This is a genomic window from Nereida ignava (genome assembly GCF_001049735.1).
GTDB lineage: Bacteria > Pseudomonadota > Alphaproteobacteria > Rhodobacterales > Rhodobacteraceae > Nereida > Nereida ignava.
The window spans coordinates 1-96,175 of sequence record NZ_CVPC01000010.1 but is presented as its reverse complement, the minus strand read 5'-3'; the positions used below and the strand labels follow the sequence as shown (position 1 = coordinate 96,175).

Annotated in this window: 93 protein-coding genes, 2 tRNA genes and 1 riboswitch; of the genes, 50 read left to right on the top strand and 45 right to left on the bottom strand. The window is 55.5% G+C overall.

Annotated elements, in window-relative coordinates; all coding sequences use genetic code 11:
• The 3 genes from NIG5292_RS09865 to NIG5292_RS09855 all read left to right on the top strand — a co-directional run.
• Positions 1 to 783: glycine betaine ABC transporter substrate-binding protein (locus NIG5292_RS09865; protein ID WP_048599377.1), on the top strand; the 783-nt coding region annotated here is incomplete at its 5' end.
• Between the two features lie 105 nt (positions 784 to 888).
• Positions 889 to 1,914 carry an ABC transporter permease gene (locus NIG5292_RS09860; RefSeq protein WP_048599363.1) on the top strand — a complete coding sequence of 342 codons (1,026 nt, stop codon included), beginning with the start codon at positions 889 to 891 and terminating at the stop codon, positions 1,912 to 1,914.
• Positions 1,915 to 1,929: 15 nt separating this feature from the next.
• Complete coding sequence (locus NIG5292_RS09855) at positions 1,930 to 2,964, top strand: quaternary amine ABC transporter ATP-binding protein (RefSeq protein WP_048599362.1); 1,035 nt, start codon at positions 1,930 to 1,932, stop codon at positions 2,962 to 2,964.
• 97 nt (positions 2,965 to 3,061) lie between these two features.
• On the opposite strand, the gene NIG5292_RS09850 is transcribed toward NIG5292_RS09855, so the two are convergent.
• From NIG5292_RS09850 to fabA, 9 genes are all read right to left on the bottom strand, one after another.
• Positions 3,062 to 3,370, bottom strand: a complete 309-nt coding sequence (locus NIG5292_RS09850) for an ArsR/SmtB family transcription factor (protein ID WP_048599361.1) — start codon at positions 3,368 to 3,370, stop codon at positions 3,062 to 3,064.
• A 95-nt stretch (positions 3,371 to 3,465) separates the two neighbouring features.
• A complete protein-coding gene (locus tag NIG5292_RS09845; protein WP_048599360.1) occupies positions 3,466 to 4,701 on the bottom strand; it encodes a TCR/Tet family MFS transporter in 1,236 nt (411 codons plus the stop codon).
• The gene (gene pcaD, locus NIG5292_RS09840; RefSeq protein WP_082136684.1) at positions 4,698 to 5,489 is read right to left on the bottom strand and encodes a 3-oxoadipate enol-lactonase; all 792 of its coding nucleotides are present in this window, start codon (positions 5,487 to 5,489) and stop codon (positions 4,698 to 4,700) included. The genes NIG5292_RS09845 and pcaD overlap by 4 nt, the downstream gene beginning before the upstream one ends.
• Positions 5,490 to 5,494: 5 nt before the next feature.
• A complete protein-coding gene (locus NIG5292_RS09835) occupies positions 5,495 to 6,457 on the bottom strand; it encodes a threonine ammonia-lyase (RefSeq protein WP_048599359.1) in 963 nt (320 codons plus the stop codon).
• Complete coding sequence (locus tag NIG5292_RS09830) at positions 6,454 to 7,281, bottom strand: alpha/beta fold hydrolase (protein WP_048599358.1); 828 nt, start codon at positions 7,279 to 7,281, stop codon at positions 6,454 to 6,456. Before NIG5292_RS09830 ends, NIG5292_RS09835 begins: the two co-directional genes overlap by 4 nt.
• Positions 7,281 to 7,946 carry a haloacid dehalogenase type II gene (locus NIG5292_RS09825; protein WP_048599357.1) on the bottom strand — a complete coding sequence of 222 codons (666 nt, stop codon included), beginning with the start codon at positions 7,944 to 7,946 and terminating at the stop codon, positions 7,281 to 7,283. Before NIG5292_RS09825 ends, NIG5292_RS09830 begins: the two co-directional genes overlap by 1 nt.
• A gap of 84 nt (positions 7,947 to 8,030) precedes the next feature.
• Positions 8,031 to 8,819: an enoyl-ACP reductase FabI gene (locus NIG5292_RS09820; protein ID WP_048599356.1), complete on the bottom strand. Its 789-nt coding sequence runs from the start codon at positions 8,817 to 8,819 to the stop codon at positions 8,031 to 8,033.
• 132 nt (positions 8,820 to 8,951) lie between these two features.
• Positions 8,952 to 10,181, bottom strand: coding sequence for a beta-ketoacyl-ACP synthase I (fabB, locus tag NIG5292_RS09815; protein ID WP_048599355.1), 1,230 nt, complete (start codon positions 10,179 to 10,181; stop codon positions 8,952 to 8,954).
• A 176-nt stretch (positions 10,182 to 10,357) separates the two neighbouring features.
• Positions 10,358 to 10,867, bottom strand: coding sequence for a bifunctional 3-hydroxydecanoyl-ACP dehydratase/trans-2-decenoyl-ACP isomerase (fabA, locus tag NIG5292_RS09810; protein WP_048599375.1), 510 nt, complete (start codon positions 10,865 to 10,867; stop codon positions 10,358 to 10,360).
• A gap of 185 nt (positions 10,868 to 11,052) precedes the next feature.
• On the opposite strand from fabA, the gene irr reads away from it, so the two are divergent.
• The gene (gene irr / locus NIG5292_RS09805; RefSeq protein WP_048599374.1) at positions 11,053 to 11,478 is read left to right on the top strand and encodes a Fur family transcriptional regulator Irr; all 426 of its coding nucleotides are present in this window, start codon (positions 11,053 to 11,055) and stop codon (positions 11,476 to 11,478) included.
• Between the two features lie 23 nt (positions 11,479 to 11,501).
• On the opposite strand, the gene NIG5292_RS09800 is transcribed toward irr, so the two are convergent.
• Positions 11,502 to 12,371, bottom strand: coding sequence for a hypothetical protein (locus NIG5292_RS09800; protein WP_048599354.1), 870 nt, complete (start codon positions 12,369 to 12,371; stop codon positions 11,502 to 11,504).
• A 137-nt stretch (positions 12,372 to 12,508) separates the two neighbouring features.
• On the opposite strand from NIG5292_RS09800, the gene miaB reads away from it, so the two are divergent.
• The 3 genes from miaB (at position 12,509) to NIG5292_RS09785 (ending at position 14,976) form a co-directional block, all read left to right on the top strand.
• A complete protein-coding gene (miaB, locus tag NIG5292_RS09795) occupies positions 12,509 to 13,837 on the top strand; it encodes a tRNA (N6-isopentenyl adenosine(37)-C2)-methylthiotransferase MiaB (RefSeq protein WP_048599353.1) in 1,329 nt (442 codons plus the stop codon).
• A 273-nt stretch (positions 13,838 to 14,110) separates the two neighbouring features.
• Positions 14,111 to 14,647 carry an OmpA family protein gene (locus tag NIG5292_RS09790; RefSeq protein WP_048599373.1) on the top strand — a complete coding sequence of 179 codons (537 nt, stop codon included), beginning with the start codon at positions 14,111 to 14,113 and terminating at the stop codon, positions 14,645 to 14,647.
• A gap of 11 nt (positions 14,648 to 14,658) precedes the next feature.
• On the top strand, positions 14,659 to 14,976 hold the full coding sequence (locus tag NIG5292_RS09785) for a hypothetical protein (RefSeq protein ID WP_048599352.1): 318 nt from the start codon (positions 14,659 to 14,661) through the stop codon (positions 14,974 to 14,976).
• Between the two features lie 91 nt (positions 14,977 to 15,067).
• Here NIG5292_RS09785 and NIG5292_RS14630 read toward each other — a convergent pair whose 3' ends face one another.
• Both NIG5292_RS14630 and NIG5292_RS15140 read right to left on the bottom strand, forming a co-directional pair.
• Positions 15,068 to 15,499 (bottom strand): thermonuclease family protein, encoded by a 432-nt coding sequence (locus tag NIG5292_RS14630; RefSeq protein WP_233488209.1) that lies wholly within the window; start codon positions 15,497 to 15,499, stop codon positions 15,068 to 15,070.
• A gap of 1 nt (position 15,500) precedes the next feature.
• Positions 15,501 to 15,656 carry a hypothetical protein gene (locus NIG5292_RS15140; RefSeq protein WP_233488208.1) on the bottom strand — a complete coding sequence of 52 codons (156 nt, stop codon included), beginning with the start codon at positions 15,654 to 15,656 and terminating at the stop codon, positions 15,501 to 15,503.
• 318 nt (positions 15,657 to 15,974) lie between these two features.
• Here NIG5292_RS15140 and NIG5292_RS09775 point away from each other — a divergent pair, with 318 nt between their 5' ends.
• The 14 genes from NIG5292_RS09775 (at position 15,975) to NIG5292_RS09710 (ending at position 29,549) form a co-directional block, all read left to right on the top strand.
• On the top strand, positions 15,975 to 17,048 hold the full coding sequence (locus NIG5292_RS09775) for a PhoH family protein (protein WP_370726547.1): 1,074 nt from the start codon (positions 15,975 to 15,977) through the stop codon (positions 17,046 to 17,048).
• Positions 17,045 to 17,515: an rRNA maturation RNase YbeY gene (ybeY, locus tag NIG5292_RS09770; protein ID WP_048599351.1), complete on the top strand. Its 471-nt coding sequence runs from the start codon at positions 17,045 to 17,047 to the stop codon at positions 17,513 to 17,515. The genes NIG5292_RS09775 and ybeY overlap by 4 nt, the downstream gene beginning before the upstream one ends.
• Positions 17,516 to 17,561: 46 nt before the next feature.
• Complete coding sequence (locus tag NIG5292_RS09765; RefSeq protein WP_048599350.1) at positions 17,562 to 18,524, top strand: transporter associated domain-containing protein; 963 nt, start codon at positions 17,562 to 17,564, stop codon at positions 18,522 to 18,524.
• The gene (gene lnt, locus NIG5292_RS09760) at positions 18,521 to 20,125 is read left to right on the top strand and encodes an apolipoprotein N-acyltransferase (protein WP_048599349.1); all 1,605 of its coding nucleotides are present in this window, start codon (positions 18,521 to 18,523) and stop codon (positions 20,123 to 20,125) included. The genes NIG5292_RS09765 and lnt overlap by 4 nt, the downstream gene beginning before the upstream one ends.
• Positions 20,126 to 20,152: 27 nt before the next feature.
• Positions 20,153 to 20,202: riboswitch (SAM-SAH riboswitch) on the top strand.
• Positions 20,203 to 20,208: 6 nt separating this feature from the next.
• Positions 20,209 to 21,390 carry a methionine adenosyltransferase gene (gene metK, locus NIG5292_RS09755; RefSeq protein WP_048599348.1) on the top strand — a complete coding sequence of 394 codons (1,182 nt, stop codon included), beginning with the start codon at positions 20,209 to 20,211 and terminating at the stop codon, positions 21,388 to 21,390.
• 78 nt (positions 21,391 to 21,468) lie between these two features.
• Positions 21,469 to 22,182 (top strand): tRNA (guanosine(46)-N7)-methyltransferase TrmB, encoded by a 714-nt coding sequence (gene trmB / locus NIG5292_RS09750; RefSeq protein WP_048599347.1) that lies wholly within the window; start codon positions 21,469 to 21,471, stop codon positions 22,180 to 22,182.
• A 124-nt stretch (positions 22,183 to 22,306) separates the two neighbouring features.
• Positions 22,307 to 23,656: a 3-phosphoshikimate 1-carboxyvinyltransferase gene (gene aroA / locus NIG5292_RS09745; RefSeq protein ID WP_048599346.1), complete on the top strand. Its 1,350-nt coding sequence runs from the start codon at positions 22,307 to 22,309 to the stop codon at positions 23,654 to 23,656.
• Positions 23,653 to 24,264 carry a (d)CMP kinase gene (locus NIG5292_RS09740; RefSeq protein ID WP_048599345.1) on the top strand — a complete coding sequence of 204 codons (612 nt, stop codon included), beginning with the start codon at positions 23,653 to 23,655 and terminating at the stop codon, positions 24,262 to 24,264. The genes aroA and NIG5292_RS09740 overlap by 4 nt, the downstream gene beginning before the upstream one ends.
• Before the next feature lie 90 nt (positions 24,265 to 24,354).
• On the top strand, positions 24,355 to 25,512 hold the full coding sequence (locus tag NIG5292_RS09735; RefSeq protein WP_048599344.1) for a DUF2130 domain-containing protein: 1,158 nt from the start codon (positions 24,355 to 24,357) through the stop codon (positions 25,510 to 25,512).
• A 127-nt stretch (positions 25,513 to 25,639) separates the two neighbouring features.
• Entirely contained in the window at positions 25,640 to 26,077 is a 438-nt protein-coding gene (locus NIG5292_RS09730; RefSeq protein WP_048599343.1) for a hypothetical protein, read from the top strand.
• A gap of 195 nt (positions 26,078 to 26,272) precedes the next feature.
• The gene (gene rpsA / locus NIG5292_RS09725) at positions 26,273 to 27,946 is read left to right on the top strand and encodes a 30S ribosomal protein S1 (RefSeq protein ID WP_048599342.1); all 1,674 of its coding nucleotides are present in this window, start codon (positions 26,273 to 26,275) and stop codon (positions 27,944 to 27,946) included.
• Between the two features lie 274 nt (positions 27,947 to 28,220).
• A complete protein-coding gene (ihfB, locus tag NIG5292_RS09720; RefSeq protein ID WP_048599341.1) occupies positions 28,221 to 28,499 on the top strand; it encodes an integration host factor subunit beta in 279 nt (92 codons plus the stop codon).
• Positions 28,500 to 28,532: 33 nt separating this feature from the next.
• Entirely contained in the window at positions 28,533 to 28,892 is a 360-nt protein-coding gene (locus NIG5292_RS09715) for a lipopolysaccharide assembly protein LapA domain-containing protein (protein WP_048599340.1), read from the top strand.
• A 3-nt stretch (positions 28,893 to 28,895) separates the two neighbouring features.
• Positions 28,896 to 29,549: a phosphoribosylanthranilate isomerase gene (locus NIG5292_RS09710; RefSeq protein ID WP_048599339.1), complete on the top strand. Its 654-nt coding sequence runs from the start codon at positions 28,896 to 28,898 to the stop codon at positions 29,547 to 29,549.
• Positions 29,550 to 29,560: 11 nt separating this feature from the next.
• On the opposite strand, the gene NIG5292_RS09705 is transcribed toward NIG5292_RS09710, so the two are convergent.
• From NIG5292_RS09705 to NIG5292_RS09690, 4 genes are all read right to left on the bottom strand, one after another.
• The gene (locus NIG5292_RS09705; protein ID WP_048599338.1) at positions 29,561 to 29,929 is read right to left on the bottom strand and encodes a DUF2237 family protein; all 369 of its coding nucleotides are present in this window, start codon (positions 29,927 to 29,929) and stop codon (positions 29,561 to 29,563) included.
• 10 nt (positions 29,930 to 29,939) lie between these two features.
• On the bottom strand, positions 29,940 to 31,088 hold the full coding sequence (locus NIG5292_RS09700; protein ID WP_048599337.1) for a serine hydrolase domain-containing protein: 1,149 nt from the start codon (positions 31,086 to 31,088) through the stop codon (positions 29,940 to 29,942).
• A 61-nt stretch (positions 31,089 to 31,149) separates the two neighbouring features.
• Complete coding sequence (gene pth / locus NIG5292_RS09695; RefSeq protein WP_048599336.1) at positions 31,150 to 31,836, bottom strand: aminoacyl-tRNA hydrolase; 687 nt, start codon at positions 31,834 to 31,836, stop codon at positions 31,150 to 31,152.
• Between the two features lie 115 nt (positions 31,837 to 31,951).
• Positions 31,952 to 32,587, bottom strand: a complete 636-nt coding sequence (locus tag NIG5292_RS09690) for a 50S ribosomal protein L25/general stress protein Ctc (RefSeq protein WP_048599370.1) — start codon at positions 32,585 to 32,587, stop codon at positions 31,952 to 31,954.
• A gap of 158 nt (positions 32,588 to 32,745) precedes the next feature.
• On the opposite strand from NIG5292_RS09690, the gene NIG5292_RS09685 reads away from it, so the two are divergent.
• Positions 32,746 to 33,891 (top strand): MFS transporter, encoded by a 1,146-nt coding sequence (locus NIG5292_RS09685; protein WP_048599335.1) that lies wholly within the window; start codon positions 32,746 to 32,748, stop codon positions 33,889 to 33,891.
• 25 nt (positions 33,892 to 33,916) lie between these two features.
• On the opposite strand, the gene NIG5292_RS09680 is transcribed toward NIG5292_RS09685, so the two are convergent.
• Both NIG5292_RS09680 and NIG5292_RS09675 read right to left on the bottom strand, forming a co-directional pair.
• Positions 33,917 to 34,528 carry a sulfotransferase family 2 domain-containing protein gene (locus NIG5292_RS09680; protein WP_048599334.1) on the bottom strand — a complete coding sequence of 204 codons (612 nt, stop codon included), beginning with the start codon at positions 34,526 to 34,528 and terminating at the stop codon, positions 33,917 to 33,919.
• A gap of 39 nt (positions 34,529 to 34,567) precedes the next feature.
• On the bottom strand, positions 34,568 to 35,737 hold the full coding sequence (locus NIG5292_RS09675) for an alpha-hydroxy acid oxidase (RefSeq protein WP_048599333.1): 1,170 nt from the start codon (positions 35,735 to 35,737) through the stop codon (positions 34,568 to 34,570).
• A gap of 139 nt (positions 35,738 to 35,876) precedes the next feature.
• Here NIG5292_RS09675 and NIG5292_RS09670 point away from each other — a divergent pair, with 139 nt between their 5' ends.
• Together NIG5292_RS09670 and ychF are read left to right on the top strand one after the other, a co-directional pair.
• Positions 35,877 to 36,413, top strand: coding sequence for a pseudouridine synthase (locus tag NIG5292_RS09670; protein ID WP_048599332.1), 537 nt, complete (start codon positions 35,877 to 35,879; stop codon positions 36,411 to 36,413).
• A gap of 55 nt (positions 36,414 to 36,468) precedes the next feature.
• Positions 36,469 to 37,566 (top strand): redox-regulated ATPase YchF, encoded by a 1,098-nt coding sequence (gene ychF / locus NIG5292_RS09665; protein WP_048599331.1) that lies wholly within the window; start codon positions 36,469 to 36,471, stop codon positions 37,564 to 37,566.
• Here ychF and NIG5292_RS09660 read toward each other — a convergent pair.
• Positions 37,563 to 38,498 carry a carbohydrate kinase family protein gene (locus NIG5292_RS09660; RefSeq protein WP_048599330.1) on the bottom strand — a complete coding sequence of 312 codons (936 nt, stop codon included), beginning with the start codon at positions 38,496 to 38,498 and terminating at the stop codon, positions 37,563 to 37,565. The genes ychF and NIG5292_RS09660 overlap by 4 nt on opposite strands.
• A gap of 185 nt (positions 38,499 to 38,683) precedes the next feature.
• Here NIG5292_RS09660 and NIG5292_RS09655 point away from each other — a divergent pair.
• Positions 38,684 to 38,773: transfer RNA gene (locus NIG5292_RS09655), tRNA-Ser, on the top strand.
• Between the two features lie 65 nt (positions 38,774 to 38,838).
• On the opposite strand, the gene NIG5292_RS09650 is transcribed toward NIG5292_RS09655, so the two are convergent.
• From NIG5292_RS09650 to NIG5292_RS09640, 3 genes are read right to left on the bottom strand one after another with little or no spacing between them, the layout of a single operon-like run.
• Positions 38,839 to 40,272 carry a DUF6880 family protein gene (locus NIG5292_RS09650; protein WP_048599329.1) on the bottom strand — a complete coding sequence of 478 codons (1,434 nt, stop codon included), beginning with the start codon at positions 40,270 to 40,272 and terminating at the stop codon, positions 38,839 to 38,841.
• 48 nt (positions 40,273 to 40,320) lie between these two features.
• Positions 40,321 to 40,713: a DUF4149 domain-containing protein gene (locus tag NIG5292_RS09645; protein ID WP_074842138.1), complete on the bottom strand. Its 393-nt coding sequence runs from the start codon at positions 40,711 to 40,713 to the stop codon at positions 40,321 to 40,323.
• A 59-nt stretch (positions 40,714 to 40,772) separates the two neighbouring features.
• The gene (locus NIG5292_RS09640) at positions 40,773 to 41,165 is read right to left on the bottom strand and encodes a dihydroneopterin aldolase (protein WP_048599328.1); all 393 of its coding nucleotides are present in this window, start codon (positions 41,163 to 41,165) and stop codon (positions 40,773 to 40,775) included.
• Positions 41,166 to 41,302: 137 nt separating this feature from the next.
• Between NIG5292_RS09640 and NIG5292_RS09635 the strand changes: the two genes are divergently transcribed.
• Positions 41,303 to 42,628 carry a Y-family DNA polymerase gene (locus tag NIG5292_RS09635; RefSeq protein ID WP_048599327.1) on the top strand — a complete coding sequence of 442 codons (1,326 nt, stop codon included), beginning with the start codon at positions 41,303 to 41,305 and terminating at the stop codon, positions 42,626 to 42,628.
• Positions 42,629 to 42,664: 36 nt separating this feature from the next.
• Here the strand turns inward: NIG5292_RS09635 and NIG5292_RS09630 are convergent, their stop codons facing one another.
• The gene (locus NIG5292_RS09630; protein WP_048599326.1) at positions 42,665 to 42,979 is read right to left on the bottom strand and encodes a hypothetical protein; all 315 of its coding nucleotides are present in this window, start codon (positions 42,977 to 42,979) and stop codon (positions 42,665 to 42,667) included.
• A gap of 198 nt (positions 42,980 to 43,177) precedes the next feature.
• Between NIG5292_RS09630 and NIG5292_RS09625 the strand changes: the two genes are divergently transcribed.
• Positions 43,178 to 44,419, top strand: a complete 1,242-nt coding sequence (locus NIG5292_RS09625) for an FAD-binding domain-containing protein (protein WP_048599325.1) — start codon at positions 43,178 to 43,180, stop codon at positions 44,417 to 44,419.
• 250 nt (positions 44,420 to 44,669) lie between these two features.
• The gene (locus NIG5292_RS09620) at positions 44,670 to 45,779 is read left to right on the top strand and encodes a TauD/TfdA family dioxygenase (protein WP_048599324.1); all 1,110 of its coding nucleotides are present in this window, start codon (positions 44,670 to 44,672) and stop codon (positions 45,777 to 45,779) included.
• 86 nt (positions 45,780 to 45,865) lie between these two features.
• Here NIG5292_RS09620 and NIG5292_RS09615 read toward each other — a convergent pair whose 3' ends face one another.
• Positions 45,866 to 46,840, bottom strand: a complete 975-nt coding sequence (locus tag NIG5292_RS09615) for a glycosyltransferase family 2 protein (protein WP_048599323.1) — start codon at positions 46,838 to 46,840, stop codon at positions 45,866 to 45,868.
• A complete protein-coding gene (locus tag NIG5292_RS09610; protein ID WP_048599322.1) occupies positions 46,840 to 48,753 on the bottom strand; it encodes a thioesterase domain-containing protein in 1,914 nt (637 codons plus the stop codon). Before NIG5292_RS09610 ends, NIG5292_RS09615 begins: the two co-directional genes overlap by 1 nt.
• A gap of 156 nt (positions 48,754 to 48,909) precedes the next feature.
• On the opposite strand from NIG5292_RS09610, the gene NIG5292_RS09605 reads away from it, so the two are divergent.
• A complete protein-coding gene (locus tag NIG5292_RS09605; protein ID WP_048599321.1) occupies positions 48,910 to 49,767 on the top strand; it encodes a fumarylacetoacetate hydrolase family protein in 858 nt (285 codons plus the stop codon).
• A 101-nt stretch (positions 49,768 to 49,868) separates the two neighbouring features.
• On the opposite strand, the gene NIG5292_RS09600 is transcribed toward NIG5292_RS09605, so the two are convergent.
• From NIG5292_RS09600 to NIG5292_RS09580, 5 genes are all read right to left on the bottom strand, one after another.
• Positions 49,869 to 50,831, bottom strand: a complete 963-nt coding sequence (locus NIG5292_RS09600) for an ABC transporter substrate-binding protein (RefSeq protein WP_048599368.1) — start codon at positions 50,829 to 50,831, stop codon at positions 49,869 to 49,871.
• Between the two features lie 109 nt (positions 50,832 to 50,940).
• Positions 50,941 to 51,516: a hypothetical protein gene (locus NIG5292_RS09595; protein WP_048599320.1), complete on the bottom strand. Its 576-nt coding sequence runs from the start codon at positions 51,514 to 51,516 to the stop codon at positions 50,941 to 50,943.
• Positions 51,517 to 51,720: 204 nt separating this feature from the next.
• Positions 51,721 to 53,910, bottom strand: coding sequence for an NADP-dependent isocitrate dehydrogenase (locus tag NIG5292_RS09590; RefSeq protein WP_048599319.1), 2,190 nt, complete (start codon positions 53,908 to 53,910; stop codon positions 51,721 to 51,723).
• Between the two features lie 156 nt (positions 53,911 to 54,066).
• A complete protein-coding gene (locus NIG5292_RS09585) occupies positions 54,067 to 54,693 on the bottom strand; it encodes a nucleoside triphosphate hydrolase (protein ID WP_074842139.1) in 627 nt (208 codons plus the stop codon).
• 71 nt (positions 54,694 to 54,764) lie between these two features.
• Positions 54,765 to 55,691 (bottom strand): aldo/keto reductase, encoded by a 927-nt coding sequence (locus NIG5292_RS09580; protein ID WP_048599318.1) that lies wholly within the window; start codon positions 55,689 to 55,691, stop codon positions 54,765 to 54,767.
• 166 nt (positions 55,692 to 55,857) lie between these two features.
• On the opposite strand from NIG5292_RS09580, the gene NIG5292_RS09575 reads away from it, so the two are divergent.
• The gene (locus NIG5292_RS09575) at positions 55,858 to 57,018 is read left to right on the top strand and encodes a DUF4147 domain-containing protein (protein WP_048599317.1); all 1,161 of its coding nucleotides are present in this window, start codon (positions 55,858 to 55,860) and stop codon (positions 57,016 to 57,018) included.
• Between the two features lie 28 nt (positions 57,019 to 57,046).
• On the opposite strand, the gene NIG5292_RS09570 is transcribed toward NIG5292_RS09575, so the two are convergent.
• Positions 57,047 to 57,787 carry an alpha/beta fold hydrolase gene (locus tag NIG5292_RS09570; protein ID WP_048599316.1) on the bottom strand — a complete coding sequence of 247 codons (741 nt, stop codon included), beginning with the start codon at positions 57,785 to 57,787 and terminating at the stop codon, positions 57,047 to 57,049.
• Between the two features lie 16 nt (positions 57,788 to 57,803).
• Here NIG5292_RS09570 and NIG5292_RS09565 point away from each other — a divergent pair, with 16 nt between their 5' ends.
• Positions 57,804 to 58,175 (top strand): hypothetical protein, encoded by a 372-nt coding sequence (locus NIG5292_RS09565; protein WP_048599315.1) that lies wholly within the window; start codon positions 57,804 to 57,806, stop codon positions 58,173 to 58,175.
• Positions 58,176 to 58,200: 25 nt separating this feature from the next.
• Here NIG5292_RS09565 and glyA read toward each other — a convergent pair whose 3' ends face one another.
• On the bottom strand, positions 58,201 to 59,496 hold the full coding sequence (gene glyA, locus NIG5292_RS09560; protein WP_048599314.1) for a serine hydroxymethyltransferase: 1,296 nt from the start codon (positions 59,494 to 59,496) through the stop codon (positions 58,201 to 58,203).
• 198 nt (positions 59,497 to 59,694) lie between these two features.
• Here glyA and NIG5292_RS09555 point away from each other — a divergent pair, with 198 nt between their 5' ends.
• Together NIG5292_RS09555 and NIG5292_RS09550 are read left to right on the top strand one after the other, a co-directional pair.
• A complete protein-coding gene (locus NIG5292_RS09555) occupies positions 59,695 to 60,462 on the top strand; it encodes an NAD kinase (protein WP_048599313.1) in 768 nt (255 codons plus the stop codon).
• Entirely contained in the window at positions 60,459 to 61,022 is a 564-nt protein-coding gene (locus NIG5292_RS09550) for a hypothetical protein (RefSeq protein WP_048599312.1), read from the top strand. The genes NIG5292_RS09555 and NIG5292_RS09550 overlap by 4 nt, the downstream gene beginning before the upstream one ends.
• Positions 61,023 to 61,030: 8 nt before the next feature.
• On the opposite strand, the gene NIG5292_RS09545 is transcribed toward NIG5292_RS09550, so the two are convergent.
• The 3 genes from NIG5292_RS09545 to NIG5292_RS09535 form a co-directional block, all read right to left on the bottom strand.
• The gene (locus NIG5292_RS09545; protein WP_048599311.1) at positions 61,031 to 61,504 is read right to left on the bottom strand and encodes a CIA30 family protein; all 474 of its coding nucleotides are present in this window, start codon (positions 61,502 to 61,504) and stop codon (positions 61,031 to 61,033) included.
• 54 nt (positions 61,505 to 61,558) lie between these two features.
• Positions 61,559 to 63,448 (bottom strand): propionyl-CoA synthetase, encoded by a 1,890-nt coding sequence (locus tag NIG5292_RS09540; RefSeq protein ID WP_048599310.1) that lies wholly within the window; start codon positions 63,446 to 63,448, stop codon positions 61,559 to 61,561.
• 196 nt (positions 63,449 to 63,644) lie between these two features.
• A complete protein-coding gene (locus NIG5292_RS09535) occupies positions 63,645 to 65,930 on the bottom strand; it encodes an NADP-dependent malic enzyme (protein ID WP_048599309.1) in 2,286 nt (761 codons plus the stop codon).
• 176 nt (positions 65,931 to 66,106) lie between these two features.
• Between NIG5292_RS09535 and NIG5292_RS09530 the strand changes: the two genes are divergently transcribed.
• The 6 genes from NIG5292_RS09530 (at position 66,107) to NIG5292_RS09505 (ending at position 71,902) form a co-directional block, all read left to right on the top strand.
• A complete protein-coding gene (locus NIG5292_RS09530) occupies positions 66,107 to 66,505 on the top strand; it encodes a cytidine deaminase (protein WP_053084889.1) in 399 nt (132 codons plus the stop codon).
• Complete coding sequence (locus tag NIG5292_RS09525) at positions 66,502 to 67,821, top strand: thymidine phosphorylase (RefSeq protein WP_053084887.1); 1,320 nt, start codon at positions 66,502 to 66,504, stop codon at positions 67,819 to 67,821. The genes NIG5292_RS09530 and NIG5292_RS09525 overlap by 4 nt, the downstream gene beginning before the upstream one ends.
• A 3-nt stretch (positions 67,822 to 67,824) precedes the next feature.
• Positions 67,825 to 69,027, top strand: coding sequence for a phosphopentomutase (locus tag NIG5292_RS09520; RefSeq protein ID WP_048599307.1), 1,203 nt, complete (start codon positions 67,825 to 67,827; stop codon positions 69,025 to 69,027).
• On the top strand, positions 69,024 to 69,998 hold the full coding sequence (locus NIG5292_RS09515; protein ID WP_048599306.1) for an adenosine deaminase: 975 nt from the start codon (positions 69,024 to 69,026) through the stop codon (positions 69,996 to 69,998). Before NIG5292_RS09520 ends, NIG5292_RS09515 begins: the two co-directional genes overlap by 4 nt.
• Positions 69,995 to 70,627: a uracil phosphoribosyltransferase gene (upp, locus tag NIG5292_RS09510; RefSeq protein WP_048599305.1), complete on the top strand. Its 633-nt coding sequence runs from the start codon at positions 69,995 to 69,997 to the stop codon at positions 70,625 to 70,627. The genes NIG5292_RS09515 and upp overlap by 4 nt, the downstream gene beginning before the upstream one ends.
• A gap of 66 nt (positions 70,628 to 70,693) precedes the next feature.
• Complete coding sequence (locus NIG5292_RS09505) at positions 70,694 to 71,902, top strand: SPOR domain-containing protein (protein ID WP_048599304.1); 1,209 nt, start codon at positions 70,694 to 70,696, stop codon at positions 71,900 to 71,902.
• Position 71,903: 1 nt separating this feature from the next.
• On the opposite strand, the gene NIG5292_RS09500 is transcribed toward NIG5292_RS09505, so the two are convergent.
• Entirely contained in the window at positions 71,904 to 72,935 is a 1,032-nt protein-coding gene (locus NIG5292_RS09500; RefSeq protein ID WP_048599303.1) for a hypothetical protein, read from the bottom strand.
• Between the two features lie 70 nt (positions 72,936 to 73,005).
• A complete protein-coding gene (locus NIG5292_RS09495; protein WP_048599302.1) occupies positions 73,006 to 74,628 on the bottom strand; it encodes an AMP-binding protein in 1,623 nt (540 codons plus the stop codon).
• A 112-nt stretch (positions 74,629 to 74,740) separates the two neighbouring features.
• Between NIG5292_RS09495 and NIG5292_RS09490 the strand changes: the two genes are divergently transcribed.
• Together NIG5292_RS09490 and NIG5292_RS09485 are read left to right on the top strand one after the other, a co-directional pair.
• Complete coding sequence (locus NIG5292_RS09490; protein WP_048599301.1) at positions 74,741 to 75,703, top strand: DMT family transporter; 963 nt, start codon at positions 74,741 to 74,743, stop codon at positions 75,701 to 75,703.
• Complete coding sequence (locus NIG5292_RS09485; protein WP_048599300.1) at positions 75,700 to 76,332, top strand: sulfotransferase family protein; 633 nt, start codon at positions 75,700 to 75,702, stop codon at positions 76,330 to 76,332. Before NIG5292_RS09490 ends, NIG5292_RS09485 begins: the two co-directional genes overlap by 4 nt.
• A gap of 324 nt (positions 76,333 to 76,656) precedes the next feature.
• On the opposite strand, the gene NIG5292_RS09480 is transcribed toward NIG5292_RS09485, so the two are convergent.
• The 6 genes from NIG5292_RS09480 to NIG5292_RS09455 form a co-directional block, all read right to left on the bottom strand.
• A complete protein-coding gene (locus tag NIG5292_RS09480; protein WP_048599299.1) occupies positions 76,657 to 78,852 on the bottom strand; it encodes a 3-hydroxyacyl-CoA dehydrogenase NAD-binding domain-containing protein in 2,196 nt (731 codons plus the stop codon).
• A gap of 12 nt (positions 78,853 to 78,864) precedes the next feature.
• Positions 78,865 to 80,076, bottom strand: a complete 1,212-nt coding sequence (locus NIG5292_RS09475; protein ID WP_048599298.1) for an acetyl-CoA C-acetyltransferase — start codon at positions 80,074 to 80,076, stop codon at positions 78,865 to 78,867.
• 26 nt (positions 80,077 to 80,102) lie between these two features.
• The gene (locus NIG5292_RS09470; protein ID WP_048599297.1) at positions 80,103 to 80,351 is read right to left on the bottom strand and encodes a hypothetical protein; all 249 of its coding nucleotides are present in this window, start codon (positions 80,349 to 80,351) and stop codon (positions 80,103 to 80,105) included.
• A 23-nt stretch (positions 80,352 to 80,374) separates the two neighbouring features.
• Positions 80,375 to 82,153 carry an acyl-CoA dehydrogenase C-terminal domain-containing protein gene (locus NIG5292_RS09465; protein ID WP_048599296.1) on the bottom strand — a complete coding sequence of 593 codons (1,779 nt, stop codon included), beginning with the start codon at positions 82,151 to 82,153 and terminating at the stop codon, positions 80,375 to 80,377.
• A 27-nt stretch (positions 82,154 to 82,180) separates the two neighbouring features.
• Complete coding sequence (locus NIG5292_RS09460) at positions 82,181 to 82,564, bottom strand: MerR family transcriptional regulator (RefSeq protein ID WP_048599365.1); 384 nt, start codon at positions 82,562 to 82,564, stop codon at positions 82,181 to 82,183.
• 267 nt (positions 82,565 to 82,831) lie between these two features.
• Positions 82,832 to 83,200, bottom strand: coding sequence for a MerR family transcriptional regulator (locus NIG5292_RS09455; protein WP_048599295.1), 369 nt, complete (start codon positions 83,198 to 83,200; stop codon positions 82,832 to 82,834).
• A gap of 202 nt (positions 83,201 to 83,402) precedes the next feature.
• On the opposite strand from NIG5292_RS09455, the gene NIG5292_RS09450 reads away from it, so the two are divergent.
• From NIG5292_RS09450 to NIG5292_RS09440, 3 genes are read left to right on the top strand one after another with little or no spacing between them, the layout of a single operon-like run.
• Entirely contained in the window at positions 83,403 to 83,843 is a 441-nt protein-coding gene (locus tag NIG5292_RS09450) for a PaaI family thioesterase (RefSeq protein ID WP_048599294.1), read from the top strand.
• Positions 83,840 to 84,397: a PaaI family thioesterase gene (locus NIG5292_RS09445; RefSeq protein WP_048599293.1), complete on the top strand. Its 558-nt coding sequence runs from the start codon at positions 83,840 to 83,842 to the stop codon at positions 84,395 to 84,397. Before NIG5292_RS09450 ends, NIG5292_RS09445 begins: the two co-directional genes overlap by 4 nt.
• The gene (locus NIG5292_RS09440; protein WP_048599292.1) at positions 84,394 to 85,752 is read left to right on the top strand and encodes an MATE family efflux transporter; all 1,359 of its coding nucleotides are present in this window, start codon (positions 84,394 to 84,396) and stop codon (positions 85,750 to 85,752) included. The genes NIG5292_RS09445 and NIG5292_RS09440 overlap by 4 nt, the downstream gene beginning before the upstream one ends.
• Here NIG5292_RS09440 and NIG5292_RS09435 read toward each other — a convergent pair whose 3' ends face one another.
• Together NIG5292_RS09435 and NIG5292_RS09430 are read right to left on the bottom strand one after the other, a co-directional pair.
• On the bottom strand, positions 85,753 to 86,817 hold the full coding sequence (locus NIG5292_RS09435) for a quinone-dependent dihydroorotate dehydrogenase (RefSeq protein ID WP_048599291.1): 1,065 nt from the start codon (positions 86,815 to 86,817) through the stop codon (positions 85,753 to 85,755).
• Positions 86,814 to 87,152, bottom strand: coding sequence for a DUF952 domain-containing protein (locus NIG5292_RS09430; RefSeq protein WP_048599290.1), 339 nt, complete (start codon positions 87,150 to 87,152; stop codon positions 86,814 to 86,816). Before NIG5292_RS09430 ends, NIG5292_RS09435 begins: the two co-directional genes overlap by 4 nt.
• A 143-nt stretch (positions 87,153 to 87,295) precedes the next feature.
• On the opposite strand from NIG5292_RS09430, the gene NIG5292_RS09425 reads away from it, so the two are divergent.
• The 6 genes from NIG5292_RS09425 to NIG5292_RS09400 all read left to right on the top strand — a co-directional run.
• A complete protein-coding gene (locus NIG5292_RS09425) occupies positions 87,296 to 88,873 on the top strand; it encodes a bifunctional metallophosphatase/5'-nucleotidase (RefSeq protein WP_048599289.1) in 1,578 nt (525 codons plus the stop codon).
• Positions 88,874 to 89,233: 360 nt separating this feature from the next.
• Positions 89,234 to 89,307, top strand: a tRNA-Gly gene (locus NIG5292_RS09420).
• Positions 89,308 to 89,418: 111 nt separating this feature from the next.
• A complete protein-coding gene (locus tag NIG5292_RS09415) occupies positions 89,419 to 91,218 on the top strand; it encodes an ABC transporter transmembrane domain-containing protein (protein ID WP_048599288.1) in 1,800 nt (599 codons plus the stop codon).
• A gap of 119 nt (positions 91,219 to 91,337) precedes the next feature.
• Positions 91,338 to 93,224, top strand: a complete 1,887-nt coding sequence (locus tag NIG5292_RS09410) for an acyl-CoA synthetase (RefSeq protein ID WP_048599287.1) — start codon at positions 91,338 to 91,340, stop codon at positions 93,222 to 93,224.
• 168 nt (positions 93,225 to 93,392) lie between these two features.
• On the top strand, positions 93,393 to 94,892 hold the full coding sequence (locus NIG5292_RS09405; protein WP_048599286.1) for a CoA-acylating methylmalonate-semialdehyde dehydrogenase: 1,500 nt from the start codon (positions 93,393 to 93,395) through the stop codon (positions 94,890 to 94,892).
• Between the two features lie 469 nt (positions 94,893 to 95,361).
• The coding region (locus tag NIG5292_RS09400) for a glycine betaine ABC transporter substrate-binding protein (RefSeq protein ID WP_053084884.1) at positions 95,362 to 96,175 on the top strand (814 nt) is incomplete at its 3' end.

Genomic DNA, 96,175 nt, shown 5'->3' with positions numbered 1-96,175 from the left:
TCAACGGTGCCTGCGCTGACATCTGTTGCTGAAACCGGCGAGCCGGACATCGTTACCGAGACGTGGGTCAACTCTACACCTGTTTACGAAGAGCTTGTTTCATCTGGTAAGTTGGTCGAAGTTGCTGATGTTCTGTCAGATGGCGGCGTTGAAGGCTGGTGGATCCCGCAGTACCTTGCGGATGCCCACCCAGAGCTGCTCACCCTTGAAGGCGTTATGGCGAACCCTGAGTTGGTAGGTGCACGTTTCCATGACTGTCCATCGGGTTGGGCGTGCGACATCATCAACAACAACAATATTAAAGCGATTAACCTTGAGGGTAGCGGCATTGAGCGCTTCCAGCACGGTTCAGGTGAAACGCTTGCTACTGCGATTGCTGCCGCATATTCCGAGCAAGAGCCATGGTTTGGTTACTACTGGGCGCCGACCTCTGTGCTTGGTAAATACCCAATGGTCCGCGTTGACGTAGGTGCGCATGATCCAGAAGCGCACGCGTGTAACGGCACACCGGATTGTGCGACACCAACACTGTCTGCATACCCGACAGCCAAAGTGAAAACTGCTGTTTCCGGCACATTGACCGAGCGTGAGCCAGAGGTCGTTGAGTTGATGAGCAACGTAAGCTTCACGAACGCGCAGATGGGTGAAGTTTTGGCGTGGCAAGCGGACAATAACGCAAGCTACGACGAAGCCGCAGTTTACTTCCTGACGAACAACAAAGACGTCTGGAGCAACTGGCTGAACGCAGAAGCAAAAGAAAAGCTTTCCGCACTGCTTCAGTAAGCGTTAAGGTCGACAAAGCAGCGCCCGCCGATTTGCGCGGGCGTTGCTATTTTAAGGATCCGCTCTTTTTGAGAGCAAGAGGTCTGCAACAGGGAACGGGAAAACATGGCATTTTATGATTGGGTCTTTGACGGGCTCGGGCTCCGGGAATGGTGCGACAGCGATACAAGCGCTGCACCGCTATCGATGGCAGATTTGCTGGCGCAGGCCGGCAATGACGAAGGCGGCGAGGGGGTTCCTTTCCCGTCTCTAGATGCGTTGAACGAAAGCTGCGGTACGGTCAGTCAGACACGTGACCTGACAGCTGGCATCGAAGACGCGTTTTTGGCGGCTAAATCATCACTGAAGCTGGTGCTTGATCCGATCACACAACCGCTGTCTTGGGCCCTTGATGGGGCGCTTTGGCTGTTTCAGGCTGTGCCGTGGTTCGTGATGATCCCGTTGTTGGTGCTTTTGACATGGTACGTCGCGCGATCCTTTGCGGTGACAGTGTTTGTCGCACTTTCCTTCTTGTTCCTTGGCTTCATTGATCACCTTGACGTGGCGATGCAGACCTTGGCGATTATTTTTGTCTGTACGGGGCTGTCGGTCATACTGGGCGTGCCTATTGGCATTGCGATGTCGAAATCTGACACGATGCAGCGGGCGTCTATTCCGGTGCTTGATTTGCTGCAAACCTTGCCATCGTTCGTGTATCTTATCCCGCTGATCTTCTTGTTCTCGGTCACCGAGTCCAAGTTGTACGGTATTGCGATCATCCTTTATGCGATCGTTCCGATCATCCGTTTGACGGATTTGGGCATTCGCCTTGTGGACAAAGACGTGATCGAAGCAGCCGATGCGTTTGGCATGACCAACCGTCAAAAACTTATCAAAGTGCAACTTCCATTGGCGTTGCCCAACATTATGGCCGGGGTGAACCAGACCATTATGATGAGCCTTGCGATGGTTGTAATTGCGTCACTTGTGTCTGCGCCTGGCCTCGGTGTGCTTGTGCTGCGCGGTATCCGTAACCTTGAATTGGGTGTGGGTATTGTTGCGGGTATCGGCATCGTGCTGTTGGCGGTTATCCTTGATCGCACCTCAAAAGCTGCCCTGTCCCGCGTGGACATGGGTCGCAACCAAAACTGATCCGGAGCAGGACACATGACACAAGAACCAAAAGTCCGCCTGCGCGGAGTGTACAAAATTTTCGGCTCTGAGCCGGAATCAATGATGCCCCACGTTCATGGTGGCATGGGTAAAGAGGAGTTGCTGGCCGAGCACAAACACGTTCTTGGCCTGCAAGATATCAACGTTGATATGCAGGCCGGTGAAATCACGGTTGTGATGGGCTTGTCCGGCTCGGGTAAGTCTACGCTGATCCGTCACCTAAACCGTTTGATTGAACCCACTGCGGGCGAAATCTTGATCGACGGTGATGACGTAATGAAGCAGTCGGAAAGCGGTCTTCGCGCCCTTCGCCAAGAGCGGATGTCTATGGTGTTTCAGAAGTTCGCTCTTCTGCCGCACCGGACTGTTTTGCAGAACGCTGCCATGTCGCTCAACGTGCGCGGTATGGATGTTCAGACCCAAGAGAAAGAGGCCGCCAAGTGGTTGGACCGTGTGGGTTTGGGCGGCTATGAGAACCGCTATCCATCACAGCTTTCTGGTGGGATGCAGCAGCGTGTGGGGATCGCCCGTGCGTTGACTGCGAACACGGATATCATGTTGATGGATGAGGCATTCTCTGCCCTTGATCCACTGATCCGCACAGACATGCAGAACCTGCTGTTGGAACTCCAAGCAGAATTGCAAAAGACCATCATCTTTATCACGCACGATCTAGATGAAGCGCTTAAACTTGCCGATCACTTGGTGATCCTGAAAGACGGCGCAGTTGTGCAGCAGGGTGAGCCGCAGGGTATTCTGCTTAATCCTGCTGACCCCTACATCGAGGATTTTGTCTCGGATATTAACCGCGCGCGTGTGTTGCGGGTGAAATCTGTGATGGGCGCATTGTCTGCCAAGAAGTTCTCGGGAGATGTGCAGCTGACGGACAATCTTGAAAGTTTGATCGCGTTGTCTGAGGGGGATACGTCCAATATTTACCGTGTTCTCGATGGTGAGACGCCCGTAGGTCAGTTGGATATGCGGGACCTTGTCAAAGCGCTGGTGCCCCGGATTTCATCGGCCGCGTAAATTCTGCGTGCAGATAAACAAAAACAACAGCCGCGAAGGGGAGACCTTTCGCGGCTTTTTGATTGTCGAATAGGGGAAGCGGTTTATCGAAGTCGGATTAGGCGTCGTGTTGAAGCACACAATTAATGGCATCAATTGCGCGATTGTCTGACAGCGAGTAGTAGATCGCCTTACCTGAACGCCGTGTCCGGACCATGCCTTCGGCGCGTAAACGGCCCAATTGCTGGCTAACCGCAGATTGACGAATGCCAAGCAACTCTTCCAGATCTCCGACAGACTTCTCACCGTTTGCCAAATGACACATGATCATCAACCGTCCAGCATGCCCGAGCGTTTTGAGATACTGCGCAGTATCTTCTGCCAGTGGGGCAGTGCGTTGCGCGATGCTGATGGTTTCGTCTCTCAAAGTGTAAATCCTTAATTACATAATAACTGTAATCTAAAGTTTACACTAATGGCAATGGGAAACTTCCGTAGCGGTACTCTGCGCTGTTTTCCGCTTTATGACTGACCGCGCCGCCAGCCCAAAAAGACAAAGAAACACAACACCATTAGGGCTGCGGACAGTGCAAATGCAGCCCCCGGCAGATAAATGCCAACGTCATCTGTAAAGTAATAAAAGAGCCACGTTAGGACCAGCGGTGCCAAGATCATTGCCAAGGACTTGGCTGAGGCTATGACGCCTTGCAGCTCTCCTTGCTGATCTGCGCCTGCCGCGCGGCTCATCAACCCTTGAAGTGCGGGTGTCACAACGGCACCAAAGGCGGTCACGGGAGTGAAGGCCAGCACCAGCCATCCCAGACTGACGCTTGATAGGAATACAAACGCCAGCCCATTGAAGATAAAGCCGTAGATGATTGTATTTACCTCACCAAATTTTGGGATGACCCAGCGGATCAGAAATCCTTGGACGATGACCATCGAAATCCCGAACGACGCCAGTGACACGCCCACCATTGAGGGTGCCCATCCAAATCGTTCTTGAGTGAAATAAGCCCATGTGGCGGGGTAGACGATGAAGGCAAACTCATAAACGAAAAAGAGTGTGAGCAGCGCTGTGACCCCCTTCAGTTTGCTGATCTGTAATAGCGCCCCAAGCGGGTTTGCGCGTCGCCAATCAAGGGGGCGGCGTATCGCATCCGTCACAGTTTCGGGCAATACAAAATAGCCCAGAACAAGATTCATCGCAGCAAGGCTTGCGGCGGCATAAAACGGCGCGCGGGTTCCGAATTCAGCCAGCAGTCCGCCTATTGCTGGGCCCAACACAAAGCCGATGCCAAAGGCGGCGCCGATTAGCCCGAAGTTGGCAGATTTTTTCTCTGGCGCGGAAATGTCGGCAATGAATGCGGCCGCTGTGGATTGGGTCGCGGCGGTGATCCCACCCACAACGCGGGTTAAAAACAGCAACCAAATGCTGCCAGCAAGCGCCATCACCAAATAGTCCACTGCCATGACGAAAAGCGAGATTAATAGAACCGGCCTTCGGCCAAAACGGTCGGACAGTGATCCCAAAGCTGGCCCAAAAACAAACTGCATCACCGCAAACGTTGTGGCCAAAATACCGCCCCAAATCGCGGCGGTTCCCAAAGTGCCACCACTTACTTCGCGGATGAGATCGGGCATTACGGGCAAGATCAAGCCAATCCCCATTGCGTCAAGCGTCAGCGTGATCAATATGAAAACAAAGGGTAGGCGTGTGCTTTTGATTGGCTGCTGCGCAGTTTCAGAGGTGTTCATATGTGGCCTATGTTTTTTAGAAACTGCGTGATCACTTCTGCATAGGCTCCCGGCGCTTCAACGCAAGGTAAATGACCGACACGCCGCATCAGGTGAAATTTCGACCCGGGAATGACATCAAGTGTTTCGCGAACCAAGTCCGGCGGAGTTACTTGATCTTCCGAACCGACGATCCCCAAGGTTGGCAATCGCAAACCGCTTGTTGGGGTGTAGAAATCCGTGCCCTTGATCGCATGACAGCAGCCAAGGTAGCCCTCTAAAGAGGTCGACAAAACCATCTGGCGAAAAATGTGTGTCTGATTGAACATCCCGTAATCGCGGCTGAACCATTTTTGCAAAATACTGTCTGCGGAATTGCTTAACCCGTGCGCGCGATACGTATCAATCTGGTCCTGCCAGTGATCAGTGTTTCCAATTTTTGCCGCCGTGTTAGACAGGACCAGCCCGCGTATAAGATCAAGCCGCTTGACTGCCAGCCCTTGTGCAATCATCCCGCCGATCGACGTTCCAAGGACCACTGCATCCTGCACACGTAGATGATCCAAAGCCGCTTCAATGTCGCTGATCAACTGGCCCATTGAGTAGGGGGCATCGGGTGCGCTTGAGCGGCCATGCCCGCGAATATCGCATCTGATTATTCGCAAGTTAGGGGGTAAATGCGGTAACAACCCATCCCAGATGCCCACATGTGTTCCAAGCCCGTGCAGCAGCACTAATGGCGCGCCTTCACCTTCTGATTTACAGAAGATTTGCTGGCCCTGTGGGCGATCGATGATGTGTTCGCTCACGGATGTCAGTCCAGCGTTTCAAGCGCGCGCGCAAACATTGGTGCGTCCACATTGCCGCCGCTGGCCGTGGCAATAATGGTATCGCCCAGACCCTTATTATGAAAAAGCGCTGCTGCTAACGCGATCGCCCCGCCTGGCTCCAGAACGACTTTTAGGTGGGTAAATGCCAATGCCATTGTTCGTAGGCACGTTTCATCACTTACAGTAATGCCGCTGTGCAGCAGGCGGCTCATGATGGGAAAAGTCATCTCGCCCGGACATGGGCTGATGATGGCGTCACAAAGACTGCCGGTGGTGGACGTGTTGCTTAGTCTCTTGCCCGCTGCAAGCGAACGTATCACATCGTCAAAGCCAACCGGCTCAACGGGACGAACACGCATTTTTGGTGCGTCAGCCTCAAGCGCGAGGGCGATACCACTCACGAATCCGCCGCCGCCGCAGCAAACCAGAACATCCGCTTCATCAATGCCTGCCTCTTTTGCTTGCGCAGCAATTTCCAACCCGCATGTGCCTTGGCCAGCTATGACATCGGCGTTATCAAATGGCTTGATCAGAGTAAGTTTACGCTGCGCAGCAATTTGTGCACCAATTTGATCCCGATCTTCAGATTCACGACTGTAAACAATAACTTCTGCGCCAAGCGCCTTGGTATTATTGATCTTAGTGAGCGGTGCATCCGAGGGCATGATAATCACTGCGGGTAGCCCAAAATGCTGCGCAGCATTTGCGACACCTTGGGCGTGGTTCCCACTTGAATATGCAAGCACACCTTTGGTGTCTTTTGGCAGCGCACTTATGGCCGCCCAGCCACCACGAAATTTGAATGACCCCGTGTGCTGCAGGTTCTCAGCTTTCAAAAACACGCGCTTGCCCGCAATTTTGTCGAGGGCTGGTGAATTGAGCAGTGGCGTACGGCGCACGTGCCCTTCAAGTCTTTTGTCCGCTGCGCGAATTTCATCAATGTTCATAAACAATCCAACCATTTGTTCAGGGTCTGCACTGCCGCTGGTTCATCCAAAAATGGCACATGACCGCGGTCTTTAATGACGGCGTGCATCATATCGGGGCGTTTGGCCAGCATCTTGTCGAGGGTGACTTGAGTAAACAGGTCTGAGTTTTCGCCCTTAATTGTGCAAATTGGTAAACCTGCCAGCGCATCAAATAAGGGCCACAGATCGGGAAGGGGCGTATCAGGGGGCGGCACAATGGTTTCCGACAGGCGCGGGTCATAGTTGATTTTCAAGCCATCGGGCGTTTGGCGATAATGCGTGTGCACTTCTTCGTGCCAACGGCTGGCTGGCACATTCGCAAAGCCCACCATCAACTGCGCACGCATGTTGGCCGCCTCAGAGTAGGTTTGTGCAGCAGGATTGCGCCCCACATACGCACGGATTGCATCCATGCCAGTTTGGGAAATCTCGGGCCCGATATCATTCAGCGCGACACCGATGAGGCGGCTTTTGTGCGTCGCAGCAAGCGCCATGGCGATTAACCCGCCGCGTGATGTTCCCAGGATTGCAGTGGAGTTCACCCCCAGATGATCCAGCAAATCCAACGCGTCTTGGGCTTCGTGAGCGATTGAATATGTGGCAGGGTCGGCCCAATCCGATTTGCCTCGCCCGCGGTAGTCCATGGTTATGATCCGCACATCGCCGCGTTGGCGCAAATGGGGGATGACATACTGAAAATCGTCACTGTTACGGGTCAGCCCCGACAAGAGCAAAAGGGGCGTGCCGCTGCCCTCGTCAGTATAATAAAGGTTGGTGCGGTCAGCTGCTGCGAAAATTGGCACTAGAGATACTCGGCAATTTTGGTCAGGTCCCGCTCGATAATTTTTGGCACCCCGTAGAGCCGGTCCACAGGGTCCCCCGCGCGGTTCACCCAGACGGTGCGCCAGCCGTAGTGCGCCGCACCCGCCGCGTCCCAGCCGTTGGATGACATGAACAGCACCTCATCTTTTGGCGCCGTTACCATGTCATAAACACGTGTGTCGGGCTTGAAGACGCCGATGTCATCAATGCTCCAGACATTTGTAAAGGCATGGCTTAGCCCAGCTGAACCGATCGCAGCATTCAACATGTCGTGGGTACCGTTGGACAAAATGCTGCAAGATATACCGCGCGCAGATAGATCGCGCAGCACAGTTGCAACTTCATCGTAGGCATCAAGGTGGCGGTAAAGGTCCAGCAATCTTTGGCGCAGATTTGCGTCAGAAATTCCCTGGGCCTCAAGGGCCCAATCAAGCGCGTCTTGAGTGATTTGCCAGAAATCAGCGTGTTCTTTGGCGATTGTGCGCAGCCAAGTGTAGTTCAGCTGTTTGGCGCGCCAGTCTGCTGCAAGTTGTTGCCAGCACTCAGCTATTGCGTGGTTTTCTGGCTGTGATGCTGCTCGGCGGGCGGCCGAGGCTACATCAAACAACGTGCCGTAAGCATCGAAAACACAGGTGGTGATGGGCATTTCCTTGGCTCCTTCAACGTACAAAGCCAGAGTGCCCATCCGCCCGCCAGCGTCAAGCGTGTCTGTGACACGCTAGGTCGTGTGTTAAAGGTTTTCGGACTGCGGCATGCCCAGCACGTGGTAGCCGCCATCCACTCGGATGATCTCGCCGGTTGTGCACGCGCCTGCATCTGACGCCAGATACACGGCTGTGCCGCCCACGGCCTCTAGGGTTGCGTTTGAACGCAGCGGTGCGTTTGTCTCGGTCTGCCGGAAGGTCTTGCGCGCGCCGCCAATCGCCGCACCTGCTAAAGTTTTCATCGGGCCGGGACTGATTGCGTTTACGCGAATGCCGTCTGGGCCTAGATCATTGGCAAGATAGCGCGTTGCACTTTCAAGTGCCGCTTTGGCAACGCCCATCACGTTATAGAAAGGTGTAACGCGGTTGCTGCCTTGGTACGTCAAGGTCAGTACTGTGCCCCCGTTTGGCATCAACAAAGACGCGCGTTTTGCACAATCAATCAGAGAATAACAGCTGATTGCCATAGAGTTCTTGAAGTTGTCCCGTGAGGTGTCCGAGATGCGGCCCGTCAGCTCATTTTTGTCGGAATATGCAATGGCGTGCACCAAAAAGTCGATCGTGCCCCACTTGTCTTTGAGCGTTTCAAACGCTGCGTCCATCGAGGCGTCATCGGTGACGTCCACATCGACCATAATGTCCGAACCAACGCTTTCAGCCAGTGGCGCCAGACGCTTGCCAAAAGCTTCGCCTTGGTAGGAGAATGCCAATTCGGCGCCTGCGCGGTGCATTTCGCGGGCAATGCCCCAAGCGATTGAGCGCTCATTCGCGACACCCATGATCAGGCCGCGTTTACCTTGCAATGAATTGGTCATTTTTCTTCCTCATAGACTTACCAACTAAGTGACCCGTTTGGGCGCTTAGGTCAAGTTGACGCAGGGTTTTATGAGGAAGGGTTCGATGTGCGAGCAGCAGTTGAAGCACCCGCACATCTGGTTCGTAGGGGGTTAGTCCTGGAACTTACTCAACAGCATTGAGCCGTTAGTCCCACCAAAGCCGAACGAGTTTGTCATGACCGTATCAAGGCCAGCGTTGTCTACGCGCGCGGTTGCAATCTCTGCAGGGGCGAGCGCCGGATCAAGTGTTTCGACGTTGATTGATGGCGCGATAAAGTCGTCTTTCAGCATCAACAGGCAGTAGATCGCTTCTTGTGCGCCAGTTGCCCCTTGTGAGTGGCCAGTCATTGATTTGGTCGAGCTGATCACAGGTGTGCTGCCTTGTCCGAAAACGCGGCGCACTGCTTCTACTTCACCAACGTCACCGACAGGTGTCGATGTGCCGTGGGCATTGATGTAGCTGATCTTGCGGTCTTGCGGCAAAGTTTGCAGCGCCAAACGCATTGCCCGTTCGCCGCCCTCACCAGATGGCGCAACCATGTCAGCACCGTCGGATGTTGCGCCAAGGCCTGTGACTTCTGCATAGATCTTCGCACCGCGCGCTTTGGCGTGCTCAAGATCTTCAAGCACTACAATCGCGCCGCCCCCTGCAATGACAAACCCGTCACGGTCTGCGTCAAACGCCCGTGAGGCTTTCTCGGGCGTGTCGTTATATTTCGATGACATCGCGCCCATCGCATCAAAGAGGCACGACAGAGTCCAATCAAGTTCTTCGCCGCCGCCTGCAAACATGACGTCTTGCTTGCCCATCATGATTTGTTCTGCTGCGTTGCCGATACAGTGCAGGGAAGTGGAACATGCAGAGGTGATTGAGTAGTTGATACCCTTAATTTGGAACGCGGTTGCCAAATTCGCGCTGATTGTCGACCCCATACATTTTGGCACCGCGAATGGTCCGATACGTTTGGTTGCACCGCTTTTCAAAACAGTCTGATGTGCTGCCAGCATGGATGACGTTGAAGGGCCGCCAGAACCTGCAACCAAACCAGTGCGCGGGTTAACAACATCTTTTTCCTCAAGGCCTGAATCTGCGATCGCTTGGCTCATGGCGATGTGGGCGTATGCCGCGCCGGGGCCCATGAAACGCATGGCACGTTTGTCGATATGTTCCTTGGGGTCAATTTTCAGGGTGCCGGCGACTTGGCTGCGAAACCCGTGCTCGGCCATTTCCTCAGACGCAACAATTCCGCTTTTACCTGCTTTCAAAGCGGTAGTGACTTCCTCGGCTGAATTTCCGATGGGCGATACAATTCCCAGTCCTGTGACGACAACGCGGCGCATGAGCAGCTCCCTTTATTGGCTTTATGGATATGTATGGGAGAGCCGCTGGCGGGGCAAGAGGGGCGCTGACCAACAGCGGTATCGAAGCGTGCGCGTCAACGAAAAGTGCCGCTGTCTTTATGAAGCAGCGGCACCTTTATTTGTCTCATCGGTTTTGGGTGAACCCAATGTGATCCTTAGCTTTCGCTTAGTGCCACTTTCATGTCTTTGACTTGGTAAATCACTTCGCCGTCTGCCTCCACGATGCCGTCTGCAACGCCCATGGTTAGGCGGCGGGTTTGGATCGCCTTGGTGAAGTCAATTTTGTAGGTAAGTAATTTGCGGTCAGGACGCACCATGCCGGTCAGCTTCACTTCGCCAACGCCAAGCGCATAGCCGCGCCCCTGCCAGCCGCGCCAGCCAAGGTTAAAGCCCGTTAACTGCCACAGGCCGTCAAGGCCCAGACAGCCGGGCATGATGGGGTTTCCGGGAAAGTGACAATCGAAAAACCACAGGTCAGGGGTGATATCGAACTCTGCGGTGATGTGGCCTTTGCCGTGTGCGCCGCCGTCTGCAGAAACGTCCATGATCCGGTCCATCATCAGCATGGGTGGGGCTGGAAGTTGTGCATTACCTTCGCCAAATAGCTCCCCACGGGCGCATTTTAGCAGATCATCTTTGTCGAAGCTGGTGGGGAATTGGGACATGTTTTTCTCTTTCGTCACATTGCGTGGCTTGCTCATGTCATCTCTACCATTGCCGTAAAGTCAGGTGCAACCGTCTGGCCTACTGTGGGTAAAGAGCTGTGCAAATGCCCGTAAAGAAAAGCCATTTTTACGCATTCTTGCCTTTGCAGTTGAAAACGGCTCGCAAAATAGCATATATCAACAACATGAGTACTGAGACGCTTCTCCCAACCCAACGTGGCACTGACTGGCTTACCGCCGGTGGTGTGCGCCCAACGAAACAACGCGTTTCATTGGCGACATTGCTTGTGGGTGATGGGCAGAACCGCCACGTAACGGCCGAAGGGCTTTATGAGGCTGCGTCAAGATCGGGCGAGGGTGTTTCTCTTGCGACCGTTTACAACACTCTGGCCGCGTTTTGTGATGCGGGCCTGATGCGTGAGATTACGGTTGATGGGGCGAAAAGTTATTTCGACACCAACATGTCAGATCACCCGCATTTTTACTGGGAAGACACCGCGTCTTTGACGGATGCGCCAGCGGATCAGCTGGAAATTGCCAAACTGCCGGACTTGCCCGAAGGGGCTGAGATTGCGTCAGTTGATGTCGTCATCCGTCTGCGCCGCACTTAACTAGCTGTTAATTACCTGTTAAATTAGCACCACTGACCTGGCTCCATTAGTCCGAGGTCCAAAAGCTGTTGCGAGTGCCATTCAAACTGCACCGAATTACGCCACTGAAATGTTGAGATATCAAAAGACGAACCGGGGTTCCGCTTTAACGCCTTTGCTGTGCGAAAAGAGGCCACCACCGCAGTGATGTTGTTGTGCCAAGGACAGGCGTAGGTGTTGTATTCTTCATCGTTCAGTGTGTGATCCGTGCGCAGCTCAAGTCCTGACTTGGCACGAAACAGGCTGATCCGGTCAATCTTGCGGCGCTGCTCAGGGATGTGTTCCTCGAACCGCCACCGTACTCCACCAAAGAAATCAAGCTGCCTTTCTTTCGGCTCCCAATTGGCGTCGGGATCTTTGCGGGCCAGTGCGTAGTAACCTGATTTATCAAGGTGCGCGCGCTCAACGGAAACCGCATTGGGATGCGCGTCCAGATCGTCTGCATAGAGGTCAATCACATATGTCAGCATCGCATCGCGCCGTTCTTCGGCATGAAACTGTAGCATTTCCTTGACGCTACGGGTCTCGCAGAACGGGTAAAACAAGTATTCAGCGTTATGACAGTAATAAACCCATTGTCCGTTTGCGGCACCGATGACACGGTTTACGTGTGTGCAAACCGCCTCTGGTTCAATCGGGTCATAGGCAATGCGGTGCACCACCTCTTCATGGGCGGGATCGATTGCGATGTCATCCACCGCAAAGACCAAAACGGTGCCAAACCCAAGGCCAAGATGATGTTTGATCGTGCTATTCACTTCAACGCTGTCTTCCACAAAGATCAGCGCAATCGGCCCTTGGCGCAGCACATCTGCGCCTGAGGCGATGAAATCATCTAACGTATTGTGCCGCATAAGCTGTGAAATCCGTCAATAGTACCCGTTGACAGTGCTTCAATAGCGAACCATTTGCATGCCAGAACTACATTATATACATGGGCGCATGGGCGCGCATAGTGCTTTCCTCATCCCAACCAGCAAGGGTCCTTGTCATGGCTGACACCAAGAAGTTGTTTATCAAAACCTACGGCTGTCAAATGAACGTCTATGACAGTGAACGCATGGCTGAGGCGATGGGCTCCAAGGGCTACACAGAAGTGTCCAGCCCCGAAGAAGCAGACATGATTTTGCTCAACACTTGCCACATCCGCGAGAAGGCCGCTGAAAAGGTCTACTCCGAACTGGGCCGTCTCAAGACGCTGAAGACCGATAAGCCTGACCTGAAGATTGGTGTAGCGGGCTGTGTCGCTCAGGCTGAGGGTGAAGAGATCATGCGTCGCCAGCCCGCAGTTGATCTGGTTGTTGGGCCGCAGTCGTATCACCGCCTGCCCGAGATGGAGGAGAAAATTCAAACGGGCCGAAAGGCGCTCGACACGGATTTCCCTGAAGAAGATAAATTCGACCACCTCAAGTCGCGTCCCAAAGCCAAACGTGGCCCAACGGCGTTTCTAACGGTCCAAGAGGGCTGTGATAAATTCTGCGCGTTCTGCGTGGTGCCGTACACCCGCGGTGCCGAAGTCAGCCGCCCCGCGTCGCGCATCGTCACAGAAGCCCGTGATCTGGTAGAACGAGGTGTGCGCGAAATTACATTGCTGGGCCAAAACGTGAATGCGTACCACGGTGCGGCGGACGACGGTTTTGATACGTCACTGGCGCAACTTATCTGGCAGCTGGACAAAATTGACGGCTTGGAGCGCATCCGCTTCACCACTTCACACCCCAATGACATGACCGATGACCTGATCGAGGCACACGGTACATGCGATAAACTGATGCCGTATTTGCACTTGCCAGTGCAGTCAGGAAGCAACCGTATCCTCAAGGCGATGAACCGTAAACACACCGCCGAAGAGTACCTTAAGGTGATTGAGCGTATCCGCGCAGCGCGCCCTGACATTATGCTCTCTGGCGACTTTATCGTAGGCTTTCCGGGTGAAACGGATCAGGACTTCGAAGACACTATGTCCTTGATCCGCGCCACAAACTATGGCTCTGCGTTCAGCTTTAAGTACTCTACACGCCCCGGTACGCCAGCGGCAGAAAAGCCCCAGGTTGATGATGGGGTCGCAAGCGAGCGCCTTCAGCGCCTTCAGACACTGATTTCAGAGCAGCAACGCGCAGGTCAAGACAGTATGGTTGGTCGCAAAGTGAAAGTTCTTTTTGAAAAACGTGGCCGTCGCGAGGGGCAGTTGATCGGCAAGTCTGAGTATCTGCACGCCACCCATGCATTTGCCCCCGATCATCTGTTGGGCGAGGTGGCTGAAGTGCTGATCACCGCCTCTGAAACCAACTCGCTGACTGGAGAGCTTGTCTCGTCCTGAAGTGCGCGCAGGCCTTTTGTCATCGATATTTCATACGATGGCGCGTAAATCGGCAACAATAGGCTGTCCGCTTAGACATTGTTGCGTACTCACGCACAATATGTGGTAGTTTTTTCTTCACAAACTGCCCGAATTTGCTAGAGTTTTAGGTATTAACGGATTTTTGACACGCCGGCGTCAAAACTGATTTCCGTGTTTTTGAGTGAACACCGGTTACAACGGCAGAGGATACATCTCGTGGTGAATAGAGTGAAAAACATAGCGCAATCCGCTATCGCAACGGCTGCGGTCGCTGTGGCGGCGTTGGCGTTTCAGACAACTGATGCAGCTGCACAACAGCGCACAGTGGTAGGCGAGCGTTACGTACCAACAATCTGGGTTGACCCCGATGGCTGCGAGCATTGGGTGATGGATGACGGCGCGGAAGGCTTTATGACGCCTCACGTCACGCGCCAAGGCATTCCGGTGTGTAATCGCGGCAATACGTGCGGCGTTATCAACTCTGACCAACTTTTTGCCACCAACCGGTACCATGTCTCGAACGCAGGCCGCGCGCGTTTGGCGGAATTCTTCCGCGAAACCGGTGCGGCGGGCTACGTTATCACTGGCCACACAGATAGCCGTGCATCTGACGCCTATAACATGCGTCTGTCACTGAACCGCGCAAACGCGGTAGCCGCGGTGGGTCGCTCTGCAGGGGCCAATATTGTGGATGTACGCGGTTACGGGGAGCGCCAACCACGTGCATCAAATAAAACCCAAGCAGGCTTGGCGCAAAACCGCCGCGTCGAAATCATCTGTATCCGCTGAGGAGTGAGTAAATGAATATTGTTAAAACCATCGCTCTTGGGTCGGCGGGACTGCTTATGGCGGGCTGTGTGTCTGGCTTTGAGGGTGGACCTCGGGACGACAAAACCGTTGATGCAGGCTTTCGTGGCAACAAGGACCTAAGCCAGTTGCAGGCGGGTATCTGGGTTGATCCTACAGGCTGTGACCACTGGATCATCGATGACGGTATCGAAGGGTATTTGTCCGCGCGTTTGGACCCTGAAGGCAAGCCAGTTTGCTCAGGCGTTGCCCCACCCAACACAGCCATCGGTCCTTTCAAGGGCGCCGATGACGTATCTGATCCGCTCTGATCCGGCTGATCCTATCGACGTGTTTCTGAAACCCCTGCCAATTGGTGGGGGTTTTACTTTTAGCGCTACAACACTTTAGGGCGGCAGCCGTTCATTGTTCGCGCTTTTGCTTTGCTGCGGCTTTGCGTTCTTCATACCGTTGCCAAAGGAACATCTGACCGTTTTGTCGTGCGTTGGCCAACCATAGGCGTTTGCGCAGGCCTGGGCTTTCTAAGTGTGTGTAAACGCCGCCAGAGTGGCGTGGCCAGTCGATCGCGTGTCCTTGTCTGACCATTTCTGCGGACACATCTGTTCCGTCTGGTAGATAGCATTTTGCGACTGCTCGTCCGAAGTGATCAATTGCCGTGATTTCTGCTGTGATCCGCTGTCCCTTACATAATTCAAGAAGTTTCCATTTAGCCTTTTGGCCGTAGGGGTGATTGATCTCGGGGGCATCAACGCCAAACAATCTGATTTCCGTTTTCTGAATGCGCAGGCTGTCTCCGTCGATAATGTAGGCGGGGCCTTCTAGCTTTTTGCCCACCTCAGGATTTGATGACTTTGGAGGTGGGCGTGACGCCGTGGCGCTCGGAGCAGTAGTTTTTCGTGTAGGCCTGACCTGCTTCGGAATGGTACTTTGCCGCGGCCGTGCTGTTGATTGTGGCGGTGGGGTTTTGTGCCCCATCTGCGATGCAATCCACCAAACAACTGCACATAAAGCGATAAGCGCAAATATTTCCATAAACCTGTTCACCAATTAACACGGCTGTGCCGCTACCACTAAATACCTCGATACTATGTCGGCAAAACGTTGGTAGGTACAGACTTTGCTGGGAATGAGTGTTCGGCCGGGTCGTTGCGTCAAAACGTCTCTTATCTCTTCAGCACGCTGGTCGTCCGAAAAAATGTTATAATTCTGTAAAACAGGCTTTTGGTGGGTTGCATCCCCATTCCCGTGGGGACACGGTTGAAGCCACGTTCTGGCCAATCGCCACCGACACATCAAAAGGGAGACATGATTGCCTGTCGATACGCTGATACCTGAGACCGGATCTGCTTCAGATCAGGGTCCAGACACCACAGAGACGCTTCTCGAGTTTCCTGACAACCGCCTTTTGATTGACCTGTGCGGTGAATACGATCGCAATCTGAGCCACATTGAGAACGCGCTTTCGCTTCAGATTATCCGCCGTGGCAACCGTCTGGCGTTGATTGGTGACGTGGACACAAGTGCACGCGCGGCGCAGGTTTTGGGTGGGCTCTACATGCGGCTTGAAGCGGGCGGCGAAGTTGATATCGGTGAGATTGACGGCGCACTACGCCTGAGTGCGCCTGTTTTCGATCCTGCCAAAGACAGTGCTGAGGAAAAGCCTGCGACGGCCGCAGGCGGCATGACCGGCGCGCAAATCGAGATGTTTAAAGGTGGTGATGTTGAGATCACCACTCGCAAGAAACTGGTCAAACCGCGCACGCAGGCCCAGAAAAATTATGTGCGTGAGATTTTCAAAAATGAGTTGTGCTTTGGTATCGGTCCCGCCGGGACAGGCAAAACGTATCTGGCTGTCGCTGCTGCGGTGAACATGTTTGTTGGCGGTAAAGTGGATAAGATCATTCTGTCGCGCCCAGCCGTTGAGGCAGGTGAGCGTCTTGGCTTTTTACCCGGGGACATGAAAGACAAAGTCGATCCCTACATGCAGCCGCTCTATGATGCGTTGAATGATTTTTTGCCGTCCAAACAAGTTACAAAGCTGATCGAAGACAAAAAGATCGAGATCGCACCGCTTGCCTTCATGCGCGGTCGGACGTTGGCTAATGCGTTTGTTGTGCTGGACGAGGCGCAGAACGCCACATCCATGCAAATGAAGATGTTCCTGACCCGTCTGGGTGAAGGGTCACGAATGGTGATTACTGGCGATCGCACGCAGGTGGATTTGCCGCGTGGTGTTCAATCAGGGCTGCGTGACGCAGAACGTCTTTTGAACGGGATAAAGCACATCAGCTTCAACTATTTCACCGCCAAGGACGTCGTGCGTCACCACTTGGTCGCCAAAATTATTGAGGCGTATGACAAAGATGATCCGGCCAAAGGATGATCGATGTCGTTCTGGAAGACGCGCGCTGGGCGGGGCTTGAGGCGCTGGCTATTGCTGCCACTGACGCTACGCTGACCCATTTGTCGCTGGATCCTGCGTCTTATTTGGTGTGCGTGATGGGCTGTGATGATGCGCGGATTGCCGAGTTGAACGCCGAATTTCGCGAGAAACCGACCGCGACAAATGTGTTGTCATGGCCCGCCCAAGAGCTTTCCCCACCGCAAGCCCCAACACCTGATCCGTTCGAGGATGAGACAGAGTTGGGTGATATCGCGCTGGCATATGAGACATGCCATCGCGAGGCAGAGGAAGCCCAGCTTACCCCACAGGCGCATATTACCCATTTAATTGTGCATGGAACCCTTCATTTATTGGGGTATGATCACATTGAAGACACAGATGCAGAGTTGATGGAGGGTTTAGAAGTAGAAATCCTTGCAAAACTGGGCATCCCTAACCCATATTAGTTAAGTCCGAGGGCGACTGGCCCCTCACAAACACGATTGTGACACGATGAACGACAGTTCCGACGGCTCCTCTAGCGCAGCGCAACGCGCGCAGGCACTTGATGCCACACCGTCTAAATCCCCTTCCTCTGATGACACTAATGATGTCGCAGCGGAACTCCGCTCCACTGAGGCGCAACCTACCCTTGAGGCTGACGTGCCGGTGGCAAAATCTGACAGCTTTTTCGGCCGTATAATTGGCGCGCTTAGCCCTGCGGATGATACCCGTTCCGATGCGGGGGCAGGCGTAAATGCTGGCGCGCGCTCGACCCACGGGATGATCAACTTGCGCCGGTTGCAGTTGGATGACATTGCTATTCCGCGTGCAGATATTACTGGCGTGGCGCTTGATATCTCAAAAGATGATCTGGTCGAAGTTTTCCGTCATAGCGGCTTTACCCGCTTGCCCGTTTATGACGGCAATCTTGATGCGCCGGTCGGGTTGATCCACCTAAAAGACCTTGCCCTGCGTCACGGGTTTAACGGGTCCAAGAAGTTTGACCTAAAAGCGATGCTGCGCGAATTGATCTATGCCCCGCCCTCCATGCCGACGGGGGTTTTGCTGCAAAAGATGCAGGCCGAGCGCATTCATATGGCGCTTGTCATCGATGAATATGGCGGTGTGGACGGCTTGGTCACCATTGAGGACTTGATTGAGCAAGTCATCGGCGAGATCGAAGACGAGCACGATGTGGCAGATGCAGACATGTGGAGTCAGGAAACGGACGGTAGCTACCTCGCGCTGGCCAAAACGCCGCTTGATGAGTTTGAGCACCACATCAGCCAATCCCTGACGGATCACGAAGACATCGACGAAGAGGGCATCGATACCCTTGGTGGACTGGTCTTTATGTTGTCCGGTTCGGTGCCGGCGCGCGGCGAGGTGGTCAAACACCCTGCTGGACCAGAATTTGAAGTGATTGATGCAGACCCGCGCCGGATCAAACGCCTTAGGGTACGGGTGCCTTGATCCCAAAACTGCCCGTTTGGGTTTCAGCAATCGCAGGTGCGATTGTTGCCCTTGCTGGCGCCCCCTTTGGCATTATTGCTGCGGCTTTTGCGGGGGGTGTTTTGCACCTGTCGCAATCTGTTTATGACCGCAGCATATGTGCGGCGTCTCTGCGGAGCTGGCTGTTCGGCTTTGGATATTTCGCTGTCACATTACATTGGATTGTTGAACCGTTCTTGGTGGACGCTGCGCGGCACGGCTGGATGGCGCCGTTTGCCTTGGTGTTTTTATGCGGTGGCTTGGCGGTGTTTTGGGGCTTGGCACAGGGGGTGGCGTTTCTTGCTACGTCCGAAACTGTACCGGCTGACAGTCCTACTTTTCATTTCAAAACGATCTGGAAACGCGAACGCACATTGGCTTTGGGGCCGCGGGCTCATGCTCATTTTCTGATGAATTGGGCGTTTGCACTGGGTGGTGTTGAAGTGCTGCGCAGCTTTGCGTTTACGGGATTTCCTTGGGGTTTGTTGGGCTATATTTGGGTCGACACGCAGGCTTCAATGCTTGCCACTGTGGTTGGTCCCCATGGTCTCGGGCTCTTGAGCCTGTTCGCTGTTTGCGTCTTTGCATGGGCGGTGTTGAACCGCCATGTTCTGCCTGCCCGCGTGGGGTGGGGGACGATGATTGGGGTGCTAATCGTTGTGTTGGCTGGAATGCAGCCTATGCCACCTGCGCGAGCCAATGTTGGGTCCGCTGAAGTAGAGCAAACGCTGGTCCGGATTGTGCAGCCAAATGCGCCGCAATCCGAGAAGTGGCTGCCTGAGAAAGCGCGTGATTTTTTCGACCGAAGCGTCGCGCTGAGCGAAGCTGCACCTGAAAATGGCGGGCGCAGGCCCGATTTGATTGTCTGGCCCGAGACATCAATTCCCGTGTGGTTGGATGAGGCGGATGTTGCGATTGGTATGATTTCGCGTGCACTGCCACAAACACCGGTGATTGCGGGGCTGCAGCGCGCAGATCGCTTGCGGTTTTTTAATACTGCCGTTGTGATTGATGATGGTTACGTGACCGATTTTTATGACAAGGCGCAATTGGTCCCATTCGGAGAATATCTGCCTTTTGGTGGCTTGCTGTCTAAGCTTGGCATCTACGGGCTTGCTGCGAATGAGGGGGGCGGCTTTTCGCGCGGTATCGGAATGCGTACGCTACAGGTAGGTGACCTAGGTCGCGCGCAAATTTTGATTTGCTATGAGGGGATTTTCCCGCATTTGGCGGGGGCAACCAAAGAGCGCCCTGCATTTTTTGCACTGATCACTAATGATGGATGGTTTGGCAACTGGGCTGGTCCGCGCCAGCATTTGGTGCAAGCACAGTTTCGCAGTCTTGAGCAGGGCATTCCAATGCTACGCTCGGCCAATACGGGGATCAGTGCAATAATCGATGCCCGCGGACGCGTGACAGCACAACTTGGGATGAACCAAACAGGCTTTATCGATGCAGGTATGCCCGCTGCGCGAAAGGCCACACTTTATGCGCGTACGCGTGATTGGCCGATCATCGGCGTCTTCATGTTGTGGCTTATTGGCACGTCTGTGCTGGTGTGGCGGCGTTCGTCGTTGACGTGATGTGCCTAAAGGCATAGCGAAGACGCCATGCCTCACCAACGGCTTCCTGACGGTGTGGGCGGTATTCAACTGGAGCACGTTTCATGACACGATCTAATTACACATTTACCTCGGAGTCCGTTTCCGAGGGTCACCCGGATAAAGTCTGCGACCGGATTTCCGATGCAGTACTTGATGCCTTTTTGGCCGAGGAGCCTGAGGCGCGTGTCGCAGCAGAAACGTTCGCCACCACAAACCGCGTTGTGATCGGTGGCGAGGTTGGCTTGTCTGATCCCGACAAGCTGAAAGACTACATGGGTCGCATCGACGAGATTGCGCGCGCCTGTATCAAAGACATCGGTTATGAGCAGGACAAGTTTCATCACGAAACAGTTGAGATCACCAACCTGTTGCACGAGCAGTCGGCGCATATTGCCCAAGGCGTTGATGCCTCCGCGGACAAAGATGAAGGCGCTGGCGACCAAGGGATTATGTTTGGTTTCGCCACCCGCGAAACAGACGCGTTGATGCCTGCGCCTATCCAGTATTCGCACGCGATTTTGCGTCGCTTGGCCGAAGTGCGTAAAGACGGCACAGAGCCCACATTGGGGCCTGATGCTAAGTCACAGCTTTCTGTTGAATACCGCGACGGCGTGCCCGTTGGTGTGTCCTCAATCGTGTTGTCGACCCAGCACCTTGATGCCTCAATGAGCAGTGCCGACGTTCGCGCAGTTGTTGAGCCCTACATTCGTGAAGTACTCCCCGAGGGGTGGATATCCGCGGATACCGCTTGGCACGTGAACCCCACCGGCAAGTTTGTGATTGGCGGGCCTGATGGGGATGCGGGTTTGACAGGCCGCAAAATTATCGTGGACACCTACGGTGGTGCAGCCCCCCATGGTGGGGGTGCGTTCTCGGGTAAAGACCCGACCAAAGTAGACCGGTCAGCGGCTTACGCAGCGCGTTATCTGGCCAAAAATGTTGTGGCTTCTGGCATGGCTGCGAAATGCTCGATCCAGCTGAGCTACGCAATTGGCGTGGCTGAGCCACTATCGATCTATGCTGACACATTTGGCACCGGCGAAGTGGATGATGCGGCGATTGAAAAGGCGATCCGTGCAACGATGAGCCTGACACCGCGCGGTATTCGCGAACATCTGGGCCTGAACCGCCCGATCTATCAGCGCACAGCAGCCTATGGTCACTTCGGCCGTAGCCCCGAAGCGGACGGTGGATTTAGCTGGGAGCGCACGGATCTGGTGGATGCGCTGAAAGCAGCGGTCTAGTCTTCCGCGCAGAGTGTTACGTCCCGCGTGCGAACGGCTTGCTTGCCAAGTCTGCGCGCGGTGCGTAAACCGCCGATTATGACCGATACAACACACAAAAGCGGTGCGCCTTGGCGTAATTTTTATGGGCGTTTCAAGGGTAAGGGCCTGCGTTCTGCGCAAGAGCGTTATCTTGATGAGGACCTTGCGGCTTTGTCGCCCGGTGCTGTGTCTTGGGAGGATAATCCCGAGCGGACGCCTTTGGAGTTACCAAAGGTTTTTGGCGACAAAGATGTGTGGCTTGAAATTGGTTTTGGCGGCGGTGAGCATCTTGTACACCAAGCAGCAGAGAACCCGCAGGTCGGCATTATTGGCGCAGAGCCTTACATAAACGGCGTGGCGATGTTGCTTGGTAAAGTGCGTAAAGCAGGTGTTGAAAACCTTGCAATTTACCCCGGTGACGCCCGTCATTTGTTCGATGTGTTGCCAGACGCGAGTATTTCAAAAGCGTTTCTTCTTTATCCAGATCCATGGCCCAAAAAGCGGCACCATCGCCGCCGATTTGTCACGCAAGAACATCTTGAGCCTTTGGCGCGTGTGCTTAAACCCGGCGCTGAATTTCGTGTGGCGACAGATATTGCAGACTATGTTCGCCAAACCTTGGTCGAAGTTCCCAAGGCAGGTTTTGAGTGGTTGGCTGAAGCGCCTGCAGATTGGCGCACCCCGTGGGGTGACTGGATTTCGACGCGGTACGAGCAAAAGGCCATCCGTGAAGGTCGCCCCCAGCATTATCTGACGTTTCGCAAGATCTGACCTGGTGGAGTGAGTATTTCTGCCAAAGCGAAACTGGCTGATTTACCTAGCATTAGCCACGGGTTAGAACGAGACACCGACCAAGTGGTCACCCAACGAGCAGTCCCAAGAGAGAGCGCGCATTATGTCCAGCCACGGTGAGCCAATTCCAATGCAATCGAGCAAAGCAGGCCCGCTGCGCGGTGAGGCAAATGTACCGGGCGACAAGTCTATTTCGCATCGTGCTTTGATTTTTGGGGCGATGGCTGTGGGCGAGACAACAATCACCGGATTGCTTGAAGGCGAAGATGTGTTGGACACCGCAAAGGCAATGCAGGCGTTTGGTGCGACAGTGACCAATCATGGCGGCGGTAAATGGTCTGTGCGCGGTGTTGGTGTTGGCGGCTTTAGCGAGCCTGAGAATGTGATTGATTGCGGGAATTCCGGTACTGGTGTGCGCTTGATTATGGGGTGTATGGCCACCAGCGATATGTCTGTGACGTTCACAGGCGATGCCTCGTTACGCTCGCGGCCGATGGCCCGCGTGACGGACCCGATTGCGCTGTTTGGGGCGCAGTCTCACGGGCGCAGTGGTGGCCGCTTGCCGATGACAATTGTCGGTGCCGCCGATCCGGTGCCTGTAGAATATGTCACACCTGTTCCGTCTGCGCAGGTGAAGTCGGCTGTTTTATTGGCTGGGTTGAACGCGCCAGGCCAAACAGTTGTCATTGAGAAAGAAGCGACCCGTGATCATACAGAGCGGATGCTAAACGGTTTTGGCGCCAGCGTGATCACCGAGGAAGTTCCAGAAGGTCGCAAGATTACCCTGACGGGCCAGCCGGAATTAAAGCCGCAGGAAATTGTGGTGCCGCGTGACCCAAGCTCGGCCGCGTTTCCCGTGTGTGCCGCCCTGATCGTTGAGGGGTCTGATGTTCTGGTACCCAACATTGGTCTGAACCCAACACGTGCTGGCTTGTTTGAGACCCTGCGCGATATGGGCGCTGATTTAACGTATGAGAATTTGCGCACCGAGGGTGGTGAGCCTGTTGCCGATCTGCGTGCGAAATACTCGCCCAATATGAAGGGAATTGAGGTGCCAGCAGAACGCGCTGCGTCAATGATTGACGAATATCCGGTGCTGTCTGTTGTGGCGAGCTTTGCCAGTGGAAAGACGTTCATGCCGGGTGTGAAAGAGCTGCGTGTGAAGGAAAGCGACCGCATCGATGCAATGGCCCAAGGTCTTCGCGCGTGCGGTGTGCAAGTGGATGAGGGTGATGATTGGTGGGCAGTGCACGGTGGTGGCGCCGGTGGAAGCGCCAAAGGCGGTGCGACTGTTGAGAGCCGTTTGGACCACCGCATTGCGATGAGTTTCATGGTCCTTGGTATGGGCACGCCGGAGCCTGTCCGCGTTGATGATGGCGGCCCGATTGCCACAAGCTTCCCTATTTTTGAGGCGCTGATGAACGGCCTTGGTGCCAAAGTGGCGCGCGCGTGACCCTGACCGTTGCCATAGATGGACCAGCAGCCAGCGGGAAGGGTACGATTTCAAAACGTGTAGCCGCCGAGTTTGGTTTTGCCCATTTGGACACAGGCCTTTTGTACCGTGCCGTGGGGGCCAAAATGCTTGCGGGTGTTGAGCCGATTGAGGCCGCGCAAACTCTTGAAGCGGCTGATTTGACGCCAGAAAACCTGCGCACCGCAGAGGTGGCTCAGGCGGCGTCCAAGGTGGCGACGATTGAACAAGTACGGGCCGCTTTGGTTGATTTTCAACGTGCGTTTGCAGCGCGTGCGGGCGGTGCTGTTTTGGACGGTCGTGACATCGGCTCGGTGATTTGCCCCGATGCGCAGGTGAAATTATTCGTCACAGCCAGTGCCGAAGTCCGCGCCGAACGGCGGTATCTGGAGCTGGCGGGCAAGGGGCATGACGTGACCCGCGACGGAGTTCTGGCAGATGTGGTTGAGCGCGATCGCCGAGATAGCGAGCGTGCTGTTGCACCTATGAAGCCTGCAGAAGGTGCCGTGGTGATTGATACGTCCACGTTGGATATTGAGGCGGCTGTTGCGCGTGCGAGCCAATTTATCCGTGCGGCGTTAAAGACTTAAACCTCACTATTTATTTGTTATGCTCATCTTGTTGCCTGTGTTCAGAATGCGGGCACTACACTTGTGCGAGATAAACGGAGCCCGCGCCCAATGTCTGATTTGAAGATTACATGCCCCAAATGCAGCAGTGAAATTGAGCTGACCGAAAGTCTGGCAGGCCCCATGATGGCAGACATGAAGGCGCAATTTGCGGCTCAATTGGAGGCCAAGCGGCATGAGACGGAGCAAGCGGTTAAGGCTGCGGAACTGCGTGCCAAAGCGGCTGCAGAGCAAGCAGGCAAGCAGAACGCGCAAGAGCTGGCAGAGCGGCTGGCGGACCGAGAGGCAAAGCTGACCGAAGCACAGGCTGCGCAAGCAGCGGCCATGAAGCGTGAGCGCGAGTTGGCGGATAAAGAGGCTGAAATTGAGCTGACCATTCAAAAGCAGCTGGCGGTTGAGCGTGAGACTTTACGTACCAAACTGGCAGTTGAGGCCGAACAGAAAGCGGCTTTGCGCATTAGTGAGCAGAGCCAAACGATTGAGGGGCTGACCCGTAAGATCGAAGAGCTGCAACAGCGAGCGACCCAAGGCAGTATGCAGACCCAAGGCGAAGCAGCCGAGCTGGTTTTGGAAGAAACGCTGGGTACGGCATTCCCGTTAGACGTGTTGGAGCCCGTTGGTAAAGGTGTCAGCGGGGCTGACGTTGCCCAAGTGGTTGGTGATGGCCGCGGCGGTGAAGCCGGTACAATTCTCTGGGAGAGCAAGCGGACCAAAAATTGGTCGCCTGCGTGGCTGGCTAAGTTGCGGGAGGATCAGCGCAAGGCCGGTGCGCATATTGCCGTGTTGGTGTCCACCGCATTGCCAGATGGTGTGCAAAGCTTTGATCTGATTGATGGTATCTGGGTCTGTGGTCCCAGTTTTGCGGTGCCGCTTGCCCGGTCTTTGCGGCAGGGGTTGTTAGATGTGTCCACAGCAAAAGGCCTTAAGGTTGGGCAGCAAAGCAAGATGGAGCTTGTTTATGACTATCTGACAGGGACGCAGTTCAAGCAGCGGATTGAAGCAGTGCACGAGCGGTTCTCGGTGATGGAGGACGCGCTACGCAAAGAGCGGATATTCATGGAGAAGCAATGGGCGCTTCGACAAAAACAACTAGAGCTTGTGCAAAGCTCAATGCTTGGAGTTGGCGCAGACCTGAAAGCGATTGCCGGTGCATCCATGCCAGAGATTGATGGCTTGGATATGGAGGTTATTGGAAATAACGCTACGTAAACAACCTTTGGTTGAAAATCTTTAGTTTCAAACTGCTATCATAGGGTGCCTTAACCTTGACGCTCGCGCCAAGCAGAGTGGGCGGGCAGCACTAATTAGTTCACTGCCTATCAAAACGAGATGCCCAATGGATGCTTTTATGCGCGGCTTTTGTGCTGCCCTCTACTCTGGCGATGCCTGTACGGCCGCTGACTTCCTTAAATTGCCTAATGCGATGTTTCACAATGGCGCGATGCGGGTGAACAACTCGCATGCTGAAACGCGCAATATGATCGAAACGTTCCAAGCGGCTTACGCGAAATTGGGGCCGTTTCGTCATGACGCACAGATATTTCACCAAGCTGCTGAAACAGACACGCGGACCGCGGTTTCTCTTGAGACAGACTTTTTTGCACCCGATGATACAGCCTTGGGCAAGGCGAAATGTGAATTCTGGGTCGAGCAAACAACGCTGGGGCCGAAAATTGCGATGCTTGAGATCGTCGCCTCATTGCTACCCACGGATGTCATCGAAGATCAGCTCTTTGGTGCGCACGGGAAGCCAGGGCAAGCAGCCCTTGATTAGCAAGGGAATCTTGCTTATACGCGCGCTTGTTAAAGCGTCGGAACAGATGCGGACATGAGATTTGAGCAGGGTCGGTTTGTACCGGCCCTGATGTTTTCGTGGGCCAGCTGTTTTGAGGATTTGGCCAAATTCATCCAAAGACCGGCGGAGACAACCGCACGGCCAGAAAACTTTTAAAAAGGACGTTAACGCCACATGGCTAACACAATGGAAGAGTTTGAAGCACTCTTGAACGAAAGCTTCGAGATGGACACTCCCGATGAGGGAACAGTCGTAAAAGGTAAGGTCATCGCGATTGAAGCAGGCCAAGCCATCATCGACGTAGGCTACAAAATGGAAGGCCGCGTTGAACTTAAAGAATTCGCAAACCCAGGCGAAGCTCCCGAAATCGCAGTTGGCGACGAAGTAGAAGTCTTCTTGCGCTCTGCTGAGAACGCCCGTGGCGAAGCAGTTATCTCACGCGAGATGGCCCGCCGCGAAGAAGCATGGGACCGTCTGGAAAAAGCATACGCAGCAGAAGAGCGCGTCGAAGGTGCTATCTTTGGTCGCGTCAAAGGCGGCTTCACTGTGGACCTTGGCGGCGCAGTTGCGTTCTTGCCAGGCTCACAAGTTGACGTACGCCCCGTACGTGATGCTGGCCCGTTGATGGGTCTCAAGCAGCCGTTCCAAATTCTCAAGATGGACCGCCGCCGTGGTAACATCGTTGTATCGCGCCGTGCGATCCTCGAAGAATCACGTGCCGAACAGCGTGCTGAAGTCATCGGTAACTTGGCTGAAGGCCAAACTGTTGACGGTGTGGTCAAGAACATCACCGAATACGGTGCGTTCGTTGATCTGGGCGGTGTTGACGGTCTGTTGCACGTTACTGACATGGCATGGCGCCGCGTTAACCACCCGTCAGAAATCCTGACGATTGGCGAAACGATCAAAGTTCAGGTCATCAAGATCAACAAAGAAACACACCGCATCAGCCTCGGCATGAAGCAGTTGCAAGAAGACCCATGGGATATCGTTGCGGCGAAATACCCACTGGATTCTGTGCACACTGGTCGCGTTACCAACATCACGGACTACGGTTCGTTTGTTGAGCTGGAGCCAGGTGTTGAAGGTCTCGTTCACGTGTCTGAAATGTCTTGGACCAAAAAGAACGTACACCCAGGCAAAATCGTTTCCACCAGCCAAGAAGTCGAAGTCATGGTTCTGGAAATCGACGGTGCAAAACGCCGTGTGTCACTTGGCCTCAAGCAAACACAGCGCAACCCATGGGAAGTATTTGCTGAGCAATTCCCAGTTGGCACAGAAGTCGAAGGCGACGTCAAAAACATCACCGAATTCGGTCTGTTCATCGGTCTCGAAGGCGACATCGACGGCATGGTTCACTTGTCAGATTTGACATGGGAAGGCCGCGGCGAAGACGTGATTGGCGATTACCAAAAAGGCGACACAGTTCAGGCTGTTGTTACTGAAGTCGACGTTGAGAAAGAGCGCATCAGCTTGTCTGTAAAAGCGCTTGGCGGTGACAAATTCGCGGAAGCAGTTGGCGGCGTATCACGCGGTGCAGTTGTAACTGTTGAAGTGACCTCCATCGAAGACGGCGGCATCGAAGTGACTTACGAAGGTATGAAAGCCTTTATCCGTCGCTCTGATCTGTCACGTGACCGTGCCGAGCAACGTCCAGAGCGCTTCAGCGTTGGTGACAAAGTTGACGCACGCGTAACAAACATGGATGCGAAAACACGTCGCTTGGGTCTGTCGATCAAAGCACGCGAGATTGCCGAAGAAAAAGAAGCAGTTGAGCAGTACGGTTCTTCGGATTCCGGTGCATCGCTTGGCGATATCTTGGGCGCAGCGCTTAAGTCTGACGACTAATCCGCCGCTTCTAATTTGCTAGTAAAGGCCCCGCGTGATGATCATGCGGGGCCTTTTTTGTCTCGAATCGGGGAACTACTGATTTGCGGTGGTGATTGGGTTTGAGCCAAGCTGATCCGAAATACGTGCCTTCTTTTGTCGTTTGGTGCGTAAAAACCTGTCAAATTTAACCTAAATTGCATGCTTGATGCTGCAACGGCTTGTTTTCTAGTGATTTTCTCCGCCTAATGTTCAAACGTTTAGGCGTGAGTAAGTAGACTAAGGGGGCCGCGACATGATCCGGAGCGAACTGATCCAAAAGATTGCTGATGAAAATCCGCACCTTTACCAGCGCGACGTTGAGAAAATCGTGAATACGATCTTTGAAGAAATCATTGATGCCATGTCTCGGGGTGACCGAGTTGAGCTGCGTGGTTTTGGGGCGTTTTCCGTCAAGAAACGCGATGCACGCCAAGGCCGAAACCCGCGTACGGGCGAGGCTGTTTCGGTTGACGAAAAGCACGTTCCGTTCTTTAAGACCGGTAAGCTGTTGCGTGAGCGTTTGAACGACTAACCGCGGCGCTGTTGCAGAGTTAAGGAGCAAAGTATGCGCTACATTCGGTATGGCATTATTGGTTCGATCGCGGTTGTGTTGATTGTGGTCGCCCTTGCGAACCGAGGTGTGGTGACATTGCGCATTCTGCCACAAGAACTGGCCGAATTAATCGGTGTACCGCTATTGGCGCGCTCAGTTGATCTCCCCCTATTTCTTGTGATTTTTGGTGGTATTGCAGCCGGCGTTTTGCTGGGTTTTGTGTGGGAGTGGATGCGCGAGCATAAGATCCGCGCAGCCAAAGCCACGACGGAACGCGAGCTGAAGTCTCTTGAGCGTGAAGTGCGCCGCCTAAAAGGGAAACAAAACGAGGGCAAAGATGAGGTCCTCGCATTGCTTGATGATGCCAGCTAACCGATGGCACCTTTGATCCGAACAAAATTTTGCGGTTTAAGCCGCCCCGAAGACGTTACTGCTGCGGCCGATGCTGGTGCGGCGTATGTTGGCTTTGTCTTTTTCCCCAAAAGCCCCCGCAACGTGAGCATTGAACAAGCCGCAGCTTTGGCCGTTACGGTGCCCGTTGGGATTGCGAAGGTTGCCTTGGTTGTAAACGCGAGTGATGCTGAGCTGGACGCAATTGTTGAGGCTGTGCCCTTGGATATGCTGCAGCTGCACGGCGCGGAGAGTGTCGAGCGGGTGCGCGAAGTACGCACACGCTACGGCCTGCCGGTTATGAAAGCTGTTGGCGTGGCGGATGCGGATGATCTGCCTGCGCTAGATGCCTATGCGATGGCCGCTGATCAGCTTTTGATTGATGCTAAGCCACCCAAAAACGCCGACCTACCCGGTGGTAACGGTCTCTCGTTTGATTGGCGTTTGATTGCGGGTAAATCTTGGCCCGTACCGTGGATGCTGGCCGGTGGGCTGACCCCGGATAACGCGGCTGAGGCCGTGGCCATGACAGGCGCGCGTCAGCTAGATGTATCCTCAGGGGTTGAGGCAAGTGTTGGCGTTAAAGACAGCGAGCTAATGACGGCCTTTGCTGAGGCCGCCAACGGCGGAATATCCTGAAGCTACGCGTGTCAGACAGCGTTCTCTTCCAATACCTCTATAGGAACGATTTTCAACGCGCGCTGATGGGTCGCCTCAAGATGGACTTTGGGAGCGCAACCTTCGTGGTGGGCTTGCAAAAAGCGCGTCGCGCATAGGCACCAACTGTCACCTGCTTTCAAGCCCACGAACCCGTATTGCGGGCGCGGAGTGCTAAGATCGTTCCCGACGTATTTGGAAAAGGCGAGGAATTCGTCAGTCATGACTGCGCAGACTGTGTGGCTGCCTTGATCGGCGTCACAGGTGTTGCAAAAGCCATCGCGGAAAAAGCCAGTCACGGGGTCGGTGCCGCAGATCACCAGTTCGGTTCCGCGCACGTTGATGCTATCGTCTTTTTGCATGAAGCGCCTCTTATTGGGTGGCCAACTGCCGGAGCACGGCCATGTTTCGATCAAACACACCTTCTTCACGAAAACCGCGGTGCGCGCCGTTCAGCGCGATCACGGTTTGTGTGTTACGGTTGATGTAGATGTATTGACCGTAAATGCCACGAGCCATGAATTCACCTTCTTGGGCGTCGGCGGGGATCCACCATTGATAGCCGTATTGAATGGCGCCAGCTTTTGTCTTGGCAAGCGGCATAGTTGATTGGCGCAGCCACTCCGCCGGTACAATTTGGTGTCCGTTGTATCTGCCATCCTGCAATACCATCTGGCCAAAGCGTGCGTAGTCCCGTGTGCGCATGTTCAGACCGCCTAATACAAACGCAGTCCCATAGCCGTCAGTGACATAATAAGGCGACGCCTCAAGCCCGAGTGGGGCAATAACTTTTTCTGACAGCAGGACAGGGATGCTTTTGCCAGTTGCGCCGCGCAGGACCATCCCCAAAACATGGGTGTCGATGCTGACGTACTGCCAAGCACTACCGGCGGGTTGGAAGGTTTCTGTTAGATCAGCGGTGAACGCATCCATTGACCGGCCCAACGCCAAAACACGGCCCATTTTGTTGATGTCGCTCGACGGGTCGAGGTAGTCCTCATCAAAAGTCACGCCACTTGACATCAACAGCACATCTTCGATGCTGGCCCCCGCATAGGCACTGTCCATAAGGGAAGGTGCATATTTAGTGACGGGATCATCGATACTGTCGATCGCGCCTTCATCAAGTGCGATGCCCATAAGCACAGATATGAACGACTTAGCCACGGACCAGCTGATCCGTCGATCTTCTGCGGTGGTGTCTCTGTAGTAACTTTCGTGGCGCAGCTTGCCGTTTTGCAGCACGACTATCGCGGTAACATCCGCCTGCTCGACCCAGTCTTGTTGCTCAGGTGTTAGCCTTAAAGGCGCACCTTTGGGCAACTCCGATACTGGGCCATCACCACGTGAAACCTCTTCGTGCAAAAAGGCAGCGTCCATGTTGGAAAAGTTGTGTGTAATCCGGTCCGCATCAAACAGCGAATTAACAGCCAGCAAGCGCGCGATGCGGTCTTGATGATAAAGTGCAACCGCGCCCACCCCGAGCCAAACAACAATCACGATGCGGATAAATCGTTTCATAAGCAGCGCCCTCCCAAACTCCGTTTATCCACCAAGCGTAACCGCAACAGGCCGTGTGCTGCTAGCGGAACTTGTCCATCAGCTTTTGCATTGCCGTACGGTCATCTTCCTTTGGGGGTGTTGGCTCGGCGGCAGAGGCGATTTTGGCATTTGGGCCTTTGGTGCCGGTCGATGGTCGGGCGGGGGCCGCGCGTAAGGCCACGGCGTTTAGAAATTTCGCGGTGTCGCCTTCAGCAAGATGTGCAGCCCCGTCACCGATGCCGCGCAGCACGTCATCAAGCCAGTTTTGGTCTGCCTTTGCGAAGTCGTTCAAGACATAAGAGGGCACTTTGTCTTTGTGCCCGGGATGCCCCACACCAAGCCGCACACGGTCGTAGTTGGGAGAAATATGCGCATGGATTGAGCGCAGACCATTATGGCCAGCATGGCCGCCGCCCGTTTTGACGCGTACTTTAGCAGGGGCGAGGTCAATTTCGTCATGAAAGACGATCACGTCCGTGCTGTCGAGTTTGTAAAAGTCTAGCGCCGCACGCAACGATTGTCCTGAGTTGTTCATGAATGTCTCAGGTTTAAGAAGCAGAACCTTCTCTCTGCCCAACCGACCCTCACTGATCTGGCCCTGAAACTTTGCTTTCCATGGACCAAAGCCGTGGTCCGAAGCGATCTGCTCAAGCGCCATGAAGCCAATGTTGTGGCGGTTCTTGGCATATTTCTGCCCAGGGTTTCCGAGGCCTGCAAAGAGTTTCATAAGGGGCGCCTTTGATCACTGTTGTTGCGCTGTTTTAGCCCAAGCTCTGCACAAAACAAAAGGGCCACGCAGTAATTGCATGGCCCTTCGTGTAGGTTCGCAAGAGCGCTGCAGATTATTCTGCTGCTGCCTCTTCGCCTTCTTCGCCGCCTTCAGCATCGTCATCGGAAGATGAAGCAAGACCGGATGGCGCTTGGATGTTTGCAATCACAAAGTCACGGTCGATTGTTGCTTTGCAACCTTCTGGCAGAGTGATCTGCGAGATTGTCAGCGTATCGCCAATTTCCATGTTGCTGATGTCTGCAGTGATGCTCTCAGGGATATCACCAGCAGTAACAACCAGTTCAACTTCAGGGCGCACAACTGTAAGCACGCCACCTTTTTTGATGCCTTTACATGTGTCTTCGTTTTCGAATTTCACTGGGATGTAGAGAGCAATCTTTGTGGTACGCTTAAGACGCATGAAGTCGACGTGTGTCGGCAGGTCTTTGATAACGTCACGCTGTACGTCACGGCAGATAACGCGAACGTCTTCTTGGCCTTCGCACTTGAGGTTGAAAAGCGTCGACTTAAAGCGACCGGCTTTCAACTTCTTCAACAGCTCGTTGAATGGGATTTGAATTGCAACTGGGTCTGTGTCGCCGCCGAAAACGATGCCCGGAACCAAACCTGCACGACGTGCAGCGCGAGCGGCCCCCTTGCCTGTCCCCGCGCGGTTCTGGACGATAAGATCTGGGATCTGACCTGCCATGATATTTCTCCAATAAATAAAGGGGCCCGCCTCCAAGGGTGCGGTGCCCGATGAAGTGGCGCTTTTGCGGCGAATCTGGGTGAAAGTCAAAGGGTTTTTGGGACGCGCGCCCAGTGATCGCTTGTGTGCAAGAGGAACTCGTGCGAACGCTTTGCGCAATGAAAGTGTACCGTGACATATACGACAGCCGCAAGACGCTGCTTGGCTTTGGCTCAATGGGTATTTTGTGGGGTGCGTTTGCAGCTTTTATTCCGCGTGTGAAAGCCCAAATTGATGTAAGCGATGCGACGTTTGGATTGATAATTTCATGTGCTGCATTGGGGCTTTTGGCTGCGATGGCCGCTGCCCCAAGACTTGATCGCCGCTTGCGCCGCTTTGCGATGCCAGCCGCAATTGCTGCTTTGGCGACCGCATATCTGGGCCTTGGGACGGTGAGCACGGCAGTGGGCTTTACGACTGTTATGTTTGTGGTGGCCTTTGCCTCGGGTCTTGCGGATATCGTTATTAACGCCCGCATTTCCGAGACTGAGGCCCGCACAGGGCGCTCTTTGATGAACCTTAATCATGCTGGGTTTTCTTTGGCCTATGCGTGCGGCGCGATCGTTACAGGCTTCGCGCGCGAAGCGGATTGGCAGACGTGGGTCGTTTTCGCGTTGCTTGCGGTGGTGGTTTACGCGGCGTGTATCAAGATGCCGATGCGTACGGCGTCCGAGACAGAACCGGATGCACCCAAAGGCGGACGTTTGCCAATTGGGGTGATCGTGTGGGGCGGCATCATTGTGTTGATCGCCTTTGAAACAGAAGGCGCGTCCGAGGCATGGTCGGCGCTGCACGTTGAGCGCACCTTGGGCGGCGGCGCTGCCGAAGGGGCGTTCGGGCCTGCGATGCTTGGTCTGACCATGGCTGTTGGACGCTTTTCCGGACATTTGATTTCAGGGCGCGTTAGCGGGATGAAAATCATCGTGGCTGCATCGATGGTCGCAGCTATCGGCGCGTGGTTGGCTGCAGCCGCGACCAGCCCAAACATGGCCTATGTTGGCTTTGGCATTCTGGGCTTAGGAATTTCCGTGATCGCCCCAACGGCCCTCAATATTGTCGGTGAGCGCGTTGGTATTGCGGATCGAACTTTGGTGATCGCACGCGTTTCGATTATCGGTTTTGCAGGATTTTTCCTTGGGCCGCCGGTGATTGGCTTGTTGGCCGAATATCACGGGCTTCGGGTGGCGTTTGCTACTGTTGGATACTTTTTGCTGATGATTTTGCCCGCAACAATGATGCTCAAACAGCAAGGTCCTAAGGCCTGAGTTATCACGCCTTGCTGGAAAGGTTTCACCTGCAGCGCAGATGCCCACCAGCTGCCATCACCTGATCGTAAAGGGCGAAATCCTCTGGCCACGCTGCGCGCACGTCTGCCTCGGTCTGGGGTATTTCTTCAATCAGTAGCGGACGCGACACATTCACAGTTGGGAAATTCAAGCTGGTCTCAAAACGCTCATCTAGAAACCGTCGCAGAACCGGCTGTTCTTCGTAGGCAAAAAGATGATCCACAAGCACGGTCCCGTCATCTGCGCTTAGGAAGTTGAACTGCCTGCCAACGGCACCGAGGGGCGGTTGCGGGTTTTGCAAAGCTGCGCTGGCAAAATCATGGAACGATACCCCATCGGTCGAGCGTGGGTTATCTTTGGGCAGGCGCACGCGGTACCGATACCAACTGCGCAGCCAGTCCATCGGCTCGCGGATCACGGCGATCACTTCGTTCGTCTCGTTGAGCGAGGCCTTCAAAAAGGGTGCGACGCGGTTATGATAAAAGCGTGCGTTCTGGTGTTTGCGGCGTCTGCTGAACCGAATGTCTGCGAGATTGCCCAAAGTCTGTTCAACCGCGGTTGAGCCCGTTTTGGGCGTTGCCAGATAGACCAGACCATTTTGGGACAATATCAACATGTGGCAAAGCTAGCCCGTTTGCACGGGCTAGGCCAGTGATCAGTTTTGTTGCCAAACGCCTTCAAAGCCTTCGGGAACAAGCAAGATATCGCGGTCCAACTCATCAATGGTCCGCCGCCCGCATAGCGCCATGGTGGTGTCTAGTTCCTTGCGGATCACGTCCAGTGCCATGGTCACGCCTTGCTGCCCCATTGCGCCGAGCCCATAAATATATGCCCGTCCAATCATCGTGCCTGACGCGCCAAGCGCGATTGCTTTAAGCACGTCCTGACCCGAGCGGATGCCGCTATCAAGCATCACTTCGATCTCTCCGCCGACGGCCTGCATGATGCTGGGAAGCACACGAATGGAGGACAACGCACCATCAAGCTGACGGCCGCCGTGGTTTGAAACGACGATTGCATCTGCCCCAACTTTGACGGCCATTTTGGCGTCCTCTGCGTCAAGAATACCCTTCAGGATTGTCTTGCCGTCCCATTTTTCAATCAGCTTGGCGACTTTTGACCAGTCTAGTGCGGGATCAAACTGTTCGGCAGTCCACGAGCTGAGCGATGACGTATCGCTGATGCCTTCGACGTGCCCGACGATATTGCCAAAGTTACGACGTTTGGCGCTTAGCATCTCAATACCCCAGCCCCATTTGGTCGCAAGGTTCGCTATGGTTTTGGCGGTCAGTTTGGGCGGTGCAGATAGCCCGTTTTTGAGGTCCTTGTGACGCTGACCCAAGATTTGCAGATCAAGGGTAATCACAAGTGCCGAGCATTTTGCAGCATTCGCGCGGGCGATTAGCCGGTCCACATAGTCCTCGTCTTTCATCGTATAAAGCTGGAACCAAAACGGCGCGGTTGTGGCCTCGGCGACATCTTCGATGCTGTTGATGGACATCGTCGACAGTGTGTATGGCACGCCGAATTTTTCGGCAGCACGGGCGGCTTTAATCTCGCCGTCTGCGTGTTGCATGCCAGTCAGACCCACGGGGGCAAGCGCGACGGGCATAGCTACATCCTGGCCTACCATCGTGCTTGAAGTGCTGCGGCCTGTCATATCAACAGCCACACGTTGGCGCAGGCGGATTTGGTCAAAATCAGTAGTGTTTTCGCGGAACGTTTGCTCGGTCCAGCTGCCAGATTCAGCGTAATCGTAGAACATGCGCGGCACACGGCGCTCGTGGATTTTCTTCAGGTCGCCGATGTTGGTGATCACAGCCATAGCTCGCTCCGCGTAAAATTGGTAAACAATGATTACCAACGGCGCCAAACTCAGGCAAGCGATTGTTGCTTTCGCTGACGGGGCGGGGCAGCTAAGTATGGAACGGATTTAGCTCAAGCAGAAACGCGGCGGAAATGTCATGGCGATCATCTTGTTTAATAAGCCTTTTGATGTGCTTTCACAGTTTACGGACCTGAAGTCCCCAAGTCCGCGTGCAACTCTGTCTGATTATATTGATGTACCCGCCGTTTATCCTGCTGGCCGTTTGGACCGTGATAGCGAGGGTTTGATGGTGCTGACGGATGATGGGCGTTTGCAGGCGCGTTTGACACAGCCGCGCAGCAAGACCCCCAAAACATACTGGGCACAGGTTGAGGGCACGCCAACGCCCGAACAGCTTGATGCCTTGCGCGCCGGTGTCACCCTGAAGGACGGGCCGACCCGTCCGGCGAAAGTTGAGGTGTTTGAGCCCGAAATCTGGCCCCGTGTGCCACCGATCCGTGTACGCAAATCGATACCCGATACGTGGATCAAATTGACCATCACCGAAGGGCGCAATCGCCAAGTACGCCGCATGACCGCTCACGTTGGTTTGCCGTGTCTGCGTCTTGTGCGTCATAGCGTGGGTGACTGGACAGTTGATGGCCTTGAGATTGGAGCGTGGCGGCACGCTTGAAGTGCGCCCGCTTGCGGGGTAAGCCGCTTTCAACTGTGACATGAGGAGCGCCGCTATGGGCTTTAAGATGGGTATTGTTGGATTGCCGAACGTCGGGAAATCCACACTTTTTAATGCGTTGACCAAAACGGCTGCGGCTCAGGCTGCGAACTTCCCGTTTTGCACGATTGAGCCGAACGTGGGTGAAGTTGGCGTGCCCGATGCACGCCTTGATAAGCTTGCCGCAATTGCCAGTTCCAAGGAAATTATCCCGACCCGTATGACCTTTGTGGACATCGCCGGTTTGGTGAAAGGCGCCTCAAAAGGTGAGGGGTTGGGCAACCAGTTCTTGGCCAACATCCGTGAAGTTGACGCGATTGCCCATGTGCTGCGCTGTTTTGAGGACGGTGACGTGACCCACGTTGAAGGGCGCGTTGATCCGGTGGCGGATGCAGAAACTATTGAGACAGAACTGATGCTTGCCGATATGGAAAGCATTGAGAAACGTCTACAAAACATTACCCGAAAAGTGCGTGGCGGTGATAAAGAAGCTGTCCAGCAAGAGCGCCTTTTGAAAGTCGCGGCAGAGTGTCTTGAAAACGGGAAACCACTGCGTGTGGTTGAGGTGGATGAAGACGATGCAAAAGCATGGAAGCTGTTGCAGTTGCTGACCACAAAACCTGTGCTTTATGTGTGCAATGTGGGCGAGGCCGAGAGTGTTGAGGGCAACGCCCACTCTGCCAAAGTGGCCGAAATGGCAGCTGCCCAAGGTAACAGCCATGTTGTTATTTCAGCCCAGATTGAGGAAGAAATCAGCCAGCTTGACGCAGATGAAGCGGCGATGTTCCTTGACGAAATGGGGCTTGCCGAAGCGGGTCTCGACCGTTTGATCCGCGCGGGCTACGAGTTACTGCACCTTGAGACATATTTCACAGTCGGCCCAAAAGAAGCGCGCGCTTGGACCATCAAAGCGGGTACATCAGCGCCCAAAGCCGCTGGCGTTATCCACGGTGACTTCGAGAAAGGGTTCATTCGCGCAGAAACAATCGCCTATGAAGACTTTGTCGCCTTGGGCGGGGAACAGCCCTGTAAAGAGGCGGGCAAGATGCGCGCTGAAGGGAAGGGCTACACCGTCAAAGACGGCGATGTCCTTCACTTCTTGTTTAACACTTAAGCGGTCAATTCATCGCGCCAAGGCGGGTTTGCCCCTTGGCGCGTTACCGTAATTGCCGCGACTGAGGCGGCGAACTGCGCAGCTTCGCGTGCTTGCTCTGCGCATAGGTTTGCAATTTTTTCAGGCGTCAGCAGGTCATTATCTTCAAGATTGGCCAAGAAACCTGCGTTGAACGAGTCCCCCGCGCCAACAGTATCGGCCACGGTGACTTTTTGTGCTGCGACAGTAACAGGTGCATCGGACCCCTTGAGATAGATCAACGCGCCATCTCCGCCTCGGGTGATGATCACAACTGATGGACCACGTCCGAGCAACGCGCGCGCTTTTTCTTCAAGGGTGGCGTCACTTTGGTCGATCCAGTCAAGATCTTCGTCAGACACCTTCACGATATCGACCCGTTCAAAAGCATCGGTCAAAACTGCGCGGTACTGCATCTCATCGGCAATAAATGCGGGCCGGATGTTCGGGTCAATCATGACCACGCGGCCTTCGGAGTTTTGCGCCAGCGTCTCAAGATAAAATTCCTGACAGGGCAGGGTGGCGAGGCTGATGCCCCCAAAATACAGAGCGTGGCATTCTTTGGGCAATGTCACAGCGTCCGCACGCGTCAACATCCGGCCAGCTGTGTTTTCGTCGTAAAAGGCGTAGCTTGCATGACCGTTAACCAGCTTCACAAACGCCAAAGTCGTGGGTAGGTCTGATCGTATGAGGTGATCGGTTGCGACATTGCTGTGTTCAAGGCCTTGTACCAACTGTTCGCCGAACAGGTCATTTGAAATGCCGGACACCAATGCACATTCAATCCCGAGGCGGCCCATAGCGACGGCCGTGTTGAAAACTGCACCACCACTGCGCGGCACATAGCTGCTTTCGCCGCTTGCCAGCGTTTCTGGAACCATATCGATCAGCGCTTCGCCGCAACAAATTATCATGACACATCCTGTTAATTGCTTGTGGCTAAGTAGCTTGCTTTTGCAGGTAGGGTCAAAGCGTAAACGCAGTATCATAAGGGCAAGATTGCAGCATGTGCTCCGCGCCCATTAAATTCTGCACGGCGCGACAATAATCTGGCAATTACCCCTTGTTTCCCCACCCCCCTGCCGCTAGGACGGTCAGCGGAGACGTGGCCGAGTGGTCGAAGGCGCTCCCCTGCTAAGGGAGTAGGCCCGGAAGGGTCTCGAGGGTTCGAATCCCTTCGTCTCCGCCATACCTCATATAATTTTGGCGTATAACTTTGGTCTGGTGGTCCAGCGGGTTAGCCACGGGGCCACACTACCTGCCTTCGTATTTCTCCCAGAACGACGATCTGCTTGAATGATCGGTTCGCAAAGTCGCGACATAGCTTTCGTGCGTTGGTAAATCACCATAGTCCGAGATGTCGTGGCTGAGCATTTCACAATCACGTAAATGGTTTGCGATGTGACCGTAACGTGATGTGCGGCCTTCAATGAGTGCGAAATCGATCATTGCGCGTAACAATATTGTGGCCGCTAACGGGTACTTTTGATGCAAGGTGTCTGCTGCGACGTTCAAAAATTCATAGTCGTCGCCATCGAATTCATCCGCCCGCGCGATGACTAACTGTGCTGCTGTGTGCAAATCGGGCCAGGTTAGGCAGAAGTGCAATGCGTGTGGGGCGTCGGGGTAAGCTAACACAACCTGTCTCGCGCGGTCTTCGGCGTCTACATCGTCAAAATCCGGCAGCGCCTTCATGAAGTTGCGCAGATGGTCACCGCTGAGCCGCGTCTCAAAACACGCCCATCGGTGTGTCTGCGCATCTGTCTTTCGGTCCAGTTTCAACAACGCTGCGATATAGGCGCTGTCCCAAGCATCTTGAGCAGACGGGTCAAATTCGGTGTTGGCATTTGTCAGGATTTCCAGCGCTTCTTCCGGCTGACCGTCGGTAATTTTAAGGGTCGCAACTTCGGCTGCAACGGATTTCCGCCGCAGGTCTGCCGCTGTGAACTGTGCAATATACCCTTCTGTGTCACCGCTAAGTTCTGCAATTTCTTGGAGGGATTTCTGAACAAGCGCCCTGCGTTGTGACGTGCGGTAGTCACTGCCGCCTCTTAGGTCACACAAAAAGGCAAATGCTTCGTGATCAGGCGCGGTTTGTTCACTGGAGGTGTCTGCAAATTGCACGATCCGTTCTTTGAGGGCGGCAAGACCGTCTGTGCCCAATGTCTCGGCGAGCAGGCCAATGATGTCGTCCCACTCGCCGTAGATATTATCAGAAACTGCTGCCCAAACACGGTCGGCAAGCGCTATGTTGTCCATCTGTGTGCGGGGGCCAATGTCTTCGAAATGTTGAAGAGCTTCGTGAAATGCGGTGGCAATATCACCACGACGGTCATCTGCCCGCGCATAGATCGAGGGCGCGAGTTCGATGAACTGCCACAAAAGATCGAACGCCGTGTCCGGGTCATCCGGCGCGATTTTGTCAACGATCATTGCGACTTGTGTATTGAGGTCCGCCACAAGGGACTTGCGCTTGCGCCAACTCACGCGCGCTTTGGATTTGCGGATGGCGGCAAGGCGCTTGCGAACGTCATGGGCCAATTCAGACGCGCCAAGGTTATGGCTTAACTCCATGCGCAGTCGCCGTTTGATATCCGCACTTCCCGTGCTGACTTCCATTAAAAGCCCGGCAAGGCGATCAGCGCCGAGTGCTGTCAAATTAGCTGCGTTAAGAGTTTTCTTGGACATGGCGGGCGGTGAACTTTCGACGGCTTTGGGGGAGTGGCGGCTATGAGTTTACGATCCGAGAAGCACGAGCGCCCATCCCGCAAGCCCCAGTTGGACCAGCTGAATGAGAACCGATAGTCCGTGCAGCCATTTGAAAGCAGCCTCATCATCACGGTCTGTTGCCGCGTTGATTTGGGGCATCAGTATTTGGCGCGCATAGACTGTACTTAGGCAAATAACGGCGAGCAAAGCTGCGGCGATACCCGAGTTTAGGAATGCCGCCGCAGTGCACAGAGCGGACAGCACAATGATAACCAAATAGTAGTATGAAAATGTCCCACGCAAAAGTGGGCGCACTTGGGCCACTGGAAGCTGTTTGAAGAGCACCGGTGCGAAGCCAAAACTGAAAAACGTCATGCCGCCGAATAAAACAGCACTTAGCAACAGAGTTACGATATCCACTTGAAGCCTCTCTTTCTGAACAACTGTTGAGTATTGATCTAACGTTCAACGCCGGTCCGTCACTTTGAATTACGAATATTCGCTAAATCATCTTCGTTAAGGGTAAGCCGCAAGCCAAGCGTGCCGCTTTGTTCAAATACCGGAAATTTACGCAGGTAGATCTCGGCGCTTTTGATGTCAGGGTAGAATGCACAAATCGCTGCAATCTCAGTGATCAGCCACTCCTGCGTCGCACGGTGGCCGGTACCCGCCACGTCATGGATTGCTGCGACCATCGGATCATAGTCAAACACATGGGCCATATCATCCTTCGGGATCAGAACTTGGCTTGCGTCAACGGATAACGCCAGATCAAGCAAATGATGGTCTGGCACAACATCATCAGGGCCGTATGTTCCAATCTGTGTAGGCAAAATCATATCGCGCAATTCAATTGTGCTGGTCGCTGGCATATCTGGTTTGAACCTCGCAAAAGCATTTCGGTAACGTGCAGGTAGCAGGATCAGAGGACGGGGCAACGTCCGGCCACTGGGCAATGCGAGTACGGGTATTATCTTTGGCTGTGGCCGGCTTGAAAGGAGGGTTAAAAATGTCAAAAAATCTGCGCCTTCCTGAGCGGCTATATCTGGATTTTGACAGCTTTTTTGCTTCAGCCGAACAGCATTTTAACCCCGCACTACGCGGTAAGCCTATTGGCGTGGTTGCGTTGGATTCCGCTCATACGGGCTGCATCGCAGTCAGTCGCGAGGCCAAGGCCATGGGCGTAAAAAACAACATGGCAGCACGCGATGCGCGGGCCTTGGTGCCTGATATGATATTCGTTGTGGCGCGCCCGGATGTTTATGTGCGGTTGCACAACCGCATTCTTGAGGTGATCGAAACTATTGTGCCGATCCAAGACGTCAGATCAATTGATGAGGTTGTCTGCGCGTTGTTGCCAAGTGAAGCGCGGCAGTGTTTGGCGTTGGCGGCAAGAATTAAGGCAGCCTTGGCGCGGGAGTTTAGCCCTGTGTTGACGTGTTCAATTGGGATGGCCTCGACAGAGCTTTTGGCAAAAATCGCAGCGGAGCGGCATAAACCAAATGGCACGCTCTTGTTGGATTTGGATATGCTGCCTGATGCGCTGGCCGATCTGAAGTTGACCAAGTTGCCGGGTGTCGGTGACGGTATGATTACCCGACTGGCCGCAGCGGGCGTTACTGATTTTGTGGGGCTTTGGCACCTTGCGCCGAAACAAGCGCGCGCAATTTGGGGCAACGTCGAAGGTGAGCGGTTTTTACAAGAACTGCACGGCACACACGCCCCGCGCGCCCCGACACGCAAGCGCATGTTTGGACACAGCCGCGTGCTGCCGCGTGAATGGCGCAGCCCTGACAAAGTAGAAGATTGCACACGACAATTACTGGCAGGTGCGGCGCGGCGGCTGCGGCGCACAGATCTGCGCGCGTCAAGGCTGACCCTTTCCATGCGAAGTCAACGCTTGCGCTCAACCCGTGCAAAAAGCGTGCAGGCGCAACGTTGGAATTGGGAAGGGCAATTTGCCCCATCGCGTGACGATCACAGCTTTCGCAAAACCCTTGCGCAAGGTCTGGCTGAGGCGCGCCGGACGATGCCATTCAGCCCCCACGCTGTCTCAGTTATGCTGCACGGGCTGGACGCGGAAGCTGATTTAACAGGTGATCTGTTTGATACGCTTTCCAACGATGCGGATGATCGCACACGGTGGGAAACGATTAGTGAAACGATGGATCAAATGCGGTCACGATTTGGCGGAAAAGCATTGTCACTCGGGGTGCATGACATTGTTCCGGGCGGATACGTTGGCGGCAAAATCGCATTCGGGCGGATACCGGAGGCGGGGGATTTTGAGGCCCCAACAGGTCACGATGGTGACACGCATTTCTGCAGTTTCTGAGGGCTGAAAACAGGTGCGGTTTTTGTGTCGCGGGTCTTAACTCAGCTTGCCGCGCCAAACTAAGGACTGTTTGTTCAACGCATTCAGATCAGCCGTTCCGTCAATGATATCGCTGCATAGACTTATGGCTTGCAGCGCTTGTGCGCGGGTTAAGTGCTTGTAGGCTGGGCGCGCCAAATGGTCGTACCAGACGCCACCACATACGGTATCCAGCACAATACGCTGAAAACAGTGATCGTTTTTGACGGGCCAATGGCGGTGTGTTGTCCGCGCCAACTCTGGCATCGTTTCCTTTGTCAGCACGGCATAGTGTGCCACAAGGTCAGCGGTTTTTGGTTCAATCTGTGTCATGCCATGCCTTTCAATTATTTGGTAAGCTAGGGCGACGTAATCTTTGGCAACATCTGACTTTGGTTTGATCTACTCTCGACGCAGGCGGAATTGCCGCTAACTGCATGTCCCATGAAGCGGCCTGATAAGCGTCTATTACGATAGCGGCGTGGGGCGTTTTTTGCAGCATTTTACGTTCAACGGCGCGGGATCGAAAACATGAAAACAAAAGATCTGATCGCTGAGTTGGCCGCGCGTTTTGAGCAGCCAGACTTTACCCCAACGCGGCAAGCAGGATTGGCGCGGCTGGTAGCCTTCAGCGAACGTGCGGGTGATGTCTACGATCGATGCCGTAACTATGATTTGGGTCCGGAATACCGCGCGAATGTATCGGCGCTGTCACCTTGGATAAGACACCGCTTGATCACGGAGACCGAGGTTTTGGAGGTGGCACTTCGCGTGCATGATTTCAAAAAAGCTGAGCGGTTTGTGCATGAAGTTTTTTGGCGAACCTATTTCAAAGGATGGCTTGAACAGCATCCGACGGTTTGGCCGGCGTACCAAGCGGGGTTACGCAGGCAGATAAAAAGCCTTGAAAAAGATCGGCGTTTGGCCGCGTATTACGGCGAGGCGATTGCAGGTGAGACGGGAATTGATTGCTTTGACGCATGGGCCGAAGAACTGGGTACGACCGGCTATCTGCACAACCACGCGCGCATGTGGTTCGCGTCAATTTGGATTTTCACTTTGCGCCTGCCTTGGGAGTTGGGCGCGGATTTCTTTTTGCGGCATTTGATAGACGGCGATCCCGCATCGAACACTTTGGCTTGGCGTTGGGTTGCTGGCATTCAAACTAAGGGGCGGCCCTACATCGCGCGTGTTTCAAATATTTCCAAATTTACCGACAGACGGTTTTGTCCGACCCACCAGATCATTACGAACGTCACGCCGATTGACGATGAGAGCGATCATTTGCGCAAAAGGCTTCCGGATGCGGTGCCGCCAAAAGATACCCCGAATGAGTTTCTGTTGTTGGTCACAGAAGATGATATGCAGATTGCAGACGCGCTGCCTCATGCGCCTGTGGCAACGATAGGCGCGCTGGCAACGACAGGCAGATCACCCTTGCCTATAGCAGAATTAGCGCAACGCTTTGCGTCAGGCGCGATGCAGGACGCCTGTGGTGGCGCTGTGATCATCAATCAGGACGCATGGGCAAACGAAATCATTGAGGCTTGTGAGCGGCACCAAACAAAAACGGTGGTTACAGGATATGCGCCAATCGGGCCGTCCGCGACCGCACTTGCAGAAGCACAACCTAATCTGACAGCAGCGGGTATTAAACTTATTCAAGTGCGCCGCTCGTTCGATACAATCGCTTGGCCTCACGCAACCAAAGGATTTTTCGCGATGAAAAAAGCGGTACCGTCCGTTTTGGAAAAACTTGGTATTACTCACTGATCAAGTACACATCGGTTATTGCGTTGTGTTTTCACGTAAGCGTCGCTAGAGTAGCCGCTCAAGAATTTCTTTGATCGTATCGCTGTTCGTGCTCTAGTCGAGTGGTAGCATTTCGGGAGGAGCCATGTGCGCTGTGTTGGGAAGATGTCTGGGCCACCCGCACGGTAAGGCTCAGGAGTGGTGGCCGCCCCCCTGTTAGGTGAGCGTCTATTTTCAGTTTTCTGACATCACACTCTCATCGGAGATACCTATGACACCGAACCTTACATCTGGGGCCGAGAGCCTTGAGATATCTTGGCCTGACGGCACCGTCGGCCAGTTTCCGTATATTTGGCTGCGTGACAGCGACCCTTCCGGCTTTCATGCCAAAACAGGCGAGCGTGACTTTGACCTTACCAGTGTGCCGCTTGACCTCGCGCCGCATAAGGCTGAAATCACTGCCGATGCCTTGATCCTGACATGGACGCCAGGGGCGACGCCAAGTCGATTTGATCTTGATTGGGTTAAGGCGCATCGGCCTGGACAAGTACGCTATGATCCCGCGGATATTGCACCTGTTCCTTGGCGCGCCGAGCTTGGCGACCACGGTGTGCCGCGCAAAGATGCCAGCGCACTTATGTCGTCAAATGATGCCCTGGCTGAGTGGCTTGAGCAGACAAAAAGATATGGCTTGTCGATTGTGACAGGCTTGGCTGATGATCCAGAGGCGGGCGAAACAGTTGCGCGCCGCATCGGGCATCTGCGCGAGACCAATTTTGGCGTGACGTTTGAGGTCATGTCCAAACCCGACCCGATTAACCTTGCCTACACATCGGATGCGCTGCCTCTGCACACTGATCTGACAAATCAAGATGCGCCTCCGGGCTACCAGTTCCTGCACTGCATTGCCAACGAGGCCCAAGGCGGCGGGTCCACATTTTGTGATGGCGCTGCGGTTGCTGAGGATTTGCGGACAGCTGATCCTCAGGCATTTGACATACTGTCGACTGTATCAGTTCCGTTTCGGTTTCATGACAATGAAACGGACATCCGTTCGCGCAAGCGTGTGATAGAACTCGGGGCCAAAGGTGAAGTTCGCGAAGTGTGTTTTAACGCACATCTTGCGGATATTCTCGACCTTGATCCAAGCACTATGACCGCGTTTTACCGTGCGTACCGCAAATTCATGCAAATGACCCGTGATCCCGCTTATGGCATCGCTTTTCGCTTGTGTGGCGGCGAAATGGTGGTTTTTGACAACCGTCGCGTTATGCATGGCCGCGAGGCTTTTGATCCGTCGACAGGCTTCCGCCATCTTCGGGGGTGCTATGTTGACCGTGGTGAGTGGGACAGCCGTTTGCGTGTTTTGAAGCGGGTGTAGCAACTATCTTGGGGCGTGCCAGCGTGCAGGTTGGTACGTGCCATTTTTCGTATTTGTCCTTGGTGTATTCCTATAGTGCGGTGGGGTTATTTCCGACCAATTGCGTTTTGAACGCTGACACCAAAAAATGCCACAAAACCTACGAACTCACAAAGCGCGCGCCCGAGGTTTTGCTTTAGGCGGTGCGAAAAGCCACCCGATCCTTTGACTGCGCCTAACAATTGCATGACTGCCCGACCAAACGCCAAAAGGGCGAGGCCCCAAATGATCCGGTAGGCGTCTATTTCTGATTTGCTCTTGTTGGTTGGAATGATGTCGATGAGGAATTGGTAATGCACAATGCAGTCGCGCCATTTGTTCGCGAGCATCGCACGCACTGTTGCTTGGCCGTCGCGTATCAAATGGTATGAAAGCGCTTGGGGAACTGTTCCGCATTTAAGCTTTAGGGCACGTTCGAAGCGTCTGAAAAATTCTAATTCTTCTTTGCCTGTCCCGTTGAACTGAGTGTCAAACCGCATGCCGAGGCCTGCTGATTTGGAAAATACAGAGCGTCTCAAGGCATAATTGTCCATGGTGAGTACTGCCCTGCGTTCACCCAAACCTTCGCGGCCCACATCGGGCGGGCTCATCCACGGGGATCGCCTGCCTTCAAATTCGTGCTGAACCCACCCCACTAATGCGTCACAATTCGGCAGTATTTCCTCAGCTTTCTCAAATGCAATGACCCAATCTTCACAAACGGCTTGGTCATCGTTCACGCCAAGAAATAGCTTTGCGCCAAGGACGTCGGCTTCAGCCAATAGCCGGTTCCGCGCAGATGCAACGCCCTCAACCGGTTCTGCAATAACCATAACGGGAAACGTAAAATTCGCAGCCTCAACTGTTTGTGCCAACGTAATGTCACGCTGATTTTGAACTATGATGAGGCAGAGATCATGATGCATTGGCATCGTCAGTTTTGCTAAACTGCTCAGCAAGCGCTTAAGCTTGGGACTGGCTTGCTTTGTCATCACGCCAATCACGATGAGGGGGCGTTCGCGGTTTGTGTCAGGGACCTGCATTAGGACGCTCCATACGTCTTTAATGCTGCTGTGATACTTGTTTCCATCAGTGCCCCCAATTTCTCTACGTGGGGTTTACGCAGAATGCCAAGGTGTGTTCCCGGGATGTCATGAACATCCAACCCCTTTGTGCTGCGCCTCTGCCATCCGAAGTTCGGATCATCAATTTTGACACGCTGCGGGATATCCCATTTGGCCTCATCAAGTGCGCGAAAAAGGGTCAGTTGGCCATCAAAGACCTTGGGTGAGTACCCTTCTTTTGCGAGCCTAAGAACCATCTCTACGTCTATTTTGCTGGACAAACGCTTTGACGGCTCTTGGCCCTTTTCAAGTATCCGGCAATATCGAAGATGCCGACGCCTTCCCTCGACGACCCGAATATCCTCGGCATCATCCCGACGTTTTGCCTCATAATCGATCGTATCAATAAGGCCGACAAAAATTACCTCATGTCCCATTTCTTGCAATCGCTGTGCAAGTTCGAATGCAAAAATTCCGCCGTCGCAAAAGCCACCCACCAAGAACGGTCCGCCGGGCCAGACATCTAGAATACGCTCAATGTAGTGCGATACGATGTCATCTATGCGGGTTTGCAATATCGGCACGTCCTTTTTGCTGAGCGGACGTAAGGCGTAGACTGGACGCTCGGGTGCCAGATGACGTGATAGCGACAGATATGCCGATGGTGGGTTCATACCAGCGAGCACGAGGAAAAGTGGAACACTGTCCCCACCTTTCTTGATGGGCACAAGCGCCTCTTTGATTTGTGGGTCTTCTTGTGGCGCCGGATGCATTGGTTCGTAGGTGCGACGATCCTCAATCAAAGCGGCAAGTGCTTGCACCGTGGGTTGGTGAAAAAGCTCTGCTGGCGTGGTTTTGATGGCAAATGTTTCCTCAATAGCGAGCAGCAGCTTTAGGGATGAAAGGGAGTCTCCACCCAAAGCAAAGAAGTCATCGGTCGTGCTGATGTTCACCTTTTCGAACAGCTCCTCGAAGATGGACATCAGCTGCTTTTCAGTTTTGGTTGCTGGTTTGACATGAGAGCGGGCAAGTCGCCTTTGCGCCATCACGTTGTCGATTTCCAACTCACCAGCAAGGGTTTTGCGGCTGATTTTGCCCATCTGATTTAACGGGATGTTCTCAACAATCTTTATGTATTCGGGCATTTTATAGTCAGCCACACGAGCGCTGACGTATGCCCGAAGCTTGTCTTCAGTCTCCGTATGGTCATGCGCCAAGACAACCAATGCGCCGATGCGCTCGCCGTAAAGTTCATCGGGTACGCCAAAGACTACGGCCTGTGCTACGGCTTGATGGGTGAGAAACGCGTTTTCAATTTCCTTGGGGTATACTTTTTTGCCGCCGCGGTTGATCCGGTCATCAACACGCCCCGTGACATAAAGAAACCCATCACCGTCAAGGTATCCAAGGTCACGGGTATGATACCAATCGCCTACAATGGATGGGTTGCCTTTTTGGGCCTCGGTCTCAAGCCGTGGGTGTACGAGGCCACCAGTTGCCACGATCTCTCCTTCAACATTTACAGATACTTGCTTGCCGTCTTCGCCCATTATCTGAACGTCCCAAGGGGGCACAACTTTGCCCACTGCATTGGATGGTATGTCGGCAGGTGGAAGGGGGCAGAATGCCAGCATAGGAGAGACTTCCCCCATGCCGTACCATTGGCGAAGCGGGGCTTGAAAAGCGCTTTCAACGGCCTCGATTGTTTCTCGGTTTATGGCGTCTGAACCGCAAAACAGTGCGCGAATAGAACAGCCGTCAGGTGACCATCCAGTTTCGGCAATCCGTTTCAGCAGCAACAAGTAAATACTCGGAACAGCCGTCATAAACGTGGGTCTTACGGCATCAAGCTGATCTAACGCGCGCATTGCAATGCGCGACCGCGACAGCATTACGGTTCAGTCTCGCGCGCTGTTGAAGTTTCTGGCGCCAAGCGTGGAGTGGTAGGACGGGGTCCACTTGCCGTCTTGTCTCCGCGACGCGCTATTGATTAACTTTGCCGTAGGCGGGGCATTCATACTGCCAAATCTTATTCAAAGGAGAGCGCAATGAAGCTTGTAAGATACGGTGCCGAAGGTGCGGAAAAGCCAGGAATGCTGGACGCAACTGGCCACGTACGCGACCTGTCTGGTTTGATTGATGATGTGGGGGGAAATGCACTTTTGCCCGACAGCATCACACGGTTGGCTGGGATCGATCCGGCAAGCCTGCCGCTTGTTACGGGGACGCCACAAGAGAACCTGCGCCTTGGGGCCTGTGTCGGCGGAATTGGGAAGTTCATCTGTATTGGTTTGAACTACGCGGATCATGCTGCCGAAGCGGGCATGGATATCCCTGCCGAGCCGATAATTTTCAGCAAATGGACCTCTGCTGTTTGTGGCCCCAACGATCCAATTCAGGTGCCGCGTGGCAGTACCAAAACTGATTGGGAAGTTGAGCTGGGCGTCGTGATCGGACAGGGTGGCAGCTACATTGATGAAGCCAACGCGATGGACCATGTTGCAGGCTTTTGTGTTGTCAACGACGTGTCTGAGCGTGATTTCCAACTGAACCGGTCGGGCACATGGGACAAGGGAAAGGGTTGTGACACGTTCGGCCCCACGGGTCCTTGGCTTGTGACGCCTGATGAAATCTCAAACGTGAATGATCTGTCTATGTGGCTTGATGTGGATGGGGTGCGGATGCAGTCGGGCTCAACATCGACGCTGATTTTCAAAGTCCCGCATCTTATTTCGTATTGTAGTCAGTTCATGAGCCTTCAGCCCGGGGACGTCATCTCAACAGGCACACCACCCGGTGTTGGCATGGGGCAAAACCCACCGCGCTTTTTGCATGGGGGCGAGACTGTCAGCTTGGGGATTGAGGGCTTGGGTCAGCAAACAAACGTGGTGCTACCGTCCGCTTAGTAGAACGCGGCGCCAGTGTTGTTGTTCCGCGAGGCATTTCTTGTGCAGGTCAAAAATTCAGGCGCCACAATATCCTGCGGCGCCTGAGTTACTTTGTGAATTTACTTGAAGATCGCGCCAAGCTTTGTGGCTGCACCTTCGTTGATCCATGACTTCCATGTGTCTTGGTTGGTTGTCAGGAAGTGCACTGTTGCTTCTTCTGCAGATGCTTTGTTGTCTTTCTGCCATGCCAACAGATTGCTCAGCTCTTGTGTGCCGAACGAGATGTTGCTGACCAACTCAAATACATCTGGGTTACGCTCGGCAAAGTCCGATGTGACAACTGTCAAAACAGGCGCTGCAGGGTAGGCCGAGATTTGCGGTGCAGCGCAATCTTGGGTCTGGTTACACGCGTGGATTTCGGCGTCGTATGGTCCCATGTCGACGGCAACCATGTTGTAACGGCCAAGTACCGCAGTTGGTCCCCAGTAGTAGCCGAACCATGGCTCTTGGTTCTCATAGGCTGCAGCCATCGTTGCGGCCAGCGTTTCACCGGAACCGTGGTTGAAGACTTCCATGCCTTTGCCGTCAAAATCGAACGCTTTGACAAGGTTGTCATTCGCAATGCGGCAACCCCAGCCGTCTGGGCAGTTGTGGAAGCGACCGCCAACAAGATCGGGGTTAGCAAGAACGCCCTCGATTGTTGCAAGCTCTGGGTGCGCTGCGACAAGGTAGTCAGGCACCCACCAGTTTTCGCTGCCGCCTTCGGCAAATACGTCTGATGCTTTGACCAGCTTGCCCTCGGCTTCGAGGTCAAAATACGCAGGTGCAGAGTTCACCCAAAGCTCTGGCACGATGTCAGGCTCGTTGTTTTCTGCAAGTGATGTGATCGCAGTCGTGGTTGCGGATGGGACAACAGTGACGTCACATCCGTATCCTTGGACCATCAGGAATTCGGTGATGCGCGTGATGATCTGGCCAGAGGCCCAGTTCATTTCAGCAATGGAGACTTCGCCGCAATCGGCCATAGCGGCCGTAGGCAGGCCAAGTCCTACGAATGCTGTCGCAAGCAGTGTTTTTTTCATGTCTTTGTTCCCGTTGTTAAGCGCCAGACTTTTTTGCAAGTATCTGGTCTGTGAATGCGGAGAACTATGACACTGTTTTTTACACACGCAAGATTCGGTTTTCACACCGTCAAACTTTATTTGACCAAATACGGTACCACCGCGAGACGAAAATCAGGGCCATGAGCAAGGCAAATAGCCCCGTGACATCCCCAATAAGATAGCCCCCCGCCAAGGTCAGCCATGCCACATCAAGCTGGCCGCCATAGATAAAGGCGTGCCCCAACCCGTTGCCGATTGACGCAAGTGCGCCAGCAATCAAGATCAGTTGCCAATGAGAGCGCAGCTCACTCTCGCTGTGACGTGTCCATGTGCGGAACACCAGACAAACGGCGAAAAAGCTAGCGGCGATTGAGACAACAGCAGAGAAAACATCTTGCTCACTGCCCAGCATAAACGATTGATATGCCCACGTAATTATGTGGCCGGGTAGAAGGTAGAACAACGCCTTCCACCCGAAAAGATAGATGGACAACAGCCGGACACCATGGGGCAAAAACAAAAGGCTGATGTTCATTGGCAACCAATGAAAATACGTACCTTGGACGGGCATAACGAACAAAAAGGTCACGGCAAACAATGTGACATAGGCAAGGGTAACAACGAACACGGCCTCAATTTCAGCCTTTAGACTGACACTGCGCATGACATCTCTCCTATCGCGTTTTGGCCCGATAGAGGTTTGGGAGGCGTGATGTCAAATTAAAACTGAACGTACTGACGTAAGTGTCGCAGTTACAAAGACAGTGGTGTGCACGGAAAGTTGGGGGTGGGGCACATGCTGGATAGGCGTAAAAAAACGCGCGCCCCAATACGGAGCGCGCGGTTCTGCATACTTAAACCAGTCGTATTAGCCGATGATGCTGTTCAGGGTTGCTGAAGCGCGCATGACCGTTGCTGTTTTGACAGGGTCCGTGTGGAAGTAACCACCAAGGTCCGCAGGGCTTCCTTGGGCCGCTGCGATTTCTGCAACGATCTGTGCTTCGTTCTCACGCAGGGCTTCTGCAATTGGTGCGAAATGTGCCGCAAGATCCGCGTCGGCGTCTTGTGCGGCTAGTGCCTCGGCCCAGTAGCGGGCAAACCAGTAGTGGCTGTCACGGTTATCCGGCTCACCTACTTTGCGCGACGGTGAGCGGTCGTTATCCAAGATGCCTTGGGTGGCTGCATCAACGGCTTGACCCAAAACACGAGCCTTTTCGTTGCCCTTTGCATCCGCTAGGAACTGCAGGCTTTCACCCAATGCGCAGAATTCCCCAAGGCTATCCCAACGCAGGTGGTTTTGCTCCATCAGCTGTTGAACGTGCTTGGGTGCAGAGCCGCCCGCTCCTGTTTCAAACAGGCCGCCACCGTTCATCAGTTTCACGATCGACAGCATTTTGGCCGAGGTCGCCAATTCAAGGATCGGGAACAAGTCTGTCAGGTAGTCGCGCAGGACGTTGCCGGTGATGGCGATGCTGTTGCGACCCGCGGTGATGGTCTCGAGCGATGCGCGTGTTGCTTCGCGTGGGGCCATGATTTTGAACGTGTCGCTGAGGCCGCGGGCCTCAAGGATTGGCTTCACATAAGCGATCAGCTCAGCGTCATGGGCGCGGTTTTCGTCCAGCCAGAAAATCGCCTCACAGCCTTCGGCTTTTTGACGGTCGATGGCCAAGTTCACCCAGTCCTCGATCGGCGATTGGCGCGCAGATGCAGAACGCCAGATGTCACCTGCTTCAACCGCGTGGCTGTGCAACACAGTGCCGTCGGCCAGTACCATCTTTACGGTGCCTGCTTCAGGGATTTCAAAAGTGGTGGGGTGTGAGCCGTATTCTTCGGCTTTTTGAGCCATCAGGCCAATGTTTTGCACTGTGCCGGCCGTTGCTGGGTTCAGCTTTCCATTGGCCTTAAAGAACTTGATCGTCTCGTCGTAAACTGGCGCATATGAGTTATCGGGGATCACACAGTTTGCGTCGCTTTCAGCCCCATCAGGACCCCAACCTTTGCCGCCGGCGCGGATTAAGGCGGGCATGGATGCATCGATGATGACATCAGAAGGCACGTGTAAGTTCGTGATACCTTTGTCGGAATCGACCATATACATCGGGGGACGGTCAGCCATGCACGCATCAATGTCAGCCATGATAGCAGGCTGGTCTTTGACGCGGGCCAACAAGTCACCCAAGCCAGAGTTCGGGTTCACGCCAAGCTCGGCCATTGCAGACCCGTGCTTTTCAAAGACCGGCGCCAAGAACGCCTTCACCGCGTGACCAAAGATGATCGGGTCAGACACCTTCATCATCGTTGCTTTCATGTGCAGCGAGAACAATGTGCCTTCGGATTTTGTCTTTGCGATCTCATCCGCAAGAAACGCATCAAGCGCGCGCGCACTCATGAAGGTCGCGTCAACTACGGTGCCTTTAGGAAAGGACAGGCCGTCTTTCAGAACCGTATCACCAGACGCAGTTTCAAGCACAATCTTCACATCCGCATCAGCGCTAAGGGTTGTTGAAACTTCGTTTGAGAAGAAGTCACCACCGCTCATCGCAGAGACGCGCGTTTTGCTGTCTGCGGTCCACTCGCCCATCCGGTGGGGGTTGTTTTGGGCGAATGCTTTAACCGCTTTGGCCGCACGACGATCAGAGTTGCCTTCGCGCAGAACAGGGTTCACCGCAGACCCTTTGATCCCGTCATATTTTGCGCGGACCGCAATTTCTTCGGGCGTGGTTGGTGTCTCTGGATAATCGGGCAGGGCATAGCCTTGGGATTGCAACTCTTTCACTGCCGCGACCAGTTGTGGCACAGATGCCGAGATGTTGGGCAGCTTGATTACGTTGGCATCGGGGGTTTTCACCAAACGGCCAAGTTCAGCCAAATCGTCTGACTGGCGTTGCTCTTCGCTAAGGTGCTCTGGGAACGTTGCCAAAATACGACCTGCGAGGCTGATGTCCTTTGTGCCGACAGATACGCCTGCGGCCTTTGCAAATTTCTGGATGATCGGCAGGAAAGATGCGGACGCAAGTTCGGGCGCTTCGTCCACTTTTGTGTAGATAATGTCTGACATGAGAAACCTCGCGAGTGTGATTTGTCATTTCCTTAGCGGATGAATCTGCGCGCGTCGACAGTATGCCGTTGTATACGGTCAAAATAATCCTGTGTTTTGACAAGTTTTTACGAAATTAAGCCCTAATCCTGCGCAAGGGCGCTCCGTATGAGCGTGCTAGTTCAGCATCAGATCGCTTGGTGCACTATTTTGCAGAACCATTCTGGCGTTCCTCAAGTCGTTGCCCTGCACTTTGGCGCGGGCCTCATCGGGGGCGATGCCATAATCCGCCCACCGCTCCATCAGCCGCTGTTCAAGTACGTCCATCTGGGCTGAAATCGCCACGCTTAGGGTCCAGAACTGCCGCAATTGGTCCCAAGGTGCAGCGTTCAGCATCAGATAATTGCCCTCAACAATCACAAACTCGGCATGCTTCGGGATCAGTTGAGCCCCAGCAACGGCGAGATCGCGGGACCGATCAAAAACTGGTGCGTAAACTGTTCCTGTGCCGTTCGCGATCCGCGAAACAAGATGCACAAACCCATCTGCATCGAACGTCTCAGGGGCTCCTTTGCGCGCCAAATTACCCGATCTTTCAAGCACCGCGTTGTCTAAATGAAATCCATCCATCGGCACCAAAGTCGCCGTTTTTTCCATAGCAGTCAGCGATGCAACTACAGCCTCCGCAACGGTCGATTTTCCCGAAGCAGGAGGGCCTGAGATCGCGATAATCTTTCGAGAGCCGATCAGCCCAGTTGCCCGCCTAGTTACGATTTCAGCGAAATAATCTGCGGTTTTGTCCACTGTTTGATCTGCCTAGTTCCTGCATTTCACATCAGCGGTTTAGCGCGTGCAATAGTTGTTGAGAAGGCAGTCTAAGCTTCTTCAAGCCTGTCTGTTGCTGGCGCTGGTGTGGGCGACAGGGCGGCGATGCGGGCGTAGTCTTTGTCGCTTAGGGAAATCTTCAGTGCGGCCAATGAAGGGGCCAGTTGTTCGGCGTTTCGGGCGCTGATAATCGGTGCTGTGACGCCGCTGTGACGCGCGGCCCATGCCACGGCCAGACTGGCTGGTGCATGCCCCATTTCTTCTGCAAGAGCCGCAAGATCAGCTGCGGTTTGATACATCCATTCTTGACCGTAGCGGGCAGCATAACGCTCGTCTGTTGAAAGCCTCCCTTGCGCGCCCGTGCTGTATTTGCCGGTCAAAAGGCCACCGCCTAGGGGGGAATAGGGCACAATGGCAATCCCCTCGGCCTGTGCCATGGGAAGGATTTCAACCTCGGCTTGGCGTTTCACCAATGAATACATCGGCTGAAACATATCAATTTTGGTGCCCAGTTTCTGTGCGACAGCTTGCGCTTTCATGACTTGCCAAGCGGCAAAGTTGGACACGCCGATGTGGCGGATTTTGCCGTCGGCCTGCAGGGTTGCAAGCGCCTCAAATGTTTCCTCAAGGGGGGTGTTGTCGTCCCAACGGTGCAGATACAGCGCGTCGACCATGTCCATGCCAAGGCGCTGGCGGCTGATGTCGAAGGTAGTGAAAATGTTGCTGGCGGTGCTGCCGCCCGTATATCCGGCCTTGGTTGCAATGTATAAATCATCGCGCTCGCTGGCGGCAAAGGCCCCCAAAAACTCCTCTGAGACGCCGCCCGTATAAAGGTGCGCCGTGTCGAAAAAATTGATCCCTGCGGTGCGGCACGCATCATACATCGCGCGGCTGTTGGCCTCATCGGCGGTGCCACCAAATTGCATGCAGCCAAAACAAAGCGGCGAAATGGGCGTGGCATTTTGTGTGCTAAGCATGGGCGTTATCTCCGATTTGGGCCTGTGGTATGGTTTGGCGCTGTGGGACCAAAGGTCAACATATCTTTGTATGTTGGGATTGCGTTTCCGGCGCAGGTCCCGCCGATCAAGCATATATTCTACGATGCGAATTGCGCGCGCTTTACACGCTCGCTAAGCTTTGCAAATGAACAGTTTTGATAGCTCAAACACAAGCGATGCACTGCGCCACCTTTTTGAAGCAGGCGTAGATGCAGTGAAGGGTGAACCCGCGGTTGCGCGTGCTTTTGCGCAGCGTTTTACCCAGGCGCCAGACCGTATTCTTGCCGTGGGCAAGGCCGCTTATGCGATGTATATGGGCCTGCCTGAGAATGTGCGCGCCGCCACGCCTGCTTTGATTATTACCAAAGATGGCCACGCCGACGGTGCGCCTGATCTGCGGCATGTTGAGATACGCGAAGCCTCGCATCCGATGCCCTGCGCGCGGTCAATCGCTGCGGGGGAAGCGGCTTTGGCTTTCGTCCAAGACTGCGCCCCTGATAGCCGTTTGTTGATGCTGGTCTCCGGCGGCGCGTCCGCGTTGGTTGAGGCGTTGCCAAGTGGGATGAGTTTGGAAAGCCTGATGGAGCGGACGAAAATTGCGCTCTCAAACGGCAGCACCATCGGCCAAATCAACGCAGAACGCATTGCCCATTCGCGTATCAAAGGCGGTAAACTTTTGGCGGCATTTGCCGGACGGCGGGCGGACGTGCTGGCCATTTCAGATGTGCAAGGTGACGGGATCGATGTGATTGGTTCTGGCATTGGTGCTTATGGCGGCGGCACGCTGCGTTATAGCTGCCATATCGTTGGCTCAAACGCGGTGGCGCGGGATGCCGCTGCGGCACAGGCCACGACTTTAGGGATGCACGTGCACCACAATGCGGAAACGCTTTATGGTGATATCAATGAGGTTGCGGGCGATATTTTGGCGACTGTGGATGGCGGTGCGGCCCCCGAGGGGGTTTACATTTTTGGCGGCGAGCCCACGGTCCAACTGCCCGATAACCCGGGCGAGGGCGGGCGGAACCAAGGCCTTGCGCTTGAACTTGCGCGCCGCATTTCAGGACGCAGTGACCTGAGTATTCTGGTCGCGGGCACTGATGGTTCGGACGGGGTAAGTGCTGGTGCCGGCGCGATTGTGGATGGTCACAGTTTTCGCGCAGCTGATGGCGCGGATGAGGCGATCCGCTTGGCCAACTCGGGCGCGTTTTTCCGCACCACTGGTGATCAATTGGTCACGGGTCCCACGGGGACAAATGTGATGGACCTTGTGATTGTGCACCGCAAAACTGCGGATGCAGGCTAGGGCGCGTTAGGGCGCGATACCCCTCCCTTCAGTCCATGAAATATCGGACGGTTGCCTCAAATTCGCGTGGCTTTTCGGCGTGTAACCAATGCCCTGCTTCCGGTAGTTTGGCAAATTTTGCGTCTGGAAAAAGCTCTTTGATGGCGGGGCGATGGGCTGGCGTGACATAGTCACTATTGGCACCGCTTAAGAACAATGTGGGTCCGGTGAACGTAGCTTCTATGTGTGGAAAGCCGATGATCTTTTCCATTTCGTTCGCAAGCGTATCAAGGTTCAGCAGCCATTTCTTAGCCTTTATATCAACGCTTTGCGCAAGAAACGCAGCAACGGCTTTGTCATCGATCGGGATATCCAGCGCCGAGCGGCTATCCACGTTTAAATCAGTGGCCCGTGCGGCGTTCAGCACGTCCATTTGTGTGTGCGTGTATGTCACGGGCGCGATGTCGGCGACCAAAAGGCGGTTCACTAGGGCGGGATGCTGCAAGGCCATGACCATCGCGGCTTTACCGCCCATAGAGTGGCCGACCACGTCGCCCTTGCCACCAAACGCGGTAATCACTTCGGCCAAATCAGCGGCCATTTCTGGATAGCTGTGTGTTGCTGTGTGCGCACTTGCACCGTGGTTGCGCTGATCAATCACAACAACGCGGCGGCTGTCTGACAGACGCTTGGCAATGACGTTCCAGTTGCGCGCAGAGCCGAACAAGCCGTGCCCGATGAAAAGCGTTGGAAGGGCGGTTTCGTCGCCGTATACGAGGTGGTGTAACATAGTATTCGGATACCCCATGACCCCTCAAGATATCCAGCACAAAGCAGATGAAGTCGCGTCCTTACTGCGCGAGAAACTGTCTGTACGTGGCAAAACCCTAAGCGATCAGCTTGCACGCAGCGGCGCGGTACTGCCCCGCCGTGTCCGCGCAAAAGGGCGGTTGCTGGCCCACGCGGCGACGGTGGCAGAGCACCCGCAACTGGCAAAACAGATCGATCCCGCCGCAGTCGCGCGCGCGCATTCCGAGGTGTGCCTTTATCTAAACGAAATAAACCCACGCGACCGGCGCGTGGGTTTTGTTCTTGGTATCTTGGGGCGCGTAGCGTTTGCGCTTTTGATCACCGGTGCTGCCTTTGTGGGGCTGCTGGTGTGGCGCGGCTATGTTTAGGTTGGCTCCGCGCCACGGGCATTGATCACAGGTTTGGGTAAATCGGGAACTGTGCGCAAAGTGCTTCAACTTTTGCCGCAACTGCTTTTTCCACGTCCCCGTTTTCGTCTGGTCCGTTTGCTGCAAGACCGTTTACGACCTCAACAATCAGGTCACCTACTTGGCGGAATTCAACTTCGGTAAAGCCGCGCGTTGTGCCTGCAGGTGTGCCCAAACGCAGGCCAGATGTGACCATCGGCTTTTCTGGGTCAAACGGAATGCCGTTTTTGTTGCAAGTGATATGCGCGCGCTCAAGCGCCTCTTCTGTTGTGTTGCCTTTCACGCCTTTTGGACGCAGATCGACCAGCATCAGGTGCGTGTCGGTGCCACCCGTAACAATGTCCAACCCACCTTTGATGAGTTGATCTGCCAACGCTTGGGCGTTCTTGATCACTTGGGATTGGTAGCTTTGGAACTCGGGGCGCAGAGCCTCGCCAAATGCCACAGCTTTACCGGCGATGACGTGCATCAACGGGCCGCCTTGGATGCCAGGGAAAATCGCAGAGTTGAACTTCTTGGCCAAAGCTTCGTCGTTGGTCAGGATCATGCCGCCGCGTGGGCCGCGCAATGTTTTGTGTGTGGTCGTTGTGGCCGCGTGCGCATGTGGGAACGGCGAGGGGTACAGACCCGTCGCAACCAGACCTGCAAAGTGAGCCATGTCCACCAATAGATACGCACCGACGCTGTCTGCAATTTCGCGCATGCGGGCAAAATCAATGACCCGCGGAATGGCAGAGCCGCCAGCGATGATCATGTCGGGGTTATGCTCGGTCGCAAGGCGTTGGACCTCATCGTAATCCAGCAGATTGTCTTCTTTGCGCACACCGTACTGAACGGCGTTGAACCACTTGCCTGATTGGTTCGGGCGCGCGCCGTGGGTCAAGTGACCACCCGCGTCCAGCGACATCCCCAAAATAGTCGCACCCGGTGCAAGCAACGCCTGAAACACACCTTGGTTCGCCTGTGAGCCTGAGTTGGGCTGAACGTTTGCAAAACCGCAGCCGAACAGCTCTTTGGCGCGCTCAATTGCCAAGTCTTCTGCCACGTCCACGTGCTGGCATCCACCGTAGTAGCGGCGGCCCGAATAGCCTTCGGCGTATTTGTTGGTCATCACGCCGCCTTGGGCTTCCATCACCGCTGCAGACACAATGTTTTCAGAGGCGATCAGCTCGATCTCGTTACGCTGGCGGCCAAGTTCGGCCTGCATCGCAGCATAGAGAGCCGGATCGCGTGTCTCGAGGGTTTCTGTGAAAAATCCATCATCACGGTGTGGGGCGTTCATGGCAGCATCCTTTTGAGTTAAGCACCGCGCACGGGCGGTTTGGCGCTAAGTTAGCGCATGTTTCCTATCGGAAAAAGGCCCGTTTCCGTCATAATGGTGATGAAAGCGGTGACGAAAGGTCGCCATAGGCGGCTTGCGTTTCACATCGGCACAGGCGATGTCTTTACGCAACGTCCATGAGCCTAAAGGAAAACTCCCATGGGGCAGCTTCCCAAAATCGCCTTTGCGGCAAGCGATACGCAGACCGCCCAGAGCGCGTTGGAGGTGTTAAGCGCGCGGTATGGCAATGCGGATCTTGGACAGGCCGAAGTGATTGTGGCCTTGGGCGGTGACGGGTTTATGCTGCAAACTTTGCACGCAACCCAGCACCTCGATACACCTGTTTACGGCATGAACCGCGGCACTGTTGGCTTTTTGATGAACGAATATCACGCGGATGATCTGCCGTTTCGGCTTGCTGCGGCTGAAGAAGAGGTCATCAACCCGCTGTCGATGATTGCAAAAACCGTTGATGACACGGTCCACGAGGCATTGGCGATCAACGAAGTATCTCTGCTGCGCGCAGGTCCGCAAGCGGCCAAACTTCGGATTTATGTGGACGACAAACTGCGCATGAAAGAACTGGTGTGTGACGGTGCGCTTGTCTCGACGCCTGCGGGCTCAACGGCGTACAACTACTCGGCCCACGGTCCGATTTTGCCAATCGGTTCGGATGTTTTGGCCCTCACGGCGATGGCGGCGTTCCGGCCCCGGCGCTGGCGCGGGGCGCTTTTGCCAAAGACTGCCAAGGTCCGCTTTGAGGTGGTCAACCCTGCCAAGCGCCCCGTGATGGCCGATGCAGACAGCCGCAGTGTGAACAATGTGGCCAGCGTGGAAATCCACTCGGACCCTTCGATTGCGCACCGCATTTTGTTTGACCCCGGGCATGGGTTGGAAGAACGGCTCATTCAGGAACAATTCGTATGATCCACCCGCTGCGCCGCGCGGCTGTTGTTGCTGGTTTGATGTTTGCATCTGCATTGCTCACAGCGTGTAGTTTGCGCGTTGGCCCGCAAGACCGAATTGGCTTTCAAGAGCTGCTGAAGCGCACTGCTGCAACTCCGTTTGAGTGTGCAAACTACGACCTGGAGACCGATAGCTGCGAGATGATTTCAACGTACCAAGCGCGCATTGACGGCACGGTTCAGGCGCGCTCAACCTTTATTCTTGATGCGGATCTTGGGGCGGTGATGACGGTCACGGACACCCTTCGGCCTGAGGGCGCGCGGCTGTGCACGGACGGTAAAAGCACCACCGCAAAAGTCACGGGCGATCAGTTGACCGCGCAGGATAACGCAAATTTGGCTGAGTTATTTTTGCAAACGGCCCGCACATTTGGCCCAAGCTGCATTGCATTTTTTGAACGGGGCGGGGTGCTGGTTGGCCTGTCTGAAACACCAGACGGAACAATTCTGCGCGGCCAACCTGCGTTCGTCCTTAGTTATTTTGCAGAACCCAAACCGCTGCGTGGTCCATCCGCGCGATAGCCGCTGCGCTACCTCCAGCCGATCTGTGCCACGCTGACGTCAGCCGTATAATCGCGGCCATAGGCGATGATGCCGATGGCGCGGATATTTTGGGTATTGAGCGGCACATCAAAGCCGCGTCCCGCAGGGGCAAAATCGGCCAAAGGCAACGTGATATCACGCCATTCATTTGTGGTCTGAAATTCCGCGCGGTAACTGTGCCATGGACGTTTGGCATCTGTTGTACGCAGGTTGGCAAAATAGGACGCACCATTGCCCCGCACCCGCAGGGTCAGCACTTGCGCTTCGGGCGGCAACGGCGGCATATCACGGCGGATTTGAATGAACCCGCCATTATTTTCTGTGCTCACGTCACCGCTCAGGCGAACATAATCAACGTCCCCCTCGCGGCCCCGCGTCATGGTGCCCTCAGAGACACCGCCCATCACCCCGTCGGTGACAAAGCGCCATAAATCCAAGCTCGAAAAGTCATTAATTACCATACCCTTAAAGTGGGCACTTGGCGTCAGATGTCCAGTGCAGCCTTGCGCAACCGCTTAGCTTTTCGCGTAGCCAAGGGTCTGAAGTGCGGCCCTAATTTCATCAAGGATCGCCGGATCATCAATGGTCGCGGGCTCTTTATAGGGCGCGCTGTCGGCAATTTTGGCCATGACGCCGCGCAGGATTTTGCCCGATCGTGTCTTGGGCAACCGGTCAACAACCACCGCCAGTTTAAACGCCGCAACAGGCCCGATTTGGCCGCGCACATCTGCGATCACGTCGGCGACAATTTCGCTTGGGTCACGGTCCACGCCCGCGTTCAGGCACAAAAAGCCCAATGGCAACTGACCTTTTAGCGCGTCGTTCACGCCGATCACGGCGCATTCGGCAACGTCTTTGTGGGCGGCTAAGACTTCTTCCATCGCGCCTGTGCTTAGGCGGTGACCTGCCACGTTAATCACGTCATCCGTGCGCGCCATGATGTAGACATAGCCGTCCTCATCAATCATGCCCGCATCGCCTGTCTCGTAATATCCCGGAAAGGCCTCAAGATAGCTGCTTTTGAACCTGTCTTCGGCGTTCCAAAGGGTTGGCAGGCATCCAGGCGGCAGGGGCAGTTTGATTGTGATCGCGCCCAACTCGCCCGCAGGCAGCGGGTGGCCGCCGTCATCAAGAATTTGCACGTCATAGCCGGGCATCGGCACTGTGGGGGAACCGATTTTGACAGGTAGCGGCTCAATGCCCATCGGGTTGCCCGCAATGGCGTAACCGGTCTCGGTTTGCCACCAGTGGTCGATCACCGGCAGGCCAGTCATATTGCCCAGCCATTTGATCGTGTCGGGGTCTGCGCGCTCACCTGCTAAGAAGATCGATTTCAGATGGGGCAGGTCGTAATTGGCAAACAGCTTACCTTCTGGGTCCTCGCGTTTTACGGCACGGAACGCGGTCGGAGCGGTAAAGAACACTTTGACTTTGTGCTCTGACATCACGCGCCAGAACGTGCCCGCATCAGGGGTACCAACTGGCTTGCCTTCAAACACGATGGTGGTGTTGCCGTGGATCAACGGCGCGTAGCAAATATAGCTGTGCCCCACGACCCAACCCACGTCAGAAGCGGCCCAAAACACATCACCGGGTTCAACGTCATAGACGTTTTTCATGGTCCAGTTCATTGCCACCAAATGCCCGCCTGTGTGGCGCACAACGCCCTTGGGCGCGCCGGTCGTGCCACTGGTATACAGGATATAGGCGGGGTGGTTGCCTTCAACGGGAAGACACGCGGCAGGCTGAGTGCCTTGTTGAAACGCGTGCCAATCCAGATCACGTGGCCCCAGATCACAGCTCAGCTGCTCGCGCTGCAAAATCACGCAGGTCTCGGGCTTGTGGGTGGCGCTGTCGATGGCCGTATCAAGCAATGGCTTATAAGCGATTGTCTTGCTGCCTTCGATACCACAAGACGCAGCTACGATGCATTTGGGCTGGGCGTCATCAATGCGTACGGCCAATTCGTGGGCCGCAAAACCGCCAAACACAACCGAGTGGATCGCCCCGATGCGTCCGCACGCCAACATCGCCACAATCGCTTCGGCAACCATGGGCATGTAAATCAAAACGCGGTCGCCTTTGCCCACGCCTTGGGCCGCCAAGCCGCCTGCAAAACCGGCAACTTCGTCGCGCAATTGGGAATACGTCAAAGTACGCTGACTGCCTGTGACGGGGCTGTCGTAAATGATTGCCGGCTGATCGCCGCGCCCTGCGTCCACGTGGCGGTCAACGGCATTGTAACACGTGTTCACCAAACCGTCGCTGAACCACTCATACATCGGCGCGTTTTCGGCAAACAGCGCTTTGGTTGGGGCGCGGTCCCACGCGATCTGTTGGGCAGCGCCCATCCAGAATGCTTCGGGGTCGTTGCGCCACGCGGCGTAAGTGTTGGCATAGCTCATCGGTCAGGGTCCTCTCAGATGCACCATCGTTCCCGCGCTGCATTCCCGCCGAAGCGAGGCCGCGCAGAATTGGTCGGGCGCATTAAGCGTATGCACCGCGGTGCTGGCAAGGGACCGTTTGCGCAAACAGCACGAAATAATCATGCCGCTGCGCAGATTTAGCCCTCAATCTGATAGGATGACGCGCCTGCCGCCCTTAGCCGTAGTGGGTCACAGGCGTGCCCGCCAAAGCAGAAATGTTAAGCAACCCGCGCGCCGTGATTGACGGCGTGACGATGTGCGCACGGTTGCCCATGCCCATCAAAATTGGCCCAACTTCAAGCCCGCCGGCTTTGGATTTCAGGATGTTTCGCGTCGCACCAGCCGCATCAGTGTTGGCGTAGATCAACACATTGGCCTGCCCTTGCAAGCGCGACTGCGGGAAGACGCGACCGCGCAAATCAGGGTCCAAAGCGCTGTCCGTGTGCATCTCGCCTTCGTATTGGAAATCAAGTCCCAACCCGTCAAGAACCTGCAGCGCACCGCGCATCGTGCGTCCAGATTGGCTATCAAGGTTGCCAAATTCCGAACCTGAACACAGCGCAATCTTTGGCTCAATCCCAAAGCGGCGCACGTGGCGCGCAGCACTGATCACGGTTTGGGCAACTTGATCGGGCGTTGGCATCGCGTGGATGTGCGTGTCGGCAATAAAGAGGGGGCCATCCTCCAAAATCATCAGTGACAGCGCGCCTGCAGGCTTCAAATCGTCCGAGCCAAGCACCTGTTCCACGTAGTTCAGGTGCCACAAATACTGACCAAATGTGCCGCAAATCATGCTGTCAGCCTCGCCGCGGTGCACCATCACGGATCCAATGGCAGTGGTGTTGGTACGCATGATCGCGCGGGCCAAATCAGGGGTCACACCAGAACGTGCCATCAACTCGTGATAGGTCTGCACGTAATCGCGGTAACGATCATCGCGGTTCGGGTTCACGATCTCTAAATCTTCGGGGCGAATTTTCAGACCTGCACGCTCGCACCGCCGCCCAATCACATCAGGACGGCCAATCAGAATGGGTGTCTCGGTGGTTTCCTCAAGCAGCGCTTGGGCCGTGCGCAACACGCGCTCGTCCTCACCTTCGGCAAACACAATCCGGCGTGTCGCGGTGCTGGCTGCTTGGAAAACAGGACGCATGATAAGCGCTGATTTGAACACAGATGTATCAAGGTCCGCGTGGTACTGATCCACATCCGTAAGGGGACGCTTAGCCACGCCGCTTTCCATTGCAGCGCGCGCCACGGACGAGGCCACAACACCCATCAGACGCGGATCAAACGGCTTGGGAATAAGGTAGTCCGGCCCGAACGTAAGCTGCTCACCACGGTAGGCCTCGGCGGCCTCGGCGCTTGTGGTGGCGCGGGCGAGTTGGGCAATTCCGTCGATACAAGCCAGCTGCATCGCATCGTTGATCTCGGTCGCGCCCACGTCCAGCGCACCGCGGAAAATGAACGGGAAACACAGCACATTGTTGACTTGGTTGGGGAAATCCGACCGGCCCGTCGCAATCAACGCGTTCGGGGCCACGGCGCGCGCGGCCTCTGGATCAATCTCGGGGTTGGGGTTGGCCAGTGCAAAAATAATCGGTTGGTCGCTCATCTTGGCGACCATCTCAGGTTTCAAAACACCCGCGCCCGACAGCCCAAGGAACATATCCGCGCCGTCAATCACCTCATCAAGCGTGCGCAGATCACTGGCCTGCGCGTATTCGGCTTTTTGATCTGTCATCTCGCTGGTGCGGCCTTCGTAAACCAGCCCTTCGATGTCGCACAGCCACACATTTTCGCGTTTCACGCCCAGTTTCAGCAGCATGTTCAGACACGCAATGCCCGCAGCACCACCACCTGTAGAGACGATCTTGATGTCCTCAAACTTTTTACCCGCAAGGTGCAGCGCATTTGTTGCGGCGGCCCCCACAACAATGGCCGTTCCGTGCTGATCATCGTGGAAAACAGGGATGTTCATCCGCTCGCGGCACAGTTTTTCGACGATAAAACAATCAGGTGCCTTGATATCCTCAAGGTTAATCGCGCCAAAAGTTGGCTCAAGCGCGCAGACAATATCCGCAAGTTTTTCGGGGTCCGGCTCGTTCAACTCAATGTCAAAACAATCGATGTTGGCAAATTTTTTGAACAGGACCGCCTTGCCCTCCATCACGGGTTTTGAGGCAAGCGCGCCGATGTTACCAAGGCCCAAAACCGCAGAGCCATTCGTGACGACCGCCACAAGGTTGCCGCGTGATGTGTATTCTTGTGCGGCCTCTGCATCTTTGGTGATCTCAATGCAGGCTTCGGCCACGCCGGGCGAATATGCGCGCGCCAAATCACGTCCGTTGGCCAGCGGCTTGGTTGCGCGAATTTCCAGCTTTCCGGGCTTAGGGTGGCGGTGATAGTCCAACGCTGCTTGACGCAATGCCTGTGGATCACGGTTGGAATTGTCTGTCATAATGCCCTCCCAAGGTATTTGTTTAACGTTAAACTACTTTTTTCACAGCCTGCCAATGGCAATATTTTCACGTGGTGCGCGCGCGCTGTTCGATTGCACGGTGACATGGGCGGTGATCTCCGTTTTACTCACCCTAAACCCGAGTTATGCTGGCGTTAAGCCGAGAGGAACCAGACATGTCAACATCACCGCTCATGCAGGCCGCTCATGCGGTTATGAAAAATGCGTACGCTCCTTATTCCAACTTCCAAGTGGGGGCCGCAGTACGCACGGACGCGGGTGATGTGTTCGTGGGCTGCAACGTTGAAAACGTGGCCTATCCCGAAGGAACCTGTGCTGAAGCGGGCGCGCTGGCGGCCATGGTCGCCGCGGGACAAGGGCGCATCGTTGAGGTCGCCGTGATCGCGGGGTCGCCAACCCCGGTGCCGCCGTGCGGCGGGTGCCGTCAAAAGCTGCGCGAGTTTGGCGCAGGCGATGTGGTGGTCACCATGGGCACAACCGGCGGCACGACGCTTTCCATGACCCTCGAAGACCTTTTGCCCGGTGTCTTTAACGCCGATCACATGGCCAAATGACATCTTTCGCCCCTCTACTTGATCAGTTTCGCGGTGGCACGCCGCCAGATCGGGATGAAATTGCCCAGATCGTGCGTGGCCTTGTGGACGGCTCCATGACTGATGCACAGGCGGGCGCTTTTGCCATGGCCGTGTGTTTGCACGGGCTGGGGGACGAGGGGCTTTTGGCCCTGACAACGCAAATGCGCGATAGCGGCACTGTGCTGGAATGGGGCCTTGATGGGCCGGTGATCGACAAACACTCAACGGGCGGCGTTGGGGATTGCACCTCGTTCTTGATCGCGCCCGCGCTTGCAGCTTGTGGCGCATACGTCCCGATGATTTCAGGCCGCGGGCTTGGGCACACGGGCGGCACACTTGATAAACTGGAATCCATCCCGGGCATCACCGCCGATATCGCGCCCGCGAAGTTTCGCAAAATAGTGGGCGAGGTCGGCTGCGCCATCGTCGCCGCAAGCACAGATGTGGCCCCCGCTGACAAACGCCTTTACGCGGTCCGTGACGTGACAGGCACGGTGAAAAGCACGGCCCTGATCACCGCGTCGATCTTGTCCAAAAAGCTTGCGGCCGGTCTTGATGCGCTGGTGCTCGATATCAAAATGGGCAGTGGCGCGTTCATGAAAACCGTGGCCGAAGCCGAAGTGCTGGCCAATGCTTTGGTCAGTGTGGCCAACGGTGCGGGATGCAAAACCACCGCCCTCATCACGGACATGAACCAACCGCTGGCCAAATCTATGGGCAATGCGCTGGAACTTTCCGAGGCCCTGCATGCCTTAACGGGCGACGGGGTTGATCATGATTTGCCCGACATGGCCGCCAATCTGGCAGGCTCTGTTTTGGCCAGCGTGGGCCTTGCCCAAGACGCCACCCAAGGCGCCGATTTGATCGCGGATACATTCTACAATGGCAACGCCGCCGAGGTCTTTGGCCGCATGATCAGCGCCATGGGCGGGCCCCATGATTTTGTCGATCGTTGGGAAGACCGCTTGCCAAGCGCGCCTGTAATGCAAGAGGTTCTGCCGCCGCGCGCGGGCTTTGTCACCGCCATCGACGGCGAGGCATTGGGCCAGCTTGTTGTGCATCTTGGTGGCGGGCGCAAAACGATCGGCGGGCGGATTGATCACTCTGTTGGCCTGTCGGACATCGCGGCTTTGGGCGATCAGATCGACGCGGATGTCCCGCTGTGTATGTTGCACGCCCGTTCCGAGCATGACGCTGACGCCGCGACCAAAATCATCCGCGCGGCGATCACCCTTGGCGATGCGCCGATGGACCTGCCGCCGACCATTTACAAACGTGTCGGGCAGGGGGGCTAAACCATGGGTCGCGCGTTTTTGGTTGTGATGGATTCCGTTGGCTGTGGCGGCGCGCCTGATGCGGCGGCTTTTGGCGACGAAGGGGCAAATACCCTTGGCCACATCGCTGATGCCTGTGCAAACGGGCAAGCAGACGTGGGGCGGTCCGGTCCGCTCAACATTCCCAATTTACTGTCCTTTGGCTTGGGTGCGGCTGTTGCCCAAGCCAGCGGTCACAGCCGCCTTCTTGACGCGACCTCGGGCCCGATTGCGGGCCTTTGGGGAAGTGCGACCGAACATAGCATTGGCAAAGATACCCCCTCAGGGCACTGGGAATTGGCGGGCCTGCCGGTCCCGTTTGAGTGGCATTATTTCCCCCAAACTCCGGTGGCTTTCCCGCCTGAAATCTTGGAGGCCGTCGCGCGCATCGCAGGCACCGAAGGCTCTCTTGCCAATTGTCATGCCAGCGGCACAGGCGTGCTTGATGACTTCGGGCCAGAGCACCTTAGGACTGGCTGGCCCATCTGCTACACCTCCGTTGACAGCGTTTTCCAAATCGCCGCCCACGAGGAAATTTTCGGCCTTCAGCGGCTTTATGATTTATGTGCCGAACTCGCGCCTATGCTGCATAAAATGGGTATCGGCCGCGTTATTGCACGGCCTTTTGTGGGGGCTGCGGGGGCATTTACGCGCACGCCCCACCGCCGTGATTTTGCTTTGCTGCCCCCCGAAGATGTCTTGATGGATTTCGCCGCCGCCGAAGGCCGCGCGGTTCACGCCGTGGGCAAAATCGGCGATATTTTCAGCATGCGCGGCATCACTGATTGCACCAAAGGGCCTGATGCAAAACTGATGGAAGACCTAATTGATCTGGCGGGCACAGCCCAAGACGGCGCATTCGTTTTTGCCAATTTCGTCGAGTTTGACAGCGAATATGGCCACCGCCGCGATGTGGCGGGATATGCGCGCCATCTTGAATGGTTTGACGCGCAATTGCCGCGTCTTTTGGCACGTCTTGCGCCCGATGATCTGCTGTTGATCACTGCCGATCACGGCAATGATCCCACGTGGCGCGGCACCGATCATACCCGCGAACGGGTGCCTGTCGTGGGACCTGCCTTGGCCACATCTGGTGAGCTTGGCGCCATCAACTTTGCCGATGTAGGCGCTACGCTCGCAGCCCATATTGGCCTGAAACAAAACGGAAAAGGGACACCCGCCATATGAAGAACCGCCCCAAGCTTGAGTTGCATTTGCACTTGGAAGGTGCCGCGTCGCCTGCGTTCATCAAGGGCCTCGCCGCTGAGAAAAAGCTCGATATCTCGGGCATTTTTGATGAACGTGGCAATTACGCCTATGCGGATTTTGCGGGCTTTCTGGATGTCTATGAGGCGGCGACCCAAGCGCTCAAAACGCACGAAGATTACGCGCGTCTCACCACAGCGGTGCTGCAAGATTGTGCCGAACACGGGGTTGTTTACGCCGAAACGTTCCTGTCGCCAGATTTTTGCGGGGGGCGCGATGTGGGCGCGTGGCGCGAATACCTCGCTGCAATCCAAGAAGCCGCCGCCGCGATGGAGCCGCACATCACCCTGCGCGGCTGCGTCACGGCCATCCGCCACTTCGGGCCCGAAAAATCCCGCGAAACGGCCATTTGTGCGGCTGAAACCGTGGGTGACTTCATCACAGGGTTTGGCATCGCAGGGGCAGAAACCGTTGGCGCACCGCGCGATTTTGCGTGGGCTTTTGACTGCGCGCGCGAAGCGGGGCTTGGCCTGACGGCGCATGCCGGCGAGTGGGGCGGTGCGGCGATGGTTCGCGACACCCTTGACCAATTGCCGGGCATTTCGCGCATCGGTCACGGGGTGCAAGCCATCACTGATTTGGCGCTTTGCGACCGGCTGATTGAGAATGACATCACCCTTGAAGTCTGTCCCGGTTCAAACGTGGCGCTTGGGGTCGTGCCGAACTGGGCGTCACATCCCATAGAAAAGCTGCGTGCCAGAGGTGTCAAAGTGACCGTTAGCACAGATGATCCGCCGTTCTTTCACACCACCATGACGAATGAATACGGCCGTCTTGCCCACCACTTTGGCTGGGACGATGAGATTTTCCGCGAAGTTGAGCAAAACGCCCTTGAGGCGGCATTCTGCTCTGCTGAAACCCGCGCCATCATTGCAAAAAGGCTTCAATCATGAACGAACACGTCACCCTTGTGGATCACCCTTTGGTTCAGCACAAACTGTCGATCATGCGCGACAAAGAAACCTCTACGGGGCAATTTCGTCAGTTGCTGCGCGAGATAAGTCAGTTTTTGGCTTATGAAATCACCCGTGAATTGCCCTTGGAAAATCAAGCAATCGAAACACCCATGGGGCCAATGGATGCGCCCATGTTACGCGGCAAGAAGCTGGCGCTGATCTCCATTTTGCGGGCAGGAAACGGCCTTTTGGACGGTGTGCTTGAACTTGTTCCCTCTGCACGGGTGGGCTTTGTTGGGCTCTACCGTGATGAGCAAACCCTTGAACCCGTTGAATATTATTTCAAAGTGCCCGACGTGCTCAATGAGCGGCTGGTGATTGCAGTGGACCCGATGCTGGCCACAGGCAACTCTTCTGTCGCAGCGATTGACCGCCTGAAAGAAGCGGGCGCTACGAACATCCGTTTTATGTGCCTGCTGGCCGCACCTGAGGGTATTGCCCGCATGCGGCAAGCGCATCCAGACGTGCACATCGTGACCGCTTCCGTGGATGAAAAACTCAACGAGCAGGGCTACATTGTGCCCGGTTTGGGGGACGCGGGTGACCGCATGTTCGGCACCAAGTAACAGCATTATCACTTTACTAAATAGGGTTTTTGGCGCACAGTTTCGCTATATTTAGTGGAATGACATATGTCTGTTTCTAAGTTCGCGGCCTTCACGGCGACCCTTGCCTTGCTGTTTACCACGTCTGTCTCAGCCCAGTCTTTGGCAGGCAACACCGTCCCAGCAGAGTTCCCGCCATCTTCGTTCAAAGGCAACCAATACGTTGATAGTAAAGGATGTGTTTTCATCCGTGCGGGCATTTCGGGCAACACCACGTGGGTGCCGCGTGTATCGCGTAACCGTCAGATTGTGTGCGGCTTTCAACCCTCTCTAAAGGGTGCTACGGCCGCCGCACCTGCCCAAGCAGTCCCTACTAAATCTGCGCCGCAGCCTGTGCGCGCCCCTGCGCCAAAACCCAAAGCGGTTGCAAAAGCCCAAACGCCAGTACAGCCCACAACAAAAGCGGCAACGCCTGTTACTGGTCAAACCGCTGGTGCCACATTGACACCGCAGACGCCGCGCCGTGACCGTCAGGGGGCCACCAACGCGCCTCTGCGCACCACCGCGACGTTGCCAAGCGCCGCCGCACCCAAAACCCAAACCGCGCCCACTGCGCAGCCAACCCGCAGCCAGCCTGCTTGTCGTGGGGCCTCGGCGCTTAGCTCGAAATACATCAATGCAGGCACGCCCGATAATCCTGTCCGATGTGGTCCGCAGCAGGGTAATTTCTTCGGCCAAGACGGCAACACCACGCTGGGTCCTCAAAGCAGCCTTGATGTTGCACCGCGCACAGCGCCGGACCCCTCGCGCGGTGTGGTGCGGCTGTCAAAAGTACCCGCCAGCGCCCGCGTCACGTTTGATCCGCCAAAAGGATACCGCCCCGTTTGGGACGATGACCGTCTGAACCCGCGCCGTGGTCTTGAGACCCGCGAGGGGCGCGCTGCCAGCAACCGCATCTGGACGCAAAAAGTCCCCCGCAAGCTGCTAAAGAATAATGCCGCCCCGCAAGTCACCCGCGCGGGTAATGATCCGTTACGTTTGTCGTTTGGGACCAAAAGCACGCCTGCATCGCACCGCTTCGTTCAGGTCGGCACCTACGGGGTGAAGGGCAACGCCAGCCGTGCTGCACAGCGTCTTACTGCGGCAGGCCTGCCTGCAAAAATCGGACGTGCCACGCGGGGCGGCAAAACATATCAGGTCGTTCTGGCCGGACCTTTTCAGGATCAATCCGCCCTACGCGCAGCCCTTCAAGGCGCGCGATCTGCGGGCTTTCGCGACGCATTCCTTCGCAAGTAATTTACTGATCACAGATCCCTTGCAGGGCCAGCCAGTCGCGGTCGCTCAGCAACGGTGGATCGCTTAGTTGTGCCGCATCAAGCAGTGGTTTTGTCCGCTCTCCGCTGGGATCAATTGCTGCCGCGAGGGTGGTCGTTTCAAGGCCGCGCAACCGCATTTGATCCGCCAACGCACCCATCTCAACATCTTCCAACGGGTTCTGAACCAACGCTTGGGCATAGCCGCGCAGCACGTCTTGGGGCAGCTGCGCAGTGGTTAGCAATGTGAATGTGTGGCGCAGTCCTGCAAACTCAAGCAGCGGGCGTACCGGGTCTTGGCCCGCTTGGCGCAGACCCGCCGCCAGCATAAATCCAGCCAGTACTTCTGGGTCATCATGATCCTCAACCAGCGTCGCACTCAGCAACAGTTTGCCACCGGGCAACCACAGACTATCCGGCAAGCCAGAGCGGTGAATTTGCGGCAGCCCAACAGGCGCTACGAAATCCGCATTATCCGACGTGCCCCGAACGCGGTCCGTGACCATTTGCAGCGCGCGGGTGCCTTCGCGGCGGGTACACGCAGGGCCTGCAAGGCGGGTAATCTCACGGCTCAGCTCGCGGCCAATTTCGGCGCGTTTGACTTTGGGCAAAACCCCAAGCGTGTGATCCACCATGGCGGGGGGCATCCAGAAAAAGCCGATCCAGCCCACCAATGCCAAGCTGCCCGCCAACACGGCGGCGCGCAGCCGCCCACGGTGCGGACGGGTCCGGTCGATGGCTTTGCGCACTTTGTCGATGGCCTCGACCATGGTTTTGTCGTCGATTTCAACAAGCTCGGTGCCGTCTGCATCGGGGCTGTAGGTGACCACACCATCTTTGTCGGACACTTTGCGCACGGCGGCCAATGACCAATGGGACAAAACCCGTTCGGCGTTATCGGTAATCACAAGGGTGGCGTTGCCAAAAGACACGATCACCTCGCGGCGCTGCGCATCTGCATCCGCGCGCCAAAGGCCCGTGCTTTCGAGCAATGCGTACTGTGAAAGGGCGGTCATCTGACGCTTTATCTCCGTCAACTTGCTCTGAACAACATATAGGTCAGACGCCGCACCGCCGCAATTGCACTCAGAGGGATTTCGCCACTGTGCGCAATTCAAACTTCTGGATTTTGCCCGTCGAGGTTTTTGGCAGCTCTTGGAAAATCACACGCTTGGGCGTTTTGAACCCCGCAAGGCGCGCGCGGCAAAAGGCGATGATCTCGGCCTCGGTCGGGGTTGCGCCGTCTTTCAATTCAACAAAGGCACAGGGGACCTCGCCCCATTTGTCATCAGGCTTGGCGACCACGGCGCATAGGTTCACGGCCTCGTGGTTCATCAACGCGCTTTCGACCTCAACAGAGCTGATGTTTTCGCCGCCCGAAATGATGATGTCCTTGGCGCGGTCAGCGATCTGAATGAACCCGTCGGGGTGGTGCAGGGCAATGTCGCCGCTGTGGAAATACCCGCCCGCAAAGGCCTCGGCGGTGGCGTCCGGATTTTTCAGATAGCCCTTCATCACGCAGTTGCCGCGCAACATGATCTCGCCGGTTGTGGTGCCGTCGCGCGGAATGTCTTTGCCGCTTTCGTCCCACACGGCGACGGGCTCCATCATGGGAAAAGCAACCCCTTGGCGCGCAGCGATGCTGGCCGCCTCGTCTTGGGGCAGCGCGTCCCATGCGGGGTCCCAAAGGCATTCGGTGACGTGGCCATATGTTTCGGTCAGCCCGTAAACTTGTTGCACATCAAAGCCCAGTTTGGTGATGGCCGCCAACGTGGCGGGGGCGGGCGGCGCGCCTGCGGTGAAAACTTTGACCGTGTGATCAAAACTGCGCCGCGCCTCATCGGGTGCGTTGACGATCATGTTCAACACAATCGGTGCGCCGCCAAAATGGGTCACACCGGCGGCAACGGCGTCATAAATGGCGTGGGGTGTCACATCGCGGCAGCAGTGGATCGTACCGCCCAGCATCGGCATCATCCACGCGTGGTTCCATCCGTTACAGTGAAACATTGGCACAATCGTCAAGTACTGCGGGCGCAGCGGCATTTGCCACGCAGCCGGTGTGCCCATGGTCATCAGATACGCGCCGCGGTGATGATAGACCACGCCCTTGGGCCGCCCTGTGGTGCCCGAGGTGTAATTCAGCGCAAGGCTTTCCCATTCATCTTCGGGCATCATCCACGTGAATGCTGCATCGCCGGTAGCCAGAAAATCTTCGTATGTTTGATGCGCGCCGGTGGCTGTGATGCCCGCAACGGCGTCAGGCACTTCGATCAAGATGGGCGCGGGGCCGTCCATTCGTTCAATCGCTTGCAACGCCAGTGGCATGAACTGGGTGTCGACCAATGCGGCCTTGGCCTCGCCGTGATCAAAGATGTAGGCCACGGTATCTGGATCAAGGCGGGTGTTGATGGTGTTCAAAACCGCGCCGCACGCGGGCACGCCGAACGCCGCTTCGCATTGGGCGGGGGTGTTGGGCAGCAGCGTTGCCACCACCTCGCCACTTTGCACACCGATGCTTTTTAGCGCGCTGGCCAATTGCGAGCAGCGGGCGTGGTACTGCGCATAGGTGACTTTATGGTCACCATAAATCACCGCGGTAGTTTGGGCGAACACATCAGCCGCACGGCGCAAATGGGACAGCGGCGTTAGGGGCACGTAATTGGCGGGTGTTTTGTCTAAACCCGTCTCATCTTTCATCCAGCCCATTGCGCCCTCCCAAGCAGTTCACCTTCCAACGCGCGCCTTGTCGTCGGCGCCCCCGTCATATTGTCGACTATGGCGCTTGCGCGGCAAGAGGCAAGCGGTCAATGATGCGCAAATGAGCAGCACACCTTCCAATAACACCGCCGCGATTGGCTGGATGATGACGGCGATGGTCATTTTGGGCATCGTCGATAACCTTGTGCCCTATATTGTGGACGACATCAGTCTTTGGCAATTCCACACCCTGCGCAGCATTGTTGCAGTGGCCACAGTGGCGCTTTTGGGGTTGGTTTTTGGGCTGAATTTACGTCCAAAGCGGCTTTGGGCCGTGCTGGGGCGTTCATTGTTTTTGGCGATTGCGATGATTTTGTATTTCGGCTGCCTTGGCTTTTTCCCGATTTCGGCTGCGGCGGCGGGGCTGTTCACAGCGCCCGTTTTGGTGGTGTTCATCGAGGCTATTTGGTCACGCACGCCCATCGGTCCTGTGCGGCTGGTGACGGCCTTTGTGGGGCTGTGCGGGGCGCTGATGGTGCTGAAGCCCGATGTGGGCGGGCTTGGCTGGCCTAATCTGGTGCCCATTTTGGCGGGTGTGTTTTACGCCACGGGCAACGTGGCCACGCGCAAATGGTGCGAAGGCGAAACCCCGTGGGTGCTGACGTGGAGTTACATGGCGTGGGTTTTGTTGATCGCTGCATTGGTGTCGTTGTACCTTCAGGCCAACCCGGGCGAGGGGTTCTTGGGCCGTGCGTGGGTCTGGCCCACGGCGCTGTCATGGTGGATCATTCTGGTGCAGGCGGTGGTGTCGGTTGGGGCGATCGCGTGCCTGATGAAGGCCTATCTGACAGGGGACGCGCCGATCGTTTCGGTTTTTGAATACACGCTGCTGATCTTTGCCTCGGTCACGGCTTATATCCTGTTTGGCACGGTCGTCAGCCCGATTGGGGTGCTGGGGATGGTGGTCATCATCGGCTCTGGTGTGGTTGTGGCGTGGCGGGTGCAACGCGCCGAGCGGCTTGAGCGGCATGCGCGGAATGCACGACCTAAGCAGTCTGAGTTACCCGAGCAGCTTGCCCCATGATCTACAGCAAGGGCCGCAACTACCTGCTGACCCATGCGCCCAAAACGGGGGGCACGGCGCTGATGCTGGCGCTTGAGGCGCGGGCGATGGCGGATGATATTATTGTGGGTGATACCCCAAAAGGTAAAGCGCGGGCAAAGCGGCAAAAGAGCCTTCAGACGGCGGGGCGGCTTTGGAAACACGCGACCCGCGCGGATTTGGCCGGGTTGGTTGACGGCGCGCCATTTGCGGTAAGCTTGGTGCGCAATCCGTGGGACCGCGTGGTGAGTTATTATCACTGGCTGCGCGCCCAACAATTCACCCACCGCGCCGTGGCCCTTGCCAAAGATGAAACCTTTGAGACGTTTGTTTTGACGCCGTGGTTGCAAGACAGTCTGCGCGCGCATCCCTATGCTCATTACGTCACCGATGAAACCGGTGTGGAGCAGTGCGATGCGTTCATCCGCCTTGAGCATCTGACCGATGATCTTGCCCCGTTTGAGGCGCATCTAGGGTTCAAGCTTGAGGTCGGGCGCGCCAACGCATCACAGCGCGATGCAGATTACCGCGGCTATTTCAGCAACACGACCCGCGATGTGATTGCCGATGTCTGTGCCCAAGACATTGCGCGGTTTGGCTACGTTTTTTGATGCACAAATAACCCCGCTGGCCCCATGAAAGACCGCGAGGGGGACAGCAGTGCAGGGCACCTCGGTCCGTATGTCGCCAGAGGGGGCCTCGGGCATGTTTGTAGGGTTTTTGCGGTAAAACGAGGCCGTAAAAGAGGCAGCGCTGCCGTTGGAATGATCCGGTTGGGGGTGTAAGGCCCGCGCGGTATCAAGGTCGATATGCGGTGTGTCAAACCGCAACAATTCAGGACGTCCTGAGCGCAGTTTAGTGCGGGGGCGTTAACGGTGTCTTAGACCACCGTGCGGTTCACGCCCCCGCTGATAAGTTACAGTGCCAACAGCCTACTAGGCGGCAGGGGCAGCAGGGGAAAAGCGGCCGTAAAAGCTTTGTCCCTTGTCGGCCATCTCACGCAAAAGTGCAGGGGTCGCAAAGCGTGCCCCGAACTTTTCGCTAAGCGCATCACAGCGTTCTGCCGCGTAGGGCGCGCCGATGATATCAAGCCACGACAGCGGCCCGCCAGACCACGGCGCAAAGCCCCAACCAAGGATCGCGCCCACGTCACCTTCGCGGATGTCCATCAGAACACCGTCCTCAAGGGCGCGCACGGCCTCAAGGGTTTGGGCAAACATTAGACGGTGCTGAACCTCGATGATGTCAGGTTGCGCGTCGCTTGTGGGGTATTTGGCGGCAAGACCGTCCCACAGCAACCCGCGCTTGCCTTTGTCGTCATAGGCGTAAAAGCCCGCGTTGGCTTTGCGGCCCAAGCGGCCCTCATCGGCCATCCAGAACAGCACGTCGTCCACGGCGCCGTCGGGGTAAGCATCGCCCATCGCCGCTTTGGTGGCTTTGGCGATTTTTACACCCAGATCGACAGATGTTTCATCGACCAATTGCAGCGGCCCAAGGGGCATGCCCAGTTGTTTGGCCGCATTTTCGATCAGGGCGGGCTGCACACCTTCGGCGACCATGCGGATGCCTTCGTTGATGTAGGGAATGATACAGCGGTTGGCGTAGAAAAAGCGCGCATCATTAACCACGATCGGGGTCTTTTTGATCTGGCGCACAAAGTCGAGAGCCTTGGCCGTGGCGCGATCACCGGTTTGCGCGCCTTTGATGATTTCCACCAACAACATTTTGTCGACAGGTGAGAAAAAGTGGATACCGATGAATTGCTCTGGGCGTGCACTGGCTTTGGCCAACTCAGAAATCGGCAAGGTCGAGGTGTTGGTGGCAAAGATGCACTCTGCGTCCACGATGGCTTCGACTTTCTTGGTGACTTCTGCTTTGATCGCCACGTCCTCAAAGACCGCCTCAACGATCAGATCACAGCCCGCAAGGGCGTTGTAATCTGTGGTTGCGGTGATCTGCGCCAGCACGGCCTCTTTCTTTTCGGGCGTGGCTTTTTTGCGCGCGATGCCTTTGTCCATATAGGTGGCGGTATAGTCTTTGCCTTTGTCCGCGGCCTCTTGGCTTTGGTCCAACAAAACCACCTCGATGCCCGCAAGGGCGGAGACAAGTGCGATGCCCGCACCCATCATGCCAGCCCCCAAAACGCCGACTTTGCGCACGGATTGGTCACTGACTTCCGCCGGACGCACAGCACCTTTTTCAAGCGCTTCTTTGTTGATGAAAAGCGAACGGATCATGGCAGAAGACGATGGGTTCATCAGCACATTGGTGAACCAGCGCGCCTCAATTTTGATGGCTGTATCAAACGGCACCAACGCGCCTTCATAGACTGCCGACAAAAGCGCCTTGGCCGCAGGAAATGCGCCTTGGGTTTTGCCGTTGACCATCGCCGAAGCACCCACATAAGTCATGAAACCCGCAGGGTGGTAGGGCGCGCCCCCGGGCATTTTGTAACCCTTTTCATCCCATGGTTTGACGATCTTTGGCTCGGAGAGGACCCATTCTTTGGCGGCTGCAACGGGATCATCCGCGATCTCGTCGATGAGGCCGGCCGCTTTGGCGCGCGCAGGGTCGCTGAGCTTGCCTTCCAGCAGAAATGGTGAGGCCCCCATGGCGCCCATCTTGCGCACAAGCCGCGTGGTGCCGCCCATGCCGGGGAAGATGCCAACCATGATTTCAGGTAGGCCAATTTTGGCTTTGGGGTTGGGGGCTGCAAAAATGCGGTGGCACGCAAGGGGCAGTTCAAACCCGATGCCAAGGGCCGTGCCAGGCAGGGCCGCCGCGATTGGCTTGCCGCCTTTGTTGGTTTTGGGGTCCATGCCTGCGCGCTCAATCTTGCGCAAAATAGCATGGGTAGCCATCAGGCCGTCCATCAGGCCGCGCGCAGGTGCGTCACCGGCCATCTCTTTCATCTTGGAAATGATGTTCAAATCCATACCGCCCGCAAACGAGCCGGGTTTGCCAGAGGTCAGCACAGCGCCTTTGATGGCATCATCGGCCAGCACTTGGTCAATGAGCGCGTCAAGGTCGTCAAAACCCTGTTGGTTCATCACGTTCATGGATTTGCCAACGGTGTCCCACACGATTGTGGCCACGCCGTCTGCGTCGATGTTCATAGAAAAGTCAGACATATCAATGGCTCCTTACACGCGTTCGATGATTGTTGCGGCACCCATGCCAGAGGCGATGCACAAAGTGGCCAAGCCAACTTCTTTGTCTGCACGCTCCATCTCATCAAGCAAAGTGCCGATGATGATTGCGCCGGTCGCCCCAAGGGGGTGCCCCATGGCGATAGACCCGCCGTTCACGTTGACCACGCTATCGTCCACATCAAAGGCCTGCATAAAGCGCAGCACAACCGAGGCGAATGCTTCGTTTACCTCAAACAGATCGATGTCTTTGATCGACATGCCCGCATCCGCGAGGATCTTTTCAGTAACGGGCACAGGGCCGGTCAGCATGATGGTGGGGTCGGTGCCAATTTTGGCCGTCTGGCGGATGCGGGCGCGCGGCTTCAGCCCGTGCTTTTCGCCAAATGCCTTTGAGCCGATCAGAACGCCCGCTGCTCCATCAACGATGCCTGACGAGTTACCCGCATGGTGGATGTGGTTGATCTTTTCGAGGTGCGGATACTTCAGCAGCGCAACTTTATCAAAGCCGGGCATGACCTCGCCCATGGCCTGAAACGCGGGGTTCAAACCGCCCAGTGACTGCATATCCGTTTGAGGGCGCATGTATTCATCGTGGGCCAGAATATCGAGACCGTTTTGATCGCGCACAGTGATCATGGAATTGGCGAAACGGTTGTCATCCCACGCGGCTTTGGCGCGTTGTTGTGATTTCACGGCCAGCTCATCCGCATCGGTGCGGCTGAAGCCGTACTCAGTGGCGATAATATCGGCAGAGATGCCTTGGGGGACAAAATACGTGTCCATCGCAACAGATGGATCAACGGCGATGGCCGCCCCGTCACTGCCCATGGCAACACGGCCCATCATCTCAACGCCGCCTGCGATATACGCGTCACCAGCTCCGCCTTTGATCTGGTTGGCAGCAAGGTTCACCGCTTCCATGCCAGAGGCGCAAAACCGGTTGATCGCAAGACCGGGGATTGACTGATCAAGGTCCGAAGCCAGCACGGCCGTACGCGCAAGACAGCCACCCTGTTCCATGACTTGGGTCACATTGCCCCAGATCACGTCTTCAACGGCGTGACCGTTTAGATCGTTGCGTGACTTCAGCGCATTGAGGATTTGGGCAGACAGGCGCACGGATGTGACTTCGTGCAGCGAGCCGTCTTTGCGGCCCTTTCCGCGCGGCGTGCGAACAGCGTCATAAATATAGGCTTCAGACATGAGGGTAGTCTCCTTGTTGAGCGGGGTCAGCGGGCAAATTGCGTCGCGTCAAACGTGAAGGTGGGGCAGGGGATGCCGGCGGGATATGAGTATTTGGCCCAAAGCGAAGCATAATCTGCTTGGCTGTTATTTGGGTTTAACCAAGAGGTGCTAATGCTTGCGGCGCGGTACAGGCTGGAGAGCCGATGACCGTCCAAAGCGAAGTCCCCAACGTGTGCTGCAGCGCGCATTGGGGCTTCCACTTCGCTTTGGTTGAAATACTCAAATCCTGACATCTGCTGCTCCGGCAAGGGGTGGTTCAGAACTGTTCGGCTTCAAGGGCCATGACAGTGTCCGCACCGCTTTCGATACGTGCCAAATGGGTTGCTGTGATCGGCAAGCATCGCGCCATGTAATATTTACCAGTGGCGATTTTGGCCTCGTAAAATCCTGTGTCTGAGGCGCCGGCATCCAGAGCCGCATAGGCCGCTTTGCCCATTTTGGCCCAGACCAGCCCCATGCAGACCTGACCGAACAAGTGCATGAAGTCATAGCTTCCTGACAGTGCGTTATTGGGGTTCTTCATCCCGTTTTGCATGAAATACATCCCCGCCGCCTGCAGGTCTTTTGATGCGGCTTTCAGGGGTGTCAGGAAGTGGGTGTTCAGCGCCTCGTGTTCGGTGTTGTCTTTGATGAAAGACTTCACCAACTCGAAGAACGCCATAACGGTTTTACCACCATTCAGTCCAAGTTTGCGCCCCACCAGATCAAGGGACTGCACGCCGTTGGTGCCCTCATAGATCATGGTGATGCGCGCATCGCGTACAAACTGCTCAAGGCCCCACTCGCGGGTGAAACCGCTGCCGCCAAGGGTCTGTTGCGCGTTAACGGCGGTTTCAAATCCTTTGTCCGTCAGGAACCCTTTGATGATGGGGGTCAACAGCGAGATCATCGCCTCGGCCTCGGCATCATCCTCGCGCACGGCTTGGTCAATCATCGTAGCGCCCCAGAACGTGAACGCGCGCGCGCCCTCAACAAAGGCCTTTTGCTCCATCAAGTTGCGGCGCACATCAGGGTGCACAATGATCGGGTCTGCGGGCTTTTCAGGCGCTTTGGCACCTGTGACATCGCGGCCCTGAAGACGGTCCTGGGCAAAAGCAGCAGCGTTTTGATAGGCCACAACACCCTGCGCATAGCCTTGCAGGCCAACGCCGATGCGCGCTTCGTTCATCATGGTGAACATTGCGCGCATACCTTTATTTTTCTCGCCAATCAGGTAGCCCGTCGCCCCGTCATAGTTCATCACGCAGGTGGCATTGCCGTGGATGCCCATTTTCTTTTCCAACCCGCCGCAAGACAGATCATTGCGCGCGCCCAAGCTGCCATCTTCATTGACCAAAAACTTTGGCACGATGAACAAAGACACGCCTTTGATATCATCCGGCTCGCCCGGAATTTTGGCCAAAACCAGATGCACGATGTTGTCGACCATGTCGTGCTCACCGGCTGAGATCCAAATCTTTTGACCGCTAATTTTGTAGCTTCCGTCCTCTTGGGGGGCGGCTTTGGTGCGCATCAGGCCAAGGTCCGTGCCGCAGTGGGGTTCGGTCAGGTTCATGGTACCGCCCCATTTGCCCGCGATCATGTTGGGCAGATAGGTTTGTTTTTGCGCATCCGTGCCGTGCGCCACGATCGCCGACATCGCCCCGTGGGCCAAGCCTTGGTACATGTTGAAGGCCATGTTTGCAGAGCTGAACATCTCACCCACGGCGGTTTGCACAATGTAAGGCATGCCTTGGCCGCCGTATTCCTCGGGCATATCAAGGCCCATCCATCCACCCTCGGCCACGGTTTCGAACGCTTCTTTGAACCCGTCAGGGGTGCGCACAACGCCGTTTTCAAGGGTGCAGCCTTGCTCATCGCCAACGGGGTTCAGTGGTGCTGTGACGTCCATCGCCAGTTTGCCTGCTTCTTCCAGAACGGCGCTGGTGAAATCTGCATCAAGGTCAGCGTAGCCGCGTGTGCTAAGCTCGGAAATGCGCAGTGTCTCGTGAAGCACAAACGCCATGTCTTTGGTGGGGGCGGTGTAATGTGGCATAACGGATCTCTCCCTGATCGGTACTTTTTAGTTAGGTGTGTCGTTTGCGTTGCGGGCGATAATTTCGGCCCCCCACGCAAGTTGTTCTTTGAGGTCTTCGATCGCCTCGGTCAGTTCATCGCGCTGGGCAATCATTGCGTTCAGGCGGTCTTGGGCAATCTGATAGGTGCGCTTTAGCTGGGTCTGCTGCTGGTCGCCCATGTCATACAGATCAAGCAACTGGCGGATGTCCTCAAGACTGAACCCAAAGCGTTTGCCGCGCAAAATTAGCTTGAGCCGCGCGCGGTCACGTTTGGTGAAAAGGCGGCGCTGGCCTTCGCGGATCGGGAACAGCAGTTCCTTGGCCTCATAAAAGCGCAACGTGCGGGCGGTGACGTCGAATGCCTCGCACATTTCACGGATGCTCATCATGCGGTCCGTGACGAAAAGATCATCCGGCGTGGTGGCGCCCGCAGAGCTGTGCGCCGACGTGATTTGGGGGGTGTCTACATGTGTCATGCCCAAGTGCTAGCAAACAGTTGACGTTAACGTAAATGTAACGCCGCGTCACTTTTCGTAAGGTAAACAACTCGTGAATCAAACGTGAATTATTAACCAATTTCCGTGGCCTAAAGCCCCCTGAAATCAGCAAAAAATTGCTATGTTTATTGGGATTTTTTCGTGGCCAAGCAGGTGCGCTCAGGACGACAGTTCATCTGCTGTCAGATCGCGCAGGCGGCGCAATTCTTCGGTGGTTTCAACCAATTGACGCTGCTGTTCTTCCAGTTCGGCCAGTTGCACATCAGCCAATTCAACCCATGCGCGCATCTGAGTCTCTGTACCCTCATGATCATAGATCAACAGCCACTGACGGATATCTTCAAGCGGGAAACCAAAGCGGCGACCTCGCAAAATAAGCGTCATGCGGGCACATTCACGGGTACTGTAAAAACGCGCGCGGCCTTCTTTGCGGGGGGTCAGAAGTTCAATGTATTCGTAATAGCGCAGGGTGCGCGGCGTGACGTCAAACCGGGTACACATCTCTTTGAAGCTGAGGTCTTCGGTCATGTTCACGGGGCAAATACTCCTGAAAATCTATACTGACTTTACGGCAAGTCGGGGGCGTCTTGCAACCGCTTCGCCGGTGGCGCATCACGAAATAGACTTGCACAAGGTGTTTGGCAGGTGAATGTTGCGTATGCGTGGGTCTGCATAATTTTGTGCCCGCTGCACCGCGCTTTGTGATGCGCACTGACGGAGAACCGCTAAGATGACCACCTCTGAAAATGCTGACCGCCAAGCGCGGATTGCTGCACAATTTATCGCGGCGATTCCACATTCGACTGCCTTGGGTATGCAGGTGCAAAGCGTGTCCGGAGGGGTTGCCGAAATCACCATGCCATATGACAAAAAACTGGTGGGGGACCCTGCGACAGGGGTGATCCATGGGGGCGCCGTGTCGGCGTTGATGGATACGTGCGGTGGGGCTGCGGTGCTGTGCCATGACGCGGGGCCCATTGGGACGGCGACCATTGATTTGCGTATCGATTATATGCGCGCGGCCACGCCAGGTCAGACCATTACAGCGCGGGCGGAATGCTATCACGTCACGCGGTCCGTCGCGTTCGTGCGGGCCACGGCGATGGACGAAGACACGGGGCGGCCCGTAGCCACGGCAACTGGTGCCTTTACGGTGGAGTTTGCGAAATGAGCGCGTCTGACAAAAACACCCGCCCCGCGCCCGAACCGGTTCAGGTGGTCAAACAGCGTCGTGACCGCGCGCTTCAGGCGTTGGTGTCGGGCATTCCCTATGTGCAGTTTTTGGGCATTGAATTTGACCGGCGCGGTGATGAGCTGACGGCGACGCTGCGTTATGATCCCAAGTTGATCGGTAATCCGCTTTTGCCTGCGATACACGGCGGGGCAACGGCGGCTTTTCTGGAAACAGCGGCGATCATTGAGCTGGGCTGGGCACGGGTCTGGAGCGACGTGGAAAGCGGTGCGCTGGACGTTGAGACGATGACACCCGAGAGCCTGCCGCGCTTGCCCAAGACGATTGATTTTACTGTGGATTACCTGCGTTCGGGCTTGCCCCGCGATGCCTATGCACGGGCGCGGATCAACCGGTCGGGGCGGCGGTTTGCCTCTGTGCATGTTGAGGCGTGGCAAGACAACCGCAGCAAGCTTTTCGCCCAAGGGACGGGGCATTTCGTGATGCCAGAGCAAAATGATGGTGCGGATGCAGCCGCGCGTGATCGCGGGTGAGTACCCAAGCGCCTGATCCCAAAACGCAGCCAACCAAGGATGCAGCCGCTGGTCCTTTGACCCATAAACGTGTGCTGCACATCGCGCTGCCGATTGTGTTGTCCAACGCCACGGTGCCGATTTTGGGCGCTGTTGATACGGGCGTTGTGGGGCAAATTGGTGATCCTGTGCCCATCGGGGCGGTGGGGATCGGCGCGATTATTCTGAGTGCGATTTACTGGGTTTTCGGGTTCTTGCGCATGGGCACAGCGGGTCTGACGGCGCAGGCCGCCGGTGCACGCGACGAAGGCGAGATGGCGGCGCTGCTCTCGCGGGCGATGCTGATTGGGATTGGGGCCGGCATGGTGATTATTGCCGCCCAAGTGGCCCTTTTTGCTGGGGCGTTCATGATTTCGCCTGCCAGTCCGCAGGTTGAGGGCTTGGCCCGCGAATACATGAGCATCCGTGTCTGGTCCGCGCCTGCGGCCATCGCGCTTTACGGCATTACCGGTTGGTTGGTGGGGCGCGAAAACACCATGGGCGTGTTTGCCATTCAGCTTTTGGTGAACCTTGCTAACATGGGGTTAAGCGTGCTGTTGGGGCTGAAACTTGGCTGGGGTGTAAGCGGCGTGGCGTGGGCCACGGTGTTTGCCGAGTGGTCTGGGCTGGCCTTTGGGTTGTGGCTGTGCCGCGGGGTGTTTTTGGGGCCCTATTGGCGCAGCGTGGCGAGGGTTTTTGATAAAGCGCGCTTGGTTAATATGATGTCCGTCAACACAGATATTATGATCCGGTCAGTATTGTTGCAGGCAATTTTTGTGTCTTTTCTGTTTTTCGGATCGGGAATGGGCGATGTGGATTTGGCGGCGAACCAAATCCTGTTGCAGTTCTTATATGTGACGGCCTACGCGATGGACGGATTTGCCTTTGCCGCCGAGGCGATCGTGGGCCGTGCGATGGGCGCGCGCGATCCGGCGCGGTTGCGGCGCGGGGCCATTTTGACAAGCGGATGGGGGTTGGGCATTTGCGCGGTGTTGGCGCTGGCTTTTGCGCTGGCTGGTGGGGCTGTGATTGATGTGATGACCACGGCGCCCGATGTGCGCGCAGCGGCGCGGGAATATTTGCCCTATATGGTCGCCGCCCCCCTGCTTGGTACCGCGTCATGGATGTTGGACGGCATTTTCATCGGGGCCACCCGCAGCCGCGATATGCGCGACATGATGCTGGTCTCGGCGCTGATTTATTTTGCCGGTGCGGTGGTGTTGTTGCCGACCCTTGGCAATCACGGCTTGTGGCTATGTTTGCTGCTGAGTTTTGTGGCGCGCGGCATTACGTTGGGTCTTAGGTATCCGGCCCTTGAGCGGGCCGCGGCGCGCTGATCAAAGCCAGCGGTCGCGGTCTGTGCCAACAGCGTCTTTGACGTTGTCGAACCCGTCCTGGCGCAAAAGCGTATCCACCCCGTTTGCAAGGTCACGTACCAACGAAAGGCCGCCATAAACCAAACCTGAATAGAGCTGCACCGCAGAGGCGCCCGCTTTGATTTTGGCATAGGCCTGTGCCGCTGTCGCCACGCCGCCCACACCAATAAGCGGGATATCCGTCAGACCAGAGAGCCGCGCCAAAACACGCGTCGACATCTCGAAGAGGGGTTGGCCCGACAGCCCGCCCGCTTCATTTGCGTGTGCCGAATTAAGCCCATCACGGCGCAGGGTGGTGTTGGTGGCGATGATTGCATCAAGGCCCGCGTCATTTGCCACGTCCGCCACATCCGCAATGTCTGCATCGCTGAGGTCCGGCGCAATTTTGAGGAACACGGGCGTTGTGCCACGCACCGCCATTACGCCCGCCAGCAATTCGGCCAGGGCCGCTTTGCCTTGCAGGTCACGTAGCTTCTCGGTGTTGGGGCTTGAGACGTTCACGGTGGCAAAATCAACCACGTCGCGGACCCGCTCCATCACGGTAGCGAAATCTGCTGCGCGGTCCGTGCTGTCTTTGTTAGCGCCAAGGTTTAGGCCCACAGGGATTGCGCCATCCGTTGTGGTTTTGCGCGCGGCCAGTCGGGTTGCGATGGCGTCCATGCCGTCATTGTTAAAGCCAAAACGGTTGATCACCGCAGCATCTTCGGTCAGCCGGAACAGGCGGGGKTTGGGGTTGCCCGGCTGGGGGCGGGGCGTCGCGGCACCCACTTCCAAAAAACCGAAACCTGCCTGCTGAAGCTTGCCAATCGCTTGCGCGTTTTTGTCAAAACCTGCGGCAAGGCCGATGGGGTTGGCAATGTTTATGCCCGCAATTTGAGTTGCCAGCCGTGCGTTCGTGATTGGGCCGGGCGTTGGGGCGAGGCCTGCGTTGAGTGCTTTGAGCGACAATCCATGGGCGGTTTCAGGATCAAAGCTGCGCAGAACGCGCATGCCGATGTTTTCTATGGTGGTTTCGATGATGCTCATGTCATATCCGCCGGAAAACGATGTTGCGCGCCGTCCCATGGCAGGGGCACGACCCATTTTGCCTCGTCCAGACGAAGGTCGCGGTAAAGGTGGGGGAAAAGATCACCGCCGCGTGAGGGCTCCCACTTCAGCGCGTCGCCCAAGTTGTCAGCGTCATAGGCCAGCAGCCACAGGTCTTCGACACCTGCAAACCATTTGGACGCGGTCTCGCCTGCCTGTGCTGCGGTTGAGAAGTGGACATAGCCATCGGCGACATCAATGGGCGCGCCTTGGGTCTGGCCCGCGTCTTGGAGGGCGGCCCATTCATCTGACCGCAGGATTTTATAGATCAACATGGGGCTTCAAGTGCCGCCGAAATGTGCAGCCGTCAAGCATCTGTTACGTTATTGGGCCATGAAGTGCCCATGGTGGGCGATGCCTACTGAACACAATTCAACGGGTGCGCCACGCTTGCGCTATCTGACAAAGGGGATTCCACATGATTAATCGTCTGCTTACTTCTGTTGCTGCGTTGGCAGTTAGTGCGGGGGCTGCTGCCGCTGACTATTCACTGACCATTTTGCACACAAACGACTTTCACGCGCGCTTTGAGCCGATCAGCAAATATGATGGTCCGTGCTCGGCGGAAGATAACACCGAAGGCAAGTGCTTTGGTGGCTCTGCTCGTTTGGTGACAGCCGTTGAAGACGCACGTGCACGCAGCAACAACTCTATTCTTGTGGATGGCGGTGATCAGTTTCAGGGCTCGCTCTTTTATACGTATTATAAAGGCAAAGTTGCCGCCGAGATGATGAACAAAATGGGCTATGACGGGATGACTGTGGGCAACCACGAGTTTGACGACGGCCCAGAAGTGCTGCGCGGGTTCATGGATGCGGTGGATTTCCCGGTCTTGATGTCAAACGCGGACTTTTCCGCAGAGCCTGCTTTGGCCGATAAATTGCTGAAATCCACAGTGATTGAGCGCGGTGGTGAGAAGATTGGTATGATCGGTCTGACGCCAGAAGACACAGATGAGCTGGCCTCACCAGGCCCGAACATCAGCTTTAGTGACCCCGTTGCTGCCGTGCAGGGCGAAGTGGACCGTCTAAGCGCGCAGGGCATCAACAAGATTGTTGTGCTGTCACACTCTGGCTTTGATGTAGACAAGCGCGTTGCTGCAAATGTGACGGGCGTTGACGTGATCGTGGGCGGTCACTCAAACACGTTGCTGTCAAATACCCAAGAGCGCGCGGTCGACGTTTATCCCGTGATGGTTGGCGACACGGCAATCGTGCAAGCCTATGCCTACGGCAAGTTTTTAGGCGAATTGAACGTGACTTTCGATGATGCGGGCGTGATTACCCAAGCCGTGGGCGAGCCGATCATCACATCGTCTGAGGTGGGTGAAGACGCGGGCACTGTGGCACGCATTGCCGAGTTGGCCGCACCGCTTGATGAAATCCGTCAGAAAGTTGTGGCCAGTGCCGCAGCACCGATTGAAGGCGACCGTGCGGTGTGCCGCGTGATGGAATGTGCCATGGGCAACTTGGTGGCGGACGCCATGCTTGAGCGCGTTGCAGACCAAGGTGTGACAATCGCGATTGCGAACTCTGGCGGTTTGCGGGCCAGCATCGACGCAGGCGAAGTGACAATGGGCGAGGTCTTCACTGTGCTGCCGTTCCAAAACACGTTGTCGACGTTCCAGATTGATGGCGCGGGTGTCATTGCGGCACTTGAAAACGGTGTGAGCCAGATTGAAGAAGTAAAAGGCCGCTTTCCACAGGTTGCGGGTTTGAAGTTTACATTTGATCCCACAGTGGCACCAAATGAGGGCCGTATCCAGGACGTGATGGTGCAGACCGCAACAGGCTTTGAAGCGATTGATCCAGCAGCAACATACTCGGTTGTAACGAATAACTATGTCCGTAACGGTGGTGACGGCTACAAAATGTTCGCAGGCGACGACAAAAACGCCTACGACTTTGGGCCGGATCTTGCCGATGTTGTTGCGGAATACCTCGCGAAATCAGGGCCTTATGCGCCATATACAGATGGTCGCATCGCGGTAAAATAAGCCTGTAGCATTTATGTTTAATCACGGCGCGTGGGGGTTCCTGCGCGCCGTTTTCATTTGAATTTGGTGGCGATTTATTGGGGTAATCAGGTGGGGGACACACGGCGTTCGCATGCCCCCCTTATGAACGTGACCAGCACTAATTAGTTAATGAACTATGTAGGAAGTCAGTTCACTTTTGGTATCTAATTGCGACTAAGTGAAAATACGATGAATCCAGCGGAAGAATTGTGAAATATTTGCAGAATTGATCTGTTGGACGCGTACAGATGTGGTGATTAGCGGGGTATCGGATCTGTAGGAGCAGATCACTCACAACCGCTTGACGATGGTCGCGCACTAACTTATTCGGACAGCAGCGCGGGTGTTGTGTAATGGTAAGACCTCAGCCTTCCAAGCTGATGATACGGGTTCGATTCCCGTCACCCGCTCCATCTTTACCTCTCCAGATTTTCGGACTGCGTGTCGCAGGTCATGGCTGTTGCTTGGCTTGCTCCTGTGCGGGGGGAGGGCTATAGCGATCCCGCACTGACAATTGAGGCCCCATGGCGCGTTCCAAAACTCCCCCGCCCAACACAACTGACGAAGAACGTGCCAAGTCAAAGGACTTTGGGGCCCTGCGCGGTTTGGTACCCTTCATCAAACCTTACACGGCGCTTTTGGTGGCGGCGGTTTTTGCGCTGATCTCGACGGCGGTGATCAGTTTGGTGTTGCCGCTGGCGGTGCGCCGCGTGGTGGATAACTTCAACACCGGTGACGCGGAAATCCTTGATCAATATTTCTTGGCGGCACTGGTCGTGGCGGGCCTTTTGGCGTTGGGCACGGGGTTACGGTTTTATCTTGTCACCCGCCTCGGCGAGCGGGTCGTGACAGATATCCGCATGGCCGTATTTGACCGCGTTATCGGTCTGTCGCCTGCATTTTTCGAAAAGATCATGACCGGTGAAGTGCTCAGCCGGATCACGACCGACACGACTTTGATCCAGTCGGTCATCGGCTCGTCCATATCGATCGCGGCACGTAACGCGTTGATTTTGCTGGGCGGTATGGTGTTGATGCTGTTGACCTCGGCCAAGCTTACGTCGTTGGTGCTGTTGATCGTGCCCGCAGTAATTGTGCCGATCATTGTGTTGGGCCGCCGGTTGCGGATGCTTAGTCGCGAGAACCAAGACTGGATTGCGGCGTCCTCAGGCACTGCGTCCGAGACACTTTTGGCAGTTCAAACAGTTCAAGCCTTTACGTCCGAAGGGCACACACGGGCGCAATTTGCGGATGTGACGGAAAAGAGTTTTGTCGCTGCGAAAAAGCGGGTGCTGACCCGCGCGTTGATGACCGTGATTGTGATTTTCCTCGTCTTTACTGGCATTGTTGGCGTGCTGTGGATCGGGGCGAATGACGTAAGCGCCGGTGCGATGACCGCAGGTGAATTGGTGCAGTTCGTGATCTACGCGGTGATGGTTGCGGGCGCCGTGGCGGCCTTGTCCGAGATCTGGTCCGAGTTGCAACGCGCGGCGGGCGCGACCGAGAGACTGGTTGAGTTGTTGCACGCCGAAGATACCGTGCTGGACCCCGCGTCGCCTGTTGCTTTGCCCGATGCAAAGCACGGCACAGTTAGCTTTGAGGATGTTACTTTCCGTTATCCCGCGCGGCCCAATGCAGCGGCGCTTGACGGTATTTCATTCAGCGTGAAGCCTGGTGAAACGGTAGCACTTGTTGGCCCGTCCGGTGCGGGTAAGTCGACGATTATTCAGCTGCTGCAGCGTTTTTATGACCCCCAAGCGGGGCGCATTATGTTGAACGGTGTGGACCTGCGCGATATGGAGCGTGCGGCATTTCGTCGTGCGATTGCCTTGGTTCCCCAAGAGCCGGTCATTTTCGCAGCCTCTGCGGCGGATAATATTCGCTTTGGCATGCCCGCTGCCACGGACGCCGAGGTTATTGCAGCCGCCAAAGCAGCCGCTGCCGATGAATTCTTAAGTGCGCTGCCCGAAGGATATGACACTTATGTGGGTGAGCGCGGTGTGATGCTGTCTGGCGGGCAAAAACAGCGCATTGCGATTGCCCGTGCGATTTTGCGCGATGCCCCTGTTTTGTTGCTTGATGAGGCCACTTCCGCGCTTGATGCGGCGTCCGAGCGCGCGGTGCAGCAGGCGGTGCAAACCCTGTCGGCGAACCGCACGACTTTGATTGTGGCGCACCGTTTGGCGACCATCAAACAAGCGGACCGGATCGTGGTTTTTGATCAAGGCAAGATCGTAGCCACCGGCACCCATGATGAATTGGTTGCACAAGACGGTCTTTATGCGCGGCTTGCGCGATTGCAGTTCACTGCAGAAATGGCTTAAATTTTCGACAATTGCTGTGGTTTTTCGTGGCGTCACACTTGCTGTGATTTGCGTTTGGCCACACGATACTAAAACGCGCGGGCTTTGGTGCGGCGCGTTGTCTTTGGGAGGAGACCACTATGTCCATTTTCGCATCGAAAGATGACATCACTGCGATCAACAACGCGATGCCCTATGCGGACCGCGACAGACCCGCGACGATGTATGCGTTTATGAAGGATGTTAAGGACCGTTTCGGGTCGCGCCCCGCGATTTCGTATCAGATTTTCTCTGGTCCGAAAGATGCAGCCGAGACGCTGACCTGGGATGAATTCTTTGCGCGCAGCGTTCAGGCCGCCAATTTGTTCCGCAGTCTTGGTGTTGGTGAAAAAGATGCTGTGGCATTTGTGCTGCCCAACTGTAACGAGACAGCGGCGACAGTCATTGGCGGTATGATCGCGGGCATCGTGAACCCTGTGAACCCGCTTTTGGACGCCACGCAAATCGGAGCCATCCTGCGTGAGACAAAGGCCAAAGTTGTTGTCACGCTAAAGGCTTTCCCAAAGACTGACGTGGCACAAAAGACTGCCGAAGCGGTAGCACTTGCGCCGAATGTTGAGCACGTGATTGAGGTTGATCTGCTGCGGTATGTGACCGGCGTCAAGAAAATGATCATCCCGCTGATCCGTCCCAAAAACCCTGTCACCCACAACGCCAAAGTGCACCAATGGGACGCTGCGGTCGGCGCACAGAACACGACGCTTGATTTTGCTGATAGCGAAGGTGACCGCGTGGCGGCTTACTTCCACACGGGCGGCACCACGGGCATGCCAAAAGTGGCACAGCATCGCTATTCGGGGATGATTTACAACGGCTGGATCGGTGACACGCTGCTGTTTACAGAAGAAGACAATGTGATCTGTCCGCTGCCGATGTTCCACGTCTTTGCGGTCCATGTGATCATGATGGCGATGATCAGTTCCGGCGCGCACGTGGTGTTTCCAACGCCCCAAGGTTACCGCGGTGACGGGGTGTTTGATAACTTCTGGAAGCTGATCGAGCGCTGGCAGATTACGTTTGTCATTACTGTTCCGACGGCAATTTCTGCGCTGATGCAGCGTCCAGTAGATGCTGATATTTCATCGATCAAAACGGCGTTTTCAGGCTCAAGCCCTCTGCCTTTGGAGTTGTTCAAAAAGTTTGAAGGCGCGACTGGAGTGAACATCGTCGAAGGTTACGGTCTGACCGAGGCCACGTGTCTGGTCAGCTGTAATCCGGTTGGTGGTCTTAAGAAGGTTGGTTCAGTCGGATTGCCGTTGCCCTACACGGATGTGAAAATCCTGATGGACACCGCAGATGGTCCCAAAGAGATGGGCGTTGATGAGATCGGTGAGGTTTGTGTCGATAACCACGGTGTCTACGCGGGCAATACCTACACAGAGGCCGAGAAGAACCAGAACCTCTATCATTTTGACACATATTTGCGCACAGGCGATCTGGGTCGAATTGATGAAGACGGCTATCTTTGGATTACCGGACGGGCCAAGGATTTGATCATTCGCGGTGGTCACAACATTGATCCTGCTGAGATAGAAGAGGCGCTTGCGGGTCACGACGCCGTTGCGATGGTGGGTGCGATTGGTCAACCAGCTGCGCACTCAGGCGAGTTGCCATGTGCCTATGTGGAACTTGTCCAAGGTGCGTCTGTCAGCGTCGATGAGTTGATGGAATACGCCAAGGCCAACATCCATGAACGCGCGGCTTTCCCCAAGTATATTGAGGTTTTAGACGAGCTTCCCAAGACCGCGGTTGGCAAAGTCTTCAAACCTGATCTGCGCAAATCTGCGATCACACGTATTTACGACAAGGCGCTTTCTGATGCGGGTTTGGCGGTGCGCGTGGCCGAAGTTCAAGACAACAAGAAGCAGGGTTTGCTGGCCATGCTGACCCCTGTTGAGGGCGTAAGCGACGCGCAAGTCACTGACGTATTGGGCAGCTTCACACGTCCTTGGCAGTGGGCCGACTAAAGCGCTTCACATCATAGCGGCGTGATCGGGCTTGCAATGCGCCCGCGCGCCGCGCCATACATTGCGGTGACCCCTTAAGGCACGCGCAGGGAGGGCGGTGATACATCGTCTTGCGGGTGCTTTTCGTTAACGCGCGGTGATAAACACCGCCCCTTCAGGAGCCGACATATGCAAGAGCTAACTCATTACATCAATGGTGCCCACGTCAAAGGAACCTCGGGCCGTTTTGCGGATGTGTTCAACCCCGCTACAGGTGAAGTTCAGGCGCAGGTGCCTTTGGCCTCTGAGGCCGAAATGGCCCATGCCGTTGAGGTAGCAGCACAGGCACAGCCAGCGTGGGCAGCGGTGAACCCGCAGCGCCGCGCACGGGTGTTGATGAAATTTGTCGATCTGCTGAACCGCGATATGCAAAAACTGGCAGAGGCCCTGAGCCGTGAGCATGGCAAGACTGTTCCAGACGCAAAAGGGGACGTGCAGCGTGGTCTTGAAGTGGTTGAATATTGCATCGGTGCGCCGCATCTTTTGAAGGGCGAATACACTGACAGCGCGGGCCCCGGCATTGATATGTATTCCATGCGTCAAGCGCTTGGGGTGACGGCGGGCATTACGCCGTTCAACTTTCCTGCGATGATCCCGATGTGGATGTTTGCGCCCGCGATTGCCTGCGGTAACGCGTTTATCCTCAAGCCGTCAGAGCGTGACCCGTCCGTGCCCCTGATGCTTGCAGAATTGATGGAAGAAGCCGGTTTGCCTAAAGGTATTTTGCAGGTTGTGAACGGCGATAAAGTGTCCGTCGATGCCATCCTGCACAATGACACCATTCAGTCCGTTGGCTTCGTGGGCTCTACTCCGATTGCTGAATATATCTATGCGACGGGTTGTGCGAACGGCAAACGCGTCCAGTGTTTTGGCGGCGCGAAAAACCACATGATCATCATGCCTGACGCGGATATGGACCAAGCCGCAGATGCTTTGGTGGGTGCGGGGTACGGTGCTGCTGGCGAGCGTTGCATGGCCATTTCTGTAGCTGTTCCCGTAGGCGATGAGACAGCTGACCGGTTGATCGAAAAGCTGGTGCCACGCATTGAGGCGTTAAAAGTCGGACCATACACTGCGGGCACTGATGTGGACTACGGCCCCGTCGTGACAGCCGCCGCGAAAGCCAACATTGAGCGTCTTGTGCAAACCGGCATCGATCAAGGTGCAACGCTGGTTGTGGATGGGCGTAACTTTAATTTGCAAGGATACGAAGACGGGTTTTTCGTGGGCCCGCACCTGTTTGATAACGTCACAAAAGACATGGATATTTATAAGCACGAGATTTTCGGGCCAGTACTGTCAACAGTGCGCGCGCAGTCGTACGAGGAAGCTCTTGGCCTTGCGATGGACCATGAATACGGCAACGGCACAGCGATCTTCACCCGTGACGGCGACGCCGCGCGTGACTTTGCCAACCGCGTGAACGTGGGCATGGTGGGGATCAACGTGCCAATTCCCGTGCCGCTGGCCTACCACACGTTCGGCGGGTGGAAGAAATCTGTCTTTGGCGATTTGAACCAGCACGGACCAGACGCGTTCAAATTCTACACCCGCACCAAAACAGTCACCTCACGCTGGCCGTCAGGCATCAAAGAGGGCGGCGAGTTTTCCATTCCCGTTATGGAATAAGTGGCTTTGGTTTAGCTGACGAACTAAACAATCGATATCTCGAAAGACCCTGCATTTGTGCGGGGTTTTTTGTTCGATACCCATTGCATTGACCACATGTACCAAATGCGTAGTTGAAGCTTTAACACGGTGGTTTGGCCGACACTTCGTATTTGTCACAGATCATGTACGAAGTGGAACCCGACAAGGTTTATAATCTTGGCGCACAGTTCCATTTAGCGGCAAGTTTGATGCGCCTGAGTACACGGCTCGTATAGCCAAGGCGCTCTGATTTGATCGTGGCGGAGTAGGCCATCAGGTATGTGAGCATGCTTTGGATCGAAACGTGCACAAAAACGACATTTTTGACGTTTTTTGACCGAATCCCCCTTGTAGCTCAGGTCTCGTTGTTAAAGGCTAAGTGCAATGGCGCGCGTGAAGGGAAACTTCACTTAAAACGAACGTGCTGAAGTTCAAACGGGAGACTGAAATGAAAAAGACATTACTTGGCGTTGTTGCCGCGACTTCGATGGGCCTTATGGGGACCACAGCGATGGCAGACTGCGGTGATGTATCCATTACCGAGATGGATTGGGCATCATCGGCGGTTGTGACATCTGTATCAAAATTCCTGATGGAGCAGGGGTACGGTTGTAACGTGACTGTTGTGCCGTCCTCAACGGTGCCTGCGCTGACATCTGTTGCTGAAACCGGCGAGCCGGACATCGTTACCGAGACGTGGGTCAACTCTACACCTGTTTACGAAGAGCTTGTCTCATCTGGTAAGTTGGTCGAAGTTGCTGATGTTCTGTCAGATGGCGGCGTTGAAGGCTGGTGGATCCCGCAGTACCTTGCGGATGCCCACCCAGAGCTGCTCACCCTTGAAGGCGTTATGGCGAACCCTGAGTTGGTAGGTGCACGTTTCCATGACTGTCCATCGGGTTGGGCGTGCGACATCATCAACAACAACAATATTAAAGCGATTAACCTTGAGGGTAGCGGCATTGAGCGCTTCCAGCACGGTTCAGGTGAAACGCTTGCTACTGCGATTGCTGCCGCATATTCCGAGCAAGAGCCATGGTTTGGTTACTACTGGGCGCCGACCTCTGTGCTTGGTAAATACCCAATGGTCCGCGTTGACGTAGGTGCGCATGATCCAGAAGCGCACGCGTGTAACGGCACACCGGATTGTGCGACACCAACACTGTCTGCATACCCGACAGCCAAAGTGAAAACTGCTGTTTCCGGCACATTGACCGAGCGTGAGCCAGAGGTCGTTGAGTTGATGAGCAACGTAAGCTTCA

Coding starts and splice junctions, on each gene's coding strand:
- NIG5292_RS09860 (WP_048599363.1), top strand. CDS start 889: ATGGCATTTTATGATTGGGTCTTTGACGGGCTCGGGCTCCGGGAATGG.
- NIG5292_RS09855 (WP_048599362.1), top strand. CDS start 1,930: ATGACACAAGAACCAAAAGTCCGCCTGCGCGGAGTGTACAAAATTTTC.
- NIG5292_RS09845 (WP_048599360.1), bottom strand. CDS start 4,701: ATGAACACCTCTGAAACTGCGCAGCAGCCAATCAAAAGCACACGCCTA.
- NIG5292_RS09835 (WP_048599359.1), bottom strand. CDS start 6,457: ATGAACATTGATGAAATTCGCGCAGCGGACAAAAGACTTGAAGGGCAC.
- NIG5292_RS09825 (WP_048599357.1), bottom strand. CDS start 7,946: ATGCCCATCACCACCTGTGTTTTCGATGCTTACGGCACGTTGTTTGAT.
- NIG5292_RS09820 (WP_048599356.1), bottom strand. CDS start 8,819: ATGACCAATTCATTGCAAGGTAAACGCGGCCTGATCATGGGTGTCGCG.
- fabB (WP_048599355.1), bottom strand. CDS start 10,181: ATGCGCCGCGTTGTCGTCACAGGACTGGGAATTGTATCGCCCATCGGA.
- fabA (WP_048599375.1), bottom strand. CDS start 10,867: ATGTCCCAATTCCCCACCAGCTTCGACAAAGATGATCTGCTAAAATGC.
- irr (WP_048599374.1), top strand. CDS start 11,053: ATGAGTACTGAGACGCTTCTCCCAACCCAACGTGGCACTGACTGGCTT.
- NIG5292_RS09800 (WP_048599354.1), bottom strand. CDS start 12,371: ATGCGGCACAATACGTTAGATGATTTCATCGCCTCAGGCGCAGATGTG.
- miaB (WP_048599353.1), top strand. CDS start 12,509: ATGGCTGACACCAAGAAGTTGTTTATCAAAACCTACGGCTGTCAAATG.
- NIG5292_RS09785 (WP_048599352.1), top strand. CDS start 14,659: ATGAATATTGTTAAAACCATCGCTCTTGGGTCGGCGGGACTGCTTATG.
- ybeY (WP_048599351.1), top strand. CDS start 17,045: ATGATCGATGTCGTTCTGGAAGACGCGCGCTGGGCGGGGCTTGAGGCG.
- NIG5292_RS09765 (WP_048599350.1), top strand. CDS start 17,562: ATGAACGACAGTTCCGACGGCTCCTCTAGCGCAGCGCAACGCGCGCAG.
- metK (WP_048599348.1), top strand. CDS start 20,209: ATGACACGATCTAATTACACATTTACCTCGGAGTCCGTTTCCGAGGGT.
- trmB (WP_048599347.1), top strand. CDS start 21,469: ATGACCGATACAACACACAAAAGCGGTGCGCCTTGGCGTAATTTTTAT.
- aroA (WP_048599346.1), top strand. CDS start 22,307: ATGTCCAGCCACGGTGAGCCAATTCCAATGCAATCGAGCAAAGCAGGC.
- NIG5292_RS09735 (WP_048599344.1), top strand. CDS start 24,355: ATGTCTGATTTGAAGATTACATGCCCCAAATGCAGCAGTGAAATTGAG.
- NIG5292_RS09730 (WP_048599343.1), top strand. CDS start 25,640: ATGGATGCTTTTATGCGCGGCTTTTGTGCTGCCCTCTACTCTGGCGAT.
- rpsA (WP_048599342.1), top strand. CDS start 26,273: ATGGCTAACACAATGGAAGAGTTTGAAGCACTCTTGAACGAAAGCTTC.
- ihfB (WP_048599341.1), top strand. CDS start 28,221: ATGATCCGGAGCGAACTGATCCAAAAGATTGCTGATGAAAATCCGCAC.
- NIG5292_RS09715 (WP_048599340.1), top strand. CDS start 28,533: ATGCGCTACATTCGGTATGGCATTATTGGTTCGATCGCGGTTGTGTTG.
- NIG5292_RS09710 (WP_048599339.1), top strand. CDS start 28,896: ATGGCACCTTTGATCCGAACAAAATTTTGCGGTTTAAGCCGCCCCGAA.
- NIG5292_RS09705 (WP_048599338.1), bottom strand. CDS start 29,929: ATGCAAAAAGACGATAGCATCAACGTGCGCGGAACCGAACTGGTGATC.
- NIG5292_RS09700 (WP_048599337.1), bottom strand. CDS start 31,088: ATGAAACGATTTATCCGCATCGTGATTGTTGTTTGGCTCGGGGTGGGC.
- pth (WP_048599336.1), bottom strand. CDS start 31,836: ATGAAACTCTTTGCAGGCCTCGGAAACCCTGGGCAGAAATATGCCAAG.
- NIG5292_RS09690 (WP_048599370.1), bottom strand. CDS start 32,587: ATGGCAGGTCAGATCCCAGATCTTATCGTCCAGAACCGCGCGGGGACA.
- NIG5292_RS09685 (WP_048599335.1), top strand. CDS start 32,746: ATGAAAGTGTACCGTGACATATACGACAGCCGCAAGACGCTGCTTGGC.
- NIG5292_RS09680 (WP_048599334.1), bottom strand. CDS start 34,528: ATGTTGATATTGTCCCAAAATGGTCTGGTCTATCTGGCAACGCCCAAA.
- NIG5292_RS09675 (WP_048599333.1), bottom strand. CDS start 35,737: ATGGCTGTGATCACCAACATCGGCGACCTGAAGAAAATCCACGAGCGC.
- NIG5292_RS09670 (WP_048599332.1), top strand. CDS start 35,877: ATGGCGATCATCTTGTTTAATAAGCCTTTTGATGTGCTTTCACAGTTT.
- ychF (WP_048599331.1), top strand. CDS start 36,469: ATGGGCTTTAAGATGGGTATTGTTGGATTGCCGAACGTCGGGAAATCC.
- NIG5292_RS09660 (WP_048599330.1), bottom strand. CDS start 38,498: ATGATAATTTGTTGCGGCGAAGCGCTGATCGATATGGTTCCAGAAACG.
- NIG5292_RS09650 (WP_048599329.1), bottom strand. CDS start 40,272: ATGTCCAAGAAAACTCTTAACGCAGCTAATTTGACAGCACTCGGCGCT.
- NIG5292_RS09640 (WP_048599328.1), bottom strand. CDS start 41,165: ATGCCAGCGACCAGCACAATTGAATTGCGCGATATGATTTTGCCTACA.
- NIG5292_RS09635 (WP_048599327.1), top strand. CDS start 41,303: ATGTCAAAAAATCTGCGCCTTCCTGAGCGGCTATATCTGGATTTTGAC.
- NIG5292_RS09630 (WP_048599326.1), bottom strand. CDS start 42,979: ATGACACAGATTGAACCAAAAACCGCTGACCTTGTGGCACACTATGCC.
- NIG5292_RS09625 (WP_048599325.1), top strand. CDS start 43,178: ATGAAAACAAAAGATCTGATCGCTGAGTTGGCCGCGCGTTTTGAGCAG.
- NIG5292_RS09620 (WP_048599324.1), top strand. CDS start 44,670: ATGACACCGAACCTTACATCTGGGGCCGAGAGCCTTGAGATATCTTGG.
- NIG5292_RS09615 (WP_048599323.1), bottom strand. CDS start 46,840: ATGCAGGTCCCTGACACAAACCGCGAACGCCCCCTCATCGTGATTGGC.
- NIG5292_RS09610 (WP_048599322.1), bottom strand. CDS start 48,753: ATGCTGTCGCGGTCGCGCATTGCAATGCGCGCGTTAGATCAGCTTGAT.
- NIG5292_RS09605 (WP_048599321.1), top strand. CDS start 48,910: ATGAAGCTTGTAAGATACGGTGCCGAAGGTGCGGAAAAGCCAGGAATG.
- NIG5292_RS09600 (WP_048599368.1), bottom strand. CDS start 50,831: ATGAAAAAAACACTGCTTGCGACAGCATTCGTAGGACTTGGCCTGCCT.
- NIG5292_RS09595 (WP_048599320.1), bottom strand. CDS start 51,516: ATGCGCAGTGTCAGTCTAAAGGCTGAAATTGAGGCCGTGTTCGTTGTT.
- NIG5292_RS09590 (WP_048599319.1), bottom strand. CDS start 53,910: ATGTCAGACATTATCTACACAAAAGTGGACGAAGCGCCCGAACTTGCG.
- NIG5292_RS09580 (WP_048599318.1), bottom strand. CDS start 55,691: ATGCTTAGCACACAAAATGCCACGCCCATTTCGCCGCTTTGTTTTGGC.
- NIG5292_RS09575 (WP_048599317.1), top strand. CDS start 55,858: ATGAACAGTTTTGATAGCTCAAACACAAGCGATGCACTGCGCCACCTT.
- NIG5292_RS09570 (WP_048599316.1), bottom strand. CDS start 57,787: ATGTTACACCACCTCGTATACGGCGACGAAACCGCCCTTCCAACGCTT.
- NIG5292_RS09565 (WP_048599315.1), top strand. CDS start 57,804: ATGACCCCTCAAGATATCCAGCACAAAGCAGATGAAGTCGCGTCCTTA.
- glyA (WP_048599314.1), bottom strand. CDS start 59,496: ATGAACGCCCCACACCGTGATGATGGATTTTTCACAGAAACCCTCGAG.
- NIG5292_RS09555 (WP_048599313.1), top strand. CDS start 59,695: ATGGGGCAGCTTCCCAAAATCGCCTTTGCGGCAAGCGATACGCAGACC.
- NIG5292_RS09550 (WP_048599312.1), top strand. CDS start 60,459: ATGATCCACCCGCTGCGCCGCGCGGCTGTTGTTGCTGGTTTGATGTTT.
- NIG5292_RS09545 (WP_048599311.1), bottom strand. CDS start 61,504: ATGGTAATTAATGACTTTTCGAGCTTGGATTTATGGCGCTTTGTCACC.
- NIG5292_RS09540 (WP_048599310.1), bottom strand. CDS start 63,448: ATGAGCTATGCCAACACTTACGCCGCGTGGCGCAACGACCCCGAAGCA.
- NIG5292_RS09535 (WP_048599309.1), bottom strand. CDS start 65,930: ATGACAGACAATTCCAACCGTGATCCACAGGCATTGCGTCAAGCAGCG.
- NIG5292_RS09530 (WP_053084889.1), top strand. CDS start 66,107: ATGTCAACATCACCGCTCATGCAGGCCGCTCATGCGGTTATGAAAAAT.
- NIG5292_RS09525 (WP_053084887.1), top strand. CDS start 66,502: ATGACATCTTTCGCCCCTCTACTTGATCAGTTTCGCGGTGGCACGCCG.
- NIG5292_RS09520 (WP_048599307.1), top strand. CDS start 67,825: ATGGGTCGCGCGTTTTTGGTTGTGATGGATTCCGTTGGCTGTGGCGGC.
- NIG5292_RS09515 (WP_048599306.1), top strand. CDS start 69,024: ATGAAGAACCGCCCCAAGCTTGAGTTGCATTTGCACTTGGAAGGTGCC.
- upp (WP_048599305.1), top strand. CDS start 69,995: ATGAACGAACACGTCACCCTTGTGGATCACCCTTTGGTTCAGCACAAA.
- NIG5292_RS09505 (WP_048599304.1), top strand. CDS start 70,694: ATGTCTGTTTCTAAGTTCGCGGCCTTCACGGCGACCCTTGCCTTGCTG.
- NIG5292_RS09500 (WP_048599303.1), bottom strand. CDS start 72,935: ATGACCGCCCTTTCACAGTACGCATTGCTCGAAAGCACGGGCCTTTGG.
- NIG5292_RS09495 (WP_048599302.1), bottom strand. CDS start 74,628: ATGGGCTGGATGAAAGATGAGACGGGTTTAGACAAAACACCCGCCAAT.
- NIG5292_RS09490 (WP_048599301.1), top strand. CDS start 74,741: ATGAGCAGCACACCTTCCAATAACACCGCCGCGATTGGCTGGATGATG.
- NIG5292_RS09485 (WP_048599300.1), top strand. CDS start 75,700: ATGATCTACAGCAAGGGCCGCAACTACCTGCTGACCCATGCGCCCAAA.
- NIG5292_RS09480 (WP_048599299.1), bottom strand. CDS start 78,852: ATGTCTGACTTTTCTATGAACATCGACGCAGACGGCGTGGCCACAATC.
- NIG5292_RS09475 (WP_048599298.1), bottom strand. CDS start 80,076: ATGTCTGAAGCCTATATTTATGACGCTGTTCGCACGCCGCGCGGAAAG.
- NIG5292_RS09470 (WP_048599297.1), bottom strand. CDS start 80,351: ATGTCAGGATTTGAGTATTTCAACCAAAGCGAAGTGGAAGCCCCAATG.
- NIG5292_RS09465 (WP_048599296.1), bottom strand. CDS start 82,153: ATGCCACATTACACCGCCCCCACCAAAGACATGGCGTTTGTGCTTCAC.
- NIG5292_RS09460 (WP_048599365.1), bottom strand. CDS start 82,564: ATGATGAGCATCCGTGAAATGTGCGAGGCATTCGACGTCACCGCCCGC.
- NIG5292_RS09455 (WP_048599295.1), bottom strand. CDS start 83,200: ATGACCGAAGACCTCAGCTTCAAAGAGATGTGTACCCGGTTTGACGTC.
- NIG5292_RS09450 (WP_048599294.1), top strand. CDS start 83,403: ATGACCACCTCTGAAAATGCTGACCGCCAAGCGCGGATTGCTGCACAA.
- NIG5292_RS09445 (WP_048599293.1), top strand. CDS start 83,840: ATGAGCGCGTCTGACAAAAACACCCGCCCCGCGCCCGAACCGGTTCAG.
- NIG5292_RS09430 (WP_048599290.1), bottom strand. CDS start 87,152: ATGTTGATCTATAAAATCCTGCGGTCAGATGAATGGGCCGCCCTCCAA.
- NIG5292_RS09425 (WP_048599289.1), top strand. CDS start 87,296: ATGATTAATCGTCTGCTTACTTCTGTTGCTGCGTTGGCAGTTAGTGCG.
- NIG5292_RS09415 (WP_048599288.1), top strand. CDS start 89,419: ATGGCGCGTTCCAAAACTCCCCCGCCCAACACAACTGACGAAGAACGT.
- NIG5292_RS09410 (WP_048599287.1), top strand. CDS start 91,338: ATGTCCATTTTCGCATCGAAAGATGACATCACTGCGATCAACAACGCG.
- NIG5292_RS09405 (WP_048599286.1), top strand. CDS start 93,393: ATGCAAGAGCTAACTCATTACATCAATGGTGCCCACGTCAAAGGAACC.